This window comes from Haloplanus sp. C73 (genome assembly GCF_051195115.1).
GTDB lineage: Archaea > Halobacteriota > Halobacteria > Halobacteriales > Haloferacaceae > Haloplanus.
This window is the reverse complement of the sequence record NZ_JBNTJZ010000002.1, coordinates 53965-162411: the sequence shown is the minus strand read 5'-3', so window position 1 is coordinate 162411 and position 108447 is coordinate 53965. Positions and strand designations below refer to the sequence as shown.

The 108447-nt window shown below is 67.6% G+C and carries 123 protein-coding genes, 2 tRNA genes and 1 other RNA gene (2 of these 126 cut by a window edge); 76 read left to right on the top strand and 50 right to left on the bottom strand.

The genetic code is table 11. The annotated features are described in order from the left end of the window. A protein-coding gene (locus ACQUSQ_RS05175) for a formate/nitrite transporter family protein (protein WP_435067461.1) crosses the window boundary here: on the bottom strand, positions 1-633 show its 5' end (the start). It extends 1218 nt beyond the left edge of the window; the window shows 633 of its 1851 coding nt (coding positions 1-633); its start codon is at positions 631-633; the stop codon falls past the left edge of the window. 102 nt (positions 634-735) lie between these two features. On the opposite strand from ACQUSQ_RS05175, the gene pepF reads away from it, so the two are divergent. The 3 genes from pepF (at position 736) to ACQUSQ_RS05160 (ending at position 4277) form a co-directional block, all read left to right on the top strand. After that, positions 736-2526: an oligoendopeptidase F gene (gene pepF / locus ACQUSQ_RS05170; protein ID WP_435067460.1), complete on the top strand. Its 1791-nt coding sequence runs from the start codon at positions 736-738 to the stop codon at positions 2524-2526. A gap of 88 nt (positions 2527-2614) precedes the next feature. Beyond that, the gene (gene pan2, locus ACQUSQ_RS05165; protein WP_435067459.1) at positions 2615-3844 is read left to right on the top strand and encodes a proteasome-activating nucleotidase Pan2; all 1230 of its coding nucleotides are present in this window, start codon (positions 2615-2617) and stop codon (positions 3842-3844) included. A gap of 49 nt (positions 3845-3893) precedes the next feature. Further along, positions 3894-4277 carry a DUF5811 family protein gene (locus ACQUSQ_RS05160; protein ID WP_435067458.1) on the top strand — a complete coding sequence of 128 codons (384 nt, stop codon included), beginning with the start codon at positions 3894-3896 and terminating at the stop codon, positions 4275-4277. On the opposite strand, the gene ACQUSQ_RS05155 is transcribed toward ACQUSQ_RS05160, so the two are convergent. Further along, positions 4258-4491 (bottom strand): hypothetical protein, encoded by a 234-nt coding sequence (locus ACQUSQ_RS05155; protein ID WP_435067457.1) that lies wholly within the window; start codon positions 4489-4491, stop codon positions 4258-4260. The two genes, ACQUSQ_RS05160 and ACQUSQ_RS05155, sit on opposite strands and share 20 nt — an antisense overlap. A gap of 193 nt (positions 4492-4684) precedes the next feature. On the opposite strand from ACQUSQ_RS05155, the gene ACQUSQ_RS05150 reads away from it, so the two are divergent. Next, positions 4685-5218, top strand: a complete 534-nt coding sequence (locus ACQUSQ_RS05150) for a hypothetical protein (RefSeq protein ID WP_435067456.1) — start codon at positions 4685-4687, stop codon at positions 5216-5218. A 33-nt stretch (positions 5219-5251) separates the two neighbouring features. Here ACQUSQ_RS05150 and infB read toward each other — a convergent pair whose 3' ends face one another. Continuing rightward, positions 5252-7054 (bottom strand): translation initiation factor IF-2, encoded by a 1803-nt coding sequence (gene infB, locus ACQUSQ_RS05145; RefSeq protein WP_435067455.1) that lies wholly within the window; start codon positions 7052-7054, stop codon positions 5252-5254. 125 nt (positions 7055-7179) lie between these two features. On the opposite strand from infB, the gene ACQUSQ_RS05140 reads away from it, so the two are divergent. The 4 genes from ACQUSQ_RS05140 to ACQUSQ_RS05125 are packed head-to-tail and all read left to right on the top strand — an operon-like array spanning position 7180 to position 9528. After that, a complete protein-coding gene (locus ACQUSQ_RS05140; RefSeq protein WP_435067454.1) occupies positions 7180-7425 on the top strand; it encodes a PRC-barrel domain-containing protein in 246 nt (81 codons plus the stop codon). After that, positions 7426-7884 carry an NOB1 family endonuclease gene (locus ACQUSQ_RS05135; RefSeq protein ID WP_435067453.1) on the top strand — a complete coding sequence of 153 codons (459 nt, stop codon included), beginning with the start codon at positions 7426-7428 and terminating at the stop codon, positions 7882-7884. Between the two features lie 43 nt (positions 7885-7927). Continuing rightward, positions 7928-8962 carry a zinc-dependent alcohol dehydrogenase family protein gene (locus tag ACQUSQ_RS05130; protein ID WP_435067452.1) on the top strand — a complete coding sequence of 345 codons (1035 nt, stop codon included), beginning with the start codon at positions 7928-7930 and terminating at the stop codon, positions 8960-8962. 41 nt (positions 8963-9003) lie between these two features. Further along, entirely contained in the window at positions 9004-9528 is a 525-nt protein-coding gene (locus ACQUSQ_RS05125; RefSeq protein WP_435067451.1) for an OsmC family protein, read from the top strand. Here ACQUSQ_RS05125 and ACQUSQ_RS05120 read toward each other — a convergent pair. Next, positions 9510-9594: transfer RNA gene (locus tag ACQUSQ_RS05120), tRNA-Ser, on the bottom strand. The two genes, ACQUSQ_RS05125 and ACQUSQ_RS05120, sit on opposite strands and share 19 nt — an antisense overlap. Positions 9595-9690: 96 nt before the next feature. Here ACQUSQ_RS05120 and ACQUSQ_RS05115 point away from each other — a divergent pair. After that, a complete protein-coding gene (locus tag ACQUSQ_RS05115) occupies positions 9691-10134 on the top strand; it encodes a transporter (protein WP_435067450.1) in 444 nt (147 codons plus the stop codon). A gap of 169 nt (positions 10135-10303) precedes the next feature. Here the strand turns inward: ACQUSQ_RS05115 and ACQUSQ_RS05110 are convergent, their stop codons facing one another. Next, the gene (locus ACQUSQ_RS05110; RefSeq protein WP_435067449.1) at positions 10304-10600 is read right to left on the bottom strand and encodes a hypothetical protein; all 297 of its coding nucleotides are present in this window, start codon (positions 10598-10600) and stop codon (positions 10304-10306) included. 97 nt (positions 10601-10697) lie between these two features. Here ACQUSQ_RS05110 and ACQUSQ_RS05105 point away from each other — a divergent pair, with 97 nt between their 5' ends. Both ACQUSQ_RS05105 and ACQUSQ_RS05100 read left to right on the top strand, forming a co-directional pair. Next, complete coding sequence (locus ACQUSQ_RS05105) at positions 10698-10865, top strand: hypothetical protein (protein WP_435067448.1); 168 nt, start codon at positions 10698-10700, stop codon at positions 10863-10865. A gap of 276 nt (positions 10866-11141) precedes the next feature. Next, positions 11142-12317, top strand: a complete 1176-nt coding sequence (locus ACQUSQ_RS05100) for an MFS transporter (protein WP_435067447.1) — start codon at positions 11142-11144, stop codon at positions 12315-12317. Here the strand turns inward: ACQUSQ_RS05100 and ACQUSQ_RS05095 are convergent. Beyond that, the gene (locus ACQUSQ_RS05095) at positions 12314-13339 is read right to left on the bottom strand and encodes an NAD(P)/FAD-dependent oxidoreductase (RefSeq protein WP_435067446.1); all 1026 of its coding nucleotides are present in this window, start codon (positions 13337-13339) and stop codon (positions 12314-12316) included. The two genes, ACQUSQ_RS05100 and ACQUSQ_RS05095, sit on opposite strands and share 4 nt — an antisense overlap. Positions 13340-13387: 48 nt before the next feature. On the opposite strand from ACQUSQ_RS05095, the gene ACQUSQ_RS05090 reads away from it, so the two are divergent. Continuing rightward, positions 13388-14098, top strand: coding sequence for a TenA family protein (locus ACQUSQ_RS05090; protein ID WP_435067445.1), 711 nt, complete (start codon positions 13388-13390; stop codon positions 14096-14098). Here ACQUSQ_RS05090 and ACQUSQ_RS05085 read toward each other — a convergent pair. Beyond that, entirely contained in the window at positions 14095-15501 is a 1407-nt protein-coding gene (locus ACQUSQ_RS05085) for an MATE family efflux transporter (protein ID WP_435067444.1), read from the bottom strand. The genes ACQUSQ_RS05090 and ACQUSQ_RS05085 overlap by 4 nt on opposite strands. A gap of 83 nt (positions 15502-15584) precedes the next feature. Between ACQUSQ_RS05085 and ACQUSQ_RS05080 the strand changes: the two genes are divergently transcribed. Continuing rightward, entirely contained in the window at positions 15585-15728 is a 144-nt protein-coding gene (locus ACQUSQ_RS05080) for a hypothetical protein (RefSeq protein ID WP_435067443.1), read from the top strand. On the opposite strand, the gene ddh is transcribed toward ACQUSQ_RS05080, so the two are convergent. Continuing rightward, positions 15725-16663, bottom strand: a complete 939-nt coding sequence (gene ddh, locus ACQUSQ_RS05075) for a D-2-hydroxyacid dehydrogenase (RefSeq protein ID WP_435067441.1) — start codon at positions 16661-16663, stop codon at positions 15725-15727. The two genes, ACQUSQ_RS05080 and ddh, sit on opposite strands and share 4 nt — an antisense overlap. Positions 16664-16814: 151 nt before the next feature. Between ddh and ACQUSQ_RS05070 the strand changes: the two genes are divergently transcribed. Both ACQUSQ_RS05070 and ACQUSQ_RS05065 read left to right on the top strand, forming a co-directional pair. Next, entirely contained in the window at positions 16815-18428 is a 1614-nt protein-coding gene (locus tag ACQUSQ_RS05070; protein WP_435067440.1) for a thiamine pyrophosphate-requiring protein, read from the top strand. Between the two features lie 107 nt (positions 18429-18535). Continuing rightward, positions 18536-18766 (top strand): DUF2061 domain-containing protein, encoded by a 231-nt coding sequence (locus tag ACQUSQ_RS05065; protein WP_435067439.1) that lies wholly within the window; start codon positions 18536-18538, stop codon positions 18764-18766. Between the two features lie 3 nt (positions 18767-18769). Here ACQUSQ_RS05065 and ACQUSQ_RS05060 read toward each other — a convergent pair whose 3' ends face one another. From ACQUSQ_RS05060 to ACQUSQ_RS05030, 7 genes are all read right to left on the bottom strand, one after another. Further along, positions 18770-20728, bottom strand: coding sequence for an aconitate hydratase (locus ACQUSQ_RS05060; RefSeq protein WP_435067438.1), 1959 nt, complete (start codon positions 20726-20728; stop codon positions 18770-18772). A 194-nt stretch (positions 20729-20922) separates the two neighbouring features. Beyond that, entirely contained in the window at positions 20923-21459 is a 537-nt protein-coding gene (locus tag ACQUSQ_RS05055; RefSeq protein ID WP_435067437.1) for an NUDIX hydrolase, read from the bottom strand. Then, complete coding sequence (locus tag ACQUSQ_RS05050) at positions 21456-21830, bottom strand: hypothetical protein (RefSeq protein ID WP_435067435.1); 375 nt, start codon at positions 21828-21830, stop codon at positions 21456-21458. Before ACQUSQ_RS05050 ends, ACQUSQ_RS05055 begins: the two co-directional genes overlap by 4 nt. A gap of 40 nt (positions 21831-21870) precedes the next feature. Next, the gene (locus tag ACQUSQ_RS05045) at positions 21871-22284 is read right to left on the bottom strand and encodes a DUF5809 family protein (protein ID WP_435067434.1); all 414 of its coding nucleotides are present in this window, start codon (positions 22282-22284) and stop codon (positions 21871-21873) included. A gap of 24 nt (positions 22285-22308) precedes the next feature. Next, positions 22309-22683, bottom strand: a complete 375-nt coding sequence (locus ACQUSQ_RS05040; RefSeq protein WP_435067433.1) for a DUF5810 domain-containing protein — start codon at positions 22681-22683, stop codon at positions 22309-22311. 38 nt (positions 22684-22721) lie between these two features. Then, on the bottom strand, positions 22722-23210 hold the full coding sequence (rimI, locus tag ACQUSQ_RS05035; RefSeq protein ID WP_435067432.1) for a ribosomal protein S18-alanine N-acetyltransferase: 489 nt from the start codon (positions 23208-23210) through the stop codon (positions 22722-22724). Positions 23211-23262: 52 nt separating this feature from the next. Next, positions 23263-25236, bottom strand: coding sequence for an aconitate hydratase (locus tag ACQUSQ_RS05030; RefSeq protein WP_435067431.1), 1974 nt, complete (start codon positions 25234-25236; stop codon positions 23263-23265). Between the two features lie 76 nt (positions 25237-25312). On the opposite strand from ACQUSQ_RS05030, the gene ACQUSQ_RS05025 reads away from it, so the two are divergent. Next, positions 25313-25843 (top strand): deoxyuridine 5'-triphosphate nucleotidohydrolase, encoded by a 531-nt coding sequence (locus ACQUSQ_RS05025; protein WP_435067723.1) that lies wholly within the window; start codon positions 25313-25315, stop codon positions 25841-25843. 137 nt (positions 25844-25980) lie between these two features. Here the strand turns inward: ACQUSQ_RS05025 and ACQUSQ_RS05020 are convergent. The 3 genes from ACQUSQ_RS05020 to ACQUSQ_RS05010 form a co-directional block, all read right to left on the bottom strand. Then, positions 25981-26090 (bottom strand) — tRNA-Lys (locus ACQUSQ_RS05020). 148 nt (positions 26091-26238) lie between these two features. Next, the gene (locus ACQUSQ_RS05015; RefSeq protein WP_435067429.1) at positions 26239-26910 is read right to left on the bottom strand and encodes a DUF7119 family protein; all 672 of its coding nucleotides are present in this window, start codon (positions 26908-26910) and stop codon (positions 26239-26241) included. 46 nt (positions 26911-26956) lie between these two features. Then, positions 26957-27772, bottom strand: coding sequence for a hypothetical protein (locus ACQUSQ_RS05010; RefSeq protein WP_435067428.1), 816 nt, complete (start codon positions 27770-27772; stop codon positions 26957-26959). 98 nt (positions 27773-27870) lie between these two features. On the opposite strand from ACQUSQ_RS05010, the gene ACQUSQ_RS05005 reads away from it, so the two are divergent. Beyond that, entirely contained in the window at positions 27871-29169 is a 1299-nt protein-coding gene (locus ACQUSQ_RS05005; RefSeq protein ID WP_435067427.1) for a dihydroorotase, read from the top strand. Here the strand turns inward: ACQUSQ_RS05005 and ACQUSQ_RS05000 are convergent. Continuing rightward, a complete protein-coding gene (locus ACQUSQ_RS05000; protein ID WP_435067426.1) occupies positions 29166-29753 on the bottom strand; it encodes a DUF5806 family protein in 588 nt (195 codons plus the stop codon). The genes ACQUSQ_RS05005 and ACQUSQ_RS05000 overlap by 4 nt on opposite strands. Positions 29754-29858: 105 nt before the next feature. On the opposite strand from ACQUSQ_RS05000, the gene ACQUSQ_RS04995 reads away from it, so the two are divergent. Then, a complete protein-coding gene (locus tag ACQUSQ_RS04995; protein WP_435067425.1) occupies positions 29859-30227 on the top strand; it encodes a universal stress protein in 369 nt (122 codons plus the stop codon). Then, positions 30224-30772 carry a GNAT family N-acetyltransferase gene (locus ACQUSQ_RS04990; protein WP_435067424.1) on the top strand — a complete coding sequence of 183 codons (549 nt, stop codon included), beginning with the start codon at positions 30224-30226 and terminating at the stop codon, positions 30770-30772. Before ACQUSQ_RS04995 ends, ACQUSQ_RS04990 begins: the two co-directional genes overlap by 4 nt. Here the strand turns inward: ACQUSQ_RS04990 and ACQUSQ_RS04985 are convergent. Then, the gene (locus tag ACQUSQ_RS04985) at positions 30769-31221 is read right to left on the bottom strand and encodes a universal stress protein (RefSeq protein WP_435067423.1); all 453 of its coding nucleotides are present in this window, start codon (positions 31219-31221) and stop codon (positions 30769-30771) included. The genes ACQUSQ_RS04990 and ACQUSQ_RS04985 overlap by 4 nt on opposite strands. A gap of 79 nt (positions 31222-31300) precedes the next feature. Between ACQUSQ_RS04985 and ACQUSQ_RS04980 the strand changes: the two genes are divergently transcribed. Together ACQUSQ_RS04980 and ACQUSQ_RS04975 are read left to right on the top strand one after the other, a co-directional pair. After that, positions 31301-31753 (top strand): universal stress protein, encoded by a 453-nt coding sequence (locus ACQUSQ_RS04980; RefSeq protein ID WP_435067422.1) that lies wholly within the window; start codon positions 31301-31303, stop codon positions 31751-31753. Between the two features lie 45 nt (positions 31754-31798). Beyond that, complete coding sequence (locus ACQUSQ_RS04975) at positions 31799-32977, top strand: DHH family phosphoesterase (protein ID WP_435067421.1); 1179 nt, start codon at positions 31799-31801, stop codon at positions 32975-32977. A 27-nt stretch (positions 32978-33004) separates the two neighbouring features. Here the strand turns inward: ACQUSQ_RS04975 and ACQUSQ_RS04970 are convergent, their stop codons facing one another. Next, a complete protein-coding gene (locus ACQUSQ_RS04970; RefSeq protein WP_435067420.1) occupies positions 33005-33427 on the bottom strand; it encodes a DUF5807 family protein in 423 nt (140 codons plus the stop codon). Positions 33428-33511: 84 nt separating this feature from the next. Between ACQUSQ_RS04970 and ACQUSQ_RS04965 the strand changes: the two genes are divergently transcribed. Further along, positions 33512-33799: a hypothetical protein gene (locus tag ACQUSQ_RS04965; RefSeq protein WP_435067419.1), complete on the top strand. Its 288-nt coding sequence runs from the start codon at positions 33512-33514 to the stop codon at positions 33797-33799. On the opposite strand, the gene ACQUSQ_RS04960 is transcribed toward ACQUSQ_RS04965, so the two are convergent. Both ACQUSQ_RS04960 and ACQUSQ_RS04955 read right to left on the bottom strand, forming a co-directional pair. Next, positions 33796-34224 (bottom strand): DUF7112 family protein, encoded by a 429-nt coding sequence (locus ACQUSQ_RS04960; RefSeq protein WP_435067418.1) that lies wholly within the window; start codon positions 34222-34224, stop codon positions 33796-33798. The two genes, ACQUSQ_RS04965 and ACQUSQ_RS04960, sit on opposite strands and share 4 nt — an antisense overlap. 3 nt (positions 34225-34227) lie before the next feature. Continuing rightward, entirely contained in the window at positions 34228-34608 is a 381-nt protein-coding gene (locus ACQUSQ_RS04955; protein WP_435067417.1) for a 30S ribosomal protein S6e, read from the bottom strand. A gap of 172 nt (positions 34609-34780) precedes the next feature. Between ACQUSQ_RS04955 and ACQUSQ_RS04950 the strand changes: the two genes are divergently transcribed. From ACQUSQ_RS04950 to ACQUSQ_RS04935, 4 genes are all read left to right on the top strand, one after another. Beyond that, positions 34781-37297, top strand: coding sequence for a heavy metal translocating P-type ATPase (locus ACQUSQ_RS04950; protein WP_435067416.1), 2517 nt, complete (start codon positions 34781-34783; stop codon positions 37295-37297). Between the two features lie 168 nt (positions 37298-37465). Then, entirely contained in the window at positions 37466-40144 is a 2679-nt protein-coding gene (locus ACQUSQ_RS04945; RefSeq protein ID WP_435067415.1) for a right-handed parallel beta-helix repeat-containing protein, read from the top strand. 88 nt (positions 40145-40232) lie between these two features. Continuing rightward, positions 40233-41282, top strand: a complete 1050-nt coding sequence (locus tag ACQUSQ_RS04940) for a matrixin family metalloprotease (RefSeq protein WP_435067414.1) — start codon at positions 40233-40235, stop codon at positions 41280-41282. Continuing rightward, positions 41279-41560, top strand: coding sequence for a hypothetical protein (locus ACQUSQ_RS04935; RefSeq protein ID WP_435067413.1), 282 nt, complete (start codon positions 41279-41281; stop codon positions 41558-41560). The genes ACQUSQ_RS04940 and ACQUSQ_RS04935 overlap by 4 nt, the downstream gene beginning before the upstream one ends. A 41-nt stretch (positions 41561-41601) precedes the next feature. Here ACQUSQ_RS04935 and ACQUSQ_RS04930 read toward each other — a convergent pair whose 3' ends face one another. Further along, positions 41602-42126 (bottom strand): OsmC-related (seleno)protein, encoded by a 525-nt coding sequence (locus ACQUSQ_RS04930; protein ID WP_435067412.1) that lies wholly within the window; start codon positions 42124-42126, stop codon positions 41602-41604. A 137-nt stretch (positions 42127-42263) separates the two neighbouring features. Between ACQUSQ_RS04930 and ACQUSQ_RS04925 the strand changes: the two genes are divergently transcribed. Both ACQUSQ_RS04925 and ACQUSQ_RS04920 read left to right on the top strand, forming a co-directional pair. Beyond that, entirely contained in the window at positions 42264-43070 is an 807-nt protein-coding gene (locus ACQUSQ_RS04925) for a MarR family transcriptional regulator (RefSeq protein ID WP_435067411.1), read from the top strand. A gap of 40 nt (positions 43071-43110) precedes the next feature. Beyond that, positions 43111-44343 carry an MBL fold metallo-hydrolase gene (locus ACQUSQ_RS04920; RefSeq protein ID WP_435067410.1) on the top strand — a complete coding sequence of 411 codons (1233 nt, stop codon included), beginning with the start codon at positions 43111-43113 and terminating at the stop codon, positions 44341-44343. A 6-nt stretch (positions 44344-44349) separates the two neighbouring features. Here ACQUSQ_RS04920 and ACQUSQ_RS04915 read toward each other — a convergent pair whose 3' ends face one another. Together ACQUSQ_RS04915 and ACQUSQ_RS04910 are read right to left on the bottom strand one after the other, a co-directional pair. Continuing rightward, entirely contained in the window at positions 44350-44778 is a 429-nt protein-coding gene (locus tag ACQUSQ_RS04915; RefSeq protein ID WP_435067409.1) for a CopG family ribbon-helix-helix protein, read from the bottom strand. A 43-nt stretch (positions 44779-44821) separates the two neighbouring features. Then, positions 44822-45403, bottom strand: a complete 582-nt coding sequence (locus ACQUSQ_RS04910; protein ID WP_435067408.1) for a cysteine hydrolase family protein — start codon at positions 45401-45403, stop codon at positions 44822-44824. An 86-nt stretch (positions 45404-45489) separates the two neighbouring features. On the opposite strand from ACQUSQ_RS04910, the gene ACQUSQ_RS04905 reads away from it, so the two are divergent. Continuing rightward, positions 45490-46485 carry a radical SAM protein gene (locus ACQUSQ_RS04905; protein ID WP_435067407.1) on the top strand — a complete coding sequence of 332 codons (996 nt, stop codon included), beginning with the start codon at positions 45490-45492 and terminating at the stop codon, positions 46483-46485. Positions 46486-46676: 191 nt separating this feature from the next. Here ACQUSQ_RS04905 and ACQUSQ_RS04900 read toward each other — a convergent pair whose 3' ends face one another. Next, a complete protein-coding gene (locus ACQUSQ_RS04900) occupies positions 46677-46928 on the bottom strand; it encodes a hypothetical protein (protein WP_435067406.1) in 252 nt (83 codons plus the stop codon). 83 nt (positions 46929-47011) lie between these two features. Here ACQUSQ_RS04900 and ACQUSQ_RS04895 point away from each other — a divergent pair, with 83 nt between their 5' ends. The 13 genes from ACQUSQ_RS04895 to ACQUSQ_RS04835 all read left to right on the top strand — a co-directional run bounded on the left by ACQUSQ_RS04895 (position 47012) and on the right by ACQUSQ_RS04835 (position 58472). Then, positions 47012-47239 (top strand): hypothetical protein, encoded by a 228-nt coding sequence (locus tag ACQUSQ_RS04895; protein ID WP_435067405.1) that lies wholly within the window; start codon positions 47012-47014, stop codon positions 47237-47239. A 76-nt stretch (positions 47240-47315) separates the two neighbouring features. Then, positions 47316-47648: an ATP synthase archaeal subunit H gene (gene ahaH / locus ACQUSQ_RS04890; RefSeq protein WP_435067404.1), complete on the top strand. Its 333-nt coding sequence runs from the start codon at positions 47316-47318 to the stop codon at positions 47646-47648. Next, positions 47635-49827 carry a V-type ATP synthase subunit I gene (locus tag ACQUSQ_RS04885; RefSeq protein ID WP_435067403.1) on the top strand — a complete coding sequence of 731 codons (2193 nt, stop codon included), beginning with the start codon at positions 47635-47637 and terminating at the stop codon, positions 49825-49827. The genes ahaH and ACQUSQ_RS04885 overlap by 14 nt, the downstream gene beginning before the upstream one ends. Positions 49828-49994: 167 nt before the next feature. After that, complete coding sequence (locus ACQUSQ_RS04880) at positions 49995-50255, top strand: F0F1 ATP synthase subunit C (protein WP_435067402.1); 261 nt, start codon at positions 49995-49997, stop codon at positions 50253-50255. A gap of 19 nt (positions 50256-50274) precedes the next feature. Then, positions 50275-50856 carry a V-type ATP synthase subunit E gene (locus ACQUSQ_RS04875; protein ID WP_435067401.1) on the top strand — a complete coding sequence of 194 codons (582 nt, stop codon included), beginning with the start codon at positions 50275-50277 and terminating at the stop codon, positions 50854-50856. Continuing rightward, positions 50853-51902, top strand: a complete 1050-nt coding sequence (locus ACQUSQ_RS04870; protein WP_435067400.1) for a V-type ATP synthase subunit C — start codon at positions 50853-50855, stop codon at positions 51900-51902. Before ACQUSQ_RS04875 ends, ACQUSQ_RS04870 begins: the two co-directional genes overlap by 4 nt. After that, a complete protein-coding gene (locus tag ACQUSQ_RS04865; protein WP_435067399.1) occupies positions 51899-52222 on the top strand; it encodes a V-type ATP synthase subunit F in 324 nt (107 codons plus the stop codon). The genes ACQUSQ_RS04870 and ACQUSQ_RS04865 overlap by 4 nt, the downstream gene beginning before the upstream one ends. Position 52223: 1 nt before the next feature. Beyond that, a complete protein-coding gene (locus tag ACQUSQ_RS04860) occupies positions 52224-53993 on the top strand; it encodes an ATP synthase subunit A (RefSeq protein ID WP_435067398.1) in 1770 nt (589 codons plus the stop codon). Between the two features lies 1 nt (position 53994). Continuing rightward, positions 53995-55404, top strand: a complete 1410-nt coding sequence (locus ACQUSQ_RS04855; RefSeq protein ID WP_435067397.1) for an ATP synthase subunit B — start codon at positions 53995-53997, stop codon at positions 55402-55404. A 128-nt stretch (positions 55405-55532) separates the two neighbouring features. After that, a complete protein-coding gene (locus ACQUSQ_RS04850) occupies positions 55533-56306 on the top strand; it encodes a lycopene cyclase domain-containing protein (protein ID WP_435067396.1) in 774 nt (257 codons plus the stop codon). After that, positions 56307-57365: a Brp/Blh family beta-carotene 15,15'-dioxygenase gene (locus tag ACQUSQ_RS04845; RefSeq protein ID WP_435067395.1), complete on the top strand. Its 1059-nt coding sequence runs from the start codon at positions 56307-56309 to the stop codon at positions 57363-57365. It abuts the gene before it with no gap. 45 nt (positions 57366-57410) lie between these two features. Further along, a complete protein-coding gene (locus ACQUSQ_RS04840) occupies positions 57411-58088 on the top strand; it encodes a V-type ATP synthase subunit D (protein WP_435067394.1) in 678 nt (225 codons plus the stop codon). Further along, positions 58089-58472, top strand: coding sequence for a DUF6276 family protein (locus ACQUSQ_RS04835; RefSeq protein WP_435067393.1), 384 nt, complete (start codon positions 58089-58091; stop codon positions 58470-58472). Here ACQUSQ_RS04835 and ACQUSQ_RS04830 read toward each other — a convergent pair. Both ACQUSQ_RS04830 and prf1 read right to left on the bottom strand, forming a co-directional pair. Next, on the bottom strand, positions 58469-59680 hold the full coding sequence (locus tag ACQUSQ_RS04830; protein ID WP_435067392.1) for a glycosyltransferase family 87 protein: 1212 nt from the start codon (positions 59678-59680) through the stop codon (positions 58469-58471). The two genes, ACQUSQ_RS04835 and ACQUSQ_RS04830, sit on opposite strands and share 4 nt — an antisense overlap. A 40-nt stretch (positions 59681-59720) precedes the next feature. After that, positions 59721-60965 carry a peptide chain release factor aRF-1 gene (prf1, locus tag ACQUSQ_RS04825; protein WP_435067391.1) on the bottom strand — a complete coding sequence of 415 codons (1245 nt, stop codon included), beginning with the start codon at positions 60963-60965 and terminating at the stop codon, positions 59721-59723. 135 nt (positions 60966-61100) lie between these two features. Between prf1 and ACQUSQ_RS04820 the strand changes: the two genes are divergently transcribed. From ACQUSQ_RS04820 to ACQUSQ_RS04800, 5 genes are all read left to right on the top strand, one after another. After that, positions 61101-61904 carry a P-loop NTPase gene (locus ACQUSQ_RS04820; protein WP_435067390.1) on the top strand — a complete coding sequence of 268 codons (804 nt, stop codon included), beginning with the start codon at positions 61101-61103 and terminating at the stop codon, positions 61902-61904. A 39-nt stretch (positions 61905-61943) separates the two neighbouring features. After that, positions 61944-62072 (top strand): hypothetical protein, encoded by a 129-nt coding sequence (locus tag ACQUSQ_RS04815; protein WP_435067389.1) that lies wholly within the window; start codon positions 61944-61946, stop codon positions 62070-62072. A gap of 75 nt (positions 62073-62147) precedes the next feature. Beyond that, the gene (locus ACQUSQ_RS04810) at positions 62148-62858 is read left to right on the top strand and encodes a DUF120 domain-containing protein (RefSeq protein ID WP_435067388.1); all 711 of its coding nucleotides are present in this window, start codon (positions 62148-62150) and stop codon (positions 62856-62858) included. Continuing rightward, positions 62858-63523, top strand: coding sequence for a 3,4-dihydroxy-2-butanone-4-phosphate synthase (gene ribB / locus ACQUSQ_RS04805; protein WP_435067386.1), 666 nt, complete (start codon positions 62858-62860; stop codon positions 63521-63523). Before ACQUSQ_RS04810 ends, ribB begins: the two co-directional genes overlap by 1 nt. A 141-nt stretch (positions 63524-63664) precedes the next feature. After that, a complete protein-coding gene (locus ACQUSQ_RS04800) occupies positions 63665-64612 on the top strand; it encodes a branched-chain amino acid transaminase (RefSeq protein ID WP_435067385.1) in 948 nt (315 codons plus the stop codon). Here the strand turns inward: ACQUSQ_RS04800 and ACQUSQ_RS04795 are convergent. After that, positions 64609-65217, bottom strand: a complete 609-nt coding sequence (locus tag ACQUSQ_RS04795) for a DUF502 domain-containing protein (RefSeq protein ID WP_435067384.1) — start codon at positions 65215-65217, stop codon at positions 64609-64611. The two genes, ACQUSQ_RS04800 and ACQUSQ_RS04795, sit on opposite strands and share 4 nt — an antisense overlap. Positions 65218-65306: 89 nt before the next feature. On the opposite strand from ACQUSQ_RS04795, the gene ACQUSQ_RS04790 reads away from it, so the two are divergent. The 4 genes from ACQUSQ_RS04790 (at position 65307) to ACQUSQ_RS04775 (ending at position 68682) form a co-directional block, all read left to right on the top strand. Beyond that, positions 65307-65846 carry a CDP-2,3-bis-(O-geranylgeranyl)-sn-glycerol synthase gene (locus ACQUSQ_RS04790; protein ID WP_435067383.1) on the top strand — a complete coding sequence of 180 codons (540 nt, stop codon included), beginning with the start codon at positions 65307-65309 and terminating at the stop codon, positions 65844-65846. Positions 65847-65931: 85 nt separating this feature from the next. Continuing rightward, positions 65932-66453: an orotate phosphoribosyltransferase gene (gene pyrE, locus ACQUSQ_RS04785; protein ID WP_435067382.1), complete on the top strand. Its 522-nt coding sequence runs from the start codon at positions 65932-65934 to the stop codon at positions 66451-66453. A 60-nt stretch (positions 66454-66513) separates the two neighbouring features. Continuing rightward, a complete protein-coding gene (locus ACQUSQ_RS04780) occupies positions 66514-67923 on the top strand; it encodes an NCS2 family permease (RefSeq protein WP_435067381.1) in 1410 nt (469 codons plus the stop codon). A 510-nt stretch (positions 67924-68433) separates the two neighbouring features. Continuing rightward, entirely contained in the window at positions 68434-68682 is a 249-nt protein-coding gene (locus ACQUSQ_RS04775; protein ID WP_435067380.1) for a glutaredoxin family protein, read from the top strand. Here ACQUSQ_RS04775 and ACQUSQ_RS04770 read toward each other — a convergent pair. Next, entirely contained in the window at positions 68679-69650 is a 972-nt protein-coding gene (locus ACQUSQ_RS04770) for a transcriptional regulator (RefSeq protein ID WP_435067379.1), read from the bottom strand. The genes ACQUSQ_RS04775 and ACQUSQ_RS04770 overlap by 4 nt on opposite strands. Positions 69651-69767: 117 nt before the next feature. Between ACQUSQ_RS04770 and ACQUSQ_RS04765 the strand changes: the two genes are divergently transcribed. Continuing rightward, positions 69768-71027, top strand: coding sequence for a TiaS agmantine-binding domain-containing protein (locus ACQUSQ_RS04765; RefSeq protein ID WP_435067378.1), 1260 nt, complete (start codon positions 69768-69770; stop codon positions 71025-71027). A 4-nt stretch (positions 71028-71031) separates the two neighbouring features. Here ACQUSQ_RS04765 and ACQUSQ_RS04760 read toward each other — a convergent pair whose 3' ends face one another. Together ACQUSQ_RS04760 and ACQUSQ_RS04755 are read right to left on the bottom strand one after the other, a co-directional pair. Then, on the bottom strand, positions 71032-72090 hold the full coding sequence (locus ACQUSQ_RS04760) for a pyridoxal-phosphate dependent enzyme (RefSeq protein ID WP_435067722.1): 1059 nt from the start codon (positions 72088-72090) through the stop codon (positions 71032-71034). Beyond that, complete coding sequence (locus ACQUSQ_RS04755) at positions 72087-73043, bottom strand: succinylglutamate desuccinylase/aspartoacylase family protein (protein WP_435067377.1); 957 nt, start codon at positions 73041-73043, stop codon at positions 72087-72089. The genes ACQUSQ_RS04760 and ACQUSQ_RS04755 overlap by 4 nt, the downstream gene beginning before the upstream one ends. 155 nt (positions 73044-73198) lie before the next feature. On the opposite strand from ACQUSQ_RS04755, the gene ACQUSQ_RS04750 reads away from it, so the two are divergent. After that, positions 73199-73489 (top strand): DUF7536 family protein, encoded by a 291-nt coding sequence (locus tag ACQUSQ_RS04750; protein ID WP_435067376.1) that lies wholly within the window; start codon positions 73199-73201, stop codon positions 73487-73489. On the opposite strand, the gene ACQUSQ_RS04745 is transcribed toward ACQUSQ_RS04750, so the two are convergent. Then, positions 73484-74689, bottom strand: a complete 1206-nt coding sequence (locus ACQUSQ_RS04745; RefSeq protein WP_435067375.1) for a potassium channel family protein — start codon at positions 74687-74689, stop codon at positions 73484-73486. The genes ACQUSQ_RS04750 and ACQUSQ_RS04745 overlap by 6 nt on opposite strands. Before the next feature lie 86 nt (positions 74690-74775). Between ACQUSQ_RS04745 and ACQUSQ_RS04740 the strand changes: the two genes are divergently transcribed. The 4 genes from ACQUSQ_RS04740 to truD are packed head-to-tail and all read left to right on the top strand — an operon-like array spanning position 74776 to position 78177. Continuing rightward, positions 74776-75267 carry a FlaD/FlaE family flagellar protein gene (locus tag ACQUSQ_RS04740; protein WP_435067373.1) on the top strand — a complete coding sequence of 164 codons (492 nt, stop codon included), beginning with the start codon at positions 74776-74778 and terminating at the stop codon, positions 75265-75267. Positions 75268-75315: 48 nt separating this feature from the next. Next, entirely contained in the window at positions 75316-76401 is a 1086-nt protein-coding gene (locus tag ACQUSQ_RS04735) for a hypothetical protein (protein WP_435067372.1), read from the top strand. A gap of 51 nt (positions 76402-76452) precedes the next feature. Then, on the top strand, positions 76453-76791 hold the full coding sequence (pth2, locus tag ACQUSQ_RS04730; protein ID WP_435067371.1) for a peptidyl-tRNA hydrolase Pth2: 339 nt from the start codon (positions 76453-76455) through the stop codon (positions 76789-76791). Between the two features lie 51 nt (positions 76792-76842). After that, positions 76843-78177 carry a tRNA pseudouridine(13) synthase TruD gene (gene truD, locus ACQUSQ_RS04725; protein WP_435067370.1) on the top strand — a complete coding sequence of 445 codons (1335 nt, stop codon included), beginning with the start codon at positions 76843-76845 and terminating at the stop codon, positions 78175-78177. Here the strand turns inward: truD and ACQUSQ_RS04720 are convergent. Further along, positions 78174-79466, bottom strand: coding sequence for a hypothetical protein (locus ACQUSQ_RS04720; RefSeq protein WP_435067369.1), 1293 nt, complete (start codon positions 79464-79466; stop codon positions 78174-78176). The genes truD and ACQUSQ_RS04720 overlap by 4 nt on opposite strands. A gap of 88 nt (positions 79467-79554) precedes the next feature. Between ACQUSQ_RS04720 and ACQUSQ_RS04715 the strand changes: the two genes are divergently transcribed. From ACQUSQ_RS04715 to ACQUSQ_RS04670, 10 genes are read left to right on the top strand one after another with little or no spacing between them, the layout of a single operon-like run. Beyond that, positions 79555-80274: a DUF2103 domain-containing protein gene (locus ACQUSQ_RS04715; protein WP_435067368.1), complete on the top strand. Its 720-nt coding sequence runs from the start codon at positions 79555-79557 to the stop codon at positions 80272-80274. A gap of 51 nt (positions 80275-80325) precedes the next feature. Further along, the gene (locus ACQUSQ_RS04710) at positions 80326-80607 is read left to right on the top strand and encodes a 50S ribosomal protein L37ae (RefSeq protein WP_435067367.1); all 282 of its coding nucleotides are present in this window, start codon (positions 80326-80328) and stop codon (positions 80605-80607) included. A 1-nt stretch (position 80608) separates the two neighbouring features. Further along, on the top strand, positions 80609-80743 hold the full coding sequence (locus tag ACQUSQ_RS04705; RefSeq protein WP_435067366.1) for a DNA-directed RNA polymerase subunit P: 135 nt from the start codon (positions 80609-80611) through the stop codon (positions 80741-80743). Between the two features lie 4 nt (positions 80744-80747). Beyond that, positions 80748-81026: a KEOPS complex subunit Pcc1 gene (locus ACQUSQ_RS04700; RefSeq protein ID WP_435067365.1), complete on the top strand. Its 279-nt coding sequence runs from the start codon at positions 80748-80750 to the stop codon at positions 81024-81026. Positions 81027-81077: 51 nt separating this feature from the next. Next, entirely contained in the window at positions 81078-81473 is a 396-nt protein-coding gene (locus tag ACQUSQ_RS04695) for a prefoldin subunit beta (RefSeq protein ID WP_435067364.1), read from the top strand. A 4-nt stretch (positions 81474-81477) separates the two neighbouring features. After that, positions 81478-81732: a DUF3194 domain-containing protein gene (locus ACQUSQ_RS04690; protein ID WP_435067363.1), complete on the top strand. Its 255-nt coding sequence runs from the start codon at positions 81478-81480 to the stop codon at positions 81730-81732. Positions 81733-81791: 59 nt separating this feature from the next. Next, positions 81792-82742: a WD40/YVTN/BNR-like repeat-containing protein gene (locus tag ACQUSQ_RS04685; protein ID WP_435067362.1), complete on the top strand. Its 951-nt coding sequence runs from the start codon at positions 81792-81794 to the stop codon at positions 82740-82742. A 53-nt stretch (positions 82743-82795) separates the two neighbouring features. Beyond that, entirely contained in the window at positions 82796-84379 is a 1584-nt protein-coding gene (locus tag ACQUSQ_RS04680; RefSeq protein WP_435067360.1) for an Hvo_1808 family surface protein, read from the top strand. A 42-nt stretch (positions 84380-84421) separates the two neighbouring features. Then, positions 84422-85918: an Hvo_1808 family surface protein gene (locus ACQUSQ_RS04675; RefSeq protein WP_435067358.1), complete on the top strand. Its 1497-nt coding sequence runs from the start codon at positions 84422-84424 to the stop codon at positions 85916-85918. Continuing rightward, positions 85918-87072, top strand: coding sequence for a nicotinate phosphoribosyltransferase (locus ACQUSQ_RS04670; protein ID WP_435067357.1), 1155 nt, complete (start codon positions 85918-85920; stop codon positions 87070-87072). Before ACQUSQ_RS04675 ends, ACQUSQ_RS04670 begins: the two co-directional genes overlap by 1 nt. Positions 87073-87082: 10 nt before the next feature. On the opposite strand, the gene ACQUSQ_RS04665 is transcribed toward ACQUSQ_RS04670, so the two are convergent. Continuing rightward, positions 87083-87685: a TIGR00296 family protein gene (locus ACQUSQ_RS04665; RefSeq protein ID WP_435067356.1), complete on the bottom strand. Its 603-nt coding sequence runs from the start codon at positions 87683-87685 to the stop codon at positions 87083-87085. Between the two features lie 122 nt (positions 87686-87807). On the opposite strand from ACQUSQ_RS04665, the gene rnpB reads away from it, so the two are divergent. Further along, positions 87808-88174: RNase P RNA component (gene rnpB, locus ACQUSQ_RS04660), an RNA gene on the top strand. 4 nt (positions 88175-88178) lie between these two features. On the opposite strand, the gene ACQUSQ_RS04655 is transcribed toward rnpB, so the two are convergent. The 3 genes from ACQUSQ_RS04655 to ACQUSQ_RS04645 are packed head-to-tail and all read right to left on the bottom strand — an operon-like array spanning position 88179 to position 90642. Beyond that, the gene (locus ACQUSQ_RS04655) at positions 88179-88907 is read right to left on the bottom strand and encodes a glycerophosphodiester phosphodiesterase (protein ID WP_435067355.1); all 729 of its coding nucleotides are present in this window, start codon (positions 88905-88907) and stop codon (positions 88179-88181) included. Further along, entirely contained in the window at positions 88904-89989 is a 1086-nt protein-coding gene (locus ACQUSQ_RS04650; protein WP_435067354.1) for an aminopeptidase, read from the bottom strand. The genes ACQUSQ_RS04655 and ACQUSQ_RS04650 overlap by 4 nt, the downstream gene beginning before the upstream one ends. 41 nt (positions 89990-90030) lie before the next feature. Further along, complete coding sequence (locus ACQUSQ_RS04645; RefSeq protein ID WP_435067353.1) at positions 90031-90642, bottom strand: hypothetical protein; 612 nt, start codon at positions 90640-90642, stop codon at positions 90031-90033. Positions 90643-90727: 85 nt separating this feature from the next. On the opposite strand from ACQUSQ_RS04645, the gene gnd reads away from it, so the two are divergent. Beyond that, positions 90728-91624 (top strand): phosphogluconate dehydrogenase (NAD(+)-dependent, decarboxylating), encoded by an 897-nt coding sequence (gene gnd, locus ACQUSQ_RS04640; RefSeq protein WP_435067352.1) that lies wholly within the window; start codon positions 90728-90730, stop codon positions 91622-91624. A 4-nt stretch (positions 91625-91628) separates the two neighbouring features. Here gnd and ACQUSQ_RS04635 read toward each other — a convergent pair whose 3' ends face one another. Beyond that, positions 91629-92969 (bottom strand): PQQ-dependent sugar dehydrogenase, encoded by a 1341-nt coding sequence (locus tag ACQUSQ_RS04635; RefSeq protein WP_435067351.1) that lies wholly within the window; start codon positions 92967-92969, stop codon positions 91629-91631. 116 nt (positions 92970-93085) lie between these two features. On the opposite strand from ACQUSQ_RS04635, the gene ACQUSQ_RS04630 reads away from it, so the two are divergent. Then, on the top strand, positions 93086-93679 hold the full coding sequence (locus ACQUSQ_RS04630; protein WP_435067350.1) for a 2Fe-2S iron-sulfur cluster-binding protein: 594 nt from the start codon (positions 93086-93088) through the stop codon (positions 93677-93679). A 71-nt stretch (positions 93680-93750) separates the two neighbouring features. Here the strand turns inward: ACQUSQ_RS04630 and ACQUSQ_RS04625 are convergent, their stop codons facing one another. From ACQUSQ_RS04625 to ACQUSQ_RS04610, 4 genes are all read right to left on the bottom strand, one after another. Beyond that, entirely contained in the window at positions 93751-94455 is a 705-nt protein-coding gene (locus ACQUSQ_RS04625; RefSeq protein WP_435067349.1) for a bacteriorhodopsin, read from the bottom strand. A gap of 1 nt (position 94456) precedes the next feature. Continuing rightward, on the bottom strand, positions 94457-96784 hold the full coding sequence (locus tag ACQUSQ_RS04620) for a methyl-accepting chemotaxis protein (protein ID WP_435067348.1): 2328 nt from the start codon (positions 96782-96784) through the stop codon (positions 94457-94459). A gap of 67 nt (positions 96785-96851) precedes the next feature. Then, entirely contained in the window at positions 96852-97955 is a 1104-nt protein-coding gene (locus tag ACQUSQ_RS04615; protein WP_435067347.1) for a DoxX family protein, read from the bottom strand. A gap of 43 nt (positions 97956-97998) precedes the next feature. Then, on the bottom strand, positions 97999-98415 hold the full coding sequence (locus ACQUSQ_RS04610; RefSeq protein ID WP_435067346.1) for a DoxX family protein: 417 nt from the start codon (positions 98413-98415) through the stop codon (positions 97999-98001). A gap of 204 nt (positions 98416-98619) precedes the next feature. On the opposite strand from ACQUSQ_RS04610, the gene ACQUSQ_RS04605 reads away from it, so the two are divergent. Together ACQUSQ_RS04605 and hemE are read left to right on the top strand one after the other, a co-directional pair. Beyond that, entirely contained in the window at positions 98620-98958 is a 339-nt protein-coding gene (locus ACQUSQ_RS04605) for a winged helix-turn-helix transcriptional regulator (protein ID WP_435067345.1), read from the top strand. A gap of 50 nt (positions 98959-99008) precedes the next feature. Further along, the gene (gene hemE / locus ACQUSQ_RS04600) at positions 99009-100016 is read left to right on the top strand and encodes a uroporphyrinogen decarboxylase (protein ID WP_435067344.1); all 1008 of its coding nucleotides are present in this window, start codon (positions 99009-99011) and stop codon (positions 100014-100016) included. On the opposite strand, the gene hemG is transcribed toward hemE, so the two are convergent. After that, positions 100006-101271, bottom strand: coding sequence for a protoporphyrinogen oxidase (gene hemG / locus ACQUSQ_RS04595; RefSeq protein ID WP_435067343.1), 1266 nt, complete (start codon positions 101269-101271; stop codon positions 100006-100008). The genes hemE and hemG overlap by 11 nt on opposite strands. Next, positions 101268-102314: a ferrochelatase gene (gene hemH, locus ACQUSQ_RS04590; RefSeq protein ID WP_435067341.1), complete on the bottom strand. Its 1047-nt coding sequence runs from the start codon at positions 102312-102314 to the stop codon at positions 101268-101270. Before hemH ends, hemG begins: the two co-directional genes overlap by 4 nt. Positions 102315-102573: 259 nt before the next feature. Between hemH and ACQUSQ_RS04585 the strand changes: the two genes are divergently transcribed. Next, positions 102574-102750, top strand: a complete 177-nt coding sequence (locus tag ACQUSQ_RS04585) for a hypothetical protein (protein WP_435067340.1) — start codon at positions 102574-102576, stop codon at positions 102748-102750. Positions 102751-102806: 56 nt separating this feature from the next. Beyond that, on the top strand, positions 102807-103667 hold the full coding sequence (locus ACQUSQ_RS04580; RefSeq protein ID WP_435067339.1) for a hypothetical protein: 861 nt from the start codon (positions 102807-102809) through the stop codon (positions 103665-103667). Positions 103668-103747: 80 nt separating this feature from the next. Here ACQUSQ_RS04580 and ACQUSQ_RS04575 read toward each other — a convergent pair whose 3' ends face one another. From ACQUSQ_RS04575 to ACQUSQ_RS04560, 4 genes are read right to left on the bottom strand one after another with little or no spacing between them, the layout of a single operon-like run. Next, a complete protein-coding gene (locus ACQUSQ_RS04575; RefSeq protein WP_435067338.1) occupies positions 103748-104341 on the bottom strand; it encodes a hypothetical protein in 594 nt (197 codons plus the stop codon). 3 nt (positions 104342-104344) lie between these two features. Beyond that, positions 104345-106024 carry a b(o/a)3-type cytochrome-c oxidase subunit 1 gene (locus ACQUSQ_RS04570; RefSeq protein ID WP_435067337.1) on the bottom strand — a complete coding sequence of 560 codons (1680 nt, stop codon included), beginning with the start codon at positions 106022-106024 and terminating at the stop codon, positions 104345-104347. Next, positions 106025-106531, bottom strand: coding sequence for a cytochrome c oxidase subunit II (locus ACQUSQ_RS04565; protein WP_435067336.1), 507 nt, complete (start codon positions 106529-106531; stop codon positions 106025-106027). A 15-nt stretch (positions 106532-106546) separates the two neighbouring features. After that, the gene (locus ACQUSQ_RS04560) at positions 106547-107416 is read right to left on the bottom strand and encodes a halocyanin domain-containing protein (protein WP_435067335.1); all 870 of its coding nucleotides are present in this window, start codon (positions 107414-107416) and stop codon (positions 106547-106549) included. A 172-nt stretch (positions 107417-107588) separates the two neighbouring features. Between ACQUSQ_RS04560 and ACQUSQ_RS04555 the strand changes: the two genes are divergently transcribed. Together ACQUSQ_RS04555 and ACQUSQ_RS04550 are read left to right on the top strand one after the other, a co-directional pair. Then, positions 107589-107768 carry a hypothetical protein gene (locus ACQUSQ_RS04555; RefSeq protein ID WP_435067334.1) on the top strand — a complete coding sequence of 60 codons (180 nt, stop codon included), beginning with the start codon at positions 107589-107591 and terminating at the stop codon, positions 107766-107768. A 1-nt stretch (position 107769) separates the two neighbouring features. Further along, a protein-coding gene (locus ACQUSQ_RS04550) for a sulfite exporter TauE/SafE family protein (RefSeq protein ID WP_435067333.1) crosses the window boundary here: on the top strand, positions 107770-108447 show its 5' portion. The gene runs 99 nt beyond the window's last position; 678 of the gene's 777 nt are visible here — the first part of the coding sequence; the start codon lies at positions 107770-107772; the stop codon falls past the right edge of the window.

Below are 108447 nucleotides of genomic sequence, written 5' to 3'. Positions count from 1 at the left end.
CATGGGGATAGCCAGAAAGGCGAGATAGATGACGACGAGCCGCGAGATGGTGTCTTTGGCGGCGAAGTTTATCCAGACGACGCCGGCGACGATGAGGCCGGCGAAGGCGGCTTTGACGAACAGGTCGGTCGCGGGGGTGGCGATGCCTTTCTCCGCGAAGCCGAGCGCGACCGTCGCGGTCGTCTCGTCGAACACGCCGCCGTAGGCCAAGGCAAAGGCGCCGAGGCCGCCGCCGAGGAAGTTGCCCGCGAGCACGATGGTCCAGTGGCGAAACAGGGTCGGTATCGAGGCCAGTCGCTCCAAGGTCAGCGCCACCGGCGGCAGGGTGTTCTCCGTGTACAGTTGGTAGCCGCCGATGATGATGTAGACGAATCCCAGCGGATACAGGAGGACGCCGGCGAGTTTGGTCTCGGTCGACGCCGTCACCGAGGCATAGAGCAGAAAGGTGACGGTAATCGCGAATCCGGCCGCCAGCGCGCTGAAAAACAGCTCTCGCGTCCCGGACGTTATCTCGTGGTCGGCGTCGGCGACCACCCGCTGATACACCTCGTCGGTAGAGAGTTGGTCGGCGAGCACGTCGTCCCCGTGCTCGTCGTCGTGGTCGCCGTCCACCGTAGAGCCAGAATCGACCATCCGTACCTACGGCCTTCCGGGGGAGCGGTAAGTAGCTTTGTGGTCGCGGGAGGGACAGTTCCGATACTAACCCTTACGGCACCCCCTGCCCAACGTCCGTCGATGAGTTCGGTTCCCGAACGGAGCGACATCGACGCCGAGGACAAGTGGGATTTGGAGAGCATCTTCGAAAGCGACGAGGACTGGGAAGCCGCCTTCGAAGACGTCCGCGACCGGGTGGACGAACTCGACGCCTACGAGGGGCGAGTGACCGAGAGCCCGGAGACGCTACTCGAACTCCTCGAACTGCGCGAAGAGCTGTTGCGCGACGTGTCGGTCGTCTCGACGTACGCCAGCCTTCGGAGTAGCGAAGACACCCGGAATCAGGAGTATCAGGCCATGTCGGCGCGGGCGGAGTCGCTCGCGGCGGACGCTCGAAGCGCCGCGAGCTACATCGAACCCGAACTGCAGGAACTCGACGAATCCGAACTCGAAGCCTTCGTCGACGCCGAACCCGCACTCGCCGAGTACGACCACTACTTCGACGACGTGCTCCGGCAGAAACCCCACACGCGCTCGAAGGAAATCGAGGAACTGCTCGCGGACCTCTCGGACGTGACCGACGCCGCGAGCGACGTGTACAGCATGCTCTCGAACGCGGACATGGAGTTCCCGACAGTCGAAGACCCCGACGGCGACGAGGTCGAAATCTCGCTCGGCAACTTCACGAAACTCCAGAAGCATCCGAACCGCGAGTTCCGGCGCGAGGTCCACGAGGCCTTCTACGACCGCTGGTCGGACGTCCGCAACAGCGTGGGGACGTCGCTGAAAAAGAGTGTCACCGCCGACGTGAAACTCGCGCAGGCACGAAACTATGACACGGCCCGCGAGGCGGCGCTCGACGGCCCGAACGTCCCGGTCGCGGTGTACGACACCCTGCTGGAGACGGTGCGGGACAACCTCGACTACCTCCATCGGCACGCGTCGCTGAAAGCCGATGCACTCGGCGTCGACGACCTGCAGATGTGGGACCTCTACGCGTCGATGGCCGAGGGCGAACCCCCGGAGATTCCCTACGACGAGGCGGTCGACCACGTCGTCGAGGCGGTGGCGCCGCTCGGCGACGCGTACCAGTCCCGGATGGCCGAGGGGCTGGACTCGCGGTGGGTCGACGTCTACGAGAATCGGGGCAAGCGGTCGGGGGCCTTCTCGGCGGGCACCTACGACACCCAGCCGTTCATCCTGATGAACTATCAGGATGACGTGGCCTCGATGTTCACGCTGGCCCACGAGTTGGGCCACTCGATGCACTCGGAGTTGACCAACGAGGCCCAGCCGTGGCAGTACAGCAGTTACGACATCTTCGTCGCGGAGGTTGCGAGTACGGTCAACGAGACGCTGCTGACCAACCACCTGCTGGAGACAGTCGAAGATGAACGGCTCCGCCGGCACGTCCTCGACGAGTATCTGGAGCGCTTCCGGTCGACGCTGTTCCGGCAGACCATGTTCGCCGACTTCGAACTCCAGATTCACGACATCGTCGAGGACGGCGGCGCACTCACGCCCGACCGCTTCGACGACATCTACGGGGAGTTGAAGGAGACGTACTACGAGCCGGCAGTTGTCGACGACCGAATCGCCCGCGAGTGGATGCGGATTCCCCACTTCTACATGGGCTACTACGTCTACCAGTACAGCACGGGTATCAGCGCGGCGACGGCCATCGTCGACCGGGTTCTCGACGAGGGCGAGGACGCCGCGGCGGACTACCGCGACGCGCTGGAGATGGGCGGCTCCGCGTATCCGGTCGACGTGTTGCAGACGGCGGGCGTCGACATGACGACGGCGGCGCCGATAGAGGACGCGCTCGACGTCTACGGCACCTATCTCGACGAGATGGCGACGCTGCTCTGAGCGGGCGGCGCCCCGATGCCCGACCGGGTTTCGGTTGGGGGAGCGACCCAAAGGCACATTTACGCCCGTGCCTTAGCGACTACAACCAATGTCACGGAGTCCGTCGCTGCCGGACCGTCCGCGGTTGGATCTCGACCCAGAGATGTCCGACGCGGAGCGTCTCGACGCCATCCGACAGCATTTCGAGCGGATGGTTCGGGTCAACGAAGAACTCGAAGAGCGCCTCGACGAAACCGACGAGCGCCGGGAGGAACTCATGGAGGAGGTCGACCACCTCAAGCGCCGCAACGAGGTGCTGAAGACCTCCTCGCTCTACATCGCGACCGTCGAGGAAGTCACCGACGAGGGGACCATCATCAAACAGCACGGCAACAATCAGGAGGTGCTGACCGAGCCGTCGCCGCGCATCCGAAAGGAGCTCTCGGCGGGCGATCGAGTCGCCGTCAACGACTCCTTCGGCGTCCAGAGCATCCTCGACGACGAAACCGACTCCCGAGCGCAGGCCATGGAAGTCGAGGAGTCGCCGAACGTCACCTACGACGACATCGGCGGCATCGACGAGCAGGTGCGCGAGGTGCGCGAGGCCGTTGAGGACCCGCTCCTGACGCCCGAACTGTTCGAAGAGGTCGGCGTCGACCCGCCGTCCGGCGTCCTCCTCCACGGCCCGCCGGGGACGGGGAAGACGATGCTCGCGAAGGCCGTCGCCAACGAAACCGACGCGACCTTCATCAAGATGGCCGGCTCCGAACTCGTCCGGAAGTTCATCGGCGAGGGGTCGCGGCTGGTCCGTGACCTGTTCGAACTCGCGGAGGAGCGCCAGCCGGCGGTCATCTTCATCGACGAAATCGACGCCGTCGCCGCCAAGCGGACGGACTCGAAAACCTCCGGCGACGCCGAGGTTCAGCGGACGATGATGCAACTGCTCTCGGAGATGGACGGCTTCGACGACCGGGGCGACATCCGCATCATGGCGGCGACGAACCGCTTCGATATGCTCGACGAGGCCATCCTCCGTCCCGGCCGGTTCGACCGCCTCATCGAGGTGCCCGAACCCGAAGCCGAGGGCCGCGCCCAGATTCTCCGCATCCACACGCGCGACATGAACGTCGCCGACGACGTGGACTACGAGGAACTGGCGGAGGACCTCGACGGGTACAGCGGGGCCGACATCGCCTCGCTCGCCACGGAGGCGGGGATGTTCGCCATCCGCGACGACCGCACCGAGGTCCGGATGCAGGACTTCCGCGACGCCAAGGCGAAAATCGAGGACAGCACCGACTCCGGTCCCGTGATGGCGTTTACGGACTATCAGTACTGAGACGGTCGACGGCTTTTTACCTGCAGTCCGCGTACGGCTACCGACTCGGATGAATGGAAACACGCCGTACGGAGGCGCACCCGGAGTTACCGAAGCGGGACAGCCATCGACGGATATCGAACTTACTCAGGACCAGCGCCGGGCGCTCCGCCAAGCGGTGGCGGGCATCGTCTCTCGCACCCGGTCGTACCTGCCCGACAGCTACACCGTCGGGTCGGAGCTATCCTACGGGTCGAACGGGCCGACCGCGACCGTCGCCGTTCGCCCACCGGCGGGCCACCCCGTCAGTGCGGGGTTCACGCCGGACCTCGACGACCTCGAAACAGGGTTGGCAAACGCCGAGCGTGACGAAGTGGCGCGCGGACTGGCCGCGAGCGCGGCCCTCCAAGTGATGGACGCCGTCGGCGACGGCGTCAAGCCGACGGCCCGTTGAGGCGCGTCGGCGGTGCCGCGATAGAAATCGCGTAGCCGAACAGGAGTGCCGAGAGCAGACCGCCGGCACCCAGTGCGACCGTTTTCGAAGCCGGCGTGAGCATCGCCGCGAGCGCCCCACAGAGTATCGGGATGGGCATGAGTGCCAACAGCAGGTCGTACCGAGAGACGGTCGGCAGCGCGATACGGTCACTCGGCGTGGTTCGAACGCTCATCGATACTCACCTCACGTAGTGATACGGCCGTCCGAAACTAAAATATTGCTCCGGGGGACGTGACCCGTCGAGGGAACGTCGTGGAATAATATCTAAATAATACATCGCATCGAACGCCGCAATCGGGCCGGGGCTTGGAAAGGAGGCTGGCCCGGAGGGCGTTTTATTGCGCCACCGAGCGATTGACACACCGATGCCAGTGTTCGACGGTGTGGTGGCCGTCCTCGCCATTATTCTGTATATTCTGTTGCTCGCCGTGCTGTCGTTCGGCCTCTGGCTACTGTTGACCGGCGGTATCGGACTAGTCGGGGGCGTACTCTCCGTGCCGGCGCTGTACGTACTCCCGGACGTTCGCCGATTTCTCGTCTACGCATCCGGCGGCCGACCGGACGACGGGACAGCCTCGTGGCGGGTTGTTCTCAGACCCCGCTATCTGCTCCTCTCGATTGCGTTCGGCGTCGTCTACGGACTCGCCTTTCTCGCGATGTTCATTCCGTTCAGCCGACTGGGACTGTTCCCGGGCCGTGGCGAACCGACCCTCTCGGTTGCACTCCTGCCGGCGGTGTTCGTCGTCGCGAGCGCGCTGTTTGCTTACACCGTCCACCGCTACTCGTCGGCGTGGACCGGAACCGCTTCGCGGCGCTCGGTGCTGGTCCAGTGGCTGGTCTTTCTCGGTATCGTCGTCACCGTCGGGACCGGTGTCCCGTACGCGTACGTTCTCATGTAACTCGGAGAAATTCGAGCCGACCCGAACGCGGGGTCACTTCCCCCAGAAGGGGTCGCGCCGGCGCTGGTTGTCGAGATACCCGCTGAGGGCTTCGAGTTCGTCCGCCGGAATCTCGTCGTCGAGTTCCTGTTCCAGTATCTTGGCGTGTTTCTCGGGGAGGTCGACCCAGAGTTCGTCGCCCTCGTGAATCTGGCGGCCGACCGTCGGCCCGTCGATGGCGACGCTGACGCGTTCGCCTGCGCGGGCCTCGGAGACGTCGTCGCCCTGTTTCTGGATGCCGCTGAGTTGGCCGAGACGTTCGAACTCGTTGCCGTCGAACCGCCCGACGTAGGCGTTGTTCTTCAGCGTGCCCGAGAGGACTTCGACGCCGACGACGGCGGGGTCGTTCTGGCGGAAGACGTGGTCGGGGAGAATCTGGAAGCGCGCCGGGCGAACGATTTTGTCGAGGACGGTCTCTTGCTGGGCGCGTTCGCGCTCCTCGACGAACTCCTCGTAGTCCTCGACGAGTTGGTAGATGACGTCGTCGCGGAAGAGACGAACGTCGGTCTCCTCGATTTCTCGCTCGGCGTTCGAGAGGACGTCGACGTTGAACCCGAGGATGACCTGATGTTCGTCCTCGGCGGCGGTGCTGGCGACGGCCACGTCCCGCGGGGCGACGTCGCCGACTTCGGCGCGGAGGATGGGCACTTCGGCCTCGACGAGGGCGTTTGCCATCGCCTCCAGACTGCCGAGGGTGTCGGCCTTGACGACGACGCCCTCCTCTTCAGTTTCGACCTCGATTTCGGCGAGTTCGGACTCCACGTCGGCGATAGCCGTCTCGCGCGTGCGGTCGCGAATGACGCGAACGGGCGCCCCAGCCATGGCGTCTTCGAGGTCGGGCGCCGCAATCTTCACCCCGGCCGCGGCGGCGACGGAGTCGACTCGCTCGAACTGCTTTTCGGTCCGTATCTCCGCGAGGGGTTTGGGCTGGAGGAGCGCCCGCACCTCCGTCACGATGGGGTCTTGCATCCCGCCGACGACGATTTCGTCGCCCTCGCGAATCGTGCCGTCGTACATCACCGCGTCGAGGGTGGTGCCGAAGCCTTTCTCCTCCTTGACTTCGAGGACGGTCCCCGCGCCCGGTCCCTCGGCGTCGATGGCCATCTCGTCTTTCATGTAGCGCTGAGAGAGGCCCATCAGGACCGTCAGGAGGTCGGGGACGCCCTCGCCGGTCATCGCGGAGACGGGGACGACGCCGATGTTGCCTTGGAAGTCTTGGACTCGCCAGTAGAGGTCGGCGGAGAAGCCGGAATCAGACAACTGGCCGATAATCTCGTAGAGGTTCTCATCGAGGCGGGAGCGCGCGCGGTCGCTCTGGGCCTCGTACGTGGACTGAATCGGCTCGCCCTCCTGCGGATTCCACCCCGGCGTGGTGTCGATTTTGTTGGCGGCGACGATGAAGGGCGTGCCGGTGCGTTTGAGGATGTCGATGGCTTCCTCGGTCTGTGGCTGGAACCCGTCGTTCACGTCGACGACGAGGACGGCGATGTCGGCGAGTGCGCCGCCGCGGGAGCGAAGCGTCGAGAACGAGTGGTGGCCGGGCGTGTCGATAAACAGGAGGCCCGGCAGGTCGAAGTCCGTGGGGTCGACGAGACTGCCGGCGAGGCCCGAGATGGTGTCGAGCGGGACGGCCGTCGCGCCGATGTGTTGTGTGATGGCCCCAGCCTCGCCCGCGCTGACGGCCGAGCCGCGAATCTTATCGAGCAAGCTAGTCTTCCCGTGGTCGACGTGCCCCAGCACGGCGACGATGGGGGTGCGAAGCGCCTCGGATCGGTCGCGTGTGTCCGAATCTGACATAGGTTCCCCCGTAGAAGGCTTCCTTGCCGTGTGAGAGCCGTGGACCGAAGTTAAGTCTTTCAACATGGGGCCGCGCGAGCGGCGACCCCGTGGCGTTTAAGGTTATCCCCCCGAATGTGGTGGATATGTCAGACGTACTCGCCGAGAATCTCTCTGGGAAGTCCGTTATGGGCTCGGATGGGACGGAGCTCGGTATGCTGTACAACATCACGATGAACCTGAAGACGGGCGCGCTGAACGACCTGCTCGTCTCCCCCAACGAGGAGTTCCCGGCGTCTGACTCCTCGTTCCAACTCGACGAACAGGGCCGACTCCACGTCCCCGTCTCCCACGTGCAGGCGGTGAAAGACTACATCGTCATCAACCGGTAGATGCACGTCCTCGACTCTTCTGCGTTCATTCACGAGTATCACACCTCCGAGCAGATGGCGTCCGTTCCTGCGGTCGAAGCGGAACTCGAAGACGAGAGTGCCTACCGATTCGACGCGATGGAGGGTGCGGGAATGCACATCCACATCCCGGCGGACAACACCGTCGAAACCATCGAGCGCGCCGCCGTCGAGACGGGCGACAGCGAGGAACTCTCCGACACGGACGTTCGACTGATTGCCGCCGCGTTCGAACTCGACGGAACGCTCGTCACCGACGACTACGCGATGCAGAACGTCGCGGAGCATCTCGGCGTCACCGTCGAGGTCATCGCTCGCGAGGGCATCACCGAACAGCGCAACTGGCGCTTCCAGTGTCAGGGCTGTGGCCGCGAGTTCGACGAACACCGCGAACGCTGTCCCATCTGCGGGAGTGACCTCTCGCGGAAGAACCCGGCCTGACCGCGGCCCCGGTCGTTTTGTATCTCGCCGCCCGTGCAGGGGTATGCGCGCGGCAACCTATCACGGCCCCGGAGACATCCGCATCGAGGAGCGACCGCGACCCGAAATCGAGGCGCCGACCGACGCCATCGTCCGCGTCACCCACACGGCGGTCTGTGGCTCCGACCTCTGGTTCTACCGAGGCGAGAGCGACCGCGAGGAGGGAAGCCCGGTCGGTCACGAGCCGATGGGCATCGTCGAGGAAGTGGGCGACGCGGTTCGGTCGGTCGAACCGGGCGACCGGGTGCTCGCGCCCTTCCGAATCAGCTGTGGCTACTGCGAGTTCTGTCGGAAGGGCCTGCACACCTCCTGCGCGAACGGCGATTCGTGGGGCGGGGCAAACGGCGGCGGACAGGGGGAGTACGTCCGCTCGACACACGCCGACGGCACGCTCGTTCGGGTGCCGGACCGCCACGCCGACGACGAGGACACGCTTCGCGCGCTCCTCCCGCTGACGGACGTCATGGGGACGGGCCACCACGCCGCCGTCAGCGCGGGCGTCGACACCGGGTCGACCTGTGTCGTCGTCGGCGACGGGGCGGTGGGGCTGTGTGCCGTCCTCGCGGCCCGACGGCTGGGGGCAGAGCGCATCGTCGCCGCCGGCCACCACGAGGACCGCCTCGCCGTCGCCGAGGAGTTCGGCGCGACCGAGACGGTGGCGGCCCGCGGCGACGACGCCATCGAGCGAGTCCGAGAACTCACTTACGGTGGCTCGAACCACGTCGTCGAGTGTGTCGGCGCCACGTCCTCGATGAACGCCGCTATCTCGATGGCGCGACCGGGCGGCACCGTCGGCTACGTCGGTGTCCCTCACGGAGTCGACGACTTGGACCTGTACGGGATGTTCGGCGACAACATCGCGCTCCGGGGCGGCGTCGCGCCCGTACGGGCGTACGCCGAGGAGTTGATGGCCGACGTCCTCGGCGGGACGCTCGACCCCTCGCCCATCTTCACCGAGACGGTCGACCTCGACGGCGTCCCCGAGGGCTACCGGCTGATGGACGAGCGCGAGGCCATCAAAGTGCTCGTCAAGCCCTGACACCCGGAACGCTTTTTCGGTCGGTCGAGCCATGTTACTATATGGCAGACAGCGACCTCCGCGAGACACAGCAGCCGCTGAAAGAGAAGTACGAATCTGACCCCGAGGCGGCCCAACTCACCATCAGTGCGACGGGCGACGAGGCGGCGGATGCGACGACCTGTAGCGTCGAAGTCGGGCAGGCGATGTACGAGGCGGAACTGCACGAGGGCGCGGGCGGGTCGGGGACCGCGGCGTGTTCGGGTGACCTCCTGCTGGGCGCGCTCGCGGCGTGTTCGCAACTGACGGCGCAGGCGGTCATCGAGAACTTCGGCGTCGACGCCGACGTGTCGGTGCAGGTCGAGGGTGACCTCGACCTCCGGGGGACGATGGGCGTCGCGGACGTCCCCGTTGGCTTTCAGGATATCCGGCTCGACGTGACGCTGTCGGGGGATATCGACCCGGAGACGGCGGCGTCGATTCGGGACGCGACCGAGCGGTTCTGCGTGGTGTACCAGACGCTCGTGGAGACGCCGGGCGTGGAGACGGAGTGGACCTTCGAAGAAAGCGCCGAGGGTGAGATTTGAACTCACGAGTCCTGACGGACAGTTGCTCTCGAAGCAACCGCCTTGGCCGGGCTAGGCTACCTCGGCTCGACACACACTCGTCGGGCGGGCGTTTAATCGGTTTCGATTCGCCGCCGCCCGGCGATACCGCGCTTTCAAGTCCGCGGCGTCCCACCGCCGACCATGGCGACTATCGATACGGCGATTAACGCGATACACCTGCTGTTCGCGGGGCTGTGGGCGGGAAGCGTACTGTTCGTCGCGCGGGTGGTGATACCCGCGGCTCGCGACGGCAATCTGGATGCGACACCACTGCGCGAGATGGTCGGCACGCTCCGGACGTGGACGCGTGTCTCCTCGGTGGTCCTGTTTCTGACCGGCGGCCACCTCGCGGGGACGCGCTACACCGCCGAGACGCTGCTCGGGTCGACGCGTGGCTATCTCGTCATCGCGATGGTCGTGCTCTGGCTCCTACTGACGGGACTAGTCGAGATGGGGTCGGGCCGACTCGTCAGGGGCCTCGACGAGCGGAAAGTCCGTGAACCGGCTCACTCGGCGACGCCGTTTTTCACCGCGGCGGCGGTGGCGGCAGTCGCACTGCTGGTCATCGGTGGCGTCCTGCTCTAGCTGAAACGGCGGGGTCACGCGGTCGGTCGCCGTGGATGATTCGCTCGACGATGTCGTCGATATCCGGGGGCGTCCGGTCACGTGTCGGCTCGTCAGCAGGCACGTGTGGTACGACGGGCATCGCTCACGAAAACATGACGGAATCCTAACCCAAAAACGTCACGCCGGCTCAGCGCATCCCGCTCGACCCACGCGTGATGTCGGCGACGGCGACGATGGCGACGCCGACGACGGCGGCGGCGCTCCCTCCGACGGTAACCGTCGTCTTCACGAGCGTCCGGACTGCGGAACACGAGAGTTCGAGCGTGTTCCCGCCCGAGGCGCCGACGACGAACGCGCCCTGCGGGCCGCCGCTACAGGCGACGAGAAAGCCCACTGCGGCACCGGTAATCAGGTACAACACGACCGGCGTGAGTATCGTCACCCCGAGCAGCGCGCCGAGCCACCCGAGTACGTCGCGGTCCATATCCGACTCAACCGACCCCTGGTACATAGGCGTCGGGGACTCGAAACGGCGAACCGAACCACACCCTTTTTATTTTAGGTTCCCCTAAACGCATGTGATGCCAACTGGTACGCAGTCGGGCGCGGACGAAGAAGGGGAGCCGTCGATGCCCGAGACCCCCACAGTCTCTGTCTGTGAGAGCTGTCCCGGGCGTACGGTCTTTATCGAGTCTGGAAACACCGACGGTTGGATTGCGAGCGACCTCACGGTCGAACCGACACAGTAACTCTCACTCGATTTCGCCCTCCGACACGAGCGCCGACGCCATTCGTCGAGACGCGTCGACAGGAGAACGCCGATGCGCGTGGCAACGGCCGCGGGCAACCCACTGTACCAGACACCACGCCGTGAGCCCGAACAGACACGCCACGACGGTTTTGAGGGCGGTCGATAGCACCGGAGGAGCCACGCGCCCGCGACGGCTGGCGTCGCCCGCGGGCCGTCGCCCCGTCTCCGCCCGAGGTCGAAAGACAGTAGCCGAGCGCACCGGAACCGTCGGATAGTGTCCCGGACTCGGAGTCGCGTCGCGCTCGCCGCCGTCGTCTACGCCGTCCTGCTGGCGCAGGTGTTGCTCTACCCCGGCATCGACACGCTCGTCGGCAGACTCGGCGCCGACACGGCGCTCGACGCCAGCACGTGGTTTCTCGCGGCGGAGTTCGGCGCCTTCGTCGTCTTCGCCGTCCCGTGGGGGATGGCGAGCGACGCCGCGGGACGGCGCGTCCCCTTCGTCGCCGCGGGCGCGCTCCTCGGTGCCGTCGGGTACGTCCTCCTCGCCGTCGTCCCCGTCGCGACGGGGTCGTTCCCGCTCGCGCTGGGACTGCGGGTCTTTCAGGGCGCGGCGACCGTCGGCGCCTTCTCGCTCTCGATGACGATGCTGATGGATTTGGAGGGGTCACACGGGCGGAACATGGGTGCGACGGGCATTGCCATCGGCCTCGGGACGGCGACGGGCGCCCCGCTGGGCGGCGCGCTCTACGAACTCGGGCCGCTCGTCCCGCTGTACGTCGCGAGCGGTGTCTTGCTCCTCGTCGCACTCGGTGCCCTCTTCGTCGTCGACCGGGCGCCGGCAGGCGGCGAGCGCGGGTCGCCCTTCGCGAGCCTCCGCCGGACGCCGACGCTCACGCTCCCCTACGCCTTCGGCTTCGTCGACCGCCTGACGGCGGGCTTTTTCTCCCTCGTCGGGACGCTCTACTTCCGGACGGTGTTCGAGTTGAGTCCGGCGGCCACCGGATTGACGCTCGCGCTGTTTTTCGCCCCCTTCGCCCTCTTGCAGTACCCGTTCGGCGTCGTCTCGGACCGAATCGGGCGGACGATACCCATCGTCGCGGGGTCGGCGCTGTACGGCGTAGCGGTCATCGGCGTCGGCGCCGCGTCTGAACTCCGCATCGCGCAGGCGGGGATGGTGGTTGTGGGCGTCCTCGGTGCGTTGATGGCCCCGGCGACGCTGGCGCTCGTGACTGACCTCGCCGCCGCGATGGAGCGCGGCGTCGCCATGGCCGGGTTCAACATCGCGGGCAGTCTCGGCTTCCTCACCGGCATCGTCGTCGGCGGCGTCGCGGCCGACACCTACGGCTACGGGACGGCGTTCCTGCTGGTGGGCGGGCTGGAATGCGTCCTCGCGGCGGTGACGCTCCCGGTCTTTCTCCGGCTGTCAGTCGAGCGCACCGACTACGCCTAATCAATCGATTCGACCAGCCGCGCTCCCGTCTCCAGCCCGTTGCGGACGGCGGCGTGCAGACGCGCCTCGCCCGCGACCCAGTCGCCGATGCAGTACCAGCCGGCGTCCTCGGCGGCGTCGAGGGCGGCGGTCCGAACGCCCGTCTCGGGGAGCGCGTACCGCCACCCTTGGTGGTCCGTCCACGCGGGGTCGGTCAGTCGGTCGTCGTCGACGATGCTCGCGACGTGGTCGGCGAGGGCGGCCACGTTCGCGGCCGGGTCGGCGTCGTAGCGCTCGACCGACCACTCGTGGTTCGCCTGCACGACCAGCACCGACTCGCCGTCGGGGACGTGACCCGGTTTGCACTCCTCGCGGGCTATCCAGCCGACGGCGTGGGCCTTGTCCGTGTTCACCAGCGCGTAGTGAGGCCAATTGAGTTCGAAGTCGTAGCCGAGGACGGCAGTCCAGATGGTCCGGTACTCCACATCCCGGAGCGCGTCGGCGAGGGTCGCCCGCGCGTCGGCGTCCCACTCTGCTGTCTCGGCGAGTGTCGCCGTCTGGGGCGCGGGCGGGTTGACGAGGAGGGCGTCGAACGGCCCCCAGCGCTCGCCGTCGGCGTCGACGAGCGTCCAGCGGTCGCCGTCGCGAACGATTCGGTCGACCCGCGTCCGGCGGTGGACCGTCGCCTCCGTCGCGTCGAAGAGGTGTTTGGCGAGGCGGGTCAGCCCGCTGCGATAGGTGAACTTGCGCTCCTGCGTGTCGCGCCCGTCGCTCACGGTGCCCGCTCGGTCGAAGACGGCGATGTCGCCCGCCACCTCGGCGAGGCCGTCGTCGAACTCGTGGACGAGGTCGACCACCCGTTGGTCGTCGGCTTTCAGGTAGTTCGCGCCGTAGTCGTAGGTCACGTCGCCGCGGCGGCGCGTCGCTGCCCGGCCACACAGCCCGCCCGACTTTTCGAGGACGGTCACGTCGGCGACGTCGTCCACGGCGTAACAGGCCGCGGCCGCCGCCGCGCCGGCGCCCACGACACCAATCGAGGTCATACCCCCTCTACGACTGGAGCGACAAAACACCGCGGGGGAGGAGGAACTATGAGGGTCGCGGAAGGACCGACGCACATGACCGTCCCCGACACCTTCGACGCGTACGCGAACGGGCGCGAGGACGCCCGGTTCACCGACTGGCTCCGCGAGCGCTCCGACCCCGACTGGAATGCGGCGGTCGACGGCCGGTTCGTCCGCGAACTCGGTAGTGGCGAGGTCGACCCCGACGTTTTCCGGCGGTATCTGGAGCAGGATTACGCCTTCGTGGCGACGCTGACTGGGACGTTCGGCCACGCGCTGGGTGAGGCGCCGTCGATGGCCGCCAAGGGACGGTTCGCCGACTTCCTCGGGACGCTCACCGACGAGGAGAACGACTACTTCGAGCGGTCGTTCGACGCGCTGGACGCGGATTCGGACGCGGCGCGGGCGCCGACGACGCGGGCGTTCGTCGACCTGCTCGAACGCGCGGGGCGACAGGGCGGGTACGCCGAGACGCTCGCAGTCCTCGTCCCCGCCGAGTGGGTGTACGAGACGTGGGCGACGGGTGTCTCCGAGCCGGTTCCCGAGCCGTTCTACCTCGGGGAGTGGGTCGAGTTGCACGCGAACCCGGCGTTCGTGGACTTCGTGGGCTGGCTCCGGACCGAACTCGACCGCGAGGGGGCGGCGGCGTCGGCTCGCCGCCAGCGCCGACTCGACGACCTGTTCCGGCGGACCGTCGAACTGGAGCGGGCGTTCTTCGAGTCGGCGTACGAGAGCTAACTGGCCGACACGTGCGCTCGCCCGATGGCCTTCCACCGGTTCGAGCGCACTCGCTCGACGTTCAGGGCCGCAGGGACGACCGTTTCGGCGACGAGGGCGACGAGGAGCGCGGTGGGGCCGAGCGCCGTCACGACGCCGAGCGCCGCGAGCGGGAGCGCACAGACGTACCGGCCGAGAAGCGACGTGACGAAGGGGTAGCTCGTGTCGCCGGCGCCCCGGAGCGTCCCCGTCGCCGCGCCGTCGACGCCGAGGAAGATGACGCTGAGCGCCGCCGCCGCGACGAAGGGGGTGGCGATGGCGACGACGGCCGGGTCCGCGACGAACAGGCCCGCAATCCACGAGGATGCGACGAGGACGCAGGCCGCCGCGACGAGATAGACCACTATCGAGAGGCGGATGATGGCGAGGGCGTACGCCTCGGCGTCGGCCTCGTCCCCCGCGCCGAGGCGCTGGCCGACGAGCGTGCTCGCGGCGATGGAAAAGCCCCACGAGAAGCTGTCGACGAGGGTGCGAACGCGGCGGGCCACCTCGTAGGCGGCGACCACGCCCGGCCCGAAGGTGGCGGCGATGGCGACGAGGGGGAACGCGACGAGCATCTCGGCGGTTCGGCGGGCCATCAGCGGCGTCGAGACGACGAGCAGACGCCGGGTGAGCGGGGCAAAGCCCTCGTACCGAAGGGTGTCGCGGGAGATGGCGACGGGACAGGCGCCGCGCCCGCCGTAGGAGCGGCCGGCGAGCCCCCACGCGAAGACGAGGGTGACGATGCCGGTGGCGAGTGACGTGCCGATGGCGGCGCCCGCGACGCCGAGGCCGTAGCCGAAGATGAGCGTCGCCGAGAAGGCGATGTTGAGCGTGGCGCCGCCGGCGCGAATCACCATGGGCGTCACGGTGTCGCCGACGCCGGCGTAGGTGCGGCTGGCGATGAGGTTCGGAAACTCGAAGAGGAGGGCGGGTGCGACGAGTGCGAGGTAGGTGGCGGCGTGGCGAAGCGGAGCGGGTTCGGAGCCGAGGACAGCGACCAGTTGCGGGGCGAAGACGCCGTAGGCGACGGCGAGTGGCGTCGCGATGACGAGCGTGACGAGGAGGCTGACGGCGACGGTGGCGCTCGCTCGCGCCCCCTTCCCAGCGCCGTAGGCCTGTGAGACGAGGGTGACCGTCCCGCCCGCGAGGCCGATACCGAGGAACTTGCCGACCTGCCAGTAGGCGTTGGCGAAGGCGAGACCGGCGACGGCCGCCGTCCCCACGTCCCAGCCCACCATCGCGAGGTCGACGGTCGATTTCGACATGATGGCGAGGCCGGTGAGGATGCGGGGCCACGAGAGGTCGAACGTCTCGTGAAAGCGACGGCGGTCGATGACGCCGGCGCGGTCGAGGAGGCCGGCGAGCGCGGCGACACCACCCATCGACCGTCGTAACGGGAGCGACGGTTAGTAGGTTGTGGGTCTCGGCCCCAAAACGTATCTGAGTGCCGACAGAATCGGCGCGTATGCTTCAGGCAGACCTCGAAGTGTGTCACGACTGTGGACTCGTTCACATGGAAGGCGGGGCCGGACCGGACCGCGTCGACGAGTGTGCGGCCTGTGGCGGTGCGGTCGACGAGGTCGAACTCGACGACCTAATCGGCCTCTAAGCGACGCGGTTGCGCAGTTCTTCGCCGGCCTGATACTGGTGGAAAATCTCTTTCACCAGGTCGGCGATGTCGAGGTGGTAGCGGTTGGTCGCGGAGCCGCGGTGGGGCGAGATGATGACCTCCTCGAAGTCCCAGAGCGGGTTGTCCTCGGGAAGCGGTTCCGTTTCGAACACGTCGAGACCGGCGCCGGCGATGGTGCCGGAATCGAGGGCGTCGATGAGGTCGTCCTCGTCGACGATGGGACCGCGGGCGACGTTGATGAGGTAGGCGTCGTCGCGCATCAGGTCGAACTCTTCGGCCGAGAACATCCCCTCCGTCTCGGGCGTGTGGGGAACGGCGATGGCGACGAAGCGGGCGTCCTCGATGGCCTCGTGGAGGTCGTCGGGGTGATAGATTTCGGAGACGCCGTCGACGGGTTCTTCGGAGCGGCGGACGCCGACCACGTCCATCCCGAGGGCGTCGGCGCGCGTCGCGATGCCCTGCCCGAGGGTGCCGAGACCGACGACACAGAGCCGCTCGTTCTCGACGGTGAAGGGTCGCTCGTAGGTCGGCTCGTACCAGTCGTTCTCGACCTGATGGTCGCGGTAGATGTGGAGCATCCGCGCCAGCGACACCATGTAGCCGACGGCGATTTCGCCGACCGTCGTGTCGTGGATGCCGGTGCTGTTGGTGAGGGGGACGCCGGCGTCTTCGTAGGCGTCGGTGTCGAACTCGTCGTAGCCCGCGCGGATGCAGTGGGTCCAGCCGGCGTCGAGGAAGGACTCACGGGGGCGGAACGACGCGACGGCGTCGGTCCGGTCGAACTCCTCGTCGTCGCCGACGATTTCGACCGGGACATCGAGGTCGTCGAACGCCTCGGCGAAGGCCTCGGCGGGAATCTTCTGGGCGACCGTCTCGTGAACACAGAGTCGCTCGAGCTGCGGCCTGTCGGACATGTGTCTGAAATCCCGAGTCGGCATCTTCAACTTTTCGTCAGATGACGACCGGCGATTAGCCGTCTGTCCTTTCTATTTCGACAGACGCCGAAGGGCGGTTAGGTGTCTGTCCTTAACTTTACAACCCCGGGGGGTCATGTACCCCGATACGATGAATGTAACAGATGCCATCGCGGACATTTTGGCAGAAGAAGGTGTCGAACACCTTATTGGATTCCCCAGCAATCCACTCTTTGACGACAACGCCGCCGAGGAAGCCGGCATTCGCTCTATCGTCGTTCGGCAGGAACGAACCGGCGCGCACATGCTCGACGGCATCGCGCGAATCACCTCCGGCGACCAAGTCGAAGCCTTCGCCTGTCAGCACGGCCCGGGGACGGAGAACTCCGTCGGCGGAATCGCGCAGGCCTACGCCGAGTCGGCGCCTATCGTCGCGCTCCCGGCCGGCTACTCCCGCGCGAAGACGAACACCGACCCCAAGTTCAGCTCGCTCGTCAACTACCAGCACGTCACGAAGACGACGGAGCAGCTGACCGACCCGGACGCGACAGAGGAGACCATCCGCCGCGCGTTTCAGGCGGCACGCAACGGCCGTCAGCGTCCCGGCCTCGTCGAGATTCCGAAAGACGTCTTCCGCGAGGAAGTCGGCGACATCGACTACACGCCCACGTCGTCGACGCGGTCCGGCCCCGACCCGAAGGCAATCTCTGACGCCGCCGACGCGCTTCTCGACGCCGACCTTCCCGTCATCAACGCCGGACAGGGCGTCCACTACGCGAAGGCGTGGGAGCCCCTGAAGGAACTCGCCGAACTCCTCGAAGCGCCGGTCGCGACCACGCTCAACGGCAAGAGCGCGTTCCCCGAGGACCACCCGCTCTCGCTCGGCGCCGGCTCGAAGAGCGAACCCCGCCAGCTCAACCACTTCATCCACGAGGCGGACGTGCTCTTCGGTATCGGGTGTAGCTTCACCAAGACGGCGTACGGCATCACGCCGCCGACGGAGGACAACACCCTCATTCACTCGACGAACGACCCCGGCGACGTCGACAAGGACTACAAGTCCGACCTCGCGGTCATCGGTGACGCGAAGCTCGTCCTCGAAGCGCTCATCGACGAAATCGAGAGCCGAATCGACGACGAGGACTTCGGCCGCTACGACGACGTGACCTCGGAAATCGCGGACATCGAGGCCGAGTGGCTCGACGACTGGAGCGACGTGCTCGAATCCGACGACACGCCCATCAACCCCTACCGCGTCGTCCACGAACTCGACCAGACCCTCGACAAGGAGGAAATCGTCGCCACCGCCGACGCCGGCAACGCGCGTGACTTCATGGCAGCCTTCTTCAACGTGACCGAGCCGCTCTCCTATCTCGGCTGGGGCAAGACGACCCAGCTCGGCTACGGCATGGGCCTCATGATGGGCGCGAAACTCGCCAAGCCCGAGAAGACCTGCGTCCACGTCATGGGCGACGGCGCCATCGGCATGGTCGGCATGGACTTCGAGACGGCGGTCCGAGAGGACATCCCCATCATCGCCATCGTGCTCAACAACTTCGAGATGGCGAGCTACGACACGCCGTTCTCGGGTAACTACGCCGAGTTCGCCGAGTCCATGGGCGGCTACGGCGAACGCGTCGAGGACCCCGCAGAGATTTCCGACGCCATCGAGCGCGCCGTCCAGAAGAACGAAGAGGGCACGCCGGTCCTGCTCGAGTTCCTGACCGCCAAGTACACGGAACTCTCGCGACCCGACCTCGAATAACACACCGGCGCTGTTTCGACCGCGGAATAACCGTTTTTGCTTACTTTAAGCCCGTATGGTTACTACTAGCAGTTACGTTTAGGTACGTGGCCGGCGTATCGTGAAGTATGGCGTCGACGCTCGCCGGACAGCCGAGGCAGGCGCGGACGCGAGCGCTCGTGAAGACGCTCTGCTACCGGCTGTTGATGGTCGTCGTCACCGTCGCAGTGGCGTGGGTCGTCGTCGGCGACGTCGGAGAAGCGGCCAGTATCGGCCTCGTCGCCAACGTCGTCAAAACGGGGACCTACTACACCTACGAGCGGCTCTGGGACAGAATATCGTGGGGACTGTCGGCGTAGCGGTCAGGCCTCCTCGCTCACGCCGTCGGCGAACTGCTGGCGCGTGTGCGGGAGTTTGCCGCCGGCGGCGAGCAGTTCTCGCTGGCGCTCGTTGGCGTCGAGATGCGCCGTCGCCTCCCACTCGTCGTTGACGCGGAGGGTGAACGTCTCCTGCCCGCTCTCGACGGCGTCGACTGCGTCGTCGACGAGTTCGATATCGTCGCCCTGTTCGATGCGGTCGTAGGTTTCCTCGTCGATGGTCAGGGGCAGGAGCCCGAAGTTGATGAGGTTGGACTTGTGGATGCGGGCGAACGACTGGGCGAGGACGCCGTGAATCCCGAGATACATCGGACAGAGCGCGGCGTGTTCCCGGGAGGAGCCTTGCCCGTAGTTCTCGCCGGCGACGAGGAAGCCGCCGTCGGCCTCGGCAGCGCGGGCGGCGAACGTCTCGTCGACGCGCTTGAGCGTGAACTCCGAGAGCTTCGGCACGTTCGAGCGGTACACCGACACCTCCTGTGTCGCGGGGATGACGTGGTCGGTCGTGATGTTGTCGGGCATCTTCAGGAGCGCCGGCCCGGAGAGCGCGCTCCCGAGCGGGTCTTTCAGCGGCACCTCGTCGATGTTCGGCCCCTTGACGAGGCCGTCGTCGACTGCCTCGTCGGGCATGATGATGTCGGACTCGCTGGCGCCGATGTAGCGCTCGGGGTACTCGAAGCCGGGCGCGTCGACGTCGGCGTCGAGGTCACGGGGGTCGGTGATTTCGCCGGTGAGCGCCGTCGCCGCCGCCACTTCGGGCGAGCAGAGATACACCGCGTCGTCTTCCATCCCCGACCGACCCTCGAAGTTGCGGTTGAAGGTGCGGACGCTCACGGAGTCGCTGGCGGGGACGTGGCCCGCGCCGATGCAGGCGCCACACGTCGCCTCCGAGATGCTGACGCCCGCGGCCATCAGTTCCGCCGTCAGGCCGTTCCGCGCCAGCATCTCCGAGGCCTGTTTCGACCCGGGCGCGATTATCATCTCGGTCTGTTTCGCCACCTCGCGGTCACGGAGCATCTTCGCAACCGGCAGGATGTCCTCGTAGGCGCCGTTGGTACAGGAGCCGACGAGCACTTGGTCGGTTTCGATGCCCGCGACTTCGCGGACGGGAACGACTTCGTCCGGCATCGACGGACAAGCGATGAGCGGTTCGATATCGGAGAGGTCGACCACGATTTCGTCGTCGTACTCGGCGTCGTCGTCGGGCGCGAGTGGGACGTAGTCCTCGGGGCGACCCAGTCGCTCGAAGAACTCCTCCGTCCGCTCGTCGGAGGGGAAGATGGAGGTAGTGGCGCCGAGCTCCGTCCCCATGTTCGTGATGGTGGTGCGCTCCTGTGCCGAGAGCGTCTCGACGCCGGGGCCGGTGTACTCGAACACCTTGCCCACGCCCGCCTTGACCGAAAAGCGCCGGAGGAGTTCGAGAATGACGTCTTTGGCCGTCGACCACTCGGGGAGTTCACCCTCCAGTCGGACGTTGACGACTTCGGGCATCTCGAGATAGAAGGGGGCGCCGCCCATCGCGGTGGCGACGTCGAGGCCGCCGGTACCGATGCCGAGACAGCCGAGGCCGCCCGCAGTCGGCGTATGAGAGTCCGCGCCGATGAGAGTCTTGCCCGGCGCCGTGAAGTTCTCCTTGTGGACCTGATGGAGGATACCGGTCCCCGGTCGCGCGAAGTAGGCGCCGTAGGTGCCGGCGGCAGAGCGCAGGAACCGGTGGTCGTCCGATACCTTGTAATCGGGCTGGTAGGTCTGGTGGTCGCAGTGCTGGCCGGCCACCTCGACCTGCACCTCGTCGAGGCCGAGGGCCTCGAACTGGAGCCACGCCATCGTCCCCGTCAGGTCGTGGGCGATGGTCTGGTCGACGGCGATACCGATTTCCTCACCGGTTTCCATCTCGCCGTCGACGAGATGGTCTTCGAGAACCTTCTCCGTGAGTGTGCGTCCCATGGTGGATAATCTACTCGGGCTTTGCCGACTGGCTCATATAACCGTTTCCCACCCGGCTCGGGCGGCGAAATTCGCCGGGCTGTCCGAGTGACGAAGCGCCCGAGTGGTCGCCTCGGAGACGCCGCAGGGGGACTCTCAGGCGCCGCCCGAGTCGGCGCGTTCACCCAGTCGAGTCCGTGACGCGCCCGCTGTCGTTACAGCAGACCGTCGTCCTGCGCCAACAGGACGCCCTCGATGGTAGCGTCGTTGGTCGGTGGCTGGCGAGCCACGTCGACTGCCTCCGAGACGGGCACCGCTTCGGGCGTGAGAAACTCGTTGCCGTCGAGTTCGCGCTCGACGGGCGTGAGGCCCTCGGCGAAGACGATACCGCGTCGGTGGCGCAACACGCCCGTCGCCGTCCAGAAATCAGCCAGCAGGGCGGTCGAATCGGGGTCGAAGCCCGTCTCCTCGCGGAGTTCCCGCGCCGCCGCCGTCGTGAAGGACTCCCCGTCCTCGACGATGCCCGCCGGGAGTTCGAGTTGCGTCTCGCGAATCGTCGGGCGGAACTGCTCGACGAAGAGGACGTGGTCGTCGACGACGGCGACCACCACCACCGCGGGCGGGAGTTCGGCCCAGTAGTAGCGCTTGGTCGAGCCGTCGGGCTGTTCGACGAGGTCGTAGCCGCCGGTGTACCAGCCCGTCTCGTACTCCGTGACGGACTCGCGCACCGGCCAGTCGTGGTCGTCGCTCATCGTGTCACCTCCACCAGATATCGCTCGTCACCGACCCGAACGAGCACGCCACCAGCGTGCCGGGCGTCGGGGTTCCGCGCGAGCAACCCGTCGCGCTCGTCGAACGGCGAGTGCGTAAAGGCCTCTTTCAATCCGACCGGGCCGCGCCGATACGGCTCCGAGCGCCCCGTCTCGACGGCGGTCGTGAGATAGGGGTACCGGCGCTCCGAGAGGTTGGTGGCGTCGACCGCCGGGCCGTCCGCGTCTGTCGGCGTCGCAGTCAGGTGGTACGGCTCGCCAGCCCCCAGAAACGACGGGAGCGCGCCGAGCGCGAGCAAGCCGAGACAGACGACGGCAAAGCCAGCGAGGGCACGGCGCGTTATCGGTCGCACGGCCGCGGTTGGTGTGGGGCGGTGAAACGCCTTTCGCCGCTTACAGTCGGTCGCGGTATAGCCGCCCGAACGCCTGCCGGCGGAGCGTCGCCACCGCCGCGTCGCGCTCGTTCTGGAACGTGGCGGCAATCGCCTGTTCGGCGAAGGGAGCGGTGTGCCAGACGACTCGGTCGACGTCCGAACTGCCCAGCACGGTCACGTCCACGTCGGCGTCCTCGCGCCACGCGTCGAACGCCGCGCGGTCCGCCACCGTGACGGTCAACAGCGACGCGAACAGGGCGTCGCGCGCCGTCTCGACCACCTCGCCAGTCACGCGCTCCTGATACTCCGCTTGGTCGAACTCCATCGCCGTCGCCACCTCGCGGACGACAGTCTGTGCCGCCGGGCCGACCGACTCGTAGGCCTCGCGGGCGTCCGCGAGCGTCTCGGGGTCGAACACGCCCTCCGTCTCCATACGCCACCCTTCGTCGGCGGCGGTTTACGCCTTGTTATCGTCGTCGGTGTCGTCGAGCATCGCCCGCGTCATCTCCCGGGCCTCGGCGAGAATCCGCCCGGCGTCGCCGTCGAGAGCCGCGGCGTCGAGGGCGTCGCCGTCGGCTGGGGCCGACGCGTGGTCGTGCCCTCCCTCTGACGGCACCGACTCCTCGAACACCGTCTCCGATGGCGCCTCCTCGGCGTGTTCGACGACGACGGGCGTCAGTTCCGCCGCTCCGGCGTCGCTCCAGTCCGGGGCGTGGTCGTCCAGCCATCGCTCGTGGGCGCCGCCGTGGAGCATCGCAGTGAAGGCGAGGTGGTTCGCGAGGTGTTCGCCGTCGCGCTCGGGCGTCTCGCAGACCGGGCAGGCGTATCCCATACGAACCGTACGGGCCGTGAGGCGTATGAGCGTGGCGGTCAGCCGTCTCGCCACGTGGGCACGTCGAGCACCATCACGAGGGCGTCCTCGCCGTCGCGGTAGTAGCGGGGCACGCGTCGCGCGACGTCGAAGCCGACGTCCCGATACAGCGCCCGCGCGGCCTCGTTGCCCTCGCGGACTTCGAGTTTGACCACGTCCGCACCCTCGATGGCGAGGGCAAAGAGCGACCGACCGAGCAGCGAGCGGCCGATGCCGCGCTCCCGCGCCGGTTCCGCGACGGCGAGGTCTTTCACGTGCCCGATGTCGCGCCCGTAGTTGGGCGTGACGTCGCTGACGACGTAGCCCACGACGGCGTCCCCGTCCCCGCGAGTCGCGACCAGAAACCCGGGTTCGCCGAGAAAGCGCTCGAAGGCCGTGTAGGGCCACGGTTGGTCGAAGGCCGCCCGCTCGATTCGGACCACCGACTGGAGGTCGTGGGACTCGGCGTCGCGGATGGTCACGTCGGCGGGCGTCGTCGGAACGGCCACAGCGTGGCTACGCGCGGCGAGTGCAAAAGAATACGGGACGAAGTCCGAGTCGTCAGTCGTCGGCGGGGGCCGCGCCGCCGTCGTTCTCGTACTGCTGTTTCGTGAGGGTGAGTTTGCCACCGGCGGCGAGGATTTCACGCTCGCGCTCGGAGGCGTCGAAGGAAGCCGTCGCCTCCCAGTCGCCGTTGACGCGAATCGTGAACTCCTCGGCGCCCTCCTCGACGGCGGCCGCCACGTCGTCGACGACTTCGACGTCGTCGCCCTGTTCGAGGCGGTCGTACGTCTCCTCGTCGATGGTCAGCGGCAGGAGGCCGAAGTTGTACAGGTTCGCCTTGTGGATGCGGGCGAAGGACTGTGCGAGGACGGCCTCGACGCCGAGATACATCGGACACATCGCGGCGTGTTCTCGGGAGGAGCCCTGTCCGTAGTTCTCGCCGGCGACGAGGACGCTGTGGTCAGTCGCCTTGGCGCGCTCTGCGAACGTGTCGTCGACGCGCGAGAGCGTGAACTCGGAGAGCTTCTCGATGTTCGAGCGGAACTTGAGGATGTCCGACGTGGCGGGGATGATGTGGTCCGTCGTGATGTTGTCGCCCATCTTCAGGAGCGTCTCCCCGTGGATGTCGGCGCCGAGCGGGTCCTTCAGCGGCACGTCGCCGATGTTCGGGCCCTTGATGAGTTCGTCGTCGACAGCCTCATCGGGGCGGATGATGTCTGCCTTCGAGCCGTCGTACTTCTCGGGGAGTTCGACGCCCGGCGACTCCAAGTCGCCGAGTTCGTCGGCCAAGTCGCGCGGGTCGACGATTTCGCCCTTGAGCGCCGCGGCGGCGGCGACCTGTGGCGAGCAGAGGTAGACGGAGTCGTTCTCGATGCCCGACCGACCCTCGAAGTTGCGGTTGAAGGTCCGCAGCGAGACGGAGTCGGAGGCGGGCACGTGACCGATGCCGATACACGGTCCACACGTCGCCTCGGAGACGTTGACCCCGGCGGCCATCATCTCCGCGGTCCAGCCCTCGCGGGCGAGGAGTTCGCCGGCCTGCTTCGACCCGGGCGCGACTATCATTTCGAGGTCTTTCTTGATTTCGCGGCCCTCGACCATCTTCGCGGCGGGGAGGATGTCCTCGTAGCCGCCGTTGGTACAGGAGCCGATGATGACCTGTTCGACGTCGGTTCCCGCGACTTCGCGGACGGGAACGACGTTGTCCGGCATCGACGGACAGGAGATGAGCGGTTCGAGGTCCGAGAGGTCGACGACGATTTCGTCGGCGTACTCGGCGTCGGCGTCGGGCGACAGGTCGACGAACTGGTCGCCACGACCCTGCCGGTCGAGATACTCCTTCGTCCGCTCGTCGGTCGGGAAGATAGAGGTGGTCGCGCCGAGTTCCGTCCCCATGTTCGTGATGGTGGTTCGCTCGGGCACCGAGAGGCTCTCGACGCCGGGGCCGGAGTATTCGAACACCTTGCCGACGCCACCCTTGACCGACAGGCGACGGAGCAGTTCGAGGATGAGGTCCTTCGCGCTCGCCCAGTCGGGGAGTTCACCCTCCAGTCGGACGTTGACGACTTCGGGCATCTCCACGAAGTACGGCCCGCCGCCCATCGCGACGGCGACGTCGAGACCACCGGCGCCGATGGCGAGTTCGCCGAGGCCGCCCGGCGTCGGCGTGTGCGAGTCCGACCCGAGCATCGTCTTGCCCGGCGCGGCGAAGTTCTCCTTGTGGACGTTGTGGCAGATGCCGTTGCCCGGGCGAGAGAAGTACGCGCCGTAGGTGCCGGCCGCCGACCGCAGGAAGCGGTGGTCGTCGGTGTTTTTGAAGTCGAACTGGTAGGTCTGGTGGTCACAGTACTGCGCGGCGAGTTCGGTCTGGACTTCGTCGAGTTCGAGCGCCTCGAACTGAAGCCACACCATCGTACCGGTCGTGTCCTGTGTGAGCACCTGGTCGATTTCGATCCCGATTTCCTCGCCGGGTTCGAGGTTACCCTCGACCAGGTGGTCGTCGAGGATTTTCTCCGTGAGCGTCTGTCCCATAACGTCCGGTTATCCCTCACCGACGGATATAAATCCCGCGTTGACCGCGCTCCCTGCGCCCGAGCCGGTGCGTCGAGTGCGTCGCCGTCGGGCGAACCGCCACGATTTTGTCGGCGCTCACCGACTCTCGGCCATGTTCCGTGCCGGCACGTTCGTCGCCGACCACCTCAGCCCCGTCGCGGCCGAACAGGTCCAACCGAACGGCGTCGACCTGACCGTCGACGCGATTCTCGAACCGAGCGAGCGAGGCCGAATCGGCACGGGCGGCAAACGCGTCGCCGACCGCGACGCCCTCGACCCGGACCCCGACGCAGAAGCCTACGTCCTCCGACCCGGCGGGTACATCGCCCGCTACGGCGAGCGCATCCGGATTCCGGAGGGGCACGTCGGCTTCGTCTACCCCCGGTCGTCGCTCATGCGTAACGGCAGTATGCTCCACACCGCCGTCTGGGACGCCGGCTACGAGGGCCGCGGCGAGGGACTGCTAGCCGTCCACCGCCCGATAGAAATCGAACCCGGCGCCCGCATCGCGCAACTGGTGTTCGCCGAGGCGAATCACGACGGGACGTACGACGGGAGTTATCAGGGGGAAGGGTTGGAGGAGTAAGCGGCGTCGGAGCGAGTGAGATGGCGAACGCGGGCCGGGAGGGAGTTGAACTACGCGAACGCCTCGCTATCGCTCGGCGTTCTCTCGTTCAACGCCCTCGTAGCCGCTTCGCTCGTCACGTTCGTTCCTCGCAGAAGCGGGCCGGGAGGGAGTTGAACCCCCGACCGTCTGGTGACTTCCGCAACCGCCCGATGACCGGGCGGGCACGTTAAAAGCCAGACGCTCTGCCTGACTGAGCTACCGGCCCTCAACTGAGCGTTGGGGGGAAAGGTGTAAACACTTACGATGGGCGGCCTACGTCCGCGACGAAATCCACGCCCCGATGCCGAACTCGTCGGCGTATTAACGTTCGGTGATGGATTTTCCGAGTCGCAGTCAAAAACCTACGCCGACGCTCACAGCTCCAGATACGCGTCCAACGCCTCCGCCAACAGGTCGTCCGGGTCGACGTTCTCGACGGACGCGCGGCGCCGGAGTTCGATGTACTGGTCGGGCGGGAGGGTTATCGTCATCTCGCCGAGGGTGAGCCCCCGGTCGGCGAGGGCGTCTTCGACGGACGCCCCGTTGCTCACCTCGCTGGCGAGGCGCCGAATCTCGCGGACGGTCAGGTCGTGTTCGAGCGTCGCCCACGCCAGCGCGTAGCGGTCGTCACCCGAGACGCGGGCGATGTGTTTCGCGGCCGTGGGCGCGATGGTGCCCCGCGCGACGTGGCGGCGAATCGCCTGCGGCAGGTCGTGAACCCGCGCCCACTTCCGGATGAAGGAGACGGAGACGTCGCCGCCGGCGCGCTCCGCCGCCTGCTTGTACGAGCCGACGCCCCGAACCAGCGCGGCACAGGCGGCGGCGCCGCGGAGCATGTAGACGTGGTCCTCGGAGCCGACGGTGTTCTCCGCGAACGAGCGGACGGTGTCGGCGGCGAGTTGCACGCTCTCGGGGTCGTCGGGGTCGAATCCGACGGCCTCGGTCGCCCGCTCACCCGTCACCGAGGGGTCGGCACGGACGACGGGTTCCCCGACCGGCGATTCCCGGTCGGCGGGGCGGTCGGACGCGTCGGGGTCCTCACTCATCGTACCACCCGTTCGGAAGGGACGGTGAAAAGTCCCCCGTGGTCGGTCATCGCTCGCGTCGCACCGCCACCGACACCCGGTCGCCGACCGTGAAGTCGTGGTCCGGGCAGACGAGTTTCGTCCCGAGTACGTCGCGGGCGAGAAAGAGCGACAGGCCCGTGATGGGTCGCCCGTTCGCGACGACAGTGATGTCCTCCCACGTCACACACTCGCCGGCGGCGACGCCGACGCGTTCGCCGGCCACCGTGACCGGGCCGTCGAGGGGCGGCCGGACGCCCCCGCCGCCGTAGTGGGGACAGCCACCGTCGAGGGCGACACCCGGTGCGCCGGCGAGTCCAGCCCACGTGCCGGGACTGGGGTGAGCGGGCGCGTCGAGATGGACGGACGTCTCGCCCGCCTCGCGGACGACGCCGGTGCCGTCCCAGTCGGTGGCGTGGACGTCGACCGGCGTCTCGATTGGAAGCGACCCCGCGGCGCGGTGGGGGTTCGCGTCCGGCGGGCGAAAGCCGAGGTGGACGTGGTTGTCGACCCACGGCGCGAAAAAGCCCGAGCGGACCATCTCGCCCAGCGGGTCGCCGACGTCGACGTGGTCGCCGGCACCGACCGCGGGGTCGACGTGGAGGATTCGAGCGACGTGGTCGCCCGTATCGAGCAGAATCAGGTGGTCCTCGGCGGCGGCGTAGGGGCGCGGAGGCGCGCTGACGGTTCGGGTGTCGAGCACCTCGCCGGCGACGGGGGAAAGCCCTCGGTTCGAGTCGGGGTAGAGGTCGATGGCACGGCCCTCGTCGTGTGCGGGGTAGGGGGAGTTGAACCGGGAGAACCGCGAGTAGTGGGCGAGCGTCGAGGCCGGAACCGTGACCATGGCGTCGGTGCGGCGCGGAGGCGTATAACTGCCCGGCTCAGCGTCACGACGACGGCGCGAACGGGCAGACTTAGGGCGGGGCGAGGAAAGAGAGGGGTATGCTCGTCAGGAACGCGACGCTGGCGGACGGCAGCGTGCGCGACGTCCGCATCGAGGGTGAGCGAATCGACGCCGTGGGGACAGACCTCGCGGCGGAGGGTGGGAAGACGGTCGACGCCGGCGGCAACCTCCTGTTGCCCGGCGCCGTCGACGCTCACGTTCACTTCCGCGAACCGGGAGCGCCACACAAGGAGACGTGGCGAACCGGGTCACAGAGCGCCGCCGCCGGTGGCGTCACGACTGTCGTCGACCAGCCGAACACCGACCCGCCGACGACGACGGGCGCCGCCTACGACCAGAAGGAACTGCTCGCCCGCCACTCGCTGGTCGACTACGGCATCAACGGCGGCGTCACGCCCGACTGGGAGCCCGAGACGCTGTTCGACCGGCCGCTGTTCGCGCTCGGCGAGGTGTTTCTCGCCGACTCGACGGGTGACATGGGCATCGACGGCGAGCGGTTCGAGGACGCCGTCCACCGCGCCGCCGAGGCCGGCGTCCCCGTGACGGTCCACGCCGAGGACGCCACCCTGTTCGAGTCGAGCGCTCGCGACGACGCCGGGTCGGGGACCGGCCGCGACGCGAACGCCGACGCGTGGAGCGCCTATCGCGCCGCCGAGGCGGAGATTGCGGCCGTCGAGCGCGCGGTCGAACTCGGCGTCGACGCCGGGGTTCGCCTCCACGTCGCTCACACCAGCACGCCCGAAGCGGTCGATATCGTCGCCGACGCCCCCGACGCCGTCACCTGCGAAGTGACGCCGCATCACTGCCTGCTGTCGCGGGCCGACCTCGCCGACCTCGGCACGTACGGGCGGATGAACCCGCCGCTCCGGAGCGAGAAGCGGCGCGCGGCGCTCTACGACCGCGTCGTCGACGGGCGCGTCGACCTCGTCGCTACCGACCACGCTCCCCACACGAAAGGGGAGAAAGAGACGACGCTACTGGACGCGCCGAGCGGCGTCCCCGGCGTCGAGACGATGGTGCCCCTCCTCTTGGCCGAGACGCGGGACGGCCCGTTGACGGTCGAACGGGTGCGCGACCTGACGGCGGCGGCGCCGGCGGCGACGTTCGACCTCGACCGGAAGGGACGGGTGGCGGCGGGGATGGACGCCGACCTCGCGCTCTACGACCGCGACCGACTGCGCGAAATCACGGGCGAGCGGCTCCACTCGAAGTGTGGGTGGTCGCCGTTCGAGGGGCGAGAGGGCGTGTTCCCCGAGTGGACGCTCCGGCGAGGCGAGCGAGTGTACGACGCCGCGATGGACACGTTCGGCTCGGCGAACGGCGAGAACGTGCGCTAATCGAGGTCGTCGCGGAGGGACTCGCTCGACTCGCGAACCTCGCGCATGACCTCGGAGATGCGGTCCTCGGCGTCGAGTTCCTCGGCCACCGAGAGGTCGACGCCCTCGACTTCCAGCAGGAACTTCGCCACTTCGGTCACTTCGTACATCATCTCGTCGAGTTCCTCGGCGGTGAAGAAGCCGGACATGGCGCCGTAGAGGAAGGTCGCACCGGCTTTCTGGACCTTGTCCTCGAAGGCGGAGCGGGCCTGATTCACCGCCTGCGGGGAGTAGGTGTCGGTCATGAAGGGGACGAGTTCGGGCAGGTTCTCGCCGATTTTGGTCATCTCGACCCCTGTTTCGGTGCGGAAGTCGACACAGAGACGCGCGATGGCCCACTCACGGGCGGTGATGTAGGTCCGGTCGCGGAGGAAGTCGTTGACGCGGTCGTACTGCGCGCCGTCCATCTTCTTGAAGCGCTCGTACTTGCGGACGTCGGGCGGGACGTCGGCGTGGGCGGCCGCGGCGCCGGCGTCGTCTCCAGCGTCGCCGGTCGACGAAGGGGACGGGTCGGCAGGCCCGTCAGCCGTCGAATCGTCGCTCATGCGCCCGGATTCCGCGCGCCCGTGCAAAAGGGTTCCGTCGGCGTCGGTCGGGCGTCAGACGCGCGGCCGCGTACCTTTTTCACTTGCGACACCGACGATGTTTGCATGAAGGTGTTGCTGGGCATCGGTGGGAGCGACGACTCGATTCGCGCCCTCGAACGGGCGGTCGACCGCGCCGCCGAGACGGGCGACGACCTGACGGTCGCAATCCTCCGGAACCCGGCGACCGACGCGGACCCCGAAGCCATCGAGTCGCGGGCCCGGTCGGTGCTCGACGAGGCGGGCGTGACGGCGTCAATCCAGCATCTGGAGGGCGACCCCGGAAGCCGACTGGTCGATTTGGCCGAGCGCGAGGGCTTCGACCGCATCGTTCTGGGCGGCGGTGAGACGAGTCCGATGGGCAAAATCAAGCTCGGGAGCATCGCCGAGTTCGTCCTGTTGAACTCGCACGTATCGGTGACGCTCATCCGATGACCGACGGCAGAGACTACCCCGACGAGCCGGCGGGCCCGTTCCCGACACCGCCGACGACAGTCGAGGACCGCGAGGGGCGGTCGATAACGGTGCGGCGGTACGACGAGGAGCGGGACCGCGAGGCGCTAGAGTCGATGTACGCCGCCTTCGACCCCGCCGACCGCGCACAGGGCATCCCCCCGACCGGCGAGGACCGCATCGCCGACTGGCTGGACGCCATCACGAGCGGGGACGCGGTGAACGTCGTCGCCTGCCACGGCGACGATATCGCCGGGCACGCGACGCTCGTCCCCGACAGCGACGAGACAGTCGTGGCCGCGGAACTCGCCATCTTCGTCTTGCAGGCGTATCAGGGCGCGGGCATCGGCACCCACCTCATCGAGACGCTACTCGGCGCGGGCGAGGAGGCCGGCGTCGAGCGCGTGTGGCTCACGGTCGAGCGCTGGAACGAACCGGCGATTAGCCTCTACGAGAAGGTGGGGTTCGAGCCGAGCGACACGGAGAGCTTCGAACACGAGATGACGATTCGGCTGGCAGAGGGTTAGACCGAGAGGATGGGCTGGCTGGCGTAGAGGAGGACGTACTCCGCGGCTTTCGCGAGTACCTCGTCGGCCTCGCCGGAGAGGGATTCCCGCGGGACGACGACGAAGTCGGCGCCGAGTTGCTCCGCGGTGTCGAGGACGACGCTACCGGGGTGGCGCGACAGTTGGCTGGTGGAGAAGCCGTAGGCCATCGACGTCGAGAGGGGGACGCCCGCCTCGTCGACGAGGGCGATGACGGCTTCGAGAAACGCCTCGGTGTCGGCGGCCACCGACTCGTCGTCGACGGCGCCGGTGTCGATGGCCCGTGCGACGTCTTCGCTGACGACGTAGAGCGCGTGGACGCGGGCGTCGTACTCGTCGGCGATGGTGGTGGCGTATTCGACCGCCGTGAGTGACTCCTCGCTCCCGTCGACGGGGACGAGGACGAGCGAGGGCGAGAGCGACTCGGTCATAGCGGGGCGTGGGCGGGCCACGGGCAAAAACGCTCCCCCCGACGGCGGGTTTATACTTCGACCGGACGAACACGAGCGCATGCCCGCGTTCGACACCATCGTCATCGCGACGGACGGCTCCGAGAGCGTCCGCCGGGCCGTCGACGTCGCGCTCGATTTCGCCGAGCGCTTCGACGCCGAGGTCCACGCCCTCTACGTGGTCGACGAGGGTGAGGTGGCGGCCTCGCCCGAACAGGTGCGCGAGGAGATGCGCGACGCGCTGGACGACTCGGGCCGAGACGCACTCGACACCGTCGTCGACGCCGCGGACCGGTCGGTGACCACCGCCGTTCGCGAGGGGCGACCCGCGACCGAGATTCGGGAGTACGCCGTCGACCACGACGCCGACATGGTGGCGATGGGGACCCGCGGCCGTCACGGCGAGAACCGCTTTCTCATCGGGAGCGTCGCCGAGCGGGTGGTGCGGACCTGTCCGGTACCCGTGTTGACCGTCCGCCAACTCGAAGCGGACGAGCGCGACGCCGCCGCCTGACCGTCGGACCGCGAAATACTTCCCACCGGCCCGCATCGGGCCGGTATGGACGATTCGCTCATCGACACCGAGGACCTCTCGCTGTCGCGGAAGTCGCGTCTCCCCGGCGCCGGCTTCTTCTACCCCGACTCGCTCGACGAGGAGTACGCCGACCGCCGCGCCCGCGAGGCCATCGAGGGGGCCGACGTCGTGGTCGTCGCCGACGGCGACGCCGACGGCCTCGGCTGTGTCGCGCTCCTTCGAGAGCGGTACGACGCTGCTCTCGACGTGGCGCCGTTCGAGGAGTCGCTGGCGGCGCGGACGGACCCAGACGTAGCGGACGACGAGGACGACGAAGACGACGAGGACCGCGAGGAATCCCCGGTCGGTCTCGTCACCGCGAGTCCGCACTCGCTCGACGCGGCACTAGAGCGGGTCGCCGAGTACGCCGACCCCGGCGTCGACGTCTACGTCTGTGACCTCTGCCCGGACGACGAGTCGATTGCCGAGGTTGTCGGCGACATCGTCGACCGGGCCGAATCGACGCGCTGGTTCGACCACCACCAGTGGGACGACGACGTGGCCGCGGCGGTCCGCGACGCGGGGGCCGACCTCGTCATCGGCGACTCCGACGAGGAGTGTACGGCCGACGTGACGCTCCGGTCGCTCGATTACGACTTCCCGGACCACCTCGTCGACCTCGCGGCGGTCACTCGGGACCACGACCTCTGGATTCGCGAGGACCCGCGAAGCGACGACGTGGCCGACTACGCCCACTGGGCGAGCGCCGAGGAGTACGTGACCGTCGTGGGGCAGTACGGGCCGGCGCTCCCCGACCCCGTCGTCGACTACCTCGACCAGCGCCGAGTCGAGAAACAGCAACTCATCGAGGCGGCAGTGGACCGCGCCGAGATGGAGTCGGTCGGCCCGTGGACCGTCGGCGTCACGTACGGCCGATGCTCGCAGAACGAGGTGGCCGAGACGCTTCGGGAACAGGGTGCCGACGCCGCGGTCATCGTCAAACCCGCCGGCAGTGCCAGCATCCGAGGGAGCGACGACTTCGAGCATGCACACGAGGTGGCGGGACTGGTCAACGGCGGCGGTCACCCCCAAGCCGCGGGCTGTAAGCCCGACATCTACGACGACATGCTAGACTACGCCCACCACTGGACGACCGAGGGCTACGCGACGAAACAGGTGATTCTGGCGGCGTTCGAGCAGGTGGCGCACGAGGTCGACGAGTAGTCGACCTCGCCGCGAGCGAACGCGACCTTACGCCTCGCCGACGACCCAGCGCTCGGAGAAGGCAGTCCCGTCGGGACAGGCGGCGTAGGCGTGGATGACGTCGCCGTCGGCGTAGATGCCGCCCACTTCTTCGTTCTGTGCTTCGGCGAACGCGAGGACGAAGGCGGCGCCCTCGCCGCAGTCGGGGCAGGTGCCGCCCTGCAGGTCGTGGTCGATGTCGCCGTCGGTCCCCATCGCTTGCTTCGCGAACTCCATCGCGTCCATGCCGGTGCCGGCGGAGAAGAGTTGTCGCCCCTTCTCGCCGGGGACAACGAGGACGACGCCGCCGTCGACGTCGGTGCCGTAGTCGGCGAGAGTTCCCTCGTCGTCGAGGTAGTCGTCGGTGAGATAGAGCGCGACGTGGTCGAGTCGGTCGCCCGCGAGGAACGCGTCGAGGTCGGAGTCGGTCATACCGGTCGCAGACGGTCGAGCGGTAAAGAACGGTCGTTTCGAGACAGCGACGGCGTTTTGAGGCGGGTGGTCGTGGGTCGAGACGTGAACCGAGAACGCCTCACCAACGGCCTGTACGCCCTGTTCGGACTCGCCTTCCTCGCGAGCGCCGTCGTCGACTTGCGGTCGGCGAGCGGCGCCCAACGACTGTTTACCGTGGGCACCGCGCTCGTGTGTGTCGCCCTCGCCGTCGCGGGCACCGTCGGCGCGCTCCGCCCGGGAACGGAAGTGGCGGGTATCGAACTCGGTATCGGCGAACAGCCGCGGTGGGTGCTCGTCCTCCTCGTGGCCGGAATCGTCGTGTTGGGCGCAGGGACAGTGCTTCGGCTCTAAGTATCCTCCAACCCCTCTGCAATCGAGGAGAGGGAGCTGTCGGGTTGGCGAGTGATGGTGTAGACGGCACGCTCGCCGGGGACGCGGACGCCGTAGAGATAGCCGGGGGTCACCTCGTCGAAATCGACGCTCTGTCCCGTCTCGCGGTCGGTGTCGCGGACCCACTCGACGAGGCGGTTCTCGCCCTCGCCGTCGGTGCGAGCGAGTCGGCGGTTGTCGTAGGCGCCGCGAATCAGCGGGCCCTCGGCGTCGCGCTCGACGCTGGCGTGGTACTCGGTGCCATCGAGAACGAGACGGACGACGGTTCCGGCTTCGATGGCGTCGTCGGGGAGGCGCAGACAGGGACGGCGAGTGCCGCCGCTCCGGGCGAGTCGAGCGCGGTACGTGGTTACCGCCTCACCGTCGCTGGCGACGCGGTCGGACACGAGTTACTCGTCGGCGGTCAGCGCGTCGAAGTCGGCGTCGCCCGTGACGACTTTCGCGTTGATTTGGGCGACTGCTTCGCTGATTTCGCGACCACGGACGGTGACGCGCTTTCGCTCGCCGTCGCGCGACGGCTCGAAGCCGACGCCGCCTTCGAGGAGGAGCTGCTTGAGCGCCGGACCGGCAACGTCGCCGCGCAGGGGGCGCCCGGCGTCGTCGGAGCCACCAGTCAGTTCGAGTTCGGTGCCGTCGAGACCGACGGCGCCGCCTTCGACCGTGTCACCGAGTTCGCGTCCGAGGAACCGGTTTGCGTCCTGTTCGTCGACCTCCACCTGTGTGGTGTCACCCGTCTCCGGGTCCGAAACGACGACCTTGAAGTCTGCCATGCCCGGAATCAGACGGTCGCGGATAAAAAGCACGTCGAAACCGAGCGTTCCATCCGACACCGCTCTCGCGAGAAGTTATTATATTAATCCGACTTTGTTACTAGCTTCTACGTAAGAGTAACCGCAATACTGGTAGTGAGATTAATATTCTAGCGGCGGATAGGGTCGAGCAATGACGACCGGGCACGACGAGGACGCAGAAACCGAGGCAGCGTCGGGCGACACTGCGCGCTATCGCGCGTCGGTACCCGACATGGACTGTGCCTCGTGTGCGAGCAAGGTCGAGCGGAGCGTCCGCGAGGAAGCGGGCGTCGAATCGGTCGACCCTCGGCCCACGACGGGAACGCTCGTCGTCGAGTACGACCCGGGAACGACGACGGCCGACGCGATTCGCGGGCGCGTCGACGCCGCGGGGTACGACGTGGCCGAGACGACGACGGAAACGTTCGCGGTGCCGTCGATGGACTGCTCGTCGTGTGCGGGAACCGTCGAGTCGGCGCTCTCGCGAATCGAGGGCGTCCTCGACTACGACGCCCGCCCGGCCTCGGGCCGGGTCGCGGTGACCTACGCCCCCGAACGGGCGACCCGGGGCGACGTGGTCGCGGGCATCGAGAACGCGGGCTACGACGTCGTCGAGAGCGAGGACGAGTCGCCGTCGGCGTGGCGGAGTCGCCGCGCCCTCAAGACCGGCCTCGGCGCCGTCCTCTTGGTCGCCGGTATCGCCGTCGAGTATCTCGGCCTGCCGAACCCCGTCGTCGCCGGCGTGTTGGGGCGGTCGCTCACGCTCGACTGGGTGCTGTACGTCCTCGCCGCGGCGGTGGCGGGACAGAGCATCCTGCGCAACGGGTGGTACTCCGTGCGCGCCCGCAGCCTCGACATCGACTTCCTGATGAGCGCCGGCGTCGTCGGCGCCGTCGCCGTCGACCTGCCCTTCGAGGCGGCGACGCTTGCGGTGCTATTCTCCATCTCCGAACTCCTCGAACGCTACTCGATGGACCGGGCGCGCACCTCGATGTCGGAGCTGATGGACCTCTCGCCCGACACCGCAACGGTGCGGCGCGAGGACGAGGAGGAGACGGTCCCCGTCGACAGCGTGGCCGTCGGTGACAGGGTTGTGGTGCGACCGGGCGAGCGAATCCCCGTCGACGGCGTGGTTCGAGACGGGCGGAGCGCGGTCGACGAGTCGCCGATAACGGGCGAGAGCGTCCCCGTCGACGTGGATTCGGGCGACGAGGTGTACGCCGGCAGCATCGTCGAGGAGGGGTATCTGGAGGTCGAAACGACGGCTCCCGCCGCGGAGTCGACGCTGGCGAAAGTCGTCGACCTCGTCGCGGACGCGGAGCGGGACAAATCGGAGCGCGAGCGCTTCATCGACCGCTTTGCCAGCTACTACACGCCGGTCGTGGTGGCGCTGGCGCTGGTGACGGCGCTCGGCCCGCCGCTCGTCGTCGGCGCCCCGCTCGAAACGTGGTTCACGCGCGGGCTGACGCTACTCGTCGTCGCCTGTCCCTGTGCCTTCGTCATCAGCACGCCCGTCAGCGTCGTCTCGGGCATCACGAGCGCGGCCCGGAACGGCGTCCTCATCAAGGGGGGCGACCGGCTGGAGGCGATGGGCGACGTGACGGCCATCGCCCTCGACAAGACAGGGACGATAACGACGGGCGAACTCGGCGTCACGGACGTGGTGGCGCTGAACGGGCGGGACGAGGACGACGTGCTTCGGTGTGCGGCGGCGCTGGAGCGGCGGAGCGAACACCCCATCGCCGCGGCCATCGTCGCAGCGGCGGACGACCGTGACCTCCCCGACCGGGACGTGACCGACTTCCAGTCGATTACGGGCGAGGGCGTCCGCGCCAACCTCGACGGGACCACCCACTACGCGGGCAAGCCGGGGCTGTTCGCGGACCTCGGGTTCGACCTCGAACACGCCCACGTCGAAGCGGACGGGGGCGTCGTCGTCGACCCCGCGACCTGCGAACACGGCGCCTATCTCGACCTCGTGAACGACGTGGTCCCGCGCCTGCAGGGTGCGGGCAAGACGGTCGTTCTCGTCGGCACCGAGGAGCGACTGGAGGGGGTCGTCGCCGTCGCGGACACGGTGCGCCCGGAGGCCGAACGCACCGTCGCCCGCCTGCGGGAGTTGGGCATCGACCGCATCGCCATGGTGACGGGCGACAACGAGCGCACCGCCCACGCCATCGCGTCGCAGGTGGGCATCGACGAAGTCCACGCCGACCTCCTGCCCGAGGAGAAGGTGGCGGTGGTGCGCGAGATGACCGAAACAGCCGAGTCGGAGGCCGAGGCACGGCTCCCGTGGAACCGCGGGGGCGGCGGCGTCGCGATGGTCGGCGACGGCGTCAACGACGCGCCGGCGCTGGCGACGGCGACGGTCGGCGTCGCGATGGGCGCCGCGGGCACCGACACCGCCATCGAGACGGCGGACGTGGCGCTGATGGGCGACGACCTGACGCGTCTGCCCTACCTCGTCGACCTCGCCCGCCGCGCCAATCGCGTCATCGAGACGAACGTGTGGTCGTCGCTGGGGGTGAAAGCCGCCCTCGCCGCCGCCGCGCCCTTCGGTCTCGTGAGCGTCGTCCACGCCGTCGTCATCGGCGACATGGGGATGAGCCTCGCGGTGACTGGGAACGCGATGCGGCTGGCGAACGTCAGCCCGGAAGACGAGGAGTAGTCAGGACCGCGACGGGCCACGAAAAACTTTTCAGCCGAATGTCGATTAGTTGTCGAATATGGCTGGTATCGGAACACGCATCGATTCCAGTGCCAAGCGGACTGCCACGCGAGCGAGTCGTTTGGGACGGCACGGCTCCGAAGCGAACCGACCGACTAGTCGAGAACGATGACCACTCGTCTCGGGCGCTCTCTCGTCCTGCTAGTGGCGATGCTCGTTCTCGCGAGCGGGACGGTATCGGCGAGTCCGGGCGGGAACCCGCCGCCGACGGCGAATCCGGACGGGCTCACCGTCTCGCTGACCGACGGTGACGGCACCGCGAACGCGACGTATCGGGTCAACAGCACCACGGGGACGGTCAACGCCTCCTACGCCGGCGCCAAACCGGACGTGAACGTCTCCTACACGGAGAGCGCGAGGGCGATTCAGTTCGCGCTGGACAACGCGACCAGCGAGAACGATACGGTCGTTCTGGGTGGGGGAACGTTCGACGGGAACGTGACCGTCGACCAGCAATCTGGCGTCACCATCGCAGGCGGGAACAGTCGCTTACAGAACAGCGCGGGCTACCGGGTCAACGGTATCGAGATTCGGGTGTCGAACGTCACGATACGGAACCTCGTACTCGCGAACCACGCTGGCGGGACGTCGGGCGGAAAAGGCATCTACAACTACGACGATGGGCTGACGCTTCGAAACGTCAGACTCGCCAACAACGGCGCCGAGGGACTTCGGTCGCTGGGCACGACGACGGCAATCAACGTCACCGCAGTCGACAACGACGAAAACGGCCTCGAAGTATCCGGCGGACCCGGTTCGGAGCTCCGAGATATCACCGTGAAGCGGAACTCGAACGGGCTGAAACTCTATAGTTCGAGCAACACGCGCGTGACGGACGCGCGTATCGAGAACAACGACGGCAACGGAATAGAGACCAACTTCAACCAGAACGGCCTGACGTACACGAACGTCACGTCGACCGGAAACGGTGATTACGGCGCCGAACTCGTGCAGGGAGCGACGGTCACCGATAGCACGTTCGCGAACAACGGCAGGTCTGGAGTGAAACTCGGCGGCAAAGATGCGACGCTTCGAGACGTCGTCGCGAGAGACAACGCCCACGCTGGAGTGGACGTCACGACTATCGCTGGCGGCACCTACGGTATCGCGACGAACGCGACGCTTCGGAACGTCTCGGTGACGAACAACCGACGGGGAGTGTACGCCGTACCGGCAACCGGGCCGAATCTCACGCTACGAGGGGTTACCGCGACTGACAACGATGACATCGGCATCGACGTCACGCCACAGGAGTCCACCAGAGTCATCGACACCGTGACGAGCGGCAACGGCGACGTGGACCTGAACGTGAGCGCGGCGACGTCCTCGCTGCAGCCGACAGTCGGGTCGCTGAGCGGCACGAACGTCACCATCGGCGAAACGACGTTCGAGCGGTTCGAGATGCGAAACGTCTCGGTGGAGGGGAACGTTACGCCGCCGGCCCCCGCCGGTGAGGTAGAGACGGTCCGAGCCATCGGGAACGTGACTCGTCTCGATTCGGGTGCCTACGCCGACGTAACCGTCGCGTACGCGACCAGCGGCGCACTGGGGCTGAACGAGTCGGGGTTCGACGTCGGGCGCTACGACGATGCCGCCGACTCGTACGAGACGGCCACGAGCAGCGCCGACGCCAGCGAAAACACCGTCACTGCTAACATCACTAGCACCGGCCCGGCCGTGATACTCGGGCGGCCCGCGAGCGGCGAAGCCGGAGTCGTCATCGACGGGACGTCGACCGGCACCCTCGACATCGGTGGGACGGACATCGCCGACGCGCGCGTCGGATACACGACGGCACGAAGCGGGACGGTGACGGTCCAAGACCTGTCGTCGAACCCGTCGAGCGTGCCGAACGCCACGAGCGACGACGGCGTGCGCCGCGTGGCGTCGTACGTGGAGATTACGGCGCCGGAGCCGGCTGCCGGCTCGAACGCGACGGTAGAACTCACCGTCGACCGGGACCGACTCTCGAATCCGGACGAAACACACGTGTGGCGGTACGCGAACGGCTACGAGCGCCTCGCGACCAACGTGCAGAGCGTGACGGAGAGCACCGTGCGGCTGTCTTTCGACACGCCCGGGTTCTCCGTGTTCGTCATCGGAGAGCCAGTCGCGGAGCCGAGCGGTGACGAGAGCGCGCCCAGCGTCGACGACGACAGCGGCGGTGTCGGACGCAACATCCTCGTCACCGAGCGGTCCGTGACCCAATCGCTGTACGGCGGCACCGCGCGGCAGGCGACCGTCGAGTTCGAACAGCCGATAACCGGGGCCGTGACAATCGAATCGGCGGACGGACTCCCCTCCGACGCCTCGGTGTCCGACGGGCGTCGCATCGCGGCCGTCGAAATCACGGTGCCCGACGAGGCGAGTGGTCGGGCGGCGACTGTCGAAATTACGGTGCCGCGAACCGCCGTCGAAACCGCAGGTGTCGAGCCGGAAGCGCTTCACGTCGTCCGGTTCGGGGAGGCCGGCGACCGACAGCGACTCGACACCGACGTCGTCGCGTCCGACGACGAAACGTTCGTTGTCGCCGCGGAGACGGAGGGCTTCTCCACGTTCGCGGTGATTGCTCCGACCCAGACGGAGCGCCAGACGACTCAGCCGGCAGCGACCACGACGGCGACGGTCACACCGGAGCCGACGGCCACGCCAACTCCGGAGCCGGCGACGACGGCGATGGAGCCGACGGCGACGCAGGAACCGACCGACGGAAGCGGGTCCGGCTTCGGTGCGGTGGTCGCACTCGTCGCTCTCCTCGCCACCGTGGCGGCGATGCGGCGAGGGTGAGAGGTCATCGCCGAGACGGCGGGCGTCGCCCCACGCCGTGACTCGCATCCGGGGAACGGTTTTTCAATCCCCGCCCCGGAAGTGGGGTATGACGGTCCGCCCGGTCGTTCTCGTCTTCTTGGTACTTCTCGCGGGCTGTACGACGCCGCTCGACCCGACGGCGACGCCCGGTGCAGACACGACTGCCGCCGGGACGCCGACGGCCACCGCGACGCCGCCGACGGAGACGCGAGAGACGCGCTCGCCCAGCGCCGCGCCCGGAACGAACCCGTGGGGGAGCGACCCGGTGGTCGTCGCCGTCCGAAACGAGGGAAGTCGTGACCGCGACTTCGCGTCGCTCGTGCGGGAAGCGGCGGCGTTCTGGGAGGACCACGACGAGCAGTATCTCGGCTTCCCCGTCGAGTACGAGGTGCGGCCCGACGCCGAGAATCCGGACCTCGTCGTGGCCTTCGCGGATCGGGTGCCGGACTGTGGCGACGTTGCCGACGCGGTGGGGTGTGCGCCGCTGATAACCGACTCCCGGCAGATTGACCGCCCGGAGACGGCGTGGGTGAAGACCGGGCTCTCGAACGAGTCGACGGTGCTCGTGACGGAACACGAACTCGGGCACACGCTGGGACTGGGTCACGACGACGCCCCCCGCGAAGTGATGCAGGCGGCGTCGGTGCTGTACACCGAACCCCAGCCGAACGCGACGGAGCGGGCGTTCCCGTGGGACGACGCGGACTTCACCGTCCGAATCGACGCGGCGAACGCCTCCGACCCCGCCGGCGCCCGGACGCAGGTCGGCCACGCGCTCGATTACTACGAGGACGACCCGCCGGGGATGCCGGGCAACCTCAGCTTCGAGCGCACCGATGGCGACGCGGAGATACGGATTCGCTTCGGCGCGACGCCGACCTGTCGGGCGTCGAGCGGGTCCTGTATCAACACCTACGGCACCGACCCGGACGGCGACGGCGCCATCGAGACGTACAGTCGAGTCGAAATCACGCTCGTCGAACTGGACACCGAGGCGATAGGGTGGCACGTCGGCTACTGGCTGGCCTACGCGTTCGGCGCGGAGGAAGACGGCGAGAAGCCGCCGCCGTTCCGCGACGCGAGCGGTCAGGAGCGCCGGAGCGCGTGGTGGGCGTGACCCTACAACGAGAGCGACTCGACCGGGCGCTCGCCCGCGCCTTCGAGAGCGGTGAGGGCGAACGCCGCGCGGTGGTTCGGGCGGCGGGCGATTTGGCCGATAGCGGCCGTCTGGCCGCGGACCGCGGGACGCCGCTCACCGTCGAGACGGTGGTGACGGAACTGGCCGAGGCGCCGGACGGGTCGTCGCTCGTCGAGCGGTGGAACTGGTGGGTCGGGGCGCTGGCGGTGGCCTACGGCGACGCGTACACCCAGTTCGGCGTCCAGCGCCACAGCTAGAGCGGCGACGCGTACACCCAGTTCGGCGTCCAGCGCCACAGCTAGAGCGGCGACCCGTTCACGACTGTCGTGCCCGTCAGGTCGACGGCCGCCGAGAGCGTGCCGTGGACGTAACAGCAGGTTTCGGCGGCGTCGACGAGTTCGCGCACCGTCTCCCTGTCGGCGTCGGTTTCGAGCGTCGTCGTGTAGGCGATAGACTCGAAGTCCGCGGGGTCGTCGCGGAGGCCGAGGCCGCCCCGGCGGTCGATTTCGCTCTCGACATCGACCGAGAGCTCGTCGAGTTCGACGCCCATCCGAATGGCGTTGCGGACGTACTGCGCCTGCAGACAGAAGGCGAAGCCAGCGAGGAAATACCGGAGTGGGCGCGGTGCCGTCCCGGTGCCCCCGATTTTCGAGACGGGTTCGTCGGCGTCGAAGACGAAGCCGTCGGCGTGCGCTCGGGCGTGATAGTTGCGAATCGTCTCGGTCGCGACGCTCGGATGGCCGGGCTTGAGTTCGCGGGCGGTCCGGAGCCCCTCGATGCGGCGCGCGAGTCGGTCCTGAAGCGTCGTGTCGACGAGTGACATGGGCGAGGGTGGGCCGTCGGTCAGTTAGGGGTTGTGGGGCGGCGCGGGAGATAGCTCTGAAACTCTGGTTGTGATACTCGCGTGAGAACGACAACTCGACCCGAACTATATTGAACGCGCGGCGCGAAGCGTTGCCGATGGCAGAGCACGTCGACGAGGGGTCGGGCGTCCTGCAGAGCAAGCGCTCGGCGACGCGGTATCAGATTCTGGTGGCTATCGCGGAGCGACAGCCAGCGGTCAGCCAGCGAGAAATCGCGGACAAAATCGGCATCACGGCACAGGCGGTCAGCGATTACCTGCAGGACCTCGTCGAGGAGGGGTACGTCCGGAACCCCGGCCGGGGGCGCTACGAGGTCACGAAAGAGGGTGTCGACTGGCTCATCGGGCGGACGGACGAACTCCGGGAGTTCGTCACGCACGTCTCGGAGGACGTCGTCGGGCAGGTGGAGATAGAGACGGCCATCGCGACGGCGGCAATCGAGTCGGGCGAGAGCGTCTCGCTGGCGATGCGTAACGGCATCCTGCGGGCGACGCCGGGCGAATCGGGAAGCACCACCGCAGTCGCCGTCACCGACGCCGAGGCGGACGAAGACGTGGGCGTCACGGATTTCGAGGGCGTCCTCGACTACGAACTGGGCCGGGTGACCGCCATCTCGATACCCCGCGTGCAGGACGGCGGGAGCGACGCGGTGGCGCGGGAGACGATTACGGACCACGCCACGGCGGGTGACCTCGTGGCGACGGCAGGGACCGAAGCCTTCGTCGCCGCCCGGCGGGCGGGGCTCGACCCCGACGTGCGCTTCGGCACGCCGCAGGCGGTGAGCGAGGCGGCGGCGCGGGGCCTCGACGTCCTCCTCCTCGCGGTGGCGGACGAACTCTCGACGCATCTCGACCACCTCCGCGAGAGCACAATCAACTATCGGGTCGTCGACACGGCGGAGTAAATCGACGGACCCAAACCCGCGGACGGGGTAGGGCCGGCGAATGGAGCTACGACTGCTGGGCGGCGCGGAGGAAGTCGGCCGGAGCGCCCTCCTCGTCAACGACTCGCTACTTCTCGATTTCGGGATGCTGACCGACAACCCGCCGCAGTTTCCCGTCGAGACGCCCAGCCCCGACGCCGTCGTCGTCTCACACGGCCACCTTGACCACGTCGGGACGATTCCGGCCCTGCTCTCGGGGCGGAATCGCCCACCGATTCACTGGACGCCGCCGACGGCGGCGCTCGCGCGGACGCTCGCTCGCGACACCCTGAAACTGCACGGCGGAACGCTCCAGTGTCCCTTCACCGAGAACGACGTGAAGCGGATTGGCGAGGTGTCGGAAACCCACGGCTACCGGGAGTCGTTCACGGCCGCGGGCCACGAAGTCACCTTCTACGACGCGGGCCACATTCCCGGGAGCACGCACGTCCTCGTCGACGACGGCGACACGCGACTGCTCTACACCGGCGATTTCCACACCGACGACCAGCGACTGGTCGGGCGGACGACGGCCCGACCCGACGCCGACGTCGTCGTCTGCGAGAGCACGTACGCCGACGTGAGCCACGACGACCGGCAGGACGTCGAGGAGCGGTTCGTCGAGAGCGTCGAGCGCACCCTCTGGGAAGGGGGAACGGTCGTCGTGCCGGCGTTTGCCATCGGGCGGACACAGGAACTGATGCTCGTCTGTGCGGCCCACGACATCCCCTGTTACGTCGACGGGATGGGTATCGAAGTGACGAAGATGCTCAAGCGCAATCCCGAGTTCGTCCGGGACGCCGACGCCCTGCGGGCGGCGACGTCACACGCCCGGTTCGTGACGGGGCGTGACGGCCAGCGCAGTCGCATCACGGACCAGCGAGCGGCCATCATTACCACGAGCGGGATGCTCTCGGGCGGTCCCGCCATGACGTACATCCCGCAGATACGGGCGAATCCGACGAACAAAATCACGATGACCGGGTATCAGGTCGAAGGCACGCCGGGCCGGGACCTGTTGGAGACGGGGCGGGCCGACATCGGCGGGCGCGTGATGCCCGTCAGCGCACAGGTCGAGCAGTACGACTTCTCCGCACACGCCGACGGCAGCGGTATTCGGGATTTTCTTGACGCGTACGCGGGCGCGACGGTTCTGGTCAATCACGGCGACCGGTGTACGTGGTTCGCGGAGCAACTCCGCGCCGACGGTATCGAGGCGAGTGCGCCCGCCATCGGCGCGACGGTGACGGTGTGAGGGGCGTCACTCGGGGTTGGTGAAGGGACCGAACTCGTCGACGGGCATCACCGAGTAGTCGACGCTGAGGGTGTCCTGTGTCGCCCGAATCTTGCCGACGAACGTCGAGATGGTCTCTAACTGCCCTTCGAGAACGAACAGTTCCATGCAGTAGTGACTCCCGACGTGGCTGTGGAAGTTGGCGGCGACGAGGCCCTCGTAATCGTGGCGGAGGCCCATCATGCGCTCCTCGACGGCCGTCGTCTCGTAGTCGAAGATAACGGTGACGACGGCCATGAGGTCCCGGTCCTCGAGGCGCTTGTTCTCGAACTCGCCGAGCAGGTTCCGCGACGCCTCGCGGACGACTTCGCTCCGGCCAGTGTAGCCGTGTTCCTCGGCGAAGGCGTCGATTCGCTCGACCAACTCCTCGGGCATCGAGATACTGACGACGGTCATGTATTAACTCAGAGCCGCTCAGATATTAAGCGGTGCGGGACCGTCAGCAGGTCGGCAGAAAGTCGACGGCGTCGCGGGTGGTCGTCTCGCCGAACAGCCAGTCGGCGTGGTCGACGGCGTAGTCGTGGTGGTCCTCTTCGACGTAGCCGATGGCGTCGGTGACGAGAACGGGTCGGTAGTCGCGGAGGCCGGCGCTGCCGGCGGTGTGAAGGACACAGACGTTGGCGAGCGTGCCACAGATGAGCAGGTCGTCGATGCCGCGGGCGGAGAGCCACCCGTCGAGTTCCGTCTCGTGGAAGGCGTCGTACGTGTGTTTCTCGACGACGTGGTCGGTGGGGGCGACGTCGAGTTCGTCGACGAGTTGCGCCTCCCACGAGCCTTCGAGGACGTGTTCGCCCCAGCGCTCGAACTCGTCGTAGTAGTTGGTGTCCTCGAACTGGTCGGGCGGGTGGACGTCTCGGGTGTAGACGACGCGAACGCCGGCGTCGTGAGCGCGGTCGACGAGCGACGACACGTCGTGGACCGCGGCGCCGCTCGCGGGGGCGTAGAGACCCCCGTCGGGGTGACAGAACCCATTCTGCATATCGACGACGACCACGGCCGTGCTGTCGGGATCGTACGGCATGGAAAGGGGGTATGCGAGCGAGGCAAGTAAACCGTCGGTTCGGACCGACGGCTTTTCACGCCTCGGGGGCGACGTGTCGACAACGAATGATTTCGAAGGGCTGTGAACAGTGCGCCGAGGGCGGAAAGATGGTGCTGTTCGTCTACGGCTACTGCGACCAGCGTGACTGCTTTTACTGTCCGCTCGGGGAGAACCGCAAGAATGTCGACACCGTCTACGCCAACGAGCGCGAGGTAGAGAGCGACGAAGACGTACTGACGGAGGCGCGACGGATGGACGCGCTCGGCACCTCCATCACGGGGGGCGAGCCACAGGAGTCGCTCGACCGCACCTGTCACTACCTCTCGCTGTTGAAAGACGAGTTCGGCGAGGACCACCACACCCACCTCTACACCGGCATCACGGGCGGGCGCGAGAACATGCGTCGGCTGTCCGAGGCCGGACTGGACGAGATTCGCTTCCACCCGCCGCTGGAGCAGTGGGGCGACCTCCACGGCACCGAGTGGGAGGAGATTCTTCACATCGCGCGCGAGGAGGGCCTGACGCCGGCGTTCGAGATTCCGGGCATCCGCGCGGAACCGGAGTTCCTCGACTTCTTGGACGAGGGCGCCGCCGACTTCTGTAACATCAACGAGTTCGAGATGTCCGACGGGAACTACCGCCGGATGCAGGAGGAAGGGTTCGAACTCCGCGAGGGGCACATGAGCGCGGTCGATTCGCCCAAAGAGGAGATTCTGGATATCATGGGCGACCACGACAAGGTGTACTTCTGTACCTCGGTGTTCAAGGACGCGGCCCAGCACCGCCGCCGACTGAAGCGGATGGCGCGGAAGATTCGCCGGGAGTTCGACGAAGTGACCGACGACGGAACCCTCGTCTACGGCAAGACGTGGGTGACCGAAGAGCGCCTGCAGGAACTGGGCGTGCCGGAGGAGTACTACACGGTGAAATCTGACCACGTCGAACTCGCGTGGTGGCTACTGGAGGAGATGGTCGACGAGGGTGACCTCGGCGAGGGCGAAATCGTCGAGCAGTACCCGACGGTCGACGGGACTGTCGTGGAGCGGACGCCGCTGGCGTAGATTTTGGTCCAGCTTTTGCGAGGGGTGAGCATCGCGAACCCCCGAGTAAAAGGTGGGACTGGGACCGTCGTCGAGCGAACGCCGCTGGCGTAAGTTTTGGTCCAGCTTTTGCGAGGGGTGAGCATCGCGAACCCCCGAGTAAAAGGTGGGACCGTCGTGGAGCGAACGCCGTTGGCGTAGACGGGGTCTCCTTATTCTGTGTCCTGTCGCCGCACCGCCGCGAGCGCCGGCCGGACCTTGTCCGTGCCCATCAGGTAGGCGAAGTAGAAGGCCATCAGCCCCATGAACGCTATCCAGCCGCCGAGTTTGGCGTTGCCGGTCTGGAGGGTCGCGAGCGCGAGTCGCTCCAGATACAGTCCGGCGGCTGACAGGCCGAGGCCGCCGACCGCGAACGCGAGGAGTTCGAGGAACTGGGGGAGGAGTTCGAGCAGGGGTGTGTTCATATGGGCCGAGACGAAATCCCGGCTTGTCGCTCTTTCGGTCGAGCGGAACGCTCTTGCCACCGCGGTCCGGAGGGGCGGATACGATGGGACGATACGGTGATTTGGACTATCCGGCGCTGACGAAAGGCGGGACGCTGCTCGGTCTGGGGCTGTTTGCCCTCGGCGCCCTCGGCGAACTCGCCGCACACAGTCTCGGCCTCCAACTGCCAGCGTGGGAGATGACGCTGCTGTTCGACGCGGAAGTTCTCGGAGTGGCGCTCTTTTTGCTGTCGCCGCTCGTGTTCGGGGTCTTGCTTCCGCTGACGGAGTGAGACGCGGGTACGTCGGCCCGAGCCGTTCCGCAAACACCTTATAGGCTGATTGTGCAAGATTCCAGTGATCAGTAGTATGCCGAGACCAGAGGTTCTCGAACGAATCAAGGCGGCCGAGGCGGAAGCCGAAGAAATCGTCGCGGAGGCCGAGGCCGACCGGGAGGAGCGCATCTCGGAGGCGCGCGAGCGTGCTGACGAGATACGCTCCGAGGCCGAGACCGAGGCCGAGGAAATGGCCGAGCGCCGCCTCGACGAAGCCGAGGCAGAGATAGAGGCCGAGGCGACGGAGATTCGCGAGGAGGGTGAGGCTGCTCGCGAGGAACTCATCGCACAGGCCGAAGCGCGCGAGGACGAGGCAGTCGAATACGCCATCGAACAGTTCGAGGAGGCGGTGCATGCTCAGACCTGAGCAGATGAGCAAAGTCTCGGTGACGGGCTCGAAGTCGGTCATGGACGACGTCGTCGAGGCGGTCCATGACTCCAACTTGCTCCACGTCACCGAGTACGACGGGACCTGGGAGGGGTTCGACCAGGGCAGCCCGATTGATGGCGCCGAGGAAGCGTCCGAGAAACTGGTGACCGTCCGCTCCATCGAGAGCATCCTCGACGTCGACGACGAGGACGCAGGGCCGACGCGCATCGTTACCGACGACGCCCTCGAAGAGGAACTGGCGGAGATTCGCGAGCGAGTCACCGACCTCGAAGACCGCCGCGACGAGATTCGCGCGGAACTCACGGACATCGAGGAGAAAATCGGGGCGGTCGAGCCCTTTGCCACGCTCGGTATCGACCTCGACCTGCTCTCGGGCTACGACACCCTCGACGTCGTCGTGGGCGAGGGCAAGCGCGAAGAGGTCGAACGCGCCGTCGTCGACGCCGACGGCATCGACGCCGTCGAACTCTTCAGCGAAGACGACGTCATCGCGGTGGTCGCTCGGCCCGCCGAGACGGCCGACGACGACGTTCTCACCGACGCGCTGGTGGGCGTCGACTTCACGACGTTCGAGATTCCCGACGCCGACGCCTCGCCCGAGGAGTACGTCGCGGAGCTCGAACACCGGAAACAGCAGCTCGAATCGAAACGGGAGACCGTCGAGAACGAGCTCGAAGAGGTGAAAGTCGACGCCGCGGGCTTCCTGCTGGCCGCCGAGGAGCAACTCTCCATCGACGTCCAGAAGCGCGAGGCGCCGCTCTCTTTCGCGACGACCGACAACGCCTTCGTCGCCGAGGGGTGGATTCCGACCGAGCAGTACACGGAGTTCGCCGCGACGATTACGGACGCAGTCGGCGACCACGCCGAGGTCGAAGAACTCGAACGAGCGTCGTTCGACCACCACGGCGAGGAGTCGGTTCGCGAGGAACTGCCGGCCGACGCGAGCGGTGCCGAGGATGACGCGGTACGCGCCGACGGCGGAAGCTCCGTCGTGATGCGCGACGACTCGCCGCCAGTCATCCCGAGCAATCCGGGTGTCGTCAAGCCGTTCGAGGTGCTGACCGAAGCGGTCGGCCGACCGAAGTACGACGAGTTCGACCCGACGGTCATCCTCTTCATGACGTTCCCGGCGTTCTTCGGCTTCATGATTGGAGACCTGGGCTACGGGATACTCTACGCGCTGATTGGCTACGGTCTCTACACGAAGTTCGACAGCGAGGCGTTCAAGAGCATGGGTGGAATCACGATTTTCGCCGGGCTGTTCACGATGCTCTTTGGCATCCTGTACGGCGAAATCTTCGGACTCCACCTGATAGCGACGCACTTCTGGGAGGGCATGCTCGGCATGAGCCACCCGCCGATGGAGAAGGGCCTCTCGCCCGCCGGTATCGACTGGGCGCGTGGCTGGCTCGTCGTGAGCCTGCTGGTCGGTATCCTCCACCTCAACGTGGGCTGGATATTCGACTTCGTCGAGAACCTCGAACACGACATCAAACACGCCGTCTTCGAGAGCGCGTCGTGGCTCCTCATGCTCAACGGCATCTGGGTGTGGGTGTTCAGCGACGTCGTTCGCGGCACCGCACCGGAGTTCCTCTACACGACGTTCTCGTCGTCGGGCGTCATCCCGCTCGGCTTCGGCGGCTTCTCGGCTATCGTCGGCTGGGTCGGGTTCGGGCTGTTCGTGCTCGGTCTCGTCCTGCTGGTGCTCGGCGAGCCAATCGAAGTCGTCGAGTTCCTGAACGTGCTGGTGAACGTGCTGTCGTACACCCGAATCGCCGCCGTGTTGCTGGCGAAGGCGGGGATGGCCTTCACGGTCAACCTGCTGTTCTTCGGCGTGTACGTCACCGGCGAGGGGTCACACGCTGAGTTCCACTTCGGACTCGGCCACATGCCCCACGTCGGGGATATGGCACACGGCCACGAAGTGACCGAAATCATGTTCGGCGGGCTGGTCCACTCCGGCCCGGCGATGCTGGTCGTTGGCCTCCTCGTTCTCGTCCTCGGCCACGCGCTCGTCCTCGCACTCGGCGTGACGAGCGCCGGCCTGCAGGCGGTGCGTCTCGAGTACGTGGAGTTCTTCGGGAAGTTCTACGACGGCGGCGGGCGCGAGTACGAACCGTTCGGCTACGAGCGGACGTACACCACGGAAGACTAACCGGCCCCCGTCGTGGTACTCCGTCTCACTCGATGTGCGACGAGAGACGGGTCTCGGCACCGCATTCGGCAATTTTCGCGAATCGGTTTGGGAAGCTTTATGGTATTCGTAGAGGCAACTACGGGATGTTCGGAGACGACTAAACGGACTCCACACCACTACACACAATGTACGAAATCGCAACGCAGCTGGCATCCGTCGTACTGCAGACAGAAGGGGCAGCCGCACCGGCCATTCCGGCTCCGGCCGCCGCGGCACTCGCCGTCGGCCTGGCGGCCTTCGGCGCGGGCTATGCCGAGCGTGGCATCGGTTCCGCCGCCGTCGGCGCCGTCGCCGAGGATCAGGACCTGTTCGTTCAGGGTCTGATTCTGACGGTCATCCCCGAGACACTCGTGATCCTCGCGCTGGTCGTCGTGTTCCTGGTCTGAACACTCCTTCTCTCTCATCATGAGTTTAGAAACAGTCGCCGAGGACATTCGAGACGAAGCCCGCGCGCGTGCGGAGGAAATCCGCGAAGAGGGCCAAGAGCGCGCCGACGAGATACTCGCGGACGCCGAGGCCGACGCCGAGGAGATTCGCGAAGAGCGCGAGGCGGAAGTCGAGCGCGAAATCGAACAACGGCGTGAACAAGCCATCTCCAGCGCGAAGCTCGAAGCCAAGCAGGCACGGCTCGAGGCACGCCGCGACGCGCTCGAGGGGGTCCGCGACGACGTCGAGGCCACCATCGCGGACATCGACGGCGAACGCCGCCGCTCCCTGACCGAGGCGCTTCTCAGCGCCGCGGCCGAGGAGTTCGACGACGCGGAGTCGGTGTCCGTCTACGGGCGCGCGGACGACCAAGAACTGCTCGAAGACCTGCTCGAGGAGTACGACGGCTTCAGCTTCGCCGGGGAAGAAGACTGCCTCGGCGGCGTCGTCGTCGAGAGCGACGAGTCGCGAGTTCGAGTGAACAACACCTTCGACTCGCTCCTCGAGACGGTCTGGGAGGACAACTTGAAGGAACTGAGTAACCGACTGTTCGAGCAATGAGCGCGAGCAGCGGTACTTCGAATCCGGAGTACGTCACCGCCCGCGTGCGGTCGCGCCGGTCGGCGCTGTTCAGCGACGACGACTACCGGAAACTCGTCCGGATGGGCCCGTCCGAAATCGCCCGCTTCATGGAGGAGTCGGAGTACGAACGCGAGATAAACGCGCTCGGAGCGCGCTACTCGGGGGTCGACCTCATCGAGTTCGCGCTCAACCGGAATCTGGCGAAACACTTCAACGACCTGTTGCGGTGGGCCGACGGACGGCTCTACGACCTCATCGCCCGCTATCTCCGGAAATTCGACGCGTGGAACGTCAAGACGGTCATGCGTGGCATCTACGCCGACGCGGACCGCGACGACGTCGAGACGGACCTCATCCGAGCGGGCGAACTCTCCGAGCGCCGCATCGAGCGACTGCTCGACGCCGGCTCGATGGAAGAGGTCGTCGACCTGCTCGAAGGAACGATGTTCGCGGAGCCGCTCCGCGACGCGTTCGACGACTACGAGGAGGGCGGCGTGCTCGTTCCGCTGGAGAACGCGGTCGACCGCGTCTTCTACGAACAGCTCCTGTCGGGTCTTGCGGTCGACGAATCGACAGAAGTGTACCGCGAGTTCCTCGAAGCGGAAATCGACTTCCGCAACGCGCGGAACGCGCTCCGGCTGGCCCGGAGTGGCGCCGACATCGACCCCTCGGAGTACTACATCGAGGGCGGGTCGCTCTTCTCGGCGAGCGACCTGAGCACGCTGGCGTCGAACATCGACGAACTCGTCAGCGCCATTCGCGAGAGCGCGTACGGTGACGACCTGTCGGAGGCGCTCGACGAGTTCGAGCAGGCAGACAGCCTCATCTCGTTCGAGCGCGCACTCGACGCGGCGCTGCTCGAGTATTCGGAACAGCTCGGCTTCGTCCACCCACTGTCGGTGTCGCCGGTCATCTCCTACATCCTCGCCAAGGAGCGCGAGGTGGACAACATCCGCGCCATCGCCCGTGGTCGCGAGGCGGGGCTGTCCGAAGACGAAATCGAGGAGGAACTGGTGATTCTATGAGCCAGGAAATCGCAGTCATCGGGAGCCCGGATTTCACGACGGGGTTCCGACTCGCTGGCGTGCGGAAGTTCGAGAACGTACCGGACGAAGCAAAAGACGACGAACTCGACGACGCCGTCATGCGAACGCTCGACGACGACGACGTCGGCATCGTGGTGATGCACGACGAGGACATGGAGCATCTCTCCCGGAGCGCCCGGGAGGCCGTCGAGGGAAGCATCGAGCCGGTGCTTGTCACCCTCGGTGGCGGCGCCGGCAGCGGCGGCCTGCGCGAGCAAATCAAGCGAGCCATCGGAATCGACCTGATGGAGGAAGACTAACATGAGTCAGGCAGACACGACCGTCCGAGAGGACGGCATCATCGACAGCGTGAGTGGTCCGGTCGTGACCGCCGTCGATCTCGACGCCCGAATGAACGACGTCGTCTACGTGGGCGACGAAGGACTGATGGGCGAAGTTATCGAGATCGAGGGCAACGTTACGACCATTCAGGTGTACGAAGAGACCTCGGGGGTCGGTCCCGGCGAACCCGTCGAGAACACGGGCGACCCGCTGACGGTCGACCTCGGGCCGGGGCTGCTGGACAGTATCTACGACGGCGTCCAGCGCCCCCTCGACGTGCTCGAGAGCAAGATGAACAGCGCGTTCCTCGACCGCGGGGTCGACGCACCCGGCATCGACCTCGAGAAGGAGTGGGAGTTCGAACCCACCGTCGAGGAGGGCGACGAAGTCGGTCGCGGTGACGTCATCGGGACGGTCCCGGAGACGGTGACCATCGAGCACAAGGTGCTCGTGCCCCCGAACGCCCTCGAAGAGGACGAGACGGCGGAAGTCACGTCCATCGAGAGCGGCGAGTTCACCGTCGACGATACGGTCGCCGAACTCGAGACGGGCGAGGAGATTCGGATGCGTCAGGAGTGGCCGGTGCGTGAGGCACGCCCCGCCGGCGAGAAGCAGACGCCGACGGAGCCGCTGCTGACCGGTCAGCGCGTGCAGGACGGCCTGTTCCCCATCGCGAAGGGTGGGACGGCGGCGATTCCGGGGCCCTTTGGCTCCGGGAAGACCGTCACCCAGCAGCAACTCGCCAAGTGGTCCGACGCAGACATCGTCGTCTACATCGGCTGTGGCGAGCGTGGCAACGAGATGACCGAGGTCATCGAGGACTTCCCCGAACTGCCCGACCCGCAGACGGGGAACCCGCTGATGGCCCGGACGACGCTCATCGCCAACACGTCGAACATGCCCGTCGCGGCACGGGAATCCTGTGTCTACACGGGTATCACCATCGCGGAGTACTACCGCGACATGGGGTACGACGTGGCGCTGATGGCCGACTCCACCTCGCGGTGGGCGGAGGCCATGCGCGAAATCAGCTCGCGACTGGAGGAGATGCCCGGCGAGGAGGGCTACCCGGCCTACCTCGCGGCGCGACTCTCCCAGTTCTACGAGCGAGCAGGCTACTTCAACAACATCAACGGCACGGAAGGGTCGATTTCGGTCGTCGGCGCGGTCAGCCCGCCGGGCGGCGACTTCTCCGAGCCGGTGACCCAGAACACGCTCCGCATCGTGAAGTGCTTCTGGGCGCTCGACGCCGACTTGGCCGAGCGTCGGCACTTCCCCTCGATTAACTGGAACGAGTCGTACTCCCTCTATCGGGAGCAGCTCGACCCGTGGTTCGAGGACAACGTCGCGGAGGACTGGCCGGAGGTCCGCCAGTGGGCGGTCGACGTGCTCGACGAGGAGGGCGAACTCCAAGAAATCGTCCAGCTCGTCGGCAAGGACGCGCTGCCGGAGGACCAGCAGCTCACGCTCGAAGTCGCGCGGTACATCCGCGAAGCGTGGCTCCAGCAGAACGCGTTCCACGACGTCGACACCTACTGCGAACCCGACAAGACGTACCTCATCCTCACGACGATAAAGACGTTCAGCGACGAGGCGTTCGACGCGCTGGAGGCCGGTGTCCCGGTCGACGAGATTACGGACATCGAGGCCCTACCGCGTATCAACCGCATCGGCGTGCAGGAAGAGTACGAGGCGTACATGGACGAACTGAAAGACGACATCACGGAGCAGGTCCGGGAGCTGTACTGAGATGAAAGAGTACAAAACGATCACCGAGATAAGCGGTCCGCTCGTGTTCGCGGAGGTCGACAAACCCATCGGCTACGACGAGATGGTGGAAATCGAGACTGCCGACGGCGAGATTCGCCGCGGGCAGGTGCTCGAATCCGAAGACGGTCTCGTCGCCATCCAGGTGTTCGAGGGGACCTCCGGTATCGACAAGAACGCGTTCGTCCGCTTCCAAGGCGAGACGCTGAAGATGAAACTGACCGAGGACCTCCTCGGTCGCGTCCTCTCCGGGTCCGGTGAGCCGATTGACGACGGCCCGGCCATCGAACCCGAGGAGGAGCGAGACATCGTCGGCGCGGCAATCAACCCCTACTCCCGCGAGTACCCCGAGGAGTTCATCCAGACGGGCGTGTCGGCCATCGACGGCATGAACACGCTCGTCCGAGGACAGAAACTCCCAATCTTCTCCGGGTCGGGGCTGCCGCACAACGAGCTCGCGCTCCAGATTGCGCGACAGGCGAGCGTCCCCGAAGAGGAAGAGGGCGGCGACGACTCCGAGTTCGCCGTCATCTTCGGCGCGATGGGTATCACCGCCGAAGAGGCCAACGAGTTCATGGACGACTTCGAGCGCACCGGCGCGCTGGAACGCTCTGTCGTCTTCATGAACCTCGCGGACGACCCCGCAGTCGAGCGGACGGTCACGCCGCGGATGGCGCTCACCACGGCCGAGTACCTCGCGTTCGACAAGGATTACCACGTACTGGTTATCCTGACGGACATGACGAACTACTGCGAGGCGCTGCGCGAAATCGGCGCCGCGCGTGAAGAGGTGCCGGGTCGCCGTGGGTACCCCGGCTACATGTACACCGACTTGGCCCAGCTCTACGAGCGAGCCGGTCGGATTCAGGGTCGTGAGGGCTCGGTCACCCAGATTCCGATTCTCACGATGCCCGGTGACGACGACACCCACCCCATCCCCGACCTCACGGGGTACATCACCGAGGGGCAGATATACGTCGACCGTGACCTCAACAGTCAGGGCGTCCAGCCCCCGGTCAACGTGCTGCCGTCCCTGTCGCGCCTGATGGACGACGGTATCGGCGAGGGCCTCACCCGCGAGGACCACGCCGACGTCTCCGACCAGATGTACGCCGCGTACGCGGAAGGTGAGGACCTCCGTGACCTGGTGAACATCGTCGGTCGCGAGGCGCTGTCCGACCGCGACAACAAGTACCTCGACTTCGCCGACGCCTTCGAGAGCGACTTCGTCGACCAAGGCTTCGACACCAACCGCGACATCGGCGAGACGCTGGACATCGGTTGGGACCTCCTCTCGCAGCTTCCCAAAGAGGAGCTCAACCGAATCGACGAGGAACTCATCGCGGAGTACTACCGCGACGAAGTCACCGAAGAAGAAGCGACCGCCGACTGACGTCGGCTCCGACTTCGATTTTTGCCACCGCTCGATAGCCCCGCGTACCGCTGGCGTTCCCGCTCGTGATAGCGCGACCCAAGGAGCTATACGGTGACCCACCAAAGCACGCGCCGACTCACCCCATCATGACCGGGCCGACGTATCTCCAGTTCCACCTCGTCTTTCTCGCGCCCGCCGTCGCGCTCATGGCCGCGACGACCGTCGCCAGCCGCCCGTGGCGTCGGGTTCACGGTATCGACTGTGTGGGCGCCGACCGGTCGTACTGGGTCGGTGTCGCGGTCGTTACCCTCATCGCGCTGGCGTACACGACGCCGTGGGACAACTACCTCATCGCGACGGGGGTCTGGTCCTACGGCGAGGGCAGCACGCTCGCTCGGCTGGGCTACGCCCCGATAGAGGAGTACGCGTTCATCGTCGTCCAGCCGGTGCTGACGGCGCTCTGGCTCTCGCCACTCTCGCGACCGGCGTGGTCGACGCCGGCCCATCCACGGCGGTCACGGGCGGTGGCGACGGGGACGGCACTCGCGCTTGGCGCTGTCGGCTGGTGGCTGCTCTGGTCAGCCACGACCTTCTATCTCGGCGCCATTCTGGCGTGGGCGGCCCCGGTGCTGGCGCTCCAGTGGGCCGTCGGCGCGCCCCAACTCTGGGCGAACCGTCGTCTCGTCGCGCTCGGGACGCTCGTCCCCACGCTCTATCTGTGTATCGTCGACCGCGTCGCCATCGAGCACGGCATCTGGACGCTTTCGACCCGATACACGACCGGAGTCGAAATCGCGGGGCTACCGGTCGAGGAGGCGGTGTTTTTCCTCGCGACGAACCTCTTTGTCGTGCAGGGACTCGTGCTCTATCGGTGGGTGCTCGACCGGCGACGACCGACCGACGACGATTCGGACGCGTAGATGGCCGACAGAGGTCGAGCCGCGACGACGGCGGCGCTGATGCACGCGGTCGGCTGTCGGCCGGCGTGGCTCGTCGTCGCCCTGCTCACGGTGGGGTCGCTCGGCGTGACGGCGAGCGGCGTGACGCTCGACCTGCCCGTGTGGGCGCCGTATCTCCCGCTTGCGGCGAGTTTGCTCCTCTTCGGCCTGCCCCATGGCGCCGTCGACCACCTCGCGCCAGCCCGCGCCGCCGACCGCCCGGTGACGCGCCGGGGGATGGCCGCCGTCGGCGGCGGGTATCTCCTCCTCGGAGGAGCCTATGCCCTGCTCTGGGTGGTGGTCCCCGTCGCGTCGGCGGCGCTGTTCGTCGGCCTGACGTGGCTCCACTGGGGGCAGGGCGACCTGTACGCGTCGGACGCGCTGGGCGACGAACATCTCGATAGCGCGGGCGTGCGCGCGGGCACGGCGCTGGTTCGTGGCGGCCTGCCGATGCTCGTGCCGCTACTTCGCTATCCGGCGGAGTATCGCGAGGTGGTGGACGCGTGGGTGGCGCTGTTCGGCCGGGAGTTGCACGCGGCGTGGCTCTGGACGCCCGAGGTGCGTGCCGGGCTGGGCGTCGCGTTCGGGGTTCTGACCGTCGGCACGCTCGCGGCGAGCTATCGGGCGGACGGGGGGTGGCGACGCGACGCCGCGGAGACGGGGTTGCTGTGGATGTATTTCCTCGTCGTGCCACCGCTGGTCGCCGTCGGCGTCTACTTCTGTGTGTGGCACTCGCTCCGGCATATCGGCCGACTGCTGGCCATCGACGAGGGGGCGCGAACGGCGTTTCTCGACCGGGGGGTGCCGGCGGCGCTCGCGCGGACGGGCCGGGAAGCGGTGCCGCTGACTGTCGTCTCGCTCCTCGCTCTCGGCGGCGTGGGCGTCGCCGCCGGCGTCGGGGCTGAGCCACGCGTGTTGGTGGCGCTGTATCTCGTCTTCATCGCCGTGTTGACGCTTCCCCACGTCGCCGTCGTGACGTGGATGGACGTGGGAGAGCGGGCAGGTGTCGGGTGGTCGAACGACGGGGCGGACGGCTCGTGAGCGTAAAATAAAAGGTTAACAGGGTCGGTCCACAACGCTCCGGCAATGGCCGAGGACGTCAAACCCACGCGAAAGAACCTCATGGCGATAGAGGACCGTATCGAACTCTCCGAGCGCGGCCACGACACGCTCGAACAGAAGCGAGACGGTCTCATCATGGAGTTCATGGATATCCTGGATCAGGCTCAGGACATCCGCGCCGACCTCGACGAGAACTACCAGACCGCCCAGCGCAAAATCAACATGGCGCGAGCGATGGAGGGCGACGTGGCGGTTCGCGGCGCCGCCTCGGCGCTCAAGGAGCATCCGGAAATCACGACCCAGTCGAAAAACATCATGGGCGTGGTCGTTCCGCAAATCGAATCCTCCCGCGTCAAAAAGAGCCTCGACCAGCGTGGCTACGGGCTGCTCGGCTCGTCGGGCCGCATCGACGAGGCCGCAGACGCCTACGAGGAGCTTCTGGAGAGCATCATCCTCGCCGCCGAGGTGGAAACGGCGATGAAGAAGATGCTGACCGAAATCGAGACGACCAAGCGCCGTGTCAACGCCCTCGAGTTCAAACTCCTGCCCGACCTCCACGAGAACAAGGAGTACATCGAGCAGAAACTCGAAGAGCAGGAGCGCGAGGAGATATTCCGCCTGAAGAAAATCAAGGCCAAGAAAGAAGAGGAAGAGAAAGAGGAAGAGGAGGCCGAGGCGGAAGCCGTCCCGGCAGACGACTGAATGACGTGCTCGGCCTGTGGCGGGCGAACCGTCGCGTTCGCCGTCCCGGCCGAGCTTCGGCCACACGCGCCGGGCGAATTTGCGACCATCTGCACGCACTGTCTGCGAACGGGGGCTAGCGACGAGGCGCCGGCCGACCCATCCTTCGACGACATCCATCCGGCGTTTCCGAGCGGCGAGGCGGGCGGGGCGCTCGCGGTCGCACTCGGCCTGCTGGACTCGCTGGCCCTCCGCCGCACGGCCATCGACGACTGTTGTTCTTACGCGGAGCGCGCGGGTGCGGACGTCCTCCTGACCCTCGACCGACTGGTCGAGGCCGACGACGTCGAGCCACACGTCGACTTGTCGCGTCGCCGCCACCAGTTGGCCGAGATGCTGAATTAGTCGCGGCGAGCCTTCGCCACGAGCGAGATGGGCCCGCCAGCGGCGGCGACGCGAGCGAACGCGAGGCCGACGATGAGGAGGTTCCCGAAGAGCCCCGGCTGGAGCAACAGTTCGGGGTACCAGCCGGGTGCGAGCATCCCCGCTTCGCGAAGCCCGTAGGAGTGAACGTGCAGGAGGAGGAGGCCGACGACGGGAATTGCCGGGTAGCCGTCCGGACGGTCGAGTTCGGCGTCGACGAGGAGGACGACGGCCGGGAGCGCCGCGACGAAGTAGTAGGTGTAGGTGAGCGGTGCGAGCAGGGGAACGGCGGCGAAGCCGAGCGCCGTCGTCTCGCGGCGCGCCGCGGGCGCGGCCCGGAGGACGCCGACGACGATGGCGAGACTGGCGGCGACGCGAATCGCCAGCGAGTAGGGCACGTCGTAGAACGGGCGGTAGTACGGCGGGAGCCAGATGGTCGGCGAGCGAGCGCCGGTGCCCTCGCGAACCCCCCACGCGAGCACTTCGAGGAAGGTTCGGTGCGTGTCGACGCCGAAGACGGCGAGCGAGAGGGCAACGAGGGCGACGCCGCCGGCGACGGCGCCGAGGAAGCGCCGGCGATCCGCGAGCAGATGGGCTCCGGCGGGCGCGTAAGGGAGTTTGACGACGCCACAGCAGGCGGTGAGCGCGCCGCTCAGATAACCGCGCTCGCGGAACGACGCCGCGGCCGCGAAGGTGAGGAGGGCGCCGAGGGCGGCGGCGGTCTGGCCGAGCTTCATCGAGATAATCAGCGGGTGGAAGCCGACGAGCACCGGGAGCATTGCCAGCCGCTCCCACGGGCGGAGCGAGACGCCGAGTGCGGTCACGAGCCGTTGCATCGCCACCCAGAGGAGGAGGGCGGTACCGCCGACCCAGCAGAGGACGGCGACGCGGAAGGGGAGTTCGAGGATGAGGAGGATGAACGGGAGAAGCGCGACGGGCGGGTAGAGGTAACTGCCGTGGTAGCCGCCGTCCTCGTTTTGCACGTAGAGGGCGTCGCCGGCGGCCCAGCGCTCGACGGCGCCGCCGTAGGCGCCGAAGTCCCAGAACCCGAACCGGGGGGCGATGTCGAGCGCGCGGAGATACCAGTCGACGGCGGGGTAGGTGGCGAGCGCGGCGAGTGCGAGGAGGGAGACGGCGACGAAGACGGGTCGGTCGTCGCGGCGGGCGAGGAGCCGACGGAGGAGGGACATATCGAGGGGGTCGACGTCGACGACTGAAAAACTAGCTACTTTAGATGCCGGTAGAGTAGCGCAGGATGCCCGCGATGCCGCCGAAGGCGTCGTGAAGCTGTTCGCCTTTCTCGAAGTCGGTGCTGATGAACTTCGTCTCGGTGCCGCGCTGTTCGGCGATGGCTATCAGGTGCTCGATGACGTCTTCACGCTCCGTGACCTCGGCCTCACTCCCGTCGTCGCACTGGTGGTCGGGCGTGTCGTGACGGCGGTCGACAACCTCGAACTCCTCTTGGCCGTCGCAGTCGTAGACGACGACGTCCTTGCGGAGGTCCTCGCTGATGAGTAGTCGGTCGACAGAGCCCATGACGAGGTTGCGGCGGGTCTGCTCGAAGCCGTAGGTGGCGAGGTCACCGGTGTGGAGGTTCTCGAAGAACTCCTCCATCTGCACCTTGTCCTTCATCACCTCTTGGTCGGCGAGGACCTCCTGCGCGGCGTCGACGAGGTCGTAGAGCCCGGATTCGTCGGTGTAGGACACGTCGAACTTGCCGACGACGTGGTCCTGTAGTTCGTGGTGGAGGTAGTCGCCGTCGAGGAACTCGTCTTTGGTCGGCGAGGGACCGCCGACGAGGATGCCGTCGAGTTCGTGACGCTGGGCGACAAAGAGGTCGTTCGCCATCTCCGCGACTTCCTGATAGAAGTTGTCGATGGCTTCGAGGCGGAGGCGGGCGAATCGCTGGGCGGACTGGCCACCTTTTCGCTGCTTGCCGGGGACGAGCGACGAGGCGCTTTTGACGGGTTCGACGCGTTTGCCCTTGAGCCAGCCGACGTTCGCCTCGCGGCGGTCGAGAACTATCAGCCCGAACAGCCCCTTGTCCGACAGCATCTCCTCCAGCGGTTCGGTGAGGAAATCGGAGTCGCAGTGATAGCGGAAGGACTGGATGGGGTCGGGCGGGCTCTCGAGAACCTTCGTCACCATGTCCGTCTGGCCGCCGCCGGCGTCGACGGCGCCGCTGAAGATGACGATGCCGTTGTCCGGGGGGTAGGTGTCGTAGTAGCGGAGGCGGTCTTTGATGCTCGTGAGCGCGTCTTGGACGTTCGTCCGGGTCTGCTTGGACTTGATGTTGCTGGCCTCCGAGTGCTCTTGGGTGACGTGGGCGACGACGGAGGAAATCTGCTTGTCCGGCGGGATGTAGATAGTGACGAGTTGGGTGCCGGAGCCCTCGTACTCCTTCAGGTCCTCGATGACCTTCCGGAACTCGTATTTCCGACGGTCGTCGTCGGCGTCCTGCGTGTCGGTACTCATTGTCGATACTAGTCCGCTCGCGGCTAAGTAATCTTTGACTGGCACCGGGTCGCTCGTCGGGCTCTAGCCACGAGTCGGCGGTTCGCGGTCGGGGAGTAGAGTTATATGGCCATCGTCGGAGGTTTGTGACGAGCAATGGGACGGGTGTACGCAGTCGCCAGCGGGAAGGGCGGCGTCGGCAAGACCACGACGGTGGCGAACCTCGGCGCGGCGCTCGCGATGGGGGGCCACGAGACGGTCGTCGTGGACGCCGACCTCGGGATGGGGAATCTCGCGGGGGTGCTCGGCGTCGACGCCGACGCCGGACCCACGGTTCACGACGTTCTTTCGGGCCGCGCGACGGCGGCGGAGGCGACCCGCGACGGACCGGTCGGACTCTCGGTCCTCCCGGCCTCGGACGACCTCGACGACTTCGGCACCGCCAACCCGGCGAACCTGTCGACGCTACTCGATAGCCTCGACGCCGAGACGGTGCTCGTCGACACGTCGGCGGGGCTGAGCCACGACAGCGTCGAACCGCTCCGGGTCGCGGACGAAGTCCTTCTCGTGACGACGGCGGAGGCGGGCGCGCTCGGCGACACGGCCAAGACCCGCGACGTGACCGACCGGTTCGAGACGGCCGTCGCGGGCGCCGTCGTGACGCGGGTCGACGCCGACGCGAGCGACGAGGCAGCGCGCACGGTCACGGACCGACTCGGGGTGCCGGTTCGGGGGACGATTCCGGACGACGACGCCGTGAAGGCGGCCGCAGAGGCCGGCCAGCCGCTGGTCGTCGCGGCACCCGACGCGCCGGCGACGCGGGCGTACCGACGGCTCGCGGCCGACATCGTGGACGACGAGTCGCTGGCGCCGCTGGCGGAAGACGAGTCGGATGGAGAGGCCACGGAGACGGCCGACGAACCGAAGCGAACGGGGTTCCTCCGCTGGCTCCTGCCCTGAACGGGAAGTTCTTTGGGGCCGCCGCGACACGGACAGGGTATGGCAGAGTCGAACGCGGTCCCGCTGTGGTGGATACTGGCGTTTCTGGTGCTCGCACTCGGGCTGGGTGCGCTGACGGTGGCGGCGGTCGGTGGCTCGCTCGTCGTCGGTGTGGCCCTGCCGGCGTAGGCGGCGAAACCATCACGATTTTGTTACGCATACCACATTCGATATCCTTATGGGTGGCGAGTCGCAAGTTCGGTCATGGCAGAGACCGCAGCGGCGTCGACGGTTGGTCCCAGCGAACTCGCCGCCTTGAAACAGGTCGCCCTGAGCGGCGGCCTCGACGGTCAGACGAAGCTCTCCTGTTCGGGGTTGGCCGATAGCCTCGACGCGTCGGCCCAGACGGCGTCGCGACGACTGCAACGACTCGACGACGCCGGCCTCGTCGACCGCGAGGTGCTGGCCGACGGCCAGCGCGTGACTATCAGCGACGCGGGCGAAGCCCGCCTCCGTCGCGAGTACGGCGACTACCGACAGCTGTTCGAATCGGACGCCTCGCTCGCGCTGACGGGAACGGTGACGAGCGGGATGGGCGAAGGGCGACACTACATCTCGCTGTCGGGGTACATGTCCCAGTTCCGTGACCGCCTCGGTTACGAGCCCTTCGCGGGGACGCTCAACGTCGAACTCACGCCCGAGAGCGTGCGGAGTCGCGCCGAAGTGGCCGCGCTGTCGGCGTCGGCGACTCGCATCGACGGCTGGGAGGACGGCGACCGGACTTTCGGCCCGGCGACGTGTTACGCCGCCCGCGTCGAAGCCGACGGCGACACCTACGACGGTGCCCACGTCATCGTCCCGGAGCGCACCCACCACGACGAGACACAACTGGAACTCATCGCGCCCGTCAAACTGCGCGAAGTGCTCGACCTGTCGGACGGCGACCGACTCACGATTCATCTCGGTGAGGCGTGATGCGGGGGGAATCCGCTAGCGCGCTGGCGCGCGCGACGGCGGCTTTCGCGGCGGGCGAACCCGTCCTCGTCCACGACGCCGACGACCGGGAGGGTGAGACGGACCTCCTCTACCCGGCGAGTGCGGTCACGCCCGAGGCAGTCGCGCGGCTTCGCAACGACGGTGGCGGCCTCATCTTCGTCGCGCTGACCGACGCCGTGGCCGAGCGCTTCGAGTTGCCCTTCCGCCACGAGACGGTCGACCACCCGGCGAACGACCACAGCGACCTCGGGTACGACGCCAGACCCTCGTTCTCGCTGACGGTCAACCACCGCGACGGGTTCACCGGCGTCACCGACGACGACCGGGCACGAACCATCAGCCGGCTGGGCGAGCTGAGCGACGACGCGACGGCCGGCGTTGAGGCCTTCGCGGCTGAGTTCCGAACGCCGGGCCACGTCCACCTCCTGCGCGCCTCGCCCGGCCTCCTCGCCGAGCGCCGGGGACACACGGAACTGGGGCTGGCGCTGGCTCGCGAAGCCGGCGTCGAACCCGCCGTCGCGGGCTGTGAGATGCTCGACGACGAGACGGGCGGCGCGCTCTCGACCGCCGACGCACGGGCGTACGCCCGCGAACACGACCTCGCGTTCGTCGAGGGCGCGGCGCTCGTCGACGCGCTGGCGTAAGTCGAACCCGCAAGCGACACGGGCACGGAAACTGTTAAGACTGGATTGGGCCAACGGGTACACAACCCATGTCGCTCGAGACGACGACTTCTACCGACGCGACCCAGACGAGTAGCGGCCGAGAGACGGGAGGGCGCTGAGATGAGCTTCGACGAGATGCGGGAGGCGGGCGACGTCGACACCATCTGGCTGGACGGCGAGTTCGTCGACTGGGACGACGCCCAGATTCACGTCCTCACCCACGGCCTCCACTACGGCACCGGCATCTTCGAGGGGGTCCGCTGTTACGACACCGAGGAAGGGCCCGCCATCTTCCGGTGGGAGGAGCATCTCGACCGATTTTACGCCTCCGGCAAGCCGTACAACCTCGACATTCCGTTCGACCGCGAGGAACTGACCGAGGCGGCGAAGGAACTCATCCGCCGGCAGGAACTCCACTCGTGTTACATCCGCCCGGTCGCCTACTACGGCTACGATATGCTCGGATTGAACCCCGAGAGCTGTCCGGAGCAGGTGGCTATCGCCGCGTGGCCGTGGGGCGCGTATCTCGGCGAGGACGCCTTGGAGAACGGCGTCGAAGTCACCGTCTCCTCGTGGCGGAAGTACGCCTCCTCACAGATTCCGACCAACGCGAAGACGACCGGCCCCTACGTCAACAGCGTGCTCGCGAGTCTCGAAGCCAAACGCGAGGGCTACGTTGAGGCGCTGCTCCTGAACGAGGAGGGCAACGTCGCCGAGGGGCCGGGCGAGAACCTGTTTCTCGTCCGCGACGACGAGATTTACACCCCCGGCCTCGCCGAGGGTATCCTCGACGGCATCACCCGTAACACCGTGATTACGCTCGCGCGCGAACTGGGTTACACCGTCCACGACGACGCGACCATCAGCCGAGGCGAACTCAACAGTGCCGACGAACTGTTCTTCTCCGGCACCGCCGCGGAAGTGACGCCGATTCGGAAAGTCGACAACGTCGTCGTCGGCGAGGGGACGCGTGGCCCGGTCACCGAGGACATCCAGCAGGCCTTCTTCGACCTCGTGGAGCGCCGAACGGACGACCACGACGACTGGTTCGAGTACGTCGAGGTTTAGTCCTCTGCGGACGCCTCGTCGCCCTCCGGCGGCGTCTCGACGGCGATATCGATGCGGTCCTCTTCTTCCGCGAAGCCGGCGCTGAGGATGCGGGTCAGCGCCTCCTCGACGCTCTCGCCCGTCTCCTCTATCTTCTCGGGTTCGACTTCGATGACGAACCCGGTGGTGATGTTCGGCGCGGTGGGCATGAACAGCACCACCTTCCCATCCGAGGTTGTCTGGCCCGTCTTGAACGCCGTCATCCGGACGCCGGGCCACGTCTCCAGTCGAACCGGTTTCTGGAGGTCTTCCGTCCCCGTTAGCGCCGTCTCGACGGCGAGTTTCGAGGCGTTGTAGAGGACCCGAACGAGCGGCACGCGGTTCATGGCGCTGTCGAGGCCCGTCTCGAAGAGTCGCCCGGCCGTCGTCCGCATCAGATACCCAACCGAAAGCACCAGCATGGCAAAGACGACGACGGCGACGGGGACGCCGTACTCGGGCGGAAGGGTTCGCACGATGGGGAGATCAGCAATCTGGGAGTACAGCCAGTTGAGGACGAACAGGATGACGAGAATCGGCACGAGGACGACCAGTCCGCTGGCCACGTCGCGTCTCCACGAGGACATTATCGACTCGTGGAGCGGAGGGGTCTTCAGCGTGTTCCACCCGCGCCGGACCCGTCCCTCTTAACACCCCGCGGCCACCAACGCGAGGTATGCTCGCACTCGTCGCCGGCGCGCTCTGGGCGATGTTGCCGGCGTACGTCCCGAACAACGTGGCGGTCCTCGCGGGCGGCGGGCGCCCCATCGACGGCGGCCGCCACTTCGCCGGGCGACGGCTCCTCGGCGACGGCAAGACGTGGCGCGGGACGGCCTTCGGCACCCTCGGCGGCCTCGCGCTGGCGAGTCTGCTCAACCTTCTTCAGCCGGCCGCGACGGGACTGCTCGGCGCCGACCTGCCCACCTTCCCGCCGCTGGCCGCACTTGGCCTCGCGCTTGGCGCCATGCTCGGCGATATCGGCGCCTCCCTGCTCAAACGACGCCTCGGCCGCCAGCGCGGCGCCGCCGTCCCCGGCCTCGACCAACTCGACTTCGTCATCGGGGCGCTCGCGCTCGTCGCACTGCTGGCCCCCGCGTGGACGCTGGCGACGTTCTCGCTCGAACGGCTCGTCGTCATCGTCGTCGCGACGCCGCTGCTTCACGTGGCGACGAACGCCGGGGCGTACCTGCTGGGGCTGAAATCGGAGCCGTGGTAAGCGGCTCTCGACGGCATCCCCGATTTCGGCGATTTACAGATGTGAATCGCCCCGTTTATGTCTGTTCGGGGCGCCGAACACGCCAATGACGAATCAGGAACTCATCGCGGCGCTCCGGGACGCGGAGGCCGTCAAGTTCGGCGAGTTCGAACTGTCCCACGGTGGCACGAGCGACTACTACATCGACAAGTATCTGTTCGAGACGGACCCCCGCTGTCTCTCGCTCATCGCCGACGCGTTCGCGGAGCGGGTGGGCGACGAGACGCTGGCGGGCGTCGCGCTCGGTGCGGTACCGCTGGTGGCGGTCACGAGCGCCGAAACCGGCCGCCCCTACGTCATCGCCCGCAAGCAGGCCAAGGAGTACGGCACGGGCAACCGCATCGAGGGTCGCTTGTCCGAGGGTGACCACGTGGTCGTACTGGAGGACATCGCGACGACGGGCCAGAGCGCGCTCGACGCCGTCGAAGCGCTCCGCGAGGCGGGCGCCGTCGTCGACCGCGTCATCGTCGTCGTCGACCGGGACGAGGGAGCGAGCGAACTGCTGGCCGAACACGACATCGAACTCGAAGCACTGTTGACCGCGAGCGACCTGCTGGCCGACCGCTAACGTCTCGCCGAGTGAGCATGCCAACTGTTAAGTCTCGAATGGCGGATACGCTCACGCATAATGGCGCTGCGTGACTCGCTGGCGAACTACTTCGGCTTCGAGGAGCACGGCACGACACTCCAGACGGAAGTGCTCGCGGGCATCACCACCTTCCTGACGATGTCGTACATCGTCGTGGTGAACCCGAGCATCCTCGCGGACAACCCCGAGATACCCATTCAGGACGGCATCAGCGTGCCGGGCTACTCCTACCCGGAGGTGGTGTCGATGCTCGCCGTCGTGACCATCATCGCGGCGGCGACGGCGACGCTGATAATGGCGCTGTACGCGAATCGCCCGTTCGCGCAGGCGCCGGGCCTCGGTCTCAACGCCTTCTTCGCGTTCACCGTCGTCGGCTCACTCGGCATCTCGTGGCAGACGGCGCTCGCCGCCGTCGTCGTCGAGGGTATCGTCTTCATCATCCTCACCGCCGTCGGCGCCCGCGAGTACGTCATCCGGGTGTTCCCGGAACCGGTCAAGTTCGCCGTCGGCACCGGTATCGGCCTCTTTCTCGCCATCATCGGCTTGCAGGCGATGGGCATCGTCGTCGACGACCCCGAGACGCTGGTCCAACTCGGCGGCGTCGCCTCCGACCCCGTCGCCATCGTCTCCGTCGTCGGCCTCCTCTTTACGTTCGCGCTCTACGCCCGCGGCATCCGCGGGTCGGTCGTCGTCGGCATCGTCGCGACGACGCTGCTCGGCTGGGGTGTCGCCACCGCGGGCCTCGTGAGCGGTGAAGCCGCCGACGCCCTCGTCGCCGGCGGCGCTAGCACCACCTACGACATCACGCCCCTCGCCGGCGCCTTCATCTCCGGCCTCGCCGACATCGAGGCGTTCACCTTCGCGCTCGTCGTCTTCACGTTCTTCTTCGTCGACTTCTTCGACACCGCGGGGACGCTCACCGGCGTCGCACAGATTGCGGGCTTTCTCGACGACGAGGGCAACCTGCCCGACATCGACAAGCCGCTGATGGCCGACGCCGTCGGCACCACCATCGGCGGGATGCTCGGCACGTCGACGGTCACGACGTACGTCGAGTCGGCGTCGGGCGTCGAGGAAGGCGGTCGAACGGGCATGACCGCGCTCGTCGTCGCGCTCCTCTTTCTCGCGTCGCTGGCCGTCGTCCCCCTCGCGGCCGCCATCCCCCTCTACGCCTCCCACATCGCGCTCGTCGTCATCGGCGTCGTGATGCTCAGCAACGTCGTCGACATCGCGTGGGACGACCTCTCCTACGCCATCCCGGCGGGCATGACCATCCTCGTCATGCCGCTCACCTACTCCATCGCGACGGGGATTGCGGCGGGCATCATCACCTTCCCAATCGTGAAGGCCGCCCGCGGCGAGTGGAGCGACGTCCGCCCCGGCCACTGGGTGCTCGCGGGTGCGTTCGTGCTCTACTACGTGGTGCGGACGAACACGCTCGCGGCGTAGCCACGGACTGTCGACTCGGCCACACACGGCACTGTTCAGATAAGCGGATGAATTTGGACCACCTCGAAAGCCCCGGCCCGCTGGAGTCGGGGGGCTCGTTGCGCGCGCTCGCTTCGCTCGCGTGCTTACGTCGCCCGCCTTCCTCCAGCGGGCTGCCCCTTTCAGTCCCGCCCGGCGGCAGCCGGTCGGCCAGCCGACGCGGGTGGGACTGAAAGGGGCCAGCGTCTCGGCGTACCCGGACGTTCACGAGGGCGAAGCTCTCGTGAGCCAACCAGAACGCTTTGCGTTCTGGTGACGACGCAAGCACCGCAACGTAGTGAGGAGCGTGGTTCGAGAGAGCGAAGCTCTCTCGTCATCACGAAAGAGCGGAATGCGCTCTTTCGAACGACAGCGAGTCCCGGGAGCCGAGACGCTGGGGGCTTTCGAGGTGTCTTCAGTTCGAGCGCGCTAATCTGAACACTATCGCCGCACACACCCACCGGGCTCAAGTTCTCGGAGCCACTACGACCAGTGATGACACTCGAACTCTACGAACTCCCCGGCTGTCCCTACTGCGCGAAAGTGAAGACGAAACTCGACGAACTCGGACTCGACTACGTGTCCCACGAGGTGCCGCGGTCACACTCCGAGCGGACCGAAGTCGAAGAAGTGAGCGGGCAGACGGGCGTGCCCGTACTGGTCGACACCGAACACGACGTCGAGGGGATGCCCGAGAGCGACGACATCGTCGAGTATCTGGAGACGACCTACGGCAACTAGCTCTCCGCGGGCGCCCGAGCGCGTTCGAGGATGAGGTCGCGAAGGTCGTCGGCGTCGCGAAGCGCCGCGAGTTCACCCTGACTCACGAGGGCGGTGCCCTCTATCGAGTCGCGTTTCTCTCGCTCCTCGGTAACGTACACCGACCGAGTCTGGGTCACTTCGCCGAGCGAAGACATGATGCGGGCTCGCTTCTCCGCGCTCCGCGTAAAGGCCGAATGTCCCGTGAGCAGGTTCTCTATCTCTCTGTCGCCGTCCTCGCTGACGGCGGTGAAGGGTGCGCGCGTCGTCGGGTGGACGGTGAAGCCGACGCGGGCGAGGACCGAGAGGACGTGGTCCTCGTCGGGGTCGACCGCCGGGTCCTGTGGCGTCGGCTCCGCGTCCCGCACCTCGTCGGCGCCCTCCATAACGTCGACGGGGTCGCTGAACGGCTGGTCGAACAGCTCTTCCAACTGTATCGCCACCTCGATGCTGGCGTTCATGCCGTCCTCGTACTTCGAGACGGTGCGGCGCGAGACGCCGAGTTCGGTCGCCAGCCGACCCAGACTCCAGCCGCGCTCCTCGCGCTCGTCGGAGAGCAGGTCGCCGTCGATGTTGACGTAGAGGCCGCCGGGCGCCGCGTAGATGAGCGGCGAGACGTTCTCGATGAACAGGTCGTACGCCGTGTCGGGGTTGATTGCGGGAATGCCGTGGCGGAAATACACCACCTCGGGTTTCAGCTCCTCGTCGCGGGTTCGCAGACCGATGACCAGCGGCGTCGCCGACAGATACGAACCGAGACGGCGCATCTCGACGCCCGTCTCGCCGTCGAGACTGTCGACGTTGGCGAGAATCTTCACCAACAGCAGGTCGTCGCCGCGCCGCGCCGCCAAGTCGAAGCTCTTCGGGCGAATCGAACACCGGTCGCTCACCGCGAATCCCGCGTCTTGGAGCATCGCAGTGATGTTTCCGACCAGTGCGGACCGTGACATAGTGGAAAATAGGTGGTTCGCGTCATATATAGGTTGTGTCGGGCACCCGGCCGGCGTCAGGCGATTGGCAGTATCGACGCGAAACCGCTTTCACCGCACGACGCCCTACCGACACCCGTGACACTCGTCGGCCTCGACGACACCGACTCCCGAACCGAAGGGATGTGTACGACGTACGTCGCCGCCCGCGTCGCGGACGCACTCGAAGCCGCGGGCGGGCACGTCGAACGCCGCCTGCTGATTCGACTCAACCCCGCCGTCGAGTACAAGACCAGAGGCAACGCCGCGCTCTGTCTCGAAACCGACCTCGACCCGGACCGGGCGTTCGAACTGGCGACGGCCACCGTCGACGAACTCGCCGTCGTCGACGACCCGCGGACGGAGCCGGGCGTCGTCGTCGCGGACGCGGTCGCGGCCGACGTGCCCGATACCGTCGCCGACTTCGCCCGCCGGGCGCTCCGCGAGCGCCTGCGCGTCGCCGATGCGGTGGCCCTGCTGGAGCGACTGGAGTACCGCCACGAGGGCGGCCGCGGACGCATCGGCGCCCTCGCCGCACTCGGCGCACATCGCGCCTTCGACGACTGGACGTACGAACACATCGCGTACCGCGACCTGTCGCGCTGCGGGACGCCGCGCGAGATAGACGGCGAGAGCGTCCACGCGGCGGCCGAAGATGCGTATCCCGAAGCATGGGACACCGTCGACCGGGTCGAGGACGAACTCGTCTGCGTGCCCGCCGCGCCCGGCCCGATTCTCTACGGAATCCGCGGCGACGACCCCGAGACGGTCCGGTCGGCCGCCGCCGCTATCGAGAGCGAACCCGTTACCGAGGCGGTCACGTATCGGACGAATCAGGGGACTGACGCCCATCTCCGCGACGGAACAATCGAATCCGTCCGCGACGGGCGAGCGTACCGCGTCGACGGCGTCGTGTCCGACGCCCCCGAGACGCGGGCGGGCGGGCACGTCCATCTGACTATCGCGGACGGCGACGCGCGTCTCCCCTGCGTGGCGTTCGAACCCACGAAGCGATTCCGGGACCGGGTTCGGGGACTTCGAGTCGGCGACGACGTGACGGTCTGTGGCGAGGTGAGCGACGGGACCCTCAAACTCGAGAAGTTCGCCCTCCGCGACCCCGTGACGACCGAATCGGTCGTCCCGACCTGCCCCGACTGCGACCGGTCGATGAAAAGCGCCGGCCGGAATCAGGGGTATCGGTGCCGGGATTGCGGCACGACGGCGCCCGGCCGGGTAGAGCGACCACTCGACCGCCAGCTAGAGTCGGGGTGGTACGAGGTGCCGCCCTGTGCGCGCCGACACGTCGCCAAACCCCTCGTTCGGGGCGGGTTCGACGCGCCGACACACCCCGAGCGGTGACGCGCTACTTCCCGCGCCCGGTGAGCGGCACGACCACGCTGTCCCCGTCGATTGTCCCTCGCTCGCGGTAGCGACGGAGGCCGGCGACGGCGGCGGCGGCCGTCGGTTCCACATCGAACCCAAGCCGCCCGAGTCGCTCGTGTGCCTCGCGGACGCCCTCGGTCGACACCGCGATGGCGTCGCCGTCGGTGGCCGCGATGGCGTCGATGACACTCTCGCGACGGACCGGTTCCCGAACCTGAATGCCGTCGGCGAGGTCGTTCGTCTCCGACCCCGTGTCGCCCGCGATGGGGGCGTAGCCCGCGGCCTGCACCGCGAGCAGTCGGGGCATCGTGTCGGTCCAGCCCGCCTCGACGAGCGCCCGGAACCCCCGGTATGCGCCGAGGAGGAGCGTCCCGTGGCCGAGGGGGAGGACGAGGGCGTCGGGCACGGACCAATCGCGCTGGGCGGCGAGTTCGAGGCCGAACGTGGCGGTGCCGACGAAGAAGGCAGGGTTCCAAGCGTGGCTGGCGTACCAACCGCGGCCGTCTGCGACGGCCTCGCGACAGGCGTCGGCGACGGCTTCGCGACTGCCCGACACCGAGACGACGGTGGCGCCCGTGGCCTCGATGGCGCGCCGTTTCGCCGCCGTGACCGATTCGGGGACGAAAATCTCGGCGTCGAGACCCGCGCGGGCGGCGTAGGTAGCGATGGCCGTCCCGGCGTTGCCCGAGGAGTCTTCGATGACCCGGTCGACGCCGCGTTCGACTGCGCGCGAGACGACGGTCGCTGCGCCGCGGTCCTTGAAACTCCCCGTCGGGGAGACGTACTCCAGTTTGAGCGTGGCGTCGAGGTGGGGTTCCTCGATTAGCGGCGTGAACCCCTCGCCGAGCGAGACGTGAGCGGCGACGGGTGAGAAGTCGTCGAACGCCGCGACGCCCCGCCGCGAGTCGAAGGCGGAGAAATCGGGCGCCGGGCCGTCGGGGCGCGGGGGGGAGGCGAATTCGAGGGGATGGCCACACGTACACCGCCACCGGTCGTCGTAGGTGCGGTCACAGGCCGGGCAGACGAGCGTCGACATCAGTACGCGTCGACGTTTTTCCCGACAGAGCAGACGTACTCACCGGTCGCGACCTGCGGGAGGCGTCGGCTCCGCCAGAAGATGCCGTTGTTGTCGGCGGTGACGCGGGCCTTCAGGTTGCCGAAGACGTCGGTCACTTCGAACAGCGTCTCGTCGGCGGTCACGCGGTCACCGAGGTTGGGTTCGAAGGTGACGAGGCCGCCGACGGGCGAGCCGTACTGGTCGAAGGCCTTCGCGCGCGTCTGGGCCTCGATTTCGGGGTCGCCGTCGAGGAAGCCGTAGCCGTAGAGCACGTTGAACACGCCGCGAACGCCTTTCTCGATGCTGGATTCGTCCCACCCGACCGCGCCGCCGAGTTCGGGGTCGACCGCGGGCACGCCGTCCGAGGGGGCGACGCGCGCGAGTTGGCCGTCCGGTCCCTTCTGGTCGAGGATGTAGCCACAGCCGAAAGTCTTCGCGAGTTCGAGACACTCCGAGTGGAGGCGGTGGCGGCGCCCACACCGGACACGCACCTCGTCTATCATCCGACTGGTCGACCCCTGATGGAGGTCGAGAACGAGGTCGGCCTGCCGAGCGACGTCGTAGGTGGCGGCGGCGATGCGCTCGCTCGACGTGCCAGTCTCGTCGCCGGGGTAGGCCCGGTTCATCTTCGTGTCGTCGATGGGGTTGCGGTGTTCGGCCACCTGAAACGCGTGGTAGTTGACGATGCCGACGAGCACAATCGTGCCCGCGAGTTCCTCGGGGTCGATTTGCGGGACGACTCGCTGGACGACGCCGACGCCGTTGAGTTCGTCGCCGTCACTGGCCGCCTGAATGTACAGGGTCTGGCCGTCCTCAGCGCCCTCGATGACGGCGACGGGAAGTCCGAATGAACTGCCGTCGCGGGTCTCACCCACCTCGAGACGGCCCGTATCGACCGTCCCGGGAGACGCGTCTGCGCTGCCCACCGAAGTCATTGTTCGACCCACGAACTCATCCCCTTTGAGCGATTCGATACCCGTCGTCCACGACGCCCGCCTGCGCGGCGGTAACATGGCTGTGTCGGAAACAGCGACACGACCGTGTCGGAAACAGCGACGGGGCTTTGAGCCTCGCCGTCCAACCGGCGAGCGTGAGCGACGACATCCCGGACCGACCGCCCGCGACGGGGCTCCGCGACGCCCTCCGCGTCCGCCGCAACGCGACGGTGGGCGTCGCCGCCGGCCTCGCCCTCGCGGCCCTCGCCTATCTCGTTCGCGTGTTCGAACTCGCGGGGCCGGTCGCCAGCACACAGCGCTACCCGGTCGTCGGTCCCGAAGGCTGGTTCGTCGTCCTCGGGTTCGTCCTCGCGTCGGCGACGGCGCTACTCGTGACGGCGGTGTTGACGCTCGTGACGGCCTATCGCCGCACGCGAGAGCTATGAGTCGAAGGCGTCCTCGGCGTCGGCCAAGTCGGCGAGTCGGCTCGCCCCCGAGCGGGTTCCCTTCGCGATGAGTACGTCGTCGCCGTGGACCGTCGTCGTCGGGCCGGGCGAGATGACCCACTCGCCGTCGCCGCGGCGGATGGCGATGACGCGCATCCCCGTCTCGGTTTTGACCTGCAGGTCGCCGAGCGAGGCGTCGGCGAGGCGGCTGTCCGGCCCGACGGTGATGCGGACGATGACCTCGTCAGACTCCTCGACGGCGGCGGCGACGACGGGGTGGGTGTCGAGGCCGCGGAGGACGCCCTCGCTGATTTCGAGGGCGGCGTCGCTGATGACCTCCGTCGCGCTCGCCAGATGCACCAGTCCGCGGAGCGAGATGGGGTCTTCGACGCGGACGGCGGCGCGCAACACCCACGCCTCGAAGCGGGATTTGAGGGCATCCACCTCGGCTTCGAGTTCCGCGACTTCCTCGGCGACGCCCTCGCTGTCGAAGAGGACGGAGCCGTAGGCCAAATCGACAGCGAGTTCGCTCATATTCTTCATCAGGACGATCGAGTCGACGGCGCGGTCCAAGTCGTCGATGGTGGATTCGACCGGTTCGGGCGGGTCGTAGCTGTCGCCCGTGATGGTTTCGTACACCGACGACAGCGCCGTCTCGGTGCCGCGAAGCAAGAGGACGTCGTCGGCTTCGAGCGTGGTGTTGCGGTCGGGGTTGACGACCCACTCGCCCGACCGTCGAATGGCGATGACGCGCACCCCCGTCTCGGTTTCGAGGTTGAGCGCGCCGAGCGTCTGGCCGGCGAAGTCGCTACCGGGGACGACCTGTCCCCTGACGACGGTTTCGACGGCCTCGGGAATCGCCGTCCGCATCGCCTCGGGGACGCCGATGTCTTCGAGGACGACTTTGGCGATGTCGCCCGCGGCGTCGCTTATCTTCTCGGCGGCACCGACGACGCCGAGGACGGGCGCGAGTCCCTCCGCGTCCTCGGGGCTTCGGGCGGCCATCAGGAGGCTCATCCGCGCCTGCAACTGCAGGACGTCCATCCGCTCTTCGAGTTCCAGCACCTCCATCGCTACCTCGTCGCTACCGTGCAGGACCGCGGAGTACGAGAGGTCGATGAGTAGCTCCGCCGTGTCTTTCATCTCCGCGAGGACCGCTTTCACGCTGACTGGCTCGTACTCCACGTCCCCAGGGTCCATACCCCAACACGTGCCGCCGGGGCGTAAAAAGCCACCCGCCGCTCGGGAAGCTTTAATTCGGGGGCGTCCGTAGATAGCCCCGTTCGATGGCCATCGACCCGCGGAACTACGACGTTGCGGAGCTCCGGACGACGGGCGCCGGTGAGCCGCTGGCCCGTCGCGAGGCGGGGATGGCCGACGGGGAGAGCGAGACAGCCGAGGAGAGCGACTCGGAGCGTGGCGCGGCGACCACTGCGTTCCGCGAGTCGGTGACGCGTGACCTCGCGGTGATGGAGCAGGGGGCGGAGGACCTGACCCGCCCGTATCTGACCGCGCTACCCGGCTCGCTCGTCGCCGAAGCCCTCGTCTTCGAGTGGCTGGAGTTTCTCGTGTTGCAGGCGGGCGAGGAGTCGGTGGCCGACGCGCTCGCGTTCTACGAACGCGTCGGGTGGCTCGGTAGCGACGCCGCCGACGCCCTCGACGACTATCTGTGGGGCATCAACGAACCGCAGGCCAACGAGGCGAACGAACTCGACCCGGACGACCACCGGGTGAGCCTCCACTACGTCGCTCGGCTGGCGGCTGTTTCCCGCGACTGAGAATCACGGGCGTGATTATTTACCACGTCCGTGTGTAGCGCGGTTCGTATGAGTGAAGACGACGAGGACGCAGAGAGTGAGACGACCGCCGACGACACCACGAGCGACGAACCGACGCCCATCGGCGTCAAACTCGGAAGCACCCGGACGGTACTCGCCATCCCCGACGGCGACGGGTTGCGGACGGTCAAGACCCTGACCTGCCTCGCGACGTACGAAGACGCCATCACCGGCGAGGAGAAGGTACTCTACGGCGAGGAGGCGGCACGGGAGTACCCCGACCGGGTGCAGTACACGCTCCGCTCGGGACTACCGGAGGACGAGGACCGCGCCGAACTGACGGCGACGTTCTTCGAGTCGGTCATCGAGGCCAACGACGTCCCCGAGGACAGCGCCGTTGTCTACGCAATTCCCACAATCGATAACGAGGAGGGGCTGGCGAATCTCGAATCCGTCATCGAGGGGAGTTCGATTGGGCAGGCGCTCATCCGAAGCTATCCGGAGTCGCTGTGTGGCGCGGTGCCCGCCCTCGGCGACGATTTGGAGGCCGTCGACGACATCTTCGTGACGGTCAACCTCGGCTCGACCAACCTCGAAGCCGCGGCGTATCGCCGGGGCGAGCAACTCGCCCCCTTCACGACGGGCGCGGTCACCGGCAACGAAGTCGACCGCATGATAGCCAACTACGTCGAGGAGGAGACGCAGGGCCGGGTGAACATCGACACGACGACGGCTCGGGAGTACAAAGAGACACACGCCGACTTCGAGAGCTTCGAGCCGTTCACGGACATCATCCAGCAGCCGGGCGGCGGCTCCCACGAGTTCACCATCGAGCGAAGCGTCATGGACGCCGTCGACGAGTACGTCGACGACGCCGTCGAAGAGATAGCCAACGCCTTCCTGCCCGAACTCGCCAACGACCACATCAAGGTGTACCAGTTGGCGCTGGACCAACCAATCGTCCTCACGGGCGGGATGACCTGCATCCCGGGCATCGTCGAGGAGTTCGAGGAGCGCCTGAGCGAGTCGCTCCAGCGCGACGTCTCGGCCGTCGCACCCGACGACCCGTCGCTGTCGGCGGCGGTGGGCGCCCAGCGCATCGCCCAGCGACTCGTTGACGCCGACGCGTACTGAGCGGCCGCGTCGGACCGACGACGCTTTGTCTCGCGCGCGGGAGCAAGGAGTATGAAACAGGCCATCGTCGCGCGGACCGACCTCGGGATGGGACGGGGAAAGCTCGCCGCACAGGTCGCACACGCGTCGCTGTCTGCGTACGAGGACGCCGACGAGCGCACGCGGCGGGCGTGGAAAGGCGACGGACAGAAGAAAGTCGTGCTGAAGGGCAGCGGCGAGTCCGAACTGTTCGAGTTGGCCGACGCGGCGGAGCGGGCGGGCCTCCCGAACGCCATCATCCGCGACGCGGGCCACACCCAGTTAGAGCCGGGGACCGTGACGGCGCTCGCCGTCGGACCGGGCGACGAAGAGGAAATCGACCGGGTTACGGGCGACCTCTCGCTGTACTGAACGCGCTTTCGACAGACTCACCCGACGGCGACGCGAAGCGTTCGGAACCACATGCGCGAGGCCCACGCACTCGAACGGCAGGTCGGCATCGACCACTACGTGAGCGACGGTCCCGGCGTCGGCGGGCGCCTCCGGGCCGACCCTGCCGACTTCCGGGTTCGCGAACTCGAAATCCTCGACCCCGAACCGCTCGACGCCGATGTGGGCTCGTACCCCGTCCTGCTCGTCCGGGCGACGCTCACCGGCTGGGACACCAACGACTTCGCGGGCGCGCTCTCGGACGCGATGGGCATCAGCCGCGAGCGGGTGTCGTGGGCGGGCACCAAAGACAAGCGCGCGGTCACGACGCAACTGTTCTCGATTCGAGACGCCGAGGCGGCTGACCTGCCCGACCTCTCAGGGGTCAACATCGAACCCGTCGGCCGACTGGGGCGTGACCTCGAATTCGGTGACCTCGCGGGCAACGCCTTCGAGATTCGGATTAGCGACCCGGAGCGTCCCGAAGCCGTCGAGGACGTGACGGCCGACCTCCGGGCGTTCGGCAACGGCTCGGTCGCCGTCCCGAACGTCTTCGGCCACCAGCGCTTCGGCAGTCAACGTCCCGTCACTCACGAGGTGGGGCTGTGTGTCGTCCGGGAGGAGTGGCGCGAGGCCGTCCTCGCCTACGCCGGCAACCCGGCGGAAACGGAGCCGGAGCGAACACAGGAGGCGCGAGAGACGGTCGACGCGGTGGCGGCGAGCGCCGACCCCGACTGGCAAGCGGCGCTCGACGCGATGCCGGGACATCTCGGCTACGAGCGGTCGATGCTACACACGCTGGTCGAAAACGGCGGGAGCGACCCCGAGGACTTCCGGGCGGCGCTGGAGACGGTGCCGTGGAACCTCCAGCGGCTGTTCGTCAACGCGGCGCAGTCCTACGCGTTCAACCAAATACTCTCGGAGCGCCTGCGTCGCGGCCTGCCCTTCGACCGGCCCGTCGCCGGCGACGTGGTATGTTTTTCGGACGCCGACGCGCCCGAGGGCCTGTCGCTCCCGGACACCGACCGCCTCCAGCGGGTCGACGAGGGACGTGTCGACGTCGTGACCCGTCACTGCGAGCGGGGTCGGGCGTTCGTCACCGCGCCGCTCGTCGGGACGGAAACCGAACTCGCCGACGGCGAACCCGGCGAGATAGAGCGCGACGTGCTCGCCGACCTCGGCCTCTCGCCCGACGATTTCGACCTGCCGGGGAACTTCGACTCCTCGGGGACGCGGCGGGCGATTCTCGTCGAGGCGAACCTGACCGTCGAGCGCGACCCGCTGACGCTCTCGTTCTCGCTCCCGCGGGGGTCGTACGCGACGGCGGTCCTCCGAGAGTATCTGAAGGTCGACCCCCGAAATCTCTAGTCCGGGCCGGGAAGCCCGTAGCCGAGGAGGAAAAACGGGATGCCGACGACGACGCCGGCGAGAGCGCCGAGGACGGCGAGGATGACGCCGAGGAAGTAGAGCGTCCCGCCCTGTGAGGCGATGGAGAACGTCGTCGCGAGGACGACGAGGAGGGCGCCGACGGCGACCGCCAGCCCGCGGCGAAGCGACGTGTGCGCGGCGGTGTAGCCCGCGAGCGTCGCGGCGTAGACGGGAAGCGGCAAGACCAGCGTGGCGACGCTCGCGCCGTCAGAGTCGGCGAGGAGGAGTCCGACGGCCACAGCGAGCGCAAACGCGACGGCGACGAGGCCAGCGAGGCGCCGCTCCGAGAGTTGGTCGCGGACGGCGGGCAGGGAGAGGGAGGCACCGAGAGCGACGGCGCCGACGCCGCCGGCGAGCAGGTTCGGTTCCGACCCCGCGACGACGCTACCGGCGTAGAGCGGGTGCGCGAGAGCGAGGAGGCCGACGGCGACGACGGCGAGGGCGCGGCGGTCGGGCGTGGTCGTGGCATCGGCGTCGAAGGCGCGAGCGCCCCACGCGAGGGCCGCCAAACCGCCAGCGAACACCGCTCCGGGCACGACGAGGAAGAAGAGGACGTTGCGCCCGACGATGGGGACGAGCGGGAGCGCAATCGCGACCAGACTCCAGAGCGGCGCGAGCGCGGCGTCGGCGGGGACGAGCGTCACGAACGGCCCGTCACCGCGAGCGTCGAAGTCCGTGACCGTCATTCGGCGCGAGGACACGTCGGCGCCGGGGAGGGCGTGGCCGACGACCATCCCCTGCGGCGCGACGAGCGTGAGGCGGTCGGCGCCGAGGCCGGAGCGGACGAGACGGCCGTCGTCGTCGCGGAAGTAGTCGACGCGGAGGACGCCGCCGGGCGCGTCGGTCGCCACGTCGGGGGTGCGGTAGCGCATCCGGACGGTATCGCCCGAGACGCTCGTCGAGCGGAGGCGGCCGTCGTGGACGGCGATGGCGTCGCGAGCGACCGAGCGCCGGAGCGAGTCGTTGCGCGCGAACGTCGCCGCCGCGGTGTCGTTCAGTCGGTTCTCGACGGTCCACGTCGCGGAGCCGTTGCGGTGGACGCGCATCGTGGCGGTGCTGTGCTCGATTTCGACGTCCATTCCGTGGCCGTGGGCCGCGGACGTGAAGCCGCGGTCACAGGGCGAACAGACGGGGACGGGCCGCGGACTCGCCGTCGCGGGGACCGCAACGCCGAGAAGCGTGCCGACGAGGGCCGCGGCGACGAGGACGCGGGCGGAGCGGGGGACCATGGTCGTGACGTGTGTTGGCGTGCCAATGTGTTTTGTGTCGCGTTCGGTCGAAGGACGGACTTATCCGACACGACCGCCTGTCACGGGCATGGAATGTGGGCGGTGCGGGTCCCCGTTAGACCGACCGGGCGACTACTGTCTGGTCTGTCGAACGGCCAACTGCGATACGGTCGTTCTCGACGTGGACGTCGACCGCGCGACGCTGACGATGCTCGACGAGGACGACGAGGTGGGCGAGACGACGATAACGACGCGGCCGGAGGAGGAAGGGGAAGCACGGGTCATCGAGCGCCGGAACTTCGCGGGGCTGATTGCCGACGAAATCCGGCGCAAGCGCCCGGACGTGGTGTTTGCGGCGGGCGACCGCGAGACCATCCGCGCGGTCCGGGCGGAGACGCATTACGAATTTTATCGTGTCGCCGGCGACGACCCGGTGGCGACGGTGCTGGAGCGACGGGGTGAGCGGGCGCTGGAGGTGGTGGAGACGCCGCCGAAGGAGAAACTCGGCGGACGACACACGACGCTCATCGGCAAACGAGCGGGGCGTCGAGCCATCTCGACGGTGGCCGAACACCCGCACGTGAAGAAAATCGTCCCCGGCCCCATCGACGCCGGGGGGAAGGGGTCGCAGTCGGGACTGCGGGCGAAGGTGACGCGCGCGGACGACAACGGAAACGTTCGGCTCCTGCTTCGCGACGGGTCGAGCGTGCAGGAAAACCGCATCGTCACGACGGCGATGAACCGCGAGACGGGCGAGCGCGTCCGCGACGACCTGAACGACGCGCTCGCGGCGGCAGACCTGCAGTGAGAGCCGAAACTCGCAGGGTTTATCCGTTCGCTACCGGTATGAAGCGGTACTATGGCCGAGAACAAGGCACGCAGCACTGGGAGCGCGGGCCGATTCGGCGCGCGATACGGGCGTGTCGCCCGCCGGCGCGTCAAGGAAATCGAAGGCGAGATGCAGAACGCGACGCTCGACGGTGACAGTGTCACCCGAATCGGGACGGGCGTGTGGAAAAACGAGGAGACGGGCGAAGTGTTCACGGGCGGGGCGTACCGCCCCGAGACGCCCGGTGGTCGCACCGTCAAGCGGTCGATTCGGGCGGCGCTCGCAACCGACGAAGAAGACGACGACGAATAACATGAGCTACAAGTGTTCCCGGTGCAAGCGCGACGTCGAACTCGACGAGTACGGCGGCGTGCGCTGTCCGTACTGCGGTCATCGGGTGCTCCTCAAGGAGCGCGCGCCGACCGTCAAGGAAGTCAACGTCAAGTAGTCTCGTGGCCCAGTCGTCCACCGACGACACGCCACACACCCTCTCTCTGCAGTTCGAGTACGACACCGAGCGCCGCGCTCGCTGTATCGCCCGGAGCGTCCGGGTCGAAGTCGGCGAGATAGCCGACGCCCGGTCGACGGCCACGGTTTCGCGCGACGCGCGGACCGTCGAGGTGCGCATCGAGGCGGCGGACCTCGTGGCTCTCCGGGCGGGGACGAACACGTGGAGTCGACTGCTCGACGTCGCGGAGCGAGTCAGCGAGGCGGCGACGCGGGCCGAGTGACATCGAGCGGGAATACGGGGCTTTTTCACTCCGGGACCCAAGGTTCAGCGCATGCAAGGGAATCTGCCGCCGGAGGCTCAGGAGAAGCTCGAAGAACTGCAGGACCTACAGGAGACGGCACAGCAGGTCGCCGCCCAGAAGGAGCAGGCCGAGACGACGCTCAACGAGTCGAAGACGGCGCTCGAAGCCCTCGAAGACATCGACGAGGACACCGAGATGTACCGAGAGGTCGGCGAACTCCTCGTGTCGACGGAGTACGACGAGGCCTACGACGACTTGGAGGAGAAAGTCGACAGTCTCGAAGTCCGCGTCAACCAGCTGAGCAAGCAGGAAGAGCGCGTCCGCGACCAGTTCGAGTCGCTGCAGGAAGAACTGCAGCAGATGCTGCAGGGCGGCGCTGGCGGCGGCGGCCCGCCGATGGGTCCGGGCGGCGCCGGCGGCGCGTAAGGCCGTGCCCGACGACGAAACCGTCGTGCAGACGGCCGCGGAGGCTGCCGAGGGTCTGGTGTTCTCGCGATACCGGCAATCGGACGTCCGCGACCTCGACGTGACGGTGACGTTCGAAGATGGCGTCCTCGATGTCGACGTCTATCTGAACGCCCCGGCGGACGAGGCGGACCCCGAGGCGGTGGCCGACGAGGCCGCACGCGCGGCACGGGATGCCGTCGACGACCTGTTCGACGCCGCGGACGACGACGCGGCGTAACGGTCCGCCACCTAACTTTTACCGCTCCACCGGAAACCCTCGCGTGGAGTGTTCGAACAATGCGTGACACGACGCGCCGGACGTTTCTCTGGAGCACCGCAACGACCGCCGCGCTGGCAAGTGTGCCGACACTCGGCGCCGCAGACAGCGTCTGGCTGAACGCGGAGGCACCGGTCGAAGTGACGCTGCACGACGTAGCGACGACGACCGGCGACGCGTACACCGTCGGCAACGGCGGATTTATCCTCGAACGCGGCGAGGACCTGTGGGGTATCGCCGCCAGTGGCGGCCCGACGGGGAACGGGAACGACCTCTACGCCGCCGACGTGACCGACGACGGGGAGCGCCTCTGGGTCGTCGGCGCCAGCGGCGCTATCGGCGAGTACGACGTCGAGAGTCGCAGCCTCGTCGACCACTCGGCACCCAACGACGTGACGAACAACTTCAACGACGTGGCCGTGACGGGCGAGGCCGGCGAAGCCAACGTCTACGTCGCCGGCGACTCTGGCTCGATTTACTACAGCTTCGAGAACGGGGCGTCGGAGACGTGGGACTCGGTGACGCCGGGGAGCGGGTCGAACCTCAACGCCATCGACTTCTACGGCCCCCGGTCGGGGTACGTCGTCGACGGGAACACCACCGTCTTCACCACCACCGACGGGTCGACGTGGGAAGCCGTCGGCATCGAGGACGCCAACAACGACTTCTACGGCGTCGACGCCGACGGGGCGGACGAGGTGACCATCGTCGGCGGGAACGGGACGGTGTACCGTCGCGCGGATGCGGCGTGGGTTCGGTCCGACACCGGCGACACGTCCCTGCAGGACGTGGAAGTGACGGGCGAGTCGGGGGTGGCCGTCGGCGGCGGCGGAGCGGTGTTCCGTCGCGACGCCGAGGGCTGGACCCAAGAGGCCACACCGACCGGTTCGAACCTGACGGCCGTCGTCGACAGCGAGGGCCTCGAAGTCGCCGTCGGCGCCGGCGGAACCATCCTCGAACGGTCGGGGTGACGACACGTCCGCCGGCGGGCAAGGTACTTCCGTAGTGCATCCTAACGGGGGGTATGCGACAGCGGGTATCCGTCGGTCTCGCGGTACTGATAGTGTTGGCGTCGGTCGCTCCGGCGGCGCTCGCCGGGGGCGCGTCGGCAGCCGTCGACGACGGGGATACGGTCCAGCAGCAGGCCGACCCCGACACCGATACCATCGGCTGGGAGGGTGGCTACTGGCACAACGAATCAATCGACATCAACCAGTCCGACGGCCTCTCCGACACGGAGATGGACGCGCTCGTCAGCCGGGGGATGGCCCGCGTCGAGTATCTCCGCGGAGCGGAGTTCGAATCTGACGTCCCCGTCGAGGTAATCTCGCGCGAGGAGTTCCAGAGCCGGCAGTCGGGGAACGCGACGAGTAACGCGTCGTACGACGCGTGGAACAGTCAGGTGTGGGAGGCGCTGTTCGTCGTCGGCGAGAGCGACGGCGCGAACGACGCCATCCAGTCGGCAACGGGACAGTCGACGGCGGGCTTCTATGCCCCCGGCGACGACCGCATCCGCATCATCACGGACTCGCCGGACAGCCCGACCATCGACAACGCGACGCTGATTCACGAACTCGTCCACGCCCTGCAGGACCAGCGCGGCAACCTCGGCGAGCGGATTTCGAGCGCCGAGACACAGGACGCTGACCTCGCGACTGACGGCGTCGTCGAAGGCGAGGCCAACTACATCGAACAGCAGTACACGCAACGCTGTGGCGTCGAGTGGGAGTGTGCCGAGGCGCCGAGTTCGGGCGGCGGGAGCGGGACGCAGGCCCCCCCGAACCTCGGCATCCTCCTGACGCTGCTGCATCCCTACTCTGACGGGCCGGTGTACATCGACTGGCTCCGAGAACAGGGTGGCTGGGACGCCGTCGACGCGGCGTTCGAAGACCCGCCCACTTCGACGGAGCAGATTATCCATCTGACCGACGAGGAACCGGTCCCCATCGAGTACGAGGACCGCGCCCGCGGCGGGTGGGAGACGTATCCCAATCAGGGTGTGAACGGCTCCGACACGGTGGGCGAGGCGTCGATGTACGTGATGTTCTGGTATCAGGCACGCACCGAGCGAGCCCAGACCATCTCGCCGCGGTCGGTGGGACAGACCACCAGCCCGTTCGATACGTACAACTACGACTCGGAGCCATCGGCTGGCTGGGGGAACGACCGCCTGTACCCGTATCACGAGGGGACGGGTGAGGACGCCCGCCACGGCTACGTCTGGGTGACCGAGTGGGACAGCGAACAGGACGCCGCGCAGTTCCACAACACCTACCGCGCCATCCTCAACGCTCACGACGCCACCTCCGAGGGCGCGAACACGTACGTCATCGAGTCGGGCGAGTTCGCGGACGCCTTCCGCATCGACCGACAGGGAACCCGCGTCACCATCGTCAACGGACCGACGACGGACGCCCTCGCCGACATCCGGCCACGGACACAGAGCGACACGGATGGCGGAAGCGACAGCATGAACTCGACCACCGAGAGTGAGGCGACCGAGACGGGGTCGACGGGACTCGAAGCGCCCGGGTTCGGCGCGCTGACGGCTCTCGTCGCGGTGCTGGCCACTATCGCGCTGGCGGTGGCGGTGCGGCGCCGCGCCTAAACCGACGGCACCCTTTTGCCGCCGCGACGCCGACGCGGGGGTATGCACGTGCGGACCGTCCTGCTCGCGATACTGGTCGTCCTCGCCGGTTGTGGCGAGGCGATGCCGGGGACGGAGGCGACGCCGACTTCGGACGCGACGCCGACTTCGAACACGACAGCGACGGCGACGCCGAACGCCACTCCGACAGCGACAACCACCGCGACGCCGACGGCCACGCCACACCCCAACTTCGACGACCCGACGACGGACCGGCTGGGTTGGGAGAACGGCTACTGGTACGACGAGTCGCTCTCGGTGAACGCGAGTAACGGCCTGAACGAGAGCGAGCGAACCGCCGTCGTCGCGCGGACGATGGCCCGCGTCGAACGGCTTCGGGGGCTGGAGTTCGAGTCGACGGTGCCGGTGGCCGTCGTCGACCGCGAGACCTATCTCGCCGAGGAGAACGTCACGGCGACGGCGTGGGACGAACAGGTGTGGGAGGCGCTGCTGCTGGTGGGCGAGAACCAGTCGGTCGAATCCGTCTTCGAATTGCTGTACGGCGCGTCGGTACAGGGGTCGTACGTGCCGAACGAGGAGCGCATCGTTCTCGTGAGCGAGACGCGACAGCCGACGATAGACCGCCAGACGCTCGCCCACGAACTCGTCCACGCCCTGCAGGACCAGCACCTCGGGTTCGACCGGGGGAACCGGACGCGGGACGCCCGCCTCGGCTACCGAGGACTGGTCGAGGGCGACGCGGGCTACGTCGAAGACCTGTACGAGACGCGGTGTGAAGGGCCGTGGTCGTGTCTCCCCCGCCCCGAGAGCGGGGCCGGCGGAAGCCTCGACGACAACATGGGCGTCTACGTCGCCGCCTACCACCCCTACTCCGACGGCCCGGCCTTCGTCCACCACCTCCGAGAGCGCGGCGGGTGGGACGCGGTGAACGACGCGTACGCCGACCCGCCGACGAGTTCGACACAGATTATCCACCCCGAGCGGTATCCGGACTGGTCGCCGGCGACGGTCCGAATCCCAGACCGGTCGAGCGACAGCTGGGACCGGTTCGACCGGTCGCCGCCGGGAACCACCGTCGGCGAGGCGTCGCTGTTCGCCACGGTGTGGGCCAACGGCGGGACCGACGTCTTCCACCTCCAGCGCCCGACCCGCCCGCACCGCGCCTACAACTACACCCACGACGTGACGACGGGGTGGGCGGGCGACCGCCTCGTCCCCTATCGGAACGAGACGGGGGCGACGGGCTACGTCCTCCGCATCGAGTGGGCGACGACGGGCGACGCGGCGGCCTTCGCCATCGCGTACCGTGACCTGCTCCGAACGCGCCGGGGTGCGGAGCGCCGGGGAGAGAACGTCCTCGTCGTCCCCGCCGGCCCCTACGCCGACGCGTTCCGGGTCGAGCAGTCGGGGACGACGGTCACCATCGTCAACGCGCCGACGGTGGCGGCGCTCGACTCGGTACACGATGAAGACGAATCCTCTTCGACGGCGGCTATCGAACGAACGGATTTTTCACGAACGGGACCGAAGTCGGCCTAATGCCACCGTTCGACATCGTCGGCCCCGACGCTATCCGGGACGGGACGGCGACCGACGCGTACTTCTCGCGGACGGAGACGACGCTCCGACACGCCGACCGGAATCCGACCGTCGTCGCGGAAGTGACGGCGGACCAGTTCCCCGACGGCGACTTCGAACTGCTCGCAGGCGTGAAAGACGCCGCGGCACTGCTCGCGGAGACGAGCGTCGACGTCGACGCAATGCGTGAGGGACAGTTGTTCGACGGCGGCCCGGTCCTCCGCATCGAGGGGCCGTATCTGGAGTTCGCCCGCTTCGAAACGTCGCTCCTCGGCTTCCTCTCGCACGCGAGCGGGATGGCGACGGCGGCGCTGGAGGCGCGCCGGGCCGCGCCGGATTCGGCCGTCCTCTCCTTCGGCGCGCGCCACGTCCATCCCTCGATTGCGGCGACCGTCGAACGGAGCGCGCTCCTCGCCGGCTTCGACGGCTTCTCCCACGTCGCGGCGGGCGAGGTGCTCGGCCGAGAGGCGGCGGGGACGATGCCCCACGCCCTTCTCATCTGTTTCGGTCGCGGGAAGCAGGAACTGGCGTGGCGGGCGTTCGACGAGGCGGTCGACCCGTCGGTGTCGCGGGTGGCGCTGTGTGATACCTACAGCGACGAGGTGGACGAAGTGTTGCGCGCCGTCGAGACGCTGGGCGACGACCTCGACAGCGTCCGCATCGACACCACGGGGTCGCGGCGGGGCGACCTCAAACACATCGTCCGCGAGGTGCAGTGGGAACTCGACGCGCGCGGCCACGACGACATTGACGTGTTCGTGAGCGGCGGACTCGGCCCCGCGGAACTGCGTCACCTGCGGGACGTGGCGGACGGCTTCGGCGTCGGCGGCCACGTCTCGAACGCCGACCCGGTCGATTTCGCGCTCGACATCGTGGAAGTCGACGGGGAGCCAGCGGCCAAGCGCGGCAAACTCTCGGGGACGAAACAGGCGTATCGGACGCCGGACGGCGAGCACCACGTCGGCCTCGCGAGTCGCGAGGGGCCGGAGGGAGGCGACCCGCTTCTCGAACCGCTGATTCGGGACGGCGAGGTGGTGCGAGAGTTCGACCTCGACGCGGCGGCACGGCGGGCGCTGGCCGACGCCGAGGCTGTCGGGTTCGGGTCGGACGCGTAGGGGGCGCGAGTTACAGCTGTTCGACGCTGCCGCCGTCGGCGCGCTCGCGGAAGACCTGCCCTTCGAACAGCGTTATCATGGTGTCTTCGTCCTGCCACGCCAGCGGCGCGAGACTGGCCTTGCGGCAGGCGTGAGTGAGGAACTGCTCCTCGTTCCAGTCGTTCTCGACGGGAAGCGTGGGGTACATCCAGGCGTGTTGGCCGTTGGCGTCGATGGCGATACCGTGTTTGCCGAGGTCGATATCGGACAGCGGGTCGTTGGTGAGGACGTGATTGCCGACGACACAGATGGAGATGTTGAGGCTCTCCAGTTCCGGAGGTTCGATTTCGGAGCCACAGGAGTCGCCGGAGGCGGCGGTGATGGCCGCGTCGACGATGGCGTGGCCGAGTTGGTCGGAGCCACGATAGGCGCCGGCACAGCCGCGAAGCCGGCCACGGCCACGCGTGGACGTGATACGGACGAACGCGCCCGTTCGGGCGTAGAACGCGTCGCGCATGCTCCCCGGTTGTTCGCGCTGTCCCTGAAGCACGTACGCCTCGACGGCTTCGCGAGCCAGTTCGACCGCTCGGGCTCCGTCCTCGTAAGAAAGATGTACCGTCTGCGCCTCGGACATATCTGTATCTCACTCCGAACGGACTTTAAGGCTTGCTTTCCGAGGGGGACGACCGTGATGAATTCTCGCCGACGAGTCGGCCGACCGAACGGCTTATTCGGCGCTCCGGCGTACGATGTGGTGGCAGAGAGAGCTCGGCTCCCGTGCCTACCGGCATCGCCGCGGGCATGAGGAAAGTCCCCCCACCGTCCGGACGGGTGACCGGGCGCAAGCCCGGAGTCGGAGACGGCTGGCTCTGGAACAGAAACGAGACCACTCGGCCCGACCGATGAGGTGTGCGACCCCGAGCGCAAGTGAGGGAAGTTAACCCACCGAGGGACGCGAGATGCCACGCATCTCGATGGCGGGACATCGTCCCGTGACGGCCGAGAACGGATGGAACGGCGAATCTTCACCGGTGCAAGTCCGCCTCGTCAAGGTAGTCCGGACGCGGAGGTGGACGCTCAGCCGAATGCCGAGAGAACAGAAGGGGGCTTACTCCTCTCAGCCGTTTTTACTCGCCGAGCCACCGCTGTAGCCCGGGATACTCCGCGATTACGCCGTCGGCGCCCGCGCGGACCGCGTCGCGTGCGTCGTACCACGTCCGAACCGTCCAGACGTTGAGCGTGCGGTCGACGTCCACGCCGCCCCGGACCGCCGACAGCGACGCGTGAATCGCGTCGCCGTCGTAGCGCTCGGCGAGCGTCCGGCCCGCGTCGAGGTGCCGACAGAGGGGTGCGAGCGCGGCGTCGCCGTCGCGGGCGCGGACCGCCGCGAGCGCCCCTTCACAGAACGAGGAGAAGCGAACGTCGCGGTCGTCGAGGATGTCACACACCCGGTCGACGAAGGCTTGCCAGCGCTCGTGGGCGGCGTCGCGGTCGGCGGGCGGTAGCGGGCCGCGGCGGACGGCCTCGCCGGGACGCTTGAGTTCGACGTCCAGCGGCGCTGTCGTCTCGTCACGGAGACGAGCGAGGGTAGGGACGTGTGCCACGCTGTCGCGAACCGTCGCGTCGGTGACCGTCTCGACCGGCAGGTCGTGGACGGCTCCGGCGCCGTCGGTGACGCCGCGGCTCTCCCCCTCGCCGTCGAGGCGCGCATCGTGAAAGACGACGGGCGTGCCGTCGGCGCAGGCGACGACGTCGATTTCGACCCGGTCGGCCCGCGACGCCGCCGCGCGAACCGCCTCGACGGTGTTCTCGGGGTTCACGCCCGCGAACCCGCGGTGGGCGATGGTCGTTGTCACTCGTCTTCCCACCGAAACACGCCGTCGCGCTGAATCGTCTCGCCGTCGACGACGAGACGCGACCCCTCGCCCATCCGGGTGATGAGGTCGGTGTGGATGGCGCTCTCGTTGCCGGCTTCGCCGTCGGGGAGGCAGGCGTCGTACGCGCGGCCGAGTGCGAGGTGGACGGTGCCCGCCATCTTCTCGTCGAAGAGGACGCTGTCGGTGGGGCGGGTGATGCCGCGGTTCATCCCGACGCCGAGTTCGCCGAGACGGCGGGCGCCCGCGTCGGTGTCGAGGAGGTCAGCGAGCGCGTCTTCCCCCTCGCTGGCGCCGAAGTCGACGACCTGTCCGTCCTCGAAGACCAGATGCGCGTCGCGGAGGCGGCGGCCCTGAACGGTGATGGGCACGTCGAAGGTGACGTGGCCCTCGGCATCGGCGGGCGCGGTGAACACCTCGCCGCTCGGCAGGTTGTGCGAGTCGTAGTCGACGCTCGCGGCGCTGTTGACGGCGGTTCGATTCTCGATGGAGAGGGTCAGGTCGGTGTCCGCGGCGACGAGTCGGACCTCGCTCCCGGCGTCGAGGACGTCTTTCAACTGACCCATCTCGTCGGCGAGCGACTCCCAGTCGCGGAGGACGGCGTCGTAGACGAAGTCCCGGTAGGCCTCGTAGGACATCCCCGCGGCTTGAGCGAGCGAGCGGGTGGGGTGGACGGTCGACACCCAGTCCGTCGCCATGCGGGCTTCGCGGACGTCTTCGCGGGCGCGGGCGTACGCACTCTGTCGGTCGCCGGGCACGTCGGCGGTGGCGGTGGTGTTGCGGCCGCCGCCGAGCGAGAGGAAGACGTCGGCCTCGTCGTAGAGGGCGCGTTCGGCCTCGGCAGATGCGAAGTCGCCGTCGTGGGCGCGGAGGTAGGCACGCGACACCTCGTCGGAGCCGTAGGTGGCGAGAAGCGTCGCGCCGCGCGCGCCGAGTTCGGCGGCGACGGCGACGGCGAGGTCGTGGGCCCCCTCGGCGACACGCATCACCACCTCGTCACCGGGGTCGACGCGGGCACTCCAGTCGATGAGCGTCTCGGCGTGGGCGCGAATACGGTCGTCCATAGCAGTCGATGACGGGGGAGCGCCAAAAGCGGGCCGGACGCTCAGTCGGCGAGACGCTCCCGAGCGAGAGCGCCAACGAGGGCGACGAGCGAGACGACGCCGAACGCGACGAGGGTCATCGGCGCGACGAGCGGGAAGTCGAACTCGGGGCCGAGGAGGTGGATAACGACGCCGGGAAGCGCGGCGACGGCCGCAGTCCGCGAGGAGCGCTGCCCCCGAGCGGTCCGGGCCGCGACCCACAGGAGGAGGGCGCCGTACAGGGCGAACGGGAGTTCGTAGAGCCAGTAGACGAAGGGGAAGCCGCCGGCGGCGTAGGTGTAGAGTCGGTAGTGTTGTCCCTCGTAGACGACGACGTACAGCCCGTAGCCGGGTTCGGAGTAGTCGGAGTAGGCGAAGTCGTCGGGGAAGTCCTCGCGGCCGTAGACGACGTGGTGGCCGTCGGGCGAGCGGATGGCCGACTCGACGGCGCGCTGTGCCGCCGGAGAGAGTGAGTGATACTGCAGGACCGGCGTCTCCTCGTCCACGTCGGCGTCGTCGATTCGCTCGACGGAGAACGATGCCTGCTCGCCCCAGTTGTGCATCGTCACGGGGGCAAGCAGTAGCGAGAGGGCGAGAGCGGCGACGGCGAGGGCGACCACCTGCTCGCGGCGCATACGATGGACGTCCGACGGCGGCGGGAAGTGTTTTCTGGGCCAGCGAACCACAACCACTACCTCCCGGCGCCGCACAGACCCGGCCATGCAACTGGGCGTTATCGGTCTGGGTCGGATGGGACAGATAGTCGTCGAGCGAACGTTGGCGGCGGGCCACGACGTCGTCGCGTTCGACATCGACGAGGGTGCGGTGGCGACGGCAGTGGACGCGGGCGCCGTCCCCGCCGACTCGATCCCCAACCTCTGTGAGCAACTCGGCTCGGAGAAGCGAATCTGGCTGATGGTGCCAGCGGGCGACGCCGTCGACGCTGCGCTCGAAGAACTCGAACCCCACGTCGACGCGGACGACATAATCGTCGACGGCGGCAACTCCCACTTCGAGGATTCGACGCGCCGCGCGGCGGCGACGGACGCCGCGTATCTCGACTGCGGGACGAGCGGCGGTCCGGCGGGGGCCGACCTCGGCTTCTCGCTGATGGTCGGCGGCCCGGAGGCGGCCTACGCCGAACTGGCGCCGGTGTTCGACGCGGTGGCGACGGGGCCGGAGGGCCACGACCGAATGGGGCCGGCGGGGTCCGGTCACTACGTGAAGATGGTCCACAACGGCGTCGAGTACGCGCTGATGCAGGCCTACGGCGAGGGGTTCGAACTGCTCCACGAGGGGCGGTACGACCTCGACCTCGAAGCCGTCGCGCGGACGTGGAACAACGGCGCCGTCATCCGGTCGTGGCTGCTCGAACTCTGCGAGGTGGCGTTCCGAGAAGAGGGGTCTGACCTCGGCGACGTGGCCGACCACGTCGCGGGCGGGTCGACGGGAACGTGGACGGTGCAGGAGGCGCTGGAACGAGAGGTGCCGGTCCCGCTCATCCATCAGGCGCTCGCGGAGCGGTTCGCGTCGCGTCGCGACCGGTTCTCCCGGCGACTGGCCAACCGCCTGCGCTACGGGTTCGGGCGCCACGAAGTCGCACGGAAAGAGGAGTAGACGGTCAGGCCGGTCGAATCCGGAGGAGACGGTCGTCGCGCTCGGTCGGGAAGTCCTCGCCCGCGCGGCCGTCCCGGTTCGACGTGAGGGCGTACAGTTCTCCGTTCGGTCCCTGTTCGAGCGTGCGGATGCGGCCGAACTCGTCCAGAAGGGGCGTCGACGCCGCGTGGTAGGCGTCGTCGAACGATTCGTCTGTGTGATAGGTCGCGTAGCCGTCCGGGAGCGGGTCGGGCGATAGCGTGACCGCGAGTACCTGCTGGCTACGGAGGCCGCCGATGAGCAGGCGATTCCGCAGTCCGGGTAGCTCATCGCCCGTGTAGAAGACGCCGCCGGACGGTGCCCAGCGGTTGGCGGTGGCCACCGGCGGCACGTAGTCGGTGCTGGCGTAGGAGTCGAAGGCGTCGTCGGTGCGGACCTCGGGCCAGCCGTAGTCGCCGCCGGCCCGGAGGACGTTCACCTCGTCGCCGCCGCCGGGGCCGTGTTCGACCGCCAGCGGCGTTCCGTCCGGAAGCCACGCGAGTCCCTGCGGGTTGCGGTGGCCGTAGGTGTGAACGCGGGGGTCGCCCCCGTGTCCGGGGTCGTTCGCGGGCGGGTCCCCGGTTGGTGTCACCCGCAGAACGCGCCCGGCGAGCGACGACGGGTCGCGGGTTCGCGCGGCGTCGTCGATGCCGGGGTCGGCGTCACCGGTCGTCACCCAGAGGTAGTTCGACGGCCCGAAGGCGAGGCGGCCCCCGTTGTGGTAGGTGGTGGCGGGGATGCCGTCGACGACGGGCCAAGGCCAGTCGCTGGCCTCGCTCGCGTCGAACGCGACGACGCGATTCCGCCATCCGGGCCTCGTGTCCGCGGTGTAGTAGGTGTAGACGAGGGGCGGGTCGGGGTAGGTCGGATGGACCGCGACGCCGAGCATCCCCCCCTCGCCGCCGGTGAGACGCCACTGCTTCGTGTCCGACCCCGGGGCCAGCGCCTCGGCGTCGATTATGTCCGACGGCTCGAAGACCGTCTGGAGTTCGTCGCCGTCGTATCGGCTGACCCGGCCGACGCGCTCGGATACGAACAGGTCGCCCGACGGGGCGACGCTCACGTCCCACGGAATCGCCAGATTCTCCGCGAGCACCTCGACGTCGTAGTCGGTCGGCGGCGGGTCGGTCGGCGGCGTCCACTCGGAGTCGGCGGCCGTCGGCTCGTGGTCGACAGTCGGGTCGTAGAGTTCGCCACCTATCGACGTGTCCCGGTCGGCAACGTTGCTGGCACAGCCACCGAGCGCCGACAGCGTGACCGCACCGCCGACGCGACACAGATACCCCCGTCGCGTCGCACCACCCGCTCGTCCCATATCCTCGCCCATGTTTTTGGCTTGCCTAAAAGCTACATAACTCCGTCGGTGGGGGCTCGTCCGCGGGTAGACGGCCCGCCGCCGCGGTAATCACAATTTCCTTAACCCCCGCATCCGTAGCGCAGCGCATGGTCGAGGTTAATTTGGTGGGTCTGGGCATCGGGACTCTCCTGACGCTCACCGCCGTCGCGCTCCACCTGTCGAAGGGGACGGGATGGACGCCCACCACCGACATCAGCCAAGAGGTGCTCGAACACCGGGCCGCGTCGGTGCCGGAGACGGACTTCCCGGAGCCGATGAACCGCGCTATCGGCGCCGGTGGCGGTGGCGCCGTCGCGGCGGGCGCCACCGGAGAGGAGGGCGCCGAACTCGAAGGCGGCACCGAGAGCACGGCGGAGGCCGGGCCGTGGGACCTCTCCGACGACGAGGCCGACACCTTCGAAATCGAGTACGCGAAAGAAGGGGCGACGGTCGAGGTCAAAGAGAACCAGACCGTGCTCGAAGCCGGCGAGGACGAGGGCTGGGACCTGCCCTACGCCTGCCGGCAGGGCCAGTGTGTCTCGTGTGCCGGCCAGATTACCTCCGGCGGGAACGCCGAGGACTACGTCGTCCACGACGACCAGCAGATGCTCGACGACAACGAACTCGACGACGGGTACACGCTCACCTGCGTCGCCTATCCGAAAGACGACTTCACCATCGAGACGGGCGAGGCGCCCTAATCGCGACGGCTGTTCTCCGATTCATTCGTAGTCGATGGCGACGACCGAAGTGCTGCGAGCCAGCAGAGGCGTCAGTCCGCAGTCGGCGTCGCCTCGGTGCCGGCGTCGACGCCGGCACCGAGGGCGTCCAGTCCGTCGACTGCCAGCGCGACGAACGCCGCCTTGCTGATGAGGTCGAGGTAGGCGACGACGAGCATCGTCATGTCGCGCGTGAGGAGGGCGACACCCGAGGGAGCGAGTATCCAGACGATTGGGTAGAGCGTCCACAGCGCGATAGTGAGGTTGCGGAGCGTGATGAACAGCGTCCGCGCTCGCTCGTCGGCGAACGTCGTCTGTCGGGGGATGCGGACGTAGAGTTCGTAGACGAGGACGCCGAACATGAGGACGCCGGCGGCGAAGGCCACCCAGCGAATCGGGCCGTCGATGACGACGGCGACAGCCCCCAAGAGGAGCAAGAGGACGTCGGCGACGACGAGACGGAGGAGCGACCCCCGGTCGGTACGCCCCAGCATCGAGAGAAAGAGGAGGATGAGCGGCGTCGTGATGAGCCAGTCGACGTAGCGGGGGATGGAGACGACGCGGCCGGCCGCCGACACCGTCCCGATGTCGACGGCCATCAGGGCGTAGGCCACGCTCGCGACGCCCGTCACCCCCGCGAGCACGAGGTAGTGGCTCCGTCGGTCGGGGTTGGTTCGCCACCCCCAGAGGGGTGGGAGCGTTCCGAGCGCCATCCCGATGGCGCCGAGTGTCGCCCACGTGGTTACTGTTCCGAGCATATTATCGTCCCTCCGTATCGCGGCCGCCGTCACCGAGTGCGTCGGCGCGCGACCCGCCGGTCGTGCCCGGCGCGTCGCTCGTGCCGACGTCGAAGTCGGCGAGTTGTTCGCGAAGTCGCGTCGCCCGGCGAGTGAGTTCGTCCGCGGCGTCGTCGACTTCGGCGATGGTGCGTTCCTGTCGGTCCGCCGTTTCGGTCACGCTGGTGGCCTGTTCGGCGGTCTGTTTGCTGATGGCCGCCACCTCGTCCAGATTCTCGACCACCCGCTCGGTGGAGTCGGCTTGGCCGTCGGTGGCGTCGGCGATACCTTGGATGCTGGAGTCGATTTCCTCGACGTAGTCGGCGATGCGTTCGAGGGCGTCGATGGCGCCTTCGACCGTCTCGACGCCTTCGTCGACCCGTTGGCTCGTCTCTTGGGTGCCCGAGACGACCTGTTCGGTGCGCTCGCGGACCGATTCGATACGGGCCTCGATTTCGCCGGCGGACTCCTTGGTCTCCTCGGCGAGATTTTTCACCTCGTCGGCGACGACGGCGAAGCCGTCGGCGTCGCCCGCGTCGCCGTTGGCGTGAGCGGCCTCGATGGAGGCGTTGAGCGCGAGGAGGTTGGTCTGCTCGGCGATGTCGGAAATGACGTCGACGATTTCGCCGATTTCGTCCATCTCGTCTTTGAGCGCCTCGACTTCCTGCTGGGTGTAGTCGGTCATCTCCTCGATGCTGTCGAGTTCGTCGACGGCGGTTTCGGCGGCGTCGCGGCCGTCGGCGCCGGCTTCTGCGGCCCGCTCAGAAGTGTCTGCGACGGTGTCGACCGTCGCCGCAATCTCCTCGGCGCTCGCCGAGAGGTCGTTCACCTCGCCGGTCATGTCCTGCAGGCTCTCGGTCTGGGCGCGGGCGCCGTCGGCAATCTCGCTGACGGAGTCGTTCATCTCCTCGCCCGCGGCCATCACGTCCGTCGCGTTCTGGTCGACGGCGTCGGCGGCCGTCGTCACCTCGGAGCCGAACGCTTTGACCTCCTCGATGGTCGACTGAATCGAGGAGACCATGTCGTTGAACGCGGTGCCGATGGTGGCCATCGCGTCGTTGTCGTCCTGCACGTCGATGCGGCGGGTGAGGTCGCCGTCGGCGACGTCTCGCATCACCGCGCCGTAGGACTCGGCGGTCCGTTCGAGGCGCTCGTTGGTCCGTGCCGTCTCGGCGCGGGCCTGTTCGGCTTCAGTCCGGGCCTGCTCCGCTTCGGACCGAGCCTGTTCGGCCTCGGCGAGTGCCTCCTCGGCCTCCGTAATCCGCTCGCGGAGCGAGGTTCGCATCTCGTCGAACGCTCGGTAGAGCTGGCCGATTTCGTCCGTCCGACCGGTCGTGAGGTCGGCGTCCAAGTCGCCGTTGGCCATCGCTTCGGCCTTCCCCGAGAGCCGGCGGAGCGAGAGCGTCGTCCGGCTCCCGATAGTGACGCCGATGAGCGCGAGGCTGATGACGGCGACGAGGATGAGGCCGATGATGCCCGAGACGACGGCGTTCTGGACCGCGAAGGCGGCCGATGCGGGGCGCGACACGACGACGGCCCAGTCGGTCGTCGACATGGGTGCCGCGGCGACTGCGTCGCCGTCTGCCTGCTGGAAGGTCGGCTCCTCGAACGCCGACGGAGGCACGGTCGTCGACGTCTCGCCGACCGCGGAGCCGATGAGGGCGGTGTCCGGGTGGGCGATGAGCGTGCCATCCTCGCCGACGACGACGGTCTGGGCGTCGGTGACACTACCCACCTGCTGCTCGAAGTTTATCATGTAGACGAGGAGTCGGTCCTCGCGCCCGTCGACCGGCGTGGCGACGGCGACGGTCGTGAAGTCGACGACCGAGGGCCGGAAGGGGTCGGTGACGATGACGTCGTCCGACCCGTCGAAGGAGACGCCCTCTTGGGCGAAGGGAGCGCCCTGTGCGCGGGCGTCCACGCCGACGAGGTCCGGGTTCGAACTCGTGACGATTTCGCCGGAGTCGGCGTCGACGTAGTGGGTGGCGACGACGCCGGGCGGTGCCCGCTCGTCGCTGGCGAGTTCGGTCAGATACGCCGAAATCGCGTCACGGTCGTCGCTCCGGAGCGCCGGATGGTCGGACGCGACGCGGGCCTGCGAGGTGACGCCGGTCAGCCAAGCGTCGAGGCGCTCGGCCCGCTGGTCCGCGGTGTCGGTCATGTGGCTCTGGACGTCGTCACGCAACTGCGCGGATGCATCGGCGCTCACGACGGTCCCGACGCCGACCGTCAGGAGCAACACCGCCGCGAACGCTACCGCGAGTTTGAGTCCGTACCGTTGTCGGACCCGGTTCAGAACGGGAATGCCCATGTCTGTCGCGGATTTCGTTCAGTCCGTAATAACCGCACCCCCGCGAGTATAGCGTATGATAATCGGGTCAGTCCGCCGGCGTCGCCTCGGCGCTCGGGTCGACCGCGTCCTGAACCCCGATACGCGCTCGGAGCCGGGGGACGAGCCAGCGGTCGACCGCGAGCGGGCCGCTTCCGGTTATCAACAGCGCCGAGGTGAGCCCGAAGAGCGTGACGTGGGCGAGGACGGGGTCGTCGGGGAGGCCAAAGAGCGTCGTCGTGAGGATGAGGAATCCGGCGCCCGCGGCACTGCGGGTGAACGTCCCGGTCAGGATACAGAGTCCGACGACGAGTTCGCCGAGGCCGGCGCCGAACACCCACATCTCGGGCGCGACGGGGGCGACAGCCGTGAGGTTGTATTTCTCGACGACCTGCAGGGCGCGACCGGCGGAGAGCCACTTCTCGGTCACGCCGAGATACGCGAAGTTGAGGCCGAGAAAGACTCGGATGAGAAGCGGCGCGAGGGAGTTGTCGACGCCGAAGCGAGCGAGCAGGTCGCCGCCCGTCGTCACGCCGCGGAACCGGCTCAGAATCGTGCCGTCGGTGACGACCAAGCGGCGAATGAGGAGGTCGGCGCTCGGCTGTCCCGGGCCGATGATGAGGATGCCGAGGAAGCCGGCGACGTACTCGGAACTGAGCAGGAGTTCGGGGAAATGCATCGCCAGCCCGACGGCGTAGGTGGCGAGGCCGGCCAGCGCGGCGAGCCGCGTCGCCAGCCCGAACAGGAGACAGAAGGCGATGGTGACCTGTACGAGTCGCGCCTCGACGGTGACGACGGGCGAGAAGAAGTAGCCGCTGAACCCTGCCCCCATGAGCGGCAGGCCGGTGGCGAGTCGCAACAGCCAGCCGAGATATGGCTGATACGACCGGAGCGTCCGCCGAATCACCGTCACGTCGGCGAGGTGGTCGCCGTACCGAAGCCAGCCGAGCGTCGCGACGGTGACGCCGAGCGCCCCGCCGAGCAGGAGGGCGACGTTTAGCGGGTCCGAAAAGACGGCGACGAGGAGTTCGACGATGGTCGGACCGTTCTCTCCACCTTCAGTCACGTAGTCGACGTGTGCGGCGGCGGGAGTCGCAAGGAGTGCCGCGCCGCTCGCGCCCGCGAAGATGCGCCGCGCCCAACGAATGTGCATCGGGCGCAGTAAGGGTGCAGCGCTGATAAGAAATGCGGCCCGATTATAGGCCGACGTTCGCGGCGAGGGGCCAAGCCGTACTCGCGAGCGCGAGGAAGGCAAGCGCCCCGCCGAGGAGCGCGACGTTCTTCAAGAAGTTGTTGAACTCGCCCTGTCGCTGGTCCTCGGGTGCGTTCCAGAAGTCGTGCATCGTGGGCGTGGCGCCGACGAGGAAGACGGCGATGGCGCCCGCGGCAATCGTCGGGTAGACGCCGAGGATGATGCCGAGACCACCGGCAATCAGCATCCCACCGGAGAAGGGCACGCCGAGCGACGCGGCGGGGATACCTTTTGCCTGCGCGTAGCCAATCATCCCCTCGGCGTCGAGGAAGTGGTTCAGCCCGGTGAAGGCCATCACGCCCCCGAAGAGGACGCGAGCGAGCAGGAAGGCAAGCCCCGCGCCGGCAGTGTCGAAGACCATCAGGCGGTCACCTCGGTCGATACGTCCGTGTCGAAGTCGGTTGTAGCGTTCATCGTACCCCGCCCTACACTCTCCGCGGATATATAGTTTATCTGATATTCGTGTCACCGGGTGGCGTGCGTGTTACCGGGTGGGGTGGACAGTAACACTGTGATACCTGATTCGAAACGAAACCCGTATCCCGGCGGGTGGCGTATCGCGGATATGGCAATACAGACGGGAGACGGTGACGCCGAGACCTGTTACGTTATCGAGTCACTCGAACAGATTGGCTCCCAGTGGCGGCTGGCGGTCCTGCACGACCTGCAGGGCGAGGAAAAGCGCTTCAACGAACTCAAGCGGTCGACGGGCGCGAGTTCGCGGACGCTCTCGCGAGTCGTCGACGACCTGCAGGAGATGGGCTTCGTCGACAGACGGCTCGAAGAGGACGCCCCTGTCGCGACGTACTACTCCCTGACCGACAAAGGGCAGTCGCTCTGCCCGGTGTTCGACGCCATCGGCGACTGGGCCGAGGAGTGGATGGCCGAGGAGCCGACGGTCTGAGCGCGGCCGCGATGCGACATACTTAGCCGGTCGGGGTCCAATCACCGGCCATGACGCACCTCCTCGTCCGCGCGGCTCGGGGCGAACGAACCGAGCGCCCGCCCGTGTGGCTGATGCGACAGGCCGGTCGCCACATCCCCGAGTATCGCGAGATTCGCGCCGACTACACGTTCCGCGAGGCCATCGAGACGCCGGAGGTGGCCACTCGCATCACGCTTCTCCCGTGGGACCTGTACGAACCCGACGGGCTGGTGATGTTCTCTGACATTTTGACGGTTCTCGAACCGCTGGGCTTCGACTACCACGTCGAGAGCGGCGTCGGTCCCGTCGTCGAGAACCCGGTCGACGGGCCGGAAGACGCCGAGCGACCCCGCGGCGACGTGGCGACCGACCTCGATTTCGTCGGTTCCCTCCTCGACCGCCTCGTCGACCGAGTGGGCGACCAGACGGCGATTATCGGCTTCGCGGGCGGGCCGTTCACGCTCGCCTCCTACGCCGTCGCCGGCGGCACGTCGCGCAATCACGGCCCGATTCGCCGTTTCCGCGCCCAACATCCCGAGGCGTTTCGCACCCTCCTCGGCGAGTTCGCGGACGTCGTCCGCGAGTATCTGGAGTATCAGGCGGCCCACGGCGCCGACGTGGTCCAACTGTTCGACACCTACGCGGGCGTCCTCTCGCCGGCCGACTACCGCGAGTTCGTCCTCCCGCTCCACCGCGAGATTCTGTCCGACCTCTCGGTGCCCTCCATCGTCTTCGTGCGCAACATGGGCGGGCGACTCGACGCCCTCGACGCGACGGGCGCGGACGTCGTCGGCCTCGACTGGACGGTCGACATGGCGGATGCGCGCACCGAACTCGGCGACCGGCCGGTACAGGGCAATCTCGACCCACAGCATCTGTTCGGCCCGGAGGAGTTCGTCCGCGAGCGAACCCGCGAAATCATCGACGCCGCCGGCCCCCGCGGCCACATCCTCAACCTCGGTCACGGCGTCAACCGAAACACGCCCGTCGAATCCGTGAAAGCGTTCGTCGAAACGGCGAAATCAATCAGTCGGTAGTCGCGAACGTCTCGGCCAGTCGCTTTGCTTCGCGAACCCGTCCGGGGACGCCCATCCGCCCCGTGTAGTTGGTCGCGAGCGTGAGTCCGTCGGGAAGGTCGACCTCCTCCATCGCCGTCCACGACCCGTCGTAGGCGGGGATGCCCCGCTGGTGTCGGGTGACGTTCAGCACCTCGGCGGAGACGCCGAGGACGTCCTCGAACTCCGTCGCCGCAATACGCCCGAGTTCGCGCTCCGAGCGGTCGACCATCCCCGGATTCTCCATGCCGCCGAGGAAGCAGGTGTAAACGCCGTCGCGGTCGAACAGGCTATCGTTCCACGTCACGCCGAGGGTCCGAAGCGGTTCGTCGTGGCGCACCTGATAGCCGTAGCCAGCCGGCGCCGCCTCCGAGACGAGGTGGACGTACGCGAGCGGGTTGTAGTAGAGCCGGCGGAGCGCACGGGCGCTCTCGGCGTCGACGTCGGCCAGCAACCCGGCGGCGACGTCGGCCCGCGTCGTCACGACGACGTGGTCGACGCGTTCGTCGCCCGCGGCCGTCTCCAGCCGATACCCCGAGTCCTCGGCGACGATTCGGTCGACCGGCGTGTCGAGCGCCACCCGGTCGGCGTTGCGCTCGTAGATAGCCTGCGGGAGTTGGGCCATGCCGTCCGCGAAGGAGATGGGCGGCGGTCGCTCACCGCCTTCGATGACGCGGTTGAGCGCGGCCCGGACCAGACTCCCGGACTGCTCCATCCGCTCGACCGTGTCGAGGGCGTATCGGCCGGGCATCTCCATCGGGTCGGAGCCGTAGATGCCGCCGAACAGCGGTTCGACGAGGTTGTGATACGCCTCCGCGCCGAACTTGCGGCGGAAGTACTCGCCGGCGGTCTCGTCGTCGCGCGCGCCCTCCGTGAGGGGTTCGGCGAGCAAGCGGAGTTTGCCCCGGACCGAGAGCAGGTCGGTCGAGAGAAACTCTCGGGGAGTGAACGGCACCGGCCGGAGTCGGCCGTCGACGTAGACGTAGAGCGGCAGGTCGTCGTCGGCCACGAGGAGGTCGTCACGGAGCCCACAGGCGTCGACCAACTCCTCGATGGCTGGCGTCAGCCGGGTTCGCTGGGGGCCGTGGTCGAGGACGCGTCCGTCGACGCGAGTCGAGCGGATGACGCCGCCGGGGGAATCGGTCGCCTCGAAGGCGACGGCGTCGACGCCTCGCTCTCGAAGGTAGTGGGTGAGCGCCAGTCCCGTGATGCCCGCGCCGACGATGCCGACGCTCATTCGTGGGGCGCGTTCAGGCACATCGTCCCCGGTTCGTCGCGGCACTCACACTGCCGGAGGCCGGCGTACTCGGGGTCGTAGCCCGCGACGAAGGGTTCGACCAAATCGGCGAGGGCGCCGACGAAGCGCGGGTCGTCGTAGGGGATGGGGACGCGGTAGAAGTCGAGGCCCTCGTCTTCGGCTTCCTCGCGGAGTTCGACGTCGAGTTCCGAGAGCGTCTCGCTCTGTTCGTGCATGAAGCTCACCGGTTCGACGACGACGCTGTCGGCGTCGACGCGTTCGATGACCTCCTCGACGTCGGGTTCGGTCCAGTCCACGTCGCGGTTCTCGTGGTTCTGGTAGCCGAGTTCGTAGTCCTCGACGCCGAGGGCGGTGGCGACGACGCCACAGAACTCCTCGACGTACTCCTCGTAGCGACTCCCCTCGTCCAGATAGTACTGGGGCGTGCCGTGGGCGGAGAAGACGAGGCGCGTGTCGTCGTCGAGCGAGAGGTCGTTCTCCTCGAGGAAGGAGCGAATGTTGTCGATGCGGACGCGGTTGTACGCGGGGTGTTTGTGCCAGCCAGTCAGGGATTCGACGGGGACGTCCCAGCCCACCTCGGCGAGCGCCTCGTCGAGTTCGTCCAGCGACTGGACGGTCGTCGAGGGGCCACAGAGGGGGTAGATTGGCAGGCCAATCAGGTGGTCGACGCCGTCGTCGCGGGCGGCCTCCACCGCGTCCGTGATGAACGGCTCGGTGTACTGCATCCCGTAGTACGTCTCTACGTCGTAGCCCCGGTCGGCGAGGTCATCGGCGAGCATCGTCGCCTGCGTGGTGGCGTGGTCGATGAGCGGCGACCCGCCGATGTTCTCGTACTCCGCCATGAGGTCGGGCGCGCGGCGCTGGGCCAGTTTGCTGGCGCGCTCCTGTGCCGCGTCCTCGGTGATGTCCCGCTCCTCGATGTCCATGTTGGCGAAGAAGATGCGTTCGAGATAGTCGACGACGACATCTCGCTGTGGCTCCGCCGGTTCGCCAAAGTTGAGCAAAACGATTCCGGTGGTCATACGCCCCGCCTAGGGGCAGGGCGATACAAAACCTGTCGATGAGTGTGAGACGGTGACGACGACCCCGGTGATTTAACTCATGCGGGCGGGCCGGGGGCGCTGTCGCTCGGCGAACAGCGGCAAGAACGATATTCCGGGTTTTAGCCGGTTGGTAGGCGGGTACTACCGCAGTTCGACCACCGAGAAAAGGGTGATTGAACCGTCACGACCGGAGAGTACGATGCCGATACCTATGACGGATGGGGGAGGATAGGGGTGTATGGGTTCCCGACGACAAGCGGAGCAAGGGGGGGCGGGAGGCATCGAGAGCGAGCGAAGCCAGCCGACCGACGCCATCGAACGACAACTGCGGGACGCACTCGACAGCGCCGACACGAAGCAGACGGAGTTCCACCTGCGGCAGGCGCTCCAACTCGTCCACGCGTTCGACGAGTGAGCGACGGCGAGTGGAAGTTAGTAATCATTATACGCCGGGTGGCCTAGAATCGACGCATGCAACGACGCGCTGCGGCCATTTACGTCGCGTTCTTCGTCGTGCTCGGCGCGGCGTCGTACTCGGTGATTGCGACGGCCAGTGCGCCGACGATTGGGTTCGAGAACCCCGATCACCGGCTCAGCGAGGACGACCAGTTCTCGGTCGACGGCCAGCAGTACACCGTCACTTCGATTTCGGCGGAAGTCTCGGGCGGGGGCGGTCACGGGGGCGGCCCCAGCCTCACCCGTTCGGGACAGGTGTCGTGGACCAACGATTCGGCCCGCTACACACAGACATGGGAGCACAATAGCACCGTCACGTATCAGGGCGACTCCTACCGCGTCATGGTCGAGTCGAGCGACGACCCCGCGTCGTTCGAGTTGGTCGAGGAACTCAACCGGAGCGCGATTCTACAGGAGGACCCGGCAGTCGAAGACGAACTCGTGACGGTGAACGGAACGGAGTACGTCGTCCGGGAGTCGGACGGCGACCGGACGCTGACGCCCGCGAGCGAGTACTTCCCGGCCCCGTCGTCGACCCAGTACAGCGAGGGTGACCAACTCCAGTATCAAGGGAACGCGACGGCCGTCTCTGACGTGACGAGTTCGGGCGCGACGCTGTCGTGGACGGCACCCCGAACTAACACCGTCGACGTCGGCAACGAGGCGAACGTCACGCTCAGCGGCCAGCAGTACTTCGCCTACTTCCCCGACAACAGCACGCTGGTCTTGGAGAGCGACTACAGCGTGTATCAGGAGCAGACCAACGCCATCGACACCTACCACGAGCACACCAACGGCCTGTGGGGCGTCTCAATCGTGAGTTTCGTCACGGCCATCCTCCTACTCGGCATGGCGTACATGCCCTCGCGGTACTGACTCGACGAGCGGGCTTTTCTGTTCGCGTCGACCGGATGTGCTAGAATGATATCGCAGTCGCCAGCGTCGCCGCCCGACACTCAGCCGCCCCGGACGGGTATCTTCGCCAAGTCGGCGCGGCGCTCTATCGTCTCGACATCGTCGCCGTAGACGAGCGCGACCGTGTCGACGGCGCGGGGCGTCGCGCCCGCCGGAATCGACCACTCGGCGGTGATGGTTCGCCGCTCGCCGGGCGCGAGGCGGTCGGTGCTGGTCCGCCCGCCGACGGTCCGGCCGTCGTCAAGGTGGAGAGTGAGTAGCTGAAACTCGTAGTCGGTGTTGCCAGTGTTGTGTACGTCGACGGTGAGCGAGAGCGGCCAGCGGTCGCCGGACCTCTCGCGGAGGACGGCGGACTGGAGCGTCTCCTCGCGGTCAGTCTCGGGAAGGAAGTCGTCGCCGACGTCGACGGCTCGCTCGGGCGTGTCCGTCGTGGTCGCAGTCGATTCGGCGTCCTCGCCGCTACCGAACTGGTCGTGGAGCAGGCCCAGAAAGGTGAGGCCCTCGACGAGGATGGGAATCCCGATGCCGAACCCGACGAGGAGGCGAACGAGCGTCCGCTTCGAGAGGCCATTGTCGGAGGCGACATCGGCGTCGGCGTCGTCGCCGTCGCCGTCAGCGCCGGAATCGGACGGCATGGGTTAGACGGGGAGCGGCGGCGTCCCCGGCGACAGCAGGCCGTCGCTGGCCAGCGCCCACAGGGGGAGGCCGTACGCGAGTGCGATGAGCAGGATGGCGACGGCCGTCCAGAGCTTCAGGTTGTCGAGAATCTTCGGGCTGTGTTCCGGCCCGGAGAGCGGTGCGGGGATGGCGCTGTCGACCCGGATTGGGTCGGCGCTCTTGCTCCCGAGCCACGTCCCGAAGATGACGACGAGGAAGAGGACGAGCGCTACGAACAGGAGCGTCCCGCCGATGGCAATCTGGAGTCGCATCTCGCTTACGCCACCGATGACGCCCTCGAACGAGACGGCATCGTACTGCGGTTCGGCGGTTCGGCGCGGGACGCTCGCGAGCCCAGCGCGGTGCATGGCGTTCGACATGAGCGTCATGCCGACGAACCAGACGTAGGGCTGGACCGTCGCAAGCGACTTGAATCGAAGGCGTTTGCCGGTAATCTGGGGGAACAGCCAGTAGCCCGCGGCCATGAACGTCAGCGCCGACGCGGTGCCGACGGTGAGGTGGAAGTGGCCCGGCACCCACAGCGTGTTGTGGATGAGGTAGTTGATGTTCATGCCCGCGTTAATCATGCCGGAGAAGCCGCCGGCGGCGAACATGAGGCCGGCGAGCGCACAGCCGGCGAAGGCGGGTTCGTCCCACGGGAGTTTTCGGAGCCAGCCGAGTCGGCCCTCGCCGCCCCGCTGTCGCCCGCCGTGTTCCATGCTCGCGACGACGGTGAAGGCGGTGAGCAGGCTGGGCAGGAGGAGGAACATGGTGTTCGTCATCGCGATGAACTTGAAGCCCTCGGGGATGCCGGGGTCGACGTACTGGTGATGGAAGCCCACCGGCGTCGAGAGCAGGAGGAAGAGGACGAACACCACGCGCGCGAGCGGGTCGCTGAACAGCCGACCGCCGGAGAGTTTCGGCAACACGGTGTACCAGATGAAGTAGGCCGGCATGAGCCAGAAGTAGACGACCGGGTGGCCGAAGTACCAGAACAGCGTCCGGGTGAGCAGCGGGTCGACCTGTTCGATGAGGCCGAGCGACCACGGCAGGAGGAAAAAGAGCACCTCGACGGCGACGCCCGCCGACGAGATGTACCACATGAGCATGGTCGTCAGGACCATGAACGTCTGAAGCGGGATGCGCTCGTCGGGGTTGTCACCGCGCCACTGCCAGTAGGCGCGGAACCAGTCGACGCCCGCGAGCCACGACCCCACGATGAAGAACACGAGGCCGGCGTAGAACGCGGGGTGCGCCTTCATCGGCGCGTAGAACGTGTAGAGGACGTCCGCGCTCATCGGAATCGACGGCACCAGTCCCCCGAGGATGGTGACGGCGGTGACGACGGCGCCGAACAGCATCAGCGCGAACCACGCCATCGTGAACCGCGGTGACGGGAGCGGTCGGTCGAGGCTCCGAGTCACGCCCCACGTGAACAGGCCACAGAGGGCGAAGGTCGTGAACACGAGTGCGAGGAGGACGCCGTGTCCCGTCAGCACCGTGTAGTAGTCGGTGGAACTGACGAAGCCGCGGAAGTAGCCCGTTCGGTGAAGCGCCTGCACCATGCCGAACAGGCCGCCGATGCCGAGGGCGATGAAGGCCACGCCCATGTTCCAGCGAACGATGCGTGCGTCGGTCGGGAAGTCGTCGACGTATGCCATTTAGCTATCCTCCGGATTGTACTCGTCTTCGGGAACGACGACGAGTTGGCCGGCCATCGTGTGATGGCCGCCGCCGCAGTACTCGTGACAGACGATACCGTACTCGCCCGGCTCGTCGAAGCGGACGGTCACTTCCGCGACCTGTCCGGGTATCACCATCGTGTTGACGTTGGTGCCGACGAGTTCGAAGCCGTGGACCACGTCCGCGCTGGTGATGTAGAAGGTCACTTCGGAGTTCGCCGGCACGCGAATCGGCTCGCTGGTTCCGGGCTGGAAGAGGAACTGCCGGGCGACGACGTGGACTTCGTACTCGTCTTCGCCGACCTGTGTCACGCCGGGGTCGGAGAACTCGGTGTCGTCGAGCGACCCGGGGTCGACGGTGCCGCCGGAGTCGTCGACCATCTTCACGCCCGCGCCGACCGTGCCGTAGGTCACCGTCGCGATGAACCCGACGATGATGAGCAGCGCGGCGACCGTCCAGATTTTCTCGTAGCGGTGAATTTCCATATGTTGTCCCTCCTGTTAGCCGATTATCGTCGGTCCGCCGCCGAGGAACTCGACGAAGTACATGAACACCCAGAGCAGGCTGATGATGCCGACGTAGATGGCGATGAGCGTCGCCGTCCCGTACGGGTCGTACTCGTCGTGGCCGATGTCGCGGACGACACCGGATTCGAACACCGACTGCGTCGGCGTCCGAGCGGCCATCGACTCTGTCTCGCCGCCGCCCGTGGTGACCTCGTCGTAGTTGAGAAACACCCACGCGGTGACACCGAGGACGACGGCGAGCGCCGCGGCGACGGTGCCGCCGAGCAGGCGGAACGCGAAGGCGAGTGCGGGCGAACTGCCGCCGCCCTCGCCAGCGGCTTCGCCACCGCTGGACTCGGAGCCGCCTCCGCCGCTCCCGCCGCTCCCGCCGACGACGACGGCGCCTTTCATGCCGAGCGCGAGATGCGGCTGGCAGTAGTACTTGTAGACGCCCTCGGTTTCGAAGGTGTGTTCGTGGGAGAAGCCGGTGTTCTTGATGTTCTGAACGCCGCTCCAGTTCGCCCCCGACGGCTGAGATTCGATGAGGATGTTGTGCGTGTCCGACACCCACTCGAAGGTTATCGTCGTCCCGGGGTCGACGCGGACGGCAGTCGGGGTGAAGGCGTAGGGTCCGCCGTTGCCCTCCGCCCCGACTTCGACGGTGATGGCGTCCTCGCCGGTCCGGTCGACGGTTCCGTCGAAACTGGCCGTCTCGCCGCCGGTGCTTCCGCCGAACCAGCCGCCGTAGTCGACGCCGCCCTGCGCGGCCGCGGTACCGACGCCAGCCACGCCCGCGGCGACGGTGCCCGCGGCGGTTCGGAGCGCCGTGCGGCGCGTGACTCGCCGGTCGTCGACCCCGGTCATCGCCACGCCCCCCCGACGCGGTCCGGTCGCCGCGTCGCAATCGGTCGGTCGTTGCCGGTAGCTATCACCATAGTCCCACCTCGAAACGTGTCCCTTATAATACGAGTCGGCGATTTTCGAATCGCTGGAACGGCGGGAGCAGTTATGAGGCCGGCGTGTAGACGATAGGAGTATGGTTTCGGTCAACCGAGTTCCACTCGTCGCGCTGCTGGCGTTGCTTCCGGTCGCAGTGTACGCGTTCTCGACGGAGCTAGTCGTCGTGGTGGCGCTCGTCAACGTCGCGCTCATCACCGCGAGCGTGATGGCGATGTTCATGCCGAGCGAGGCGACGACCAAAGCCACCTCCGCGTAGGATGTCGTCACTCGCCGGCGCAGTCACGGCTCCCGCCGACGCCGGACTCCTCGTCTTCCTCGCCATCGGCGTCCTCGGCGGCGCACACTGCCTCGGGATGTGCGGCCCGCTCGTGACGCTGTACGCCGACCGACTCGACCGGTCCGGCAGGCCTCGTCTCGACTGGCGTGACGTCCGCCAGCATCTCCTGTTCAACGGCGGCCGGACGGCGAGTTACACCCTCATCGGCGGCGTGATGGGTGCGCTCGGGGCGGCGCTTTTCGACGCCGCCGCCGTCGCCGCCGTGGCGACCGACGTCCGCGCCGTGACCGGCGTCGTCGTCGGCGGGTTCATCGTCCTCACGGGCGCGGGGTATCTCGTCCGCGGGTCGGTCCGAGGCGGGTCGCTCCCAGTCGTCGGAAGCGCCTTCGCTCGGGTGTACGGCGCCGTCGCCGACCGGGTCGACGCGTGGGTCGGCGGGCCGCGAATCGTCGCGCTCGGCGCGCTCCACGGTCTCTTGCCCTGTCCGTTGCTCTACCCCGCCTTCCTCTACGCGCTCGCGTCGGGGTCGCCGCTCCGGGGTGCGCTCTCGCTGGCCGTCCTCGGTCTGGGTACGGTTCCGACCCTCCTCGCTTACGGCACCGTCTTCCAATCGTTCGATACGGGTGCGCGCGTGGGCCTGCACCGGGCGCTCGGCGCC

Coding starts and splice junctions, on each gene's coding strand:
- pepF (WP_435067460.1), top strand. CDS start 736: ATGAGTTCGGTTCCCGAACGGAGCGACATCGACGCCGAGGACAAGTGG.
- pan2 (WP_435067459.1), top strand. CDS start 2,615: ATGTCACGGAGTCCGTCGCTGCCGGACCGTCCGCGGTTGGATCTCGAC.
- ACQUSQ_RS05160 (WP_435067458.1), top strand. CDS start 3,894: ATGAATGGAAACACGCCGTACGGAGGCGCACCCGGAGTTACCGAAGCG.
- ACQUSQ_RS05155 (WP_435067457.1), bottom strand. CDS start 4,491: ATGAGCGTTCGAACCACGCCGAGTGACCGTATCGCGCTGCCGACCGTC.
- ACQUSQ_RS05150 (WP_435067456.1), top strand. CDS start 4,685: ATGCCAGTGTTCGACGGTGTGGTGGCCGTCCTCGCCATTATTCTGTAT.
- infB (WP_435067455.1), bottom strand. CDS start 7,054: ATGTCAGATTCGGACACACGCGACCGATCCGAGGCGCTTCGCACCCCC.
- ACQUSQ_RS05140 (WP_435067454.1), top strand. CDS start 7,180: ATGTCAGACGTACTCGCCGAGAATCTCTCTGGGAAGTCCGTTATGGGC.
- ACQUSQ_RS05135 (WP_435067453.1), top strand. CDS start 7,426: ATGCACGTCCTCGACTCTTCTGCGTTCATTCACGAGTATCACACCTCC.
- ACQUSQ_RS05130 (WP_435067452.1), top strand. CDS start 7,928: ATGCGCGCGGCAACCTATCACGGCCCCGGAGACATCCGCATCGAGGAG.
- ACQUSQ_RS05125 (WP_435067451.1), top strand. CDS start 9,004: ATGGCAGACAGCGACCTCCGCGAGACACAGCAGCCGCTGAAAGAGAAG.
- ACQUSQ_RS05115 (WP_435067450.1), top strand. CDS start 9,691: ATGGCGACTATCGATACGGCGATTAACGCGATACACCTGCTGTTCGCG.
- ACQUSQ_RS05110 (WP_435067449.1), bottom strand. CDS start 10,600: ATGGACCGCGACGTACTCGGGTGGCTCGGCGCGCTGCTCGGGGTGACG.
- ACQUSQ_RS05105 (WP_435067448.1), top strand. CDS start 10,698: ATGCCAACTGGTACGCAGTCGGGCGCGGACGAAGAAGGGGAGCCGTCG.
- ACQUSQ_RS05095 (WP_435067446.1), bottom strand. CDS start 13,339: ATGACCTCGATTGGTGTCGTGGGCGCCGGCGCGGCGGCGGCCGCGGCC.
- ACQUSQ_RS05090 (WP_435067445.1), top strand. CDS start 13,388: ATGAGGGTCGCGGAAGGACCGACGCACATGACCGTCCCCGACACCTTC.
- ACQUSQ_RS05085 (WP_435067444.1), bottom strand. CDS start 15,501: ATGGGTGGTGTCGCCGCGCTCGCCGGCCTCCTCGACCGCGCCGGCGTC.
- ACQUSQ_RS05080 (WP_435067443.1), top strand. CDS start 15,585: ATGCTTCAGGCAGACCTCGAAGTGTGTCACGACTGTGGACTCGTTCAC.
- ddh (WP_435067441.1), bottom strand. CDS start 16,663: ATGTCCGACAGGCCGCAGCTCGAGCGACTCTGTGTTCACGAGACGGTC.
- ACQUSQ_RS05070 (WP_435067440.1), top strand. CDS start 16,815: ATGAATGTAACAGATGCCATCGCGGACATTTTGGCAGAAGAAGGTGTC.
- ACQUSQ_RS05065 (WP_435067439.1), top strand. CDS start 18,536: ATGGCGTCGACGCTCGCCGGACAGCCGAGGCAGGCGCGGACGCGAGCG.
- ACQUSQ_RS05060 (WP_435067438.1), bottom strand. CDS start 20,728: ATGGGACGCACACTCACGGAGAAGGTTCTCGAAGACCATCTCGTCGAC.
- ACQUSQ_RS05055 (WP_435067437.1), bottom strand. CDS start 21,459: ATGAGCGACGACCACGACTGGCCGGTGCGCGAGTCCGTCACGGAGTAC.
- ACQUSQ_RS05045 (WP_435067434.1), bottom strand. CDS start 22,284: ATGGAGACGGAGGGCGTGTTCGACCCCGAGACGCTCGCGGACGCCCGC.
- ACQUSQ_RS05040 (WP_435067433.1), bottom strand. CDS start 22,683: ATGGGATACGCCTGCCCGGTCTGCGAGACGCCCGAGCGCGACGGCGAA.
- ACQUSQ_RS05030 (WP_435067431.1), bottom strand. CDS start 25,236: ATGGGACAGACGCTCACGGAGAAAATCCTCGACGACCACCTGGTCGAG.
- ACQUSQ_RS05015 (WP_435067429.1), bottom strand. CDS start 26,910: ATGAGTGAGGACCCCGACGCGTCCGACCGCCCCGCCGACCGGGAATCG.
- ACQUSQ_RS05010 (WP_435067428.1), bottom strand. CDS start 27,772: ATGGTCACGGTTCCGGCCTCGACGCTCGCCCACTACTCGCGGTTCTCC.
- ACQUSQ_RS05005 (WP_435067427.1), top strand. CDS start 27,871: ATGCTCGTCAGGAACGCGACGCTGGCGGACGGCAGCGTGCGCGACGTC.
- ACQUSQ_RS05000 (WP_435067426.1), bottom strand. CDS start 29,753: ATGAGCGACGATTCGACGGCTGACGGGCCTGCCGACCCGTCCCCTTCG.
- ACQUSQ_RS04995 (WP_435067425.1), top strand. CDS start 29,859: ATGAAGGTGTTGCTGGGCATCGGTGGGAGCGACGACTCGATTCGCGCC.
- ACQUSQ_RS04990 (WP_435067424.1), top strand. CDS start 30,224: ATGACCGACGGCAGAGACTACCCCGACGAGCCGGCGGGCCCGTTCCCG.
- ACQUSQ_RS04985 (WP_435067423.1), bottom strand. CDS start 31,221: ATGACCGAGTCGCTCTCGCCCTCGCTCGTCCTCGTCCCCGTCGACGGG.
- ACQUSQ_RS04980 (WP_435067422.1), top strand. CDS start 31,301: ATGCCCGCGTTCGACACCATCGTCATCGCGACGGACGGCTCCGAGAGC.
- ACQUSQ_RS04975 (WP_435067421.1), top strand. CDS start 31,799: ATGGACGATTCGCTCATCGACACCGAGGACCTCTCGCTGTCGCGGAAG.
- ACQUSQ_RS04970 (WP_435067420.1), bottom strand. CDS start 33,427: ATGACCGACTCCGACCTCGACGCGTTCCTCGCGGGCGACCGACTCGAC.
- ACQUSQ_RS04955 (WP_435067417.1), bottom strand. CDS start 34,608: ATGGCAGACTTCAAGGTCGTCGTTTCGGACCCGGAGACGGGTGACACC.
- ACQUSQ_RS04950 (WP_435067416.1), top strand. CDS start 34,781: ATGACGACCGGGCACGACGAGGACGCAGAAACCGAGGCAGCGTCGGGC.
- ACQUSQ_RS04945 (WP_435067415.1), top strand. CDS start 37,466: ATGACCACTCGTCTCGGGCGCTCTCTCGTCCTGCTAGTGGCGATGCTC.
- ACQUSQ_RS04940 (WP_435067414.1), top strand. CDS start 40,233: ATGACGGTCCGCCCGGTCGTTCTCGTCTTCTTGGTACTTCTCGCGGGC.
- ACQUSQ_RS04930 (WP_435067412.1), bottom strand. CDS start 42,126: ATGTCACTCGTCGACACGACGCTTCAGGACCGACTCGCGCGCCGCATC.
- ACQUSQ_RS04925 (WP_435067411.1), top strand. CDS start 42,264: ATGGCAGAGCACGTCGACGAGGGGTCGGGCGTCCTGCAGAGCAAGCGC.
- ACQUSQ_RS04920 (WP_435067410.1), top strand. CDS start 43,111: ATGGAGCTACGACTGCTGGGCGGCGCGGAGGAAGTCGGCCGGAGCGCC.
- ACQUSQ_RS04915 (WP_435067409.1), bottom strand. CDS start 44,778: ATGACCGTCGTCAGTATCTCGATGCCCGAGGAGTTGGTCGAGCGAATC.
- ACQUSQ_RS04910 (WP_435067408.1), bottom strand. CDS start 45,403: ATGCCGTACGATCCCGACAGCACGGCCGTGGTCGTCGTCGATATGCAG.
- ACQUSQ_RS04905 (WP_435067407.1), top strand. CDS start 45,490: ATGATTTCGAAGGGCTGTGAACAGTGCGCCGAGGGCGGAAAGATGGTG.
- ACQUSQ_RS04900 (WP_435067406.1), bottom strand. CDS start 46,928: ATGAACACACCCCTGCTCGAACTCCTCCCCCAGTTCCTCGAACTCCTC.
- ACQUSQ_RS04895 (WP_435067405.1), top strand. CDS start 47,012: ATGGGACGATACGGTGATTTGGACTATCCGGCGCTGACGAAAGGCGGG.
- ahaH (WP_435067404.1), top strand. CDS start 47,316: ATGCCGAGACCAGAGGTTCTCGAACGAATCAAGGCGGCCGAGGCGGAA.
- ACQUSQ_RS04885 (WP_435067403.1), top strand. CDS start 47,635: ATGCTCAGACCTGAGCAGATGAGCAAAGTCTCGGTGACGGGCTCGAAG.
- ACQUSQ_RS04880 (WP_435067402.1), top strand. CDS start 49,995: ATGTACGAAATCGCAACGCAGCTGGCATCCGTCGTACTGCAGACAGAA.
- ACQUSQ_RS04875 (WP_435067401.1), top strand. CDS start 50,275: ATGAGTTTAGAAACAGTCGCCGAGGACATTCGAGACGAAGCCCGCGCG.
- ACQUSQ_RS04870 (WP_435067400.1), top strand. CDS start 50,853: ATGAGCGCGAGCAGCGGTACTTCGAATCCGGAGTACGTCACCGCCCGC.
- ACQUSQ_RS04865 (WP_435067399.1), top strand. CDS start 51,899: ATGAGCCAGGAAATCGCAGTCATCGGGAGCCCGGATTTCACGACGGGG.
- ACQUSQ_RS04860 (WP_435067398.1), top strand. CDS start 52,224: ATGAGTCAGGCAGACACGACCGTCCGAGAGGACGGCATCATCGACAGC.
- ACQUSQ_RS04855 (WP_435067397.1), top strand. CDS start 53,995: ATGAAAGAGTACAAAACGATCACCGAGATAAGCGGTCCGCTCGTGTTC.
- ACQUSQ_RS04850 (WP_435067396.1), top strand. CDS start 55,533: ATGACCGGGCCGACGTATCTCCAGTTCCACCTCGTCTTTCTCGCGCCC.
- ACQUSQ_RS04845 (WP_435067395.1), top strand. CDS start 56,307: ATGGCCGACAGAGGTCGAGCCGCGACGACGGCGGCGCTGATGCACGCG.
- ACQUSQ_RS04840 (WP_435067394.1), top strand. CDS start 57,411: ATGGCCGAGGACGTCAAACCCACGCGAAAGAACCTCATGGCGATAGAG.
- ACQUSQ_RS04835 (WP_435067393.1), top strand. CDS start 58,089: ATGACGTGCTCGGCCTGTGGCGGGCGAACCGTCGCGTTCGCCGTCCCG.
- ACQUSQ_RS04830 (WP_435067392.1), bottom strand. CDS start 59,680: ATGTCCCTCCTCCGTCGGCTCCTCGCCCGCCGCGACGACCGACCCGTC.
- prf1 (WP_435067391.1), bottom strand. CDS start 60,965: ATGAGTACCGACACGCAGGACGCCGACGACGACCGTCGGAAATACGAG.
- ACQUSQ_RS04820 (WP_435067390.1), top strand. CDS start 61,101: ATGGGACGGGTGTACGCAGTCGCCAGCGGGAAGGGCGGCGTCGGCAAG.
- ACQUSQ_RS04815 (WP_435067389.1), top strand. CDS start 61,944: ATGGCAGAGTCGAACGCGGTCCCGCTGTGGTGGATACTGGCGTTTCTG.
- ACQUSQ_RS04810 (WP_435067388.1), top strand. CDS start 62,148: ATGGCAGAGACCGCAGCGGCGTCGACGGTTGGTCCCAGCGAACTCGCC.
- ribB (WP_435067386.1), top strand. CDS start 62,858: ATGCGGGGGGAATCCGCTAGCGCGCTGGCGCGCGCGACGGCGGCTTTC.
- ACQUSQ_RS04800 (WP_435067385.1), top strand. CDS start 63,665: ATGAGCTTCGACGAGATGCGGGAGGCGGGCGACGTCGACACCATCTGG.
- ACQUSQ_RS04795 (WP_435067384.1), bottom strand. CDS start 65,217: ATGTCCTCGTGGAGACGCGACGTGGCCAGCGGACTGGTCGTCCTCGTG.
- ACQUSQ_RS04790 (WP_435067383.1), top strand. CDS start 65,307: ATGCTCGCACTCGTCGCCGGCGCGCTCTGGGCGATGTTGCCGGCGTAC.
- pyrE (WP_435067382.1), top strand. CDS start 65,932: ATGACGAATCAGGAACTCATCGCGGCGCTCCGGGACGCGGAGGCCGTC.
- ACQUSQ_RS04780 (WP_435067381.1), top strand. CDS start 66,514: ATGGCGCTGCGTGACTCGCTGGCGAACTACTTCGGCTTCGAGGAGCAC.
- ACQUSQ_RS04770 (WP_435067379.1), bottom strand. CDS start 69,650: ATGTCACGGTCCGCACTGGTCGGAAACATCACTGCGATGCTCCAAGAC.
- ACQUSQ_RS04755 (WP_435067377.1), bottom strand. CDS start 73,043: ATGACTTCGGTGGGCAGCGCAGACGCGTCTCCCGGGACGGTCGATACG.
- ACQUSQ_RS04745 (WP_435067375.1), bottom strand. CDS start 74,689: ATGGACCCTGGGGACGTGGAGTACGAGCCAGTCAGCGTGAAAGCGGTC.
- ACQUSQ_RS04740 (WP_435067373.1), top strand. CDS start 74,776: ATGGCCATCGACCCGCGGAACTACGACGTTGCGGAGCTCCGGACGACG.
- ACQUSQ_RS04735 (WP_435067372.1), top strand. CDS start 75,316: ATGAGTGAAGACGACGAGGACGCAGAGAGTGAGACGACCGCCGACGAC.
- pth2 (WP_435067371.1), top strand. CDS start 76,453: ATGAAACAGGCCATCGTCGCGCGGACCGACCTCGGGATGGGACGGGGA.
- truD (WP_435067370.1), top strand. CDS start 76,843: ATGCGCGAGGCCCACGCACTCGAACGGCAGGTCGGCATCGACCACTAC.
- ACQUSQ_RS04720 (WP_435067369.1), bottom strand. CDS start 79,466: ATGGTCCCCCGCTCCGCCCGCGTCCTCGTCGCCGCGGCCCTCGTCGGC.
- ACQUSQ_RS04715 (WP_435067368.1), top strand. CDS start 79,555: ATGGAATGTGGGCGGTGCGGGTCCCCGTTAGACCGACCGGGCGACTAC.
- ACQUSQ_RS04710 (WP_435067367.1), top strand. CDS start 80,326: ATGGCCGAGAACAAGGCACGCAGCACTGGGAGCGCGGGCCGATTCGGC.
- ACQUSQ_RS04705 (WP_435067366.1), top strand. CDS start 80,609: ATGAGCTACAAGTGTTCCCGGTGCAAGCGCGACGTCGAACTCGACGAG.
- ACQUSQ_RS04695 (WP_435067364.1), top strand. CDS start 81,078: ATGCAAGGGAATCTGCCGCCGGAGGCTCAGGAGAAGCTCGAAGAACTG.
- ACQUSQ_RS04685 (WP_435067362.1), top strand. CDS start 81,792: ATGCGTGACACGACGCGCCGGACGTTTCTCTGGAGCACCGCAACGACC.
- ACQUSQ_RS04680 (WP_435067360.1), top strand. CDS start 82,796: ATGCGACAGCGGGTATCCGTCGGTCTCGCGGTACTGATAGTGTTGGCG.
- ACQUSQ_RS04675 (WP_435067358.1), top strand. CDS start 84,422: ATGCACGTGCGGACCGTCCTGCTCGCGATACTGGTCGTCCTCGCCGGT.
- ACQUSQ_RS04670 (WP_435067357.1), top strand. CDS start 85,918: ATGCCACCGTTCGACATCGTCGGCCCCGACGCTATCCGGGACGGGACG.
- ACQUSQ_RS04665 (WP_435067356.1), bottom strand. CDS start 87,685: ATGTCCGAGGCGCAGACGGTACATCTTTCTTACGAGGACGGAGCCCGA.
- ACQUSQ_RS04650 (WP_435067354.1), bottom strand. CDS start 89,989: ATGGACGACCGTATTCGCGCCCACGCCGAGACGCTCATCGACTGGAGT.
- ACQUSQ_RS04645 (WP_435067353.1), bottom strand. CDS start 90,642: ATGCGCCGCGAGCAGGTGGTCGCCCTCGCCGTCGCCGCTCTCGCCCTC.
- gnd (WP_435067352.1), top strand. CDS start 90,728: ATGCAACTGGGCGTTATCGGTCTGGGTCGGATGGGACAGATAGTCGTC.
- ACQUSQ_RS04635 (WP_435067351.1), bottom strand. CDS start 92,969: ATGGGCGAGGATATGGGACGAGCGGGTGGTGCGACGCGACGGGGGTAT.
- ACQUSQ_RS04630 (WP_435067350.1), top strand. CDS start 93,086: ATGGTCGAGGTTAATTTGGTGGGTCTGGGCATCGGGACTCTCCTGACG.
- ACQUSQ_RS04625 (WP_435067349.1), bottom strand. CDS start 94,455: ATGCTCGGAACAGTAACCACGTGGGCGACACTCGGCGCCATCGGGATG.
- ACQUSQ_RS04620 (WP_435067348.1), bottom strand. CDS start 96,784: ATGGGCATTCCCGTTCTGAACCGGGTCCGACAACGGTACGGACTCAAA.
- ACQUSQ_RS04615 (WP_435067347.1), bottom strand. CDS start 97,955: ATGCACATTCGTTGGGCGCGGCGCATCTTCGCGGGCGCGAGCGGCGCG.
- ACQUSQ_RS04610 (WP_435067346.1), bottom strand. CDS start 98,415: ATGGTCTTCGACACTGCCGGCGCGGGGCTTGCCTTCCTGCTCGCTCGC.
- ACQUSQ_RS04605 (WP_435067345.1), top strand. CDS start 98,620: ATGGCAATACAGACGGGAGACGGTGACGCCGAGACCTGTTACGTTATC.
- hemE (WP_435067344.1), top strand. CDS start 99,009: ATGACGCACCTCCTCGTCCGCGCGGCTCGGGGCGAACGAACCGAGCGC.
- hemG (WP_435067343.1), bottom strand. CDS start 101,271: ATGAGCGTCGGCATCGTCGGCGCGGGCATCACGGGACTGGCGCTCACC.
- hemH (WP_435067341.1), bottom strand. CDS start 102,314: ATGACCACCGGAATCGTTTTGCTCAACTTTGGCGAACCGGCGGAGCCA.
- ACQUSQ_RS04585 (WP_435067340.1), top strand. CDS start 102,574: ATGGGTTCCCGACGACAAGCGGAGCAAGGGGGGGCGGGAGGCATCGAG.
- ACQUSQ_RS04580 (WP_435067339.1), top strand. CDS start 102,807: ATGCAACGACGCGCTGCGGCCATTTACGTCGCGTTCTTCGTCGTGCTC.
- ACQUSQ_RS04575 (WP_435067338.1), bottom strand. CDS start 104,341: ATGCCGTCCGATTCCGGCGCTGACGGCGACGGCGACGACGCCGACGCC.
- ACQUSQ_RS04570 (WP_435067337.1), bottom strand. CDS start 106,024: ATGGCATACGTCGACGACTTCCCGACCGACGCACGCATCGTTCGCTGG.
- ACQUSQ_RS04565 (WP_435067336.1), bottom strand. CDS start 106,531: ATGGAAATTCACCGCTACGAGAAAATCTGGACGGTCGCCGCGCTGCTC.
- ACQUSQ_RS04560 (WP_435067335.1), bottom strand. CDS start 107,416: ATGACCGGGGTCGACGACCGGCGAGTCACGCGCCGCACGGCGCTCCGA.
- ACQUSQ_RS04555 (WP_435067334.1), top strand. CDS start 107,589: ATGGTTTCGGTCAACCGAGTTCCACTCGTCGCGCTGCTGGCGTTGCTT.